The organism is Streptomyces sp. CHD11, from assembly GCF_018638295.1.
Taxonomy (GTDB): Bacteria; Actinomycetota; Actinomycetes; order Streptomycetales; family Streptomycetaceae; genus Streptomyces.
Genome location: NZ_JABTTS010000016.1, coordinates 1 through 114,090, shown reverse-complemented (window position 1 = coordinate 114,090; position 114,090 = coordinate 1). Strand labels below are relative to the sequence as shown.

Annotated in this window: 101 protein-coding genes, 2 tRNA genes and 5 pseudogenes (1 of these 108 only partly in view); 52 read left to right on the top strand and 56 right to left on the bottom strand. The window is 70.4% G+C overall.

Going from position 1 to position 114,090, the window contains the following annotated elements; translation table 11 throughout:
• Positions 1–176 carry the 5' portion of a sensor histidine kinase gene (locus HTV45_RS18440; protein WP_215206902.1) on the bottom strand. 1,144 nt of this gene lie to the left of the window's left edge, so only the first 176 of its 1,320 coding nucleotides appear in the window; it begins with the start codon at positions 174–176; its stop codon lies off the left edge, out of view.
• 509 nt (positions 177–685) lie between these two features.
• On the opposite strand from HTV45_RS18440, the gene glmU reads away from it, so the two are divergent.
• From glmU to HTV45_RS18415, 5 genes are all read left to right on the top strand, one after another.
• Positions 686–2,131 carry a bifunctional UDP-N-acetylglucosamine diphosphorylase/glucosamine-1-phosphate N-acetyltransferase GlmU gene (gene glmU / locus HTV45_RS18435; protein WP_215206901.1) on the top strand — a complete coding sequence of 482 codons (1,446 nt, stop codon included), beginning with the start codon at positions 686–688 and terminating at the stop codon, positions 2,129–2,131.
• A gap of 98 nt (positions 2,132–2,229) precedes the next feature.
• Complete coding sequence (locus HTV45_RS18430; protein WP_215206900.1) at positions 2,230–3,210, top strand: ribose-phosphate diphosphokinase; 981 nt, start codon at positions 2,230–2,232, stop codon at positions 3,208–3,210.
• 206 nt (positions 3,211–3,416) lie between these two features.
• Positions 3,417–4,004 (top strand): 50S ribosomal protein L25/general stress protein Ctc, encoded by a 588-nt coding sequence (locus HTV45_RS18425; protein WP_215206899.1) that lies wholly within the window; start codon positions 3,417–3,419, stop codon positions 4,002–4,004.
• A 107-nt stretch (positions 4,005–4,111) separates the two neighbouring features.
• Positions 4,112–4,738: an aminoacyl-tRNA hydrolase gene (gene pth, locus HTV45_RS18420; protein WP_308309704.1), complete on the top strand. Its 627-nt coding sequence runs from the start codon at positions 4,112–4,114 to the stop codon at positions 4,736–4,738.
• Between the two features lie 89 nt (positions 4,739–4,827).
• Complete coding sequence (locus tag HTV45_RS18415) at positions 4,828–5,313, top strand: hypothetical protein (RefSeq protein WP_215206897.1); 486 nt, start codon at positions 4,828–4,830, stop codon at positions 5,311–5,313.
• A 72-nt stretch (positions 5,314–5,385) separates the two neighbouring features.
• On the opposite strand, the gene ppc is transcribed toward HTV45_RS18415, so the two are convergent.
• Positions 5,386–8,118, bottom strand: coding sequence for a phosphoenolpyruvate carboxylase (gene ppc, locus HTV45_RS18410; protein WP_215206896.1), 2,733 nt, complete (start codon positions 8,116–8,118; stop codon positions 5,386–5,388).
• Positions 8,119–8,409: 291 nt separating this feature from the next.
• Here ppc and HTV45_RS18405 point away from each other — a divergent pair, with 291 nt between their 5' ends.
• The 4 genes from HTV45_RS18405 to HTV45_RS18390 are packed head-to-tail and all read left to right on the top strand — an operon-like array spanning position 8,410 to position 10,641.
• Complete coding sequence (locus tag HTV45_RS18405) at positions 8,410–9,426, top strand: fatty acid desaturase (RefSeq protein WP_215206895.1); 1,017 nt, start codon at positions 8,410–8,412, stop codon at positions 9,424–9,426.
• Complete coding sequence (locus HTV45_RS18400) at positions 9,423–10,100, top strand: TetR/AcrR family transcriptional regulator (RefSeq protein WP_215206894.1); 678 nt, start codon at positions 9,423–9,425, stop codon at positions 10,098–10,100. The genes HTV45_RS18405 and HTV45_RS18400 overlap by 4 nt, the downstream gene beginning before the upstream one ends.
• A gap of 41 nt (positions 10,101–10,141) precedes the next feature.
• Positions 10,142–10,396, top strand: coding sequence for a type II toxin-antitoxin system Phd/YefM family antitoxin (locus HTV45_RS18395; RefSeq protein WP_215206893.1), 255 nt, complete (start codon positions 10,142–10,144; stop codon positions 10,394–10,396).
• Entirely contained in the window at positions 10,393–10,641 is a 249-nt protein-coding gene (locus HTV45_RS18390) for a type II toxin-antitoxin system RelE/ParE family toxin (protein ID WP_215206892.1), read from the top strand. Before HTV45_RS18395 ends, HTV45_RS18390 begins: the two co-directional genes overlap by 4 nt.
• On the opposite strand, the gene HTV45_RS18385 is transcribed toward HTV45_RS18390, so the two are convergent.
• Positions 10,642–11,448 carry a trans-aconitate 2-methyltransferase gene (locus HTV45_RS18385; protein ID WP_215206891.1) on the bottom strand — a complete coding sequence of 269 codons (807 nt, stop codon included), beginning with the start codon at positions 11,446–11,448 and terminating at the stop codon, positions 10,642–10,644. It lies immediately after the preceding gene.
• A 113-nt stretch (positions 11,449–11,561) separates the two neighbouring features.
• On the opposite strand from HTV45_RS18385, the gene tamR reads away from it, so the two are divergent.
• Positions 11,562–12,059 carry a MarR family transcriptional regulator TamR gene (gene tamR / locus HTV45_RS18380; protein ID WP_215206890.1) on the top strand — a complete coding sequence of 166 codons (498 nt, stop codon included), beginning with the start codon at positions 11,562–11,564 and terminating at the stop codon, positions 12,057–12,059.
• On the opposite strand, the gene HTV45_RS18375 is transcribed toward tamR, so the two are convergent.
• Positions 12,018–12,785, bottom strand: a complete 768-nt coding sequence (locus HTV45_RS18375; protein ID WP_215206889.1) for a response regulator transcription factor — start codon at positions 12,783–12,785, stop codon at positions 12,018–12,020. The genes tamR and HTV45_RS18375 overlap by 42 nt on opposite strands.
• Before the next feature lie 290 nt (positions 12,786–13,075).
• Between HTV45_RS18375 and HTV45_RS18370 the strand changes: the two are divergent.
• Positions 13,076–13,522: pseudogene (locus HTV45_RS18370) on the top strand (GNAT family N-acetyltransferase); the annotation flags it as partial.
• A 28-nt stretch (positions 13,523–13,550) separates the two neighbouring features.
• On the opposite strand, the gene galK reads toward HTV45_RS18370, so the two are convergent.
• Genes galK through galT form a run of 3 tightly spaced genes read right to left on the bottom strand, consistent with a single transcriptional unit; the run spans position 13,551 to position 16,794 of the window.
• The gene (gene galK, locus HTV45_RS18365; RefSeq protein WP_215206887.1) at positions 13,551–14,744 is read right to left on the bottom strand and encodes a galactokinase; all 1,194 of its coding nucleotides are present in this window, start codon (positions 14,742–14,744) and stop codon (positions 13,551–13,553) included.
• A gap of 29 nt (positions 14,745–14,773) precedes the next feature.
• Positions 14,774–15,736 (bottom strand): UDP-glucose 4-epimerase GalE, encoded by a 963-nt coding sequence (galE, locus tag HTV45_RS18360; protein WP_215206886.1) that lies wholly within the window; start codon positions 15,734–15,736, stop codon positions 14,774–14,776.
• The gene (gene galT, locus HTV45_RS18355) at positions 15,733–16,794 is read right to left on the bottom strand and encodes a galactose-1-phosphate uridylyltransferase (RefSeq protein WP_215206885.1); all 1,062 of its coding nucleotides are present in this window, start codon (positions 16,792–16,794) and stop codon (positions 15,733–15,735) included. The genes galE and galT overlap by 4 nt, the downstream gene beginning before the upstream one ends.
• A 179-nt stretch (positions 16,795–16,973) precedes the next feature.
• Between galT and HTV45_RS18350 the strand changes: the two genes are divergently transcribed.
• Positions 16,974–18,653, top strand: coding sequence for a sodium:solute symporter family protein (locus HTV45_RS18350; RefSeq protein ID WP_215206884.1), 1,680 nt, complete (start codon positions 16,974–16,976; stop codon positions 18,651–18,653).
• A gap of 21 nt (positions 18,654–18,674) precedes the next feature.
• Positions 18,675–18,998, top strand: coding sequence for a hypothetical protein (locus HTV45_RS18345; RefSeq protein ID WP_215206883.1), 324 nt, complete (start codon positions 18,675–18,677; stop codon positions 18,996–18,998).
• Between the two features lie 48 nt (positions 18,999–19,046).
• Here the strand turns inward: HTV45_RS18345 and HTV45_RS18340 are convergent, their stop codons facing one another.
• From HTV45_RS18340 to HTV45_RS18325, 4 genes are all read right to left on the bottom strand, one after another.
• Positions 19,047–19,718, bottom strand: coding sequence for a LuxR C-terminal-related transcriptional regulator (locus HTV45_RS18340; protein WP_215206882.1), 672 nt, complete (start codon positions 19,716–19,718; stop codon positions 19,047–19,049).
• A gap of 233 nt (positions 19,719–19,951) precedes the next feature.
• Positions 19,952–21,859, bottom strand: a complete 1,908-nt coding sequence (locus HTV45_RS18335) for a PQQ-binding-like beta-propeller repeat protein (protein WP_215206881.1) — start codon at positions 21,857–21,859, stop codon at positions 19,952–19,954.
• 67 nt (positions 21,860–21,926) lie between these two features.
• Entirely contained in the window at positions 21,927–23,729 is a 1,803-nt protein-coding gene (locus HTV45_RS18330; RefSeq protein ID WP_215206880.1) for a PQQ-binding-like beta-propeller repeat protein, read from the bottom strand.
• A gap of 239 nt (positions 23,730–23,968) precedes the next feature.
• Entirely contained in the window at positions 23,969–25,792 is a 1,824-nt protein-coding gene (locus HTV45_RS18325; RefSeq protein ID WP_215206879.1) for an ABC-F family ATP-binding cassette domain-containing protein, read from the bottom strand.
• A 143-nt stretch (positions 25,793–25,935) separates the two neighbouring features.
• Between HTV45_RS18325 and HTV45_RS18320 the strand changes: the two genes are divergently transcribed.
• Positions 25,936–26,541 carry a Uma2 family endonuclease gene (locus HTV45_RS18320; protein ID WP_215206878.1) on the top strand — a complete coding sequence of 202 codons (606 nt, stop codon included), beginning with the start codon at positions 25,936–25,938 and terminating at the stop codon, positions 26,539–26,541.
• A gap of 9 nt (positions 26,542–26,550) precedes the next feature.
• On the opposite strand, the gene HTV45_RS18315 is transcribed toward HTV45_RS18320, so the two are convergent.
• From HTV45_RS18315 to rsmI, 5 genes are all read right to left on the bottom strand, one after another.
• Entirely contained in the window at positions 26,551–27,447 is an 897-nt protein-coding gene (locus tag HTV45_RS18315) for a 4-(cytidine 5'-diphospho)-2-C-methyl-D-erythritol kinase (protein WP_215206877.1), read from the bottom strand.
• Entirely contained in the window at positions 27,444–28,316 is an 873-nt protein-coding gene (gene rsmA, locus HTV45_RS18310; RefSeq protein ID WP_215206876.1) for a 16S rRNA (adenine(1518)-N(6)/adenine(1519)-N(6))-dimethyltransferase RsmA, read from the bottom strand. Before rsmA ends, HTV45_RS18315 begins: the two co-directional genes overlap by 4 nt.
• Before the next feature lie 88 nt (positions 28,317–28,404).
• Positions 28,405–29,676 carry a resuscitation-promoting factor gene (locus HTV45_RS18305; RefSeq protein WP_215206875.1) on the bottom strand — a complete coding sequence of 424 codons (1,272 nt, stop codon included), beginning with the start codon at positions 29,674–29,676 and terminating at the stop codon, positions 28,405–28,407.
• Positions 29,677–29,789: 113 nt separating this feature from the next.
• Entirely contained in the window at positions 29,790–30,671 is an 882-nt protein-coding gene (locus HTV45_RS18300) for a TatD family hydrolase (protein WP_215206874.1), read from the bottom strand.
• Between the two features lie 161 nt (positions 30,672–30,832).
• Complete coding sequence (gene rsmI / locus HTV45_RS18295; protein ID WP_215206873.1) at positions 30,833–31,729, bottom strand: 16S rRNA (cytidine(1402)-2'-O)-methyltransferase; 897 nt, start codon at positions 31,727–31,729, stop codon at positions 30,833–30,835.
• Positions 31,730–31,814: 85 nt separating this feature from the next.
• On the opposite strand from rsmI, the gene HTV45_RS18290 reads away from it, so the two are divergent.
• Positions 31,815–33,560, top strand: coding sequence for a dolichyl-phosphate-mannose--protein mannosyltransferase (locus HTV45_RS18290; RefSeq protein WP_215206872.1), 1,746 nt, complete (start codon positions 31,815–31,817; stop codon positions 33,558–33,560).
• A gap of 52 nt (positions 33,561–33,612) precedes the next feature.
• On the opposite strand, the gene HTV45_RS18285 is transcribed toward HTV45_RS18290, so the two are convergent.
• Entirely contained in the window at positions 33,613–33,975 is a 363-nt protein-coding gene (locus tag HTV45_RS18285) for a hypothetical protein (RefSeq protein ID WP_215206871.1), read from the bottom strand.
• A 328-nt stretch (positions 33,976–34,303) separates the two neighbouring features.
• Between HTV45_RS18285 and HTV45_RS18280 the strand changes: the two genes are divergently transcribed.
• Together HTV45_RS18280 and HTV45_RS18275 are read left to right on the top strand one after the other, a co-directional pair.
• On the top strand, positions 34,304–35,944 hold the full coding sequence (locus HTV45_RS18280; RefSeq protein WP_215206870.1) for a penicillin-binding transpeptidase domain-containing protein: 1,641 nt from the start codon (positions 34,304–34,306) through the stop codon (positions 35,942–35,944).
• Between the two features lie 126 nt (positions 35,945–36,070).
• On the top strand, positions 36,071–37,738 hold the full coding sequence (locus HTV45_RS18275) for a penicillin-binding transpeptidase domain-containing protein (RefSeq protein WP_215206869.1): 1,668 nt from the start codon (positions 36,071–36,073) through the stop codon (positions 37,736–37,738).
• Positions 37,739–37,789: 51 nt separating this feature from the next.
• Here the strand turns inward: HTV45_RS18275 and HTV45_RS18270 are convergent, their stop codons facing one another.
• Complete coding sequence (locus HTV45_RS18270) at positions 37,790–38,152, bottom strand: SsgA family sporulation/cell division regulator (RefSeq protein WP_215206868.1); 363 nt, start codon at positions 38,150–38,152, stop codon at positions 37,790–37,792.
• 224 nt (positions 38,153–38,376) lie between these two features.
• Between HTV45_RS18270 and HTV45_RS18265 the strand changes: the two genes are divergently transcribed.
• Entirely contained in the window at positions 38,377–39,576 is a 1,200-nt protein-coding gene (locus HTV45_RS18265) for a serine hydrolase domain-containing protein (RefSeq protein ID WP_215206867.1), read from the top strand.
• On the opposite strand, the gene HTV45_RS18260 is transcribed toward HTV45_RS18265, so the two are convergent.
• The 3 genes from HTV45_RS18260 to HTV45_RS18250 form a co-directional block, all read right to left on the bottom strand.
• Entirely contained in the window at positions 39,577–39,858 is a 282-nt protein-coding gene (locus HTV45_RS18260) for a DUF1876 domain-containing protein (RefSeq protein ID WP_251692315.1), read from the bottom strand.
• Positions 39,859–40,107: 249 nt separating this feature from the next.
• Positions 40,108–42,315 (bottom strand): MMPL family transporter, encoded by a 2,208-nt coding sequence (locus HTV45_RS18255; protein WP_215206866.1) that lies wholly within the window; start codon positions 42,313–42,315, stop codon positions 40,108–40,110.
• A gap of 112 nt (positions 42,316–42,427) precedes the next feature.
• Entirely contained in the window at positions 42,428–43,027 is a 600-nt protein-coding gene (locus HTV45_RS18250) for a TetR/AcrR family transcriptional regulator (protein WP_215206865.1), read from the bottom strand.
• A gap of 174 nt (positions 43,028–43,201) precedes the next feature.
• Here HTV45_RS18250 and HTV45_RS18245 point away from each other — a divergent pair, with 174 nt between their 5' ends.
• Positions 43,202–46,459, top strand: a complete 3,258-nt coding sequence (locus HTV45_RS18245) for a S41 family peptidase (protein WP_215206864.1) — start codon at positions 43,202–43,204, stop codon at positions 46,457–46,459.
• 177 nt (positions 46,460–46,636) lie between these two features.
• Here the strand turns inward: HTV45_RS18245 and HTV45_RS18240 are convergent, their stop codons facing one another.
• From HTV45_RS18240 to HTV45_RS18225, 4 genes are all read right to left on the bottom strand, one after another.
• Positions 46,637–46,816 carry a hypothetical protein gene (locus tag HTV45_RS18240; protein ID WP_215206863.1) on the bottom strand — a complete coding sequence of 60 codons (180 nt, stop codon included), beginning with the start codon at positions 46,814–46,816 and terminating at the stop codon, positions 46,637–46,639.
• Positions 46,817–46,892: 76 nt separating this feature from the next.
• Positions 46,893–47,777 (bottom strand): SDR family oxidoreductase, encoded by an 885-nt coding sequence (locus HTV45_RS18235; protein WP_215206862.1) that lies wholly within the window; start codon positions 47,775–47,777, stop codon positions 46,893–46,895.
• Positions 47,774–48,712: an alpha/beta fold hydrolase gene (locus tag HTV45_RS18230; protein WP_215206861.1), complete on the bottom strand. Its 939-nt coding sequence runs from the start codon at positions 48,710–48,712 to the stop codon at positions 47,774–47,776. Before HTV45_RS18230 ends, HTV45_RS18235 begins: the two co-directional genes overlap by 4 nt.
• Positions 48,709–50,232, bottom strand: a complete 1,524-nt coding sequence (locus HTV45_RS18225) for an NAD(P)/FAD-dependent oxidoreductase (RefSeq protein WP_215206860.1) — start codon at positions 50,230–50,232, stop codon at positions 48,709–48,711. Before HTV45_RS18225 ends, HTV45_RS18230 begins: the two co-directional genes overlap by 4 nt.
• Positions 50,233–50,409: 177 nt before the next feature.
• On the opposite strand from HTV45_RS18225, the gene HTV45_RS18220 reads away from it, so the two are divergent.
• On the top strand, positions 50,410–51,096 hold the full coding sequence (locus HTV45_RS18220) for a MerR family transcriptional regulator (RefSeq protein WP_215206921.1): 687 nt from the start codon (positions 50,410–50,412) through the stop codon (positions 51,094–51,096).
• A gap of 4 nt (positions 51,097–51,100) precedes the next feature.
• Here the strand turns inward: HTV45_RS18220 and HTV45_RS18215 are convergent, their stop codons facing one another.
• Together HTV45_RS18215 and HTV45_RS18210 are read right to left on the bottom strand one after the other, a co-directional pair.
• Positions 51,101–51,583 (bottom strand): GNAT family N-acetyltransferase, encoded by a 483-nt coding sequence (locus HTV45_RS18215; RefSeq protein WP_215206859.1) that lies wholly within the window; start codon positions 51,581–51,583, stop codon positions 51,101–51,103.
• Positions 51,584–51,747: 164 nt separating this feature from the next.
• On the bottom strand, positions 51,748–52,560 hold the full coding sequence (locus HTV45_RS18210; RefSeq protein ID WP_308309703.1) for an exodeoxyribonuclease III: 813 nt from the start codon (positions 52,558–52,560) through the stop codon (positions 51,748–51,750).
• A gap of 50 nt (positions 52,561–52,610) precedes the next feature.
• Here HTV45_RS18210 and HTV45_RS18205 point away from each other — a divergent pair, with 50 nt between their 5' ends.
• Positions 52,611–53,087 (top strand): GNAT family N-acetyltransferase, encoded by a 477-nt coding sequence (locus HTV45_RS18205; RefSeq protein WP_215206857.1) that lies wholly within the window; start codon positions 52,611–52,613, stop codon positions 53,085–53,087.
• A 198-nt stretch (positions 53,088–53,285) separates the two neighbouring features.
• Here the strand turns inward: HTV45_RS18205 and HTV45_RS18200 are convergent.
• The 7 genes from HTV45_RS18200 to galU all read right to left on the bottom strand — a co-directional run bounded on the left by HTV45_RS18200 (position 53,286) and on the right by galU (position 58,956).
• Positions 53,286–53,359 (bottom strand) — tRNA-Ala (locus tag HTV45_RS18200).
• Between the two features lie 60 nt (positions 53,360–53,419).
• Positions 53,420–54,649 carry a gephyrin-like molybdotransferase receptor GlpR gene (glpR, locus tag HTV45_RS18195; protein ID WP_215206856.1) on the bottom strand — a complete coding sequence of 410 codons (1,230 nt, stop codon included), beginning with the start codon at positions 54,647–54,649 and terminating at the stop codon, positions 53,420–53,422.
• A 171-nt stretch (positions 54,650–54,820) separates the two neighbouring features.
• Entirely contained in the window at positions 54,821–55,504 is a 684-nt protein-coding gene (locus HTV45_RS18190; RefSeq protein ID WP_215206920.1) for a GNAT family N-acetyltransferase, read from the bottom strand.
• Positions 55,501–56,043 carry a molybdenum cofactor biosynthesis protein B gene (locus HTV45_RS18185; protein WP_215206855.1) on the bottom strand — a complete coding sequence of 181 codons (543 nt, stop codon included), beginning with the start codon at positions 56,041–56,043 and terminating at the stop codon, positions 55,501–55,503. The genes HTV45_RS18190 and HTV45_RS18185 overlap by 4 nt, the downstream gene beginning before the upstream one ends.
• On the bottom strand, positions 56,040–56,615 hold the full coding sequence (gene moaC / locus HTV45_RS18180) for a cyclic pyranopterin monophosphate synthase MoaC (protein WP_215206854.1): 576 nt from the start codon (positions 56,613–56,615) through the stop codon (positions 56,040–56,042). The genes HTV45_RS18185 and moaC overlap by 4 nt, the downstream gene beginning before the upstream one ends.
• 86 nt (positions 56,616–56,701) lie before the next feature.
• Positions 56,702–58,024 carry a gephyrin-like molybdotransferase Glp gene (gene glp, locus HTV45_RS18175; RefSeq protein ID WP_215206853.1) on the bottom strand — a complete coding sequence of 441 codons (1,323 nt, stop codon included), beginning with the start codon at positions 58,022–58,024 and terminating at the stop codon, positions 56,702–56,704.
• Complete coding sequence (galU, locus tag HTV45_RS18170; protein ID WP_215206852.1) at positions 58,021–58,956, bottom strand: UTP--glucose-1-phosphate uridylyltransferase GalU; 936 nt, start codon at positions 58,954–58,956, stop codon at positions 58,021–58,023. Before galU ends, glp begins: the two co-directional genes overlap by 4 nt.
• 92 nt (positions 58,957–59,048) lie before the next feature.
• Here galU and HTV45_RS18165 point away from each other — a divergent pair, with 92 nt between their 5' ends.
• Positions 59,049–59,696, top strand: a complete 648-nt coding sequence (locus HTV45_RS18165) for a 5-formyltetrahydrofolate cyclo-ligase (protein WP_215206851.1) — start codon at positions 59,049–59,051, stop codon at positions 59,694–59,696.
• 59 nt (positions 59,697–59,755) lie between these two features.
• Here the strand turns inward: HTV45_RS18165 and HTV45_RS18160 are convergent, their stop codons facing one another.
• Positions 59,756–62,563 carry a penicillin acylase family protein gene (locus tag HTV45_RS18160; RefSeq protein ID WP_215206850.1) on the bottom strand — a complete coding sequence of 936 codons (2,808 nt, stop codon included), beginning with the start codon at positions 62,561–62,563 and terminating at the stop codon, positions 59,756–59,758.
• Between the two features lie 238 nt (positions 62,564–62,801).
• Here HTV45_RS18160 and HTV45_RS18155 point away from each other — a divergent pair, with 238 nt between their 5' ends.
• The 6 genes from HTV45_RS18155 to mscL all read left to right on the top strand — a co-directional run bounded on the left by HTV45_RS18155 (position 62,802) and on the right by mscL (position 68,850).
• Positions 62,802–64,337: a potassium/proton antiporter gene (locus tag HTV45_RS18155; protein ID WP_215206849.1), complete on the top strand. Its 1,536-nt coding sequence runs from the start codon at positions 62,802–62,804 to the stop codon at positions 64,335–64,337.
• 235 nt (positions 64,338–64,572) lie between these two features.
• The gene (locus tag HTV45_RS18150; protein WP_215206848.1) at positions 64,573–65,859 is read left to right on the top strand and encodes an MFS transporter; all 1,287 of its coding nucleotides are present in this window, start codon (positions 64,573–64,575) and stop codon (positions 65,857–65,859) included.
• A gap of 67 nt (positions 65,860–65,926) precedes the next feature.
• Positions 65,927–66,286, top strand: a complete 360-nt coding sequence (locus HTV45_RS18145) for an FmdB family zinc ribbon protein (RefSeq protein WP_215206847.1) — start codon at positions 65,927–65,929, stop codon at positions 66,284–66,286.
• Positions 66,287–66,363: 77 nt separating this feature from the next.
• Positions 66,364–67,206: an S-methyl-5'-thioadenosine phosphorylase gene (locus HTV45_RS18140; protein ID WP_215206846.1), complete on the top strand. Its 843-nt coding sequence runs from the start codon at positions 66,364–66,366 to the stop codon at positions 67,204–67,206.
• Positions 67,207–67,728: 522 nt separating this feature from the next.
• Positions 67,729–68,244 carry a hypothetical protein gene (locus tag HTV45_RS18135; protein WP_308309702.1) on the top strand — a complete coding sequence of 172 codons (516 nt, stop codon included), beginning with the start codon at positions 67,729–67,731 and terminating at the stop codon, positions 68,242–68,244.
• A gap of 135 nt (positions 68,245–68,379) precedes the next feature.
• Positions 68,380–68,850, top strand: a complete 471-nt coding sequence (gene mscL / locus HTV45_RS18130; RefSeq protein ID WP_215206844.1) for a large conductance mechanosensitive channel protein MscL — start codon at positions 68,380–68,382, stop codon at positions 68,848–68,850.
• A 67-nt stretch (positions 68,851–68,917) separates the two neighbouring features.
• Here mscL and HTV45_RS18125 read toward each other — a convergent pair whose 3' ends face one another.
• Entirely contained in the window at positions 68,918–69,094 is a 177-nt protein-coding gene (locus tag HTV45_RS18125) for a hypothetical protein (protein WP_215206843.1), read from the bottom strand.
• 44 nt (positions 69,095–69,138) lie between these two features.
• On the opposite strand from HTV45_RS18125, the gene HTV45_RS18120 reads away from it, so the two are divergent.
• Together HTV45_RS18120 and HTV45_RS18115 are read left to right on the top strand one after the other, a co-directional pair.
• Complete coding sequence (locus HTV45_RS18120; RefSeq protein ID WP_215206842.1) at positions 69,139–70,164, top strand: P1 family peptidase; 1,026 nt, start codon at positions 69,139–69,141, stop codon at positions 70,162–70,164.
• Between the two features lie 271 nt (positions 70,165–70,435).
• Positions 70,436–71,182, top strand: a complete 747-nt coding sequence (locus HTV45_RS18115; RefSeq protein WP_215206841.1) for a DUF6227 family protein — start codon at positions 70,436–70,438, stop codon at positions 71,180–71,182.
• A 65-nt stretch (positions 71,183–71,247) separates the two neighbouring features.
• Here HTV45_RS18115 and HTV45_RS18110 read toward each other — a convergent pair whose 3' ends face one another.
• The 5 genes from HTV45_RS18110 to HTV45_RS18090 form a co-directional block, all read right to left on the bottom strand.
• Positions 71,248–71,532 carry a hypothetical protein gene (locus tag HTV45_RS18110; protein ID WP_215206840.1) on the bottom strand — a complete coding sequence of 95 codons (285 nt, stop codon included), beginning with the start codon at positions 71,530–71,532 and terminating at the stop codon, positions 71,248–71,250.
• Positions 71,533–71,648: 116 nt separating this feature from the next.
• The gene (locus tag HTV45_RS18105) at positions 71,649–73,802 is read right to left on the bottom strand and encodes a fructose-specific PTS transporter subunit EIIC (RefSeq protein ID WP_215206839.1); all 2,154 of its coding nucleotides are present in this window, start codon (positions 73,800–73,802) and stop codon (positions 71,649–71,651) included.
• A 106-nt stretch (positions 73,803–73,908) separates the two neighbouring features.
• Positions 73,909–74,856, bottom strand: coding sequence for a 1-phosphofructokinase (gene pfkB / locus HTV45_RS18100; protein ID WP_215206838.1), 948 nt, complete (start codon positions 74,854–74,856; stop codon positions 73,909–73,911).
• Positions 74,853–75,614 (bottom strand): DeoR/GlpR family DNA-binding transcription regulator, encoded by a 762-nt coding sequence (locus tag HTV45_RS18095; protein WP_215206837.1) that lies wholly within the window; start codon positions 75,612–75,614, stop codon positions 74,853–74,855. Before HTV45_RS18095 ends, pfkB begins: the two co-directional genes overlap by 4 nt.
• A 235-nt stretch (positions 75,615–75,849) precedes the next feature.
• Positions 75,850–77,367 (bottom strand): MFS transporter, encoded by a 1,518-nt coding sequence (locus tag HTV45_RS18090; protein WP_215206836.1) that lies wholly within the window; start codon positions 77,365–77,367, stop codon positions 75,850–75,852.
• Between the two features lie 63 nt (positions 77,368–77,430).
• Here HTV45_RS18090 and HTV45_RS18085 point away from each other — a divergent pair, with 63 nt between their 5' ends.
• Positions 77,431–78,408 carry a YafY family protein gene (locus HTV45_RS18085; protein WP_215206835.1) on the top strand — a complete coding sequence of 326 codons (978 nt, stop codon included), beginning with the start codon at positions 77,431–77,433 and terminating at the stop codon, positions 78,406–78,408.
• A gap of 406 nt (positions 78,409–78,814) precedes the next feature.
• Here HTV45_RS18085 and HTV45_RS18080 read toward each other — a convergent pair whose 3' ends face one another.
• Both HTV45_RS18080 and HTV45_RS18075 read right to left on the bottom strand, forming a co-directional pair.
• Entirely contained in the window at positions 78,815–79,495 is a 681-nt protein-coding gene (locus tag HTV45_RS18080) for a TetR family transcriptional regulator (protein ID WP_308309701.1), read from the bottom strand.
• Positions 79,496–79,919: 424 nt separating this feature from the next.
• A complete protein-coding gene (locus tag HTV45_RS18075) occupies positions 79,920–80,927 on the bottom strand; it encodes an RNA polymerase sigma factor RpoD/SigA (protein ID WP_215206834.1) in 1,008 nt (335 codons plus the stop codon).
• 193 nt (positions 80,928–81,120) lie between these two features.
• Between HTV45_RS18075 and HTV45_RS18070 the strand changes: the two genes are divergently transcribed.
• Positions 81,121–81,639: a GNAT family N-acetyltransferase gene (locus HTV45_RS18070; RefSeq protein WP_215206833.1), complete on the top strand. Its 519-nt coding sequence runs from the start codon at positions 81,121–81,123 to the stop codon at positions 81,637–81,639.
• A gap of 48 nt (positions 81,640–81,687) precedes the next feature.
• Here the strand turns inward: HTV45_RS18070 and HTV45_RS18065 are convergent, their stop codons facing one another.
• Positions 81,688–82,449, bottom strand: a complete 762-nt coding sequence (locus tag HTV45_RS18065) for a dioxygenase (protein ID WP_215206918.1) — start codon at positions 82,447–82,449, stop codon at positions 81,688–81,690.
• Positions 82,450–82,606: 157 nt separating this feature from the next.
• Here HTV45_RS18065 and HTV45_RS18060 point away from each other — a divergent pair, with 157 nt between their 5' ends.
• Complete coding sequence (locus HTV45_RS18060) at positions 82,607–83,122, top strand: MarR family winged helix-turn-helix transcriptional regulator (RefSeq protein ID WP_215206832.1); 516 nt, start codon at positions 82,607–82,609, stop codon at positions 83,120–83,122.
• Between the two features lie 85 nt (positions 83,123–83,207).
• On the opposite strand, the gene HTV45_RS18055 is transcribed toward HTV45_RS18060, so the two are convergent.
• The gene (locus tag HTV45_RS18055; protein ID WP_215206831.1) at positions 83,208–84,752 is read right to left on the bottom strand and encodes an MFS transporter; all 1,545 of its coding nucleotides are present in this window, start codon (positions 84,750–84,752) and stop codon (positions 83,208–83,210) included.
• A 289-nt stretch (positions 84,753–85,041) separates the two neighbouring features.
• On the bottom strand, positions 85,042–85,683 hold the full coding sequence (locus HTV45_RS18050; protein ID WP_215206830.1) for a TetR/AcrR family transcriptional regulator: 642 nt from the start codon (positions 85,681–85,683) through the stop codon (positions 85,042–85,044).
• 261 nt (positions 85,684–85,944) lie between these two features.
• Here HTV45_RS18050 and HTV45_RS18045 point away from each other — a divergent pair, with 261 nt between their 5' ends.
• The 4 genes from HTV45_RS18045 (at position 85,945) to HTV45_RS18030 (ending at position 88,852) form a co-directional block, all read left to right on the top strand.
• Entirely contained in the window at positions 85,945–87,240 is a 1,296-nt protein-coding gene (locus tag HTV45_RS18045; protein WP_215206829.1) for a M6 family metalloprotease domain-containing protein, read from the top strand.
• A 90-nt stretch (positions 87,241–87,330) separates the two neighbouring features.
• Complete coding sequence (locus HTV45_RS18040) at positions 87,331–88,146, top strand: SAM-dependent methyltransferase (protein ID WP_308309700.1); 816 nt, start codon at positions 87,331–87,333, stop codon at positions 88,144–88,146.
• A gap of 172 nt (positions 88,147–88,318) precedes the next feature.
• Positions 88,319–88,391: transfer RNA gene (locus tag HTV45_RS18035), tRNA-Arg, on the top strand.
• A gap of 113 nt (positions 88,392–88,504) precedes the next feature.
• Complete coding sequence (locus HTV45_RS18030; RefSeq protein WP_215206827.1) at positions 88,505–88,852, top strand: hypothetical protein; 348 nt, start codon at positions 88,505–88,507, stop codon at positions 88,850–88,852.
• Positions 88,853–88,943: 91 nt separating this feature from the next.
• On the opposite strand, the gene HTV45_RS18025 is transcribed toward HTV45_RS18030, so the two are convergent.
• Positions 88,944–90,128, bottom strand: a complete 1,185-nt coding sequence (locus HTV45_RS18025) for a tyrosine-type recombinase/integrase (RefSeq protein ID WP_308309699.1) — start codon at positions 90,126–90,128, stop codon at positions 88,944–88,946.
• A gap of 54 nt (positions 90,129–90,182) precedes the next feature.
• The gene (locus HTV45_RS18020) at positions 90,183–90,464 is read right to left on the bottom strand and encodes a helix-turn-helix domain-containing protein (protein WP_215206826.1); all 282 of its coding nucleotides are present in this window, start codon (positions 90,462–90,464) and stop codon (positions 90,183–90,185) included.
• Between the two features lie 464 nt (positions 90,465–90,928).
• Between HTV45_RS18020 and HTV45_RS18015 the strand changes: the two genes are divergently transcribed.
• The 4 genes from HTV45_RS18015 to HTV45_RS18000 all read left to right on the top strand — a co-directional run bounded on the left by HTV45_RS18015 (position 90,929) and on the right by HTV45_RS18000 (position 95,496).
• Positions 90,929–91,162 carry an AlpA family transcriptional regulator gene (locus tag HTV45_RS18015; protein WP_251692312.1) on the top strand — a complete coding sequence of 78 codons (234 nt, stop codon included), beginning with the start codon at positions 90,929–90,931 and terminating at the stop codon, positions 91,160–91,162.
• Positions 91,163–91,830: 668 nt separating this feature from the next.
• Positions 91,831–92,997 carry a DUF3631 domain-containing protein gene (locus HTV45_RS18010; protein ID WP_215206825.1) on the top strand — a complete coding sequence of 389 codons (1,167 nt, stop codon included), beginning with the start codon at positions 91,831–91,833 and terminating at the stop codon, positions 92,995–92,997.
• 419 nt (positions 92,998–93,416) lie between these two features.
• On the top strand, positions 93,417–93,788 hold the full coding sequence (gene mobC / locus HTV45_RS18005; RefSeq protein ID WP_251692310.1) for a plasmid mobilization relaxosome protein MobC: 372 nt from the start codon (positions 93,417–93,419) through the stop codon (positions 93,786–93,788).
• A 4-nt stretch (positions 93,789–93,792) separates the two neighbouring features.
• Positions 93,793–95,496 (top strand): relaxase/mobilization nuclease domain-containing protein, encoded by a 1,704-nt coding sequence (locus HTV45_RS18000; RefSeq protein WP_215206824.1) that lies wholly within the window; start codon positions 93,793–93,795, stop codon positions 95,494–95,496.
• Here HTV45_RS18000 and HTV45_RS17995 read toward each other — a convergent pair whose 3' ends face one another.
• Both HTV45_RS17995 and HTV45_RS17990 read right to left on the bottom strand, forming a co-directional pair.
• A complete protein-coding gene (locus HTV45_RS17995; protein WP_215206823.1) occupies positions 95,497–96,051 on the bottom strand; it encodes a flavoprotein in 555 nt (184 codons plus the stop codon).
• Positions 96,048–97,228, bottom strand: a pseudogene (locus HTV45_RS17990) (heavy metal transporter CzcB). The gene HTV45_RS17995 and the pseudogene HTV45_RS17990 overlap by 4 nt, the downstream one beginning before the upstream one ends.
• A 175-nt stretch (positions 97,229–97,403) precedes the next feature.
• Here HTV45_RS17990 and HTV45_RS17985 point away from each other — a divergent pair.
• The 7 genes from HTV45_RS17985 (at position 97,404) to HTV45_RS17955 (ending at position 103,700) form a co-directional block, all read left to right on the top strand.
• Complete coding sequence (locus HTV45_RS17985; RefSeq protein WP_215206822.1) at positions 97,404–97,841, top strand: ATP-binding protein; 438 nt, start codon at positions 97,404–97,406, stop codon at positions 97,839–97,841.
• A 41-nt stretch (positions 97,842–97,882) separates the two neighbouring features.
• The gene (locus tag HTV45_RS17980) at positions 97,883–99,166 is read left to right on the top strand and encodes a UDP-N-acetylglucosamine 1-carboxyvinyltransferase (protein ID WP_215206914.1); all 1,284 of its coding nucleotides are present in this window, start codon (positions 97,883–97,885) and stop codon (positions 99,164–99,166) included.
• Positions 99,163–100,392, top strand: a complete 1,230-nt coding sequence (locus HTV45_RS17975) for a metallophosphoesterase (RefSeq protein ID WP_215206821.1) — start codon at positions 99,163–99,165, stop codon at positions 100,390–100,392. The genes HTV45_RS17980 and HTV45_RS17975 overlap by 4 nt, the downstream gene beginning before the upstream one ends.
• Positions 100,389–100,928, top strand: a complete 540-nt coding sequence (gene dcd, locus HTV45_RS17970; RefSeq protein WP_215206820.1) for a dCTP deaminase — start codon at positions 100,389–100,391, stop codon at positions 100,926–100,928. Before HTV45_RS17975 ends, dcd begins: the two co-directional genes overlap by 4 nt.
• Entirely contained in the window at positions 100,925–101,461 is a 537-nt protein-coding gene (locus HTV45_RS17965; RefSeq protein WP_215206819.1) for a deoxycytidine triphosphate deaminase, read from the top strand. Before dcd ends, HTV45_RS17965 begins: the two co-directional genes overlap by 4 nt.
• Positions 101,458–102,555 carry a glycosyltransferase family 4 protein gene (locus tag HTV45_RS17960; RefSeq protein WP_308309698.1) on the top strand — a complete coding sequence of 366 codons (1,098 nt, stop codon included), beginning with the start codon at positions 101,458–101,460 and terminating at the stop codon, positions 102,553–102,555. Before HTV45_RS17965 ends, HTV45_RS17960 begins: the two co-directional genes overlap by 4 nt.
• 92 nt (positions 102,556–102,647) lie before the next feature.
• The gene (locus tag HTV45_RS17955) at positions 102,648–103,700 is read left to right on the top strand and encodes a serine hydrolase (RefSeq protein WP_215206818.1); all 1,053 of its coding nucleotides are present in this window, start codon (positions 102,648–102,650) and stop codon (positions 103,698–103,700) included.
• 12 nt (positions 103,701–103,712) lie between these two features.
• Here HTV45_RS17955 and HTV45_RS17950 read toward each other — a convergent pair.
• Positions 103,713–104,260: pseudogene (locus HTV45_RS17950) on the bottom strand (YdcF family protein).
• Between the two features lie 495 nt (positions 104,261–104,755).
• Between HTV45_RS17950 and HTV45_RS17945 the strand changes: the two are divergent.
• The gene (locus HTV45_RS17945) at positions 104,756–105,841 is read left to right on the top strand and encodes an SAVED domain-containing protein (protein WP_251692309.1); all 1,086 of its coding nucleotides are present in this window, start codon (positions 104,756–104,758) and stop codon (positions 105,839–105,841) included.
• Here HTV45_RS17945 and HTV45_RS17940 read toward each other — a convergent pair.
• From HTV45_RS17940 to HTV45_RS17930, 3 genes and pseudogenes are all read right to left on the bottom strand, one after another.
• Positions 105,814–107,670, bottom strand: coding sequence for a ThiF family adenylyltransferase (locus HTV45_RS17940; protein ID WP_215206816.1), 1,857 nt, complete (start codon positions 107,668–107,670; stop codon positions 105,814–105,816). The genes HTV45_RS17945 and HTV45_RS17940 overlap by 28 nt on opposite strands.
• Positions 107,667–108,677 carry a cyclic GMP-AMP synthase DncV-like nucleotidyltransferase gene (locus HTV45_RS17935; protein WP_215206912.1) on the bottom strand — a complete coding sequence of 337 codons (1,011 nt, stop codon included), beginning with the start codon at positions 108,675–108,677 and terminating at the stop codon, positions 107,667–107,669. The genes HTV45_RS17940 and HTV45_RS17935 overlap by 4 nt, the downstream gene beginning before the upstream one ends.
• Positions 108,678–108,905: 228 nt before the next feature.
• Positions 108,906–109,169 (bottom strand): annotated as a pseudogene (locus HTV45_RS17930) (DUF3892 domain-containing protein); the annotation flags it as partial.
• A gap of 181 nt (positions 109,170–109,350) precedes the next feature.
• Here HTV45_RS17930 and HTV45_RS17925 point away from each other — a divergent pair.
• The 3 genes and pseudogenes from HTV45_RS17925 to HTV45_RS34360 all read left to right on the top strand — a co-directional run.
• Entirely contained in the window at positions 109,351–109,887 is a 537-nt protein-coding gene (locus HTV45_RS17925) for a helix-turn-helix domain-containing protein (protein WP_215206815.1), read from the top strand.
• The gene (locus tag HTV45_RS17920) at positions 109,884–110,441 is read left to right on the top strand and encodes an ImmA/IrrE family metallo-endopeptidase (RefSeq protein WP_215206814.1); all 558 of its coding nucleotides are present in this window, start codon (positions 109,884–109,886) and stop codon (positions 110,439–110,441) included. Before HTV45_RS17925 ends, HTV45_RS17920 begins: the two co-directional genes overlap by 4 nt.
• A 133-nt stretch (positions 110,442–110,574) precedes the next feature.
• A pseudogene (locus HTV45_RS34360) lies at positions 110,575–110,957 on the top strand (transposase family protein); the annotation flags it as partial.
• Between the two features lie 148 nt (positions 110,958–111,105).
• Here the strand turns inward: HTV45_RS34360 and HTV45_RS17915 are convergent.
• Positions 111,106–112,179, bottom strand: a complete 1,074-nt coding sequence (locus tag HTV45_RS17915) for an SAVED domain-containing protein (protein ID WP_308309697.1) — start codon at positions 112,177–112,179, stop codon at positions 111,106–111,108.
• A 146-nt stretch (positions 112,180–112,325) separates the two neighbouring features.
• On the bottom strand, positions 112,326–113,276 hold the full coding sequence (locus tag HTV45_RS17910; RefSeq protein WP_215206813.1) for a hypothetical protein: 951 nt from the start codon (positions 113,274–113,276) through the stop codon (positions 112,326–112,328).
• Positions 113,277–114,090 lie beyond the last annotated feature (814 nt).

Sequence of the window (114,090 nt, the reverse complement as noted above, 5' to 3'; positions counted from 1 at the left end):
AACACGACCCCCACGGCCACCGGGATCCCCGCCGCCCACGCGAACGGAACCCCCTCCACCCCGCACTCCAGCGCCGACACCAGCGCCAGGCCCACATCCAGCACGGCACCACGCCGCCGCTCCCACCACCACGGCCCGCCCCGGGCCGTCACCAGCTCTTCCCCCGTCGTGGTCATGCACCCCAGCCTACGGGCGCCCCCTGCCACGGATCCGGTGAGTATCCACGCCCGATCCACACCACACAGGGTGACCGATCGAGTGCGTTACGGACCGAAATCTTCGAACTGCTGAATCGGTCACCGTTCGACAGCGGAACACACCATTCCGCCCAGGCGGAATGAAGGTGACACCCGCACCGGCGTGCGTCGCACGGAAGTGCTTCGTGATCAACATCCTGAAGGCGCGGATCCGTACCGTCGCATCGAAGGCTCTTGGTACGGCATAGTGTTGGGTGCCGACTCGGCGACCTCACAGAATGTCCGGTTCAGTCGAGTTTCATCCCCCATGGTGTAATCAGGCAGCACTGAGGGTTTTGGTCCCTTAAGTTCAGGTTCAAATCCTGATGGGGGAGCTGTCACATCCGGGCCCTGGACCTTCACGTCGGGGCCCGCACTCATGTCCCCCCACCCCCACCCCGGTATCCTGCGGATGTCACCCCCTCCCCGAACAGCCGAAGGGCATCCCCGTGAGCGCCAACCGCCCGGCAGCCGTCGTCGTACTCGCAGCGGGTGAGGGCACCCGTATGAAGTCGGCCACTCCGAAGGTCCTGCACGACATCTGTGGCCGTTCCCTGGTGGGCCACGTCCTCACCGCCGCCGGTGAACTCGAGCCGGAGAACCTGGTCGTCGTCGTGGGCCACGCCCGCGAGAAGGTGACCGCGCACCTCGCCGAGGTCGCCCCCGCCGTGCGCACCGCGGTGCAGGAGGAGCAGAACGGCACGGGTCACGCCGTGCGGATGGGGCTGGAGGAGCTGGGCGGCTGCGTGGACGGGACCGTGGTGGTGGTGTGCGGTGACACCCCGTTGCTGACGGGTGAGACGCTGCGCCGGCTGTCGCAGGCGCACTCGGCGGACGGGAACGCGGTGACCGTGCTGACGGCCGAGGTGCCGGACGCCACCGGGTACGGGCGGATCGTCCGGGACGCCTCCGGTGCCGTGACGGCGATCGTGGAGCACAAGGACGCGTCGGCGGAGGTGCTGGCGGTCCGGGAGATCAATTCGGGTGTGTTCGCGTTCGACGGTGCGCTGCTGGCGGACGCGCTGAAGCGGGTGCGTACGGACAACAGCCAGGGTGAGGAGTATCTGACGGACGTCCTGGGGATCCTGCGTGAGGCGGGGCACCGGGTGGGTGCGTCGGTGGCGGTGGATCACCGTGAGATCGCGGGGATCAACAACCGCGTGCAGTTGTCGCAGGCGCGGCGGGTGCTGAACGACCGGTTGCTGACGGCCGCGATGCTGTCGGGTGTGACGGTGGTGGATCCGGCCTCGACGTGGGTCGACTCGACGGTGACGTTCGAGCGGGACGTGATCGTGCATCCGGGTACGCAGTTGCACGGTGCGACGCATCTCGCCGAGGGGGCCGAGGTGGGTCCGAACACGCGGCTGACGGACACCCGGGTGGGTGCGGGTGCGCGGGTGGACAACACGGTGGCGGTGGGCGCCGATGTGGGTCCGGAGGCGAGCGTGGGGCCGTTCGCGTATCTGCGTCCGGGGACGCGGCTGGCGCGCAAGGGCAAGATCGGTACGTACGTGGAGACCAAGAACGCGTCGATCGGTGAGGGGACGAAGGTTCCGCATCTGTCGTATGTGGGTGACGCGACGATCGGCGCGTTCTCGAACATCGGTGCGGCGAGTGTGTTCGTCAACTATGACGGGGAGCACAAGCACCACACGACGGTCGGGTCGCACTGCAAGACGGGTTCGGACAACATGTTTGTGGCACCTGTCACGGTCGGGGACGGCGCCTACACGGCTGCCGGCTCGGTGATCACCAAGGATGTGCCGCCCGGGTCACTGGCCGTGGCCCGTGGCCAGCAGCGCAATATCGAGGGCTGGGTGGCCCGCAAGCGTCCGGGGAGCGCCGCGGCGAAGGCCGCGGAGGAGGCTTCCCGGGGGCCGGCCGAGGACGGCTGACCGGGGCTGACCGGATTTCGCCGGTCCGGACAGGGCGTACCGTGATAAGTGCACATCTGCACCCCCACCTGCTGAGACACCTCTGAGGAGAACGTGCTGTGACCGGGATCAAGACGACCGGCGAGAAGAAGATGATGCTCTTCTCCGGCCGCGCCCACCCCGAGCTTGCCGAGGAGGTCGCCCGCCAGTTGGAGGTCGACGTCGTCCCGACGAAGGCCCTTGACTTCGCCAATGGTGAGATCTATGTGCGGTATCAGGAGTCGGCCCGTGGCGCCGACTGCTTCCTGATGCAGAGCCACACCGCTCCGATCAACAAGTGGATCATGGAGCAGCTGATCATGATCGACGCGCTGAAGCGTGCGTCGGCGCGGTCGATCACGGTGATCCTGCCGTTCTACGGTTACGCGCGGCAGGACAAGAAGCACCGGGGCCGTGAGCCGATCTCGGCGCGTCTGATCGCGGACCTGATGAAGACGGCGGGCGCGACGCGGCTGCTGGCGGTGGATCTGCACACGGACCAGATCCAGGGTTTCTTCGACGGGCCGGTGGATCATCTGTTCGCGCTGCCGCTGCTGGCGGACTACGTGGGCGCGAAGGTGGACCGTTCGAAGCTGACGGTGGTGTCTCCGGACGCGGGGCGGGTGCGGGTGGCGGACCGGTGGTGCGACCGGCTGGGCGCGCCGCTGGCGATCGTGCACAAGCGCCGGGACAAGGACGTGGCGAACCAGGTCACCGTGCATGAGGTGGTCGGTGAGGTGAAGGGCCGCGTGTGTGTCCTGGTGGACGACATGATCGACACGGGCGGCACGATCTGTGCGGCGGCGGACGCGCTGTTCGCGCATGGTGCGGAGGACGTCATCGTGACGGCGACGCACGGTGTGCTGTCGGGTCCGGCGGCGGACCGGCTGAAGAACTCGAAGGTGAGTGAGTTCGTGTTCACGGACACGCTGCCGACGCCGCTCGAGCTGAGTGAGAGCCTGGACAAGATCAAGGTGCTGTCGATCGCGCCGACGATCGCGCGCGCGGCGCGTGAGGTGTTCCAGGACGGTTCTGTGACCAGCCTGTTCGACGAGCAGTAAGGGTTCTGCAGTCGGGCACCCGTTCGGGTCCCGGTGATCGTTTTGGGTGCGGCCTCCTGGTCCGAGTAGACTGCCCGAGTTGCTCGGCGAGGGAGGCCGTACCGCTTCATCCGAAGCCTGTACGGCGGTCCGTTATCGACGCGCTCTTCGTAGCAGGCCGTTCGTGGCCGGGTGACCACGTCCGTTTCTGACTTCGAGGAGTGAGCATGTCCGAGGTAAAGATCTCCGCCGCGACGCGCACCGAGTTCGGCAAGGGTGCCGCGCGCCGTATCCGTCGTGACAACAACGTTCCCGGTGTGGTCTACGAGCACGGGCTCGAGCCGCTGCACGTGACCCTTCCGGGCCACGAGCTGCTGCTGGCGCTGCGTACGCCGAACGTGCTGATCGAGCTGGACATCGACGGCAAGGAGCGCCAGCTGGCGATCCCGAAGGCCGTCCAGCGTGACCCGCTGAAGGGTTTCCTGGAGCACGTGGACCTGCTGAAGGTGAAGCGTGGCGAGAAGGTCCAGGTCGAGATCTACGTGCAGACCGAGGGTGAGCTGGCCCCGGGCGGCAACCTGCTGGAGCACGTCCTGCCGACGCTTCCCATCGAGGCCCAGGCGACGGACATCCCCGACGGTGTGACGGTGTCCATCCAGGGTCTGTCGGCCGGTGCCACCATCCTCGCCAAGGACATCCCGCTTCCCTCCGGCGCGTCGCTGGCCGTCGACGGGGAGACGGTGGTCCTCCAGGTGCTGGCCGCGCAGGCCGAGGAGGCGTCCGAGGGCGAGGGCGACGAGGCCGCCGAGGCCTGATCGTCCGCTTGTAGTCGTTCGTCGGCCGCTGCTTTCCGTTCCGGGGCAGCGGCCGACGTGTATCGGGTCGCGCGTGTGTGGACGACGCGCGGGAAGGAGACATGGGCGTGACGGCGGGTGCGGGTGCGGCGAGTGCGGGTGCGGCGGGTGCGGCGGGGCCCTGGCTGGTGGTGGGGCTGGGCAATCCGGGGCCGGGGTATGCGATGAACCGGCACAACGTGGGGTTCATGGTGGCGGATCTGCTGGCGGAGCGGATGGGCGGCCGGTTCAAGCGGGCGGGGAAGGCGCAGGCGCAGGTGGTGGAGGGCCGGGTGGGTCCTCCGGGTGCGGGGGGCCGGCGGGTGATCCTGGCGAAGCCGATGTCGTACATGAACCTGTCGGGCGGTCCGGTGAACGCGCTGCGGGACTTCTACAAGGTGCCCGTGGAGTGCCTGGTGGCGATCCATGACGAGCTGGACATCGACTACGGGACGCTGCGGCTGAAGCTCGGTGGCGGGGACAACGGTCACAACGGTCTGAAGTCGCTGACGGGTGCGTTCGGGCGGGACTACCACCGGGTGCGGTTCGGGATCGGCAGGCCGCCGGGGCGGATGCCGGTGGCGGATTTCGTACTGAAGGACTTCTCCGCCGCGGAGCGCAAGGAGCTGGACTACTTCGTGGACCGGGCGGCGGACGCGGTGGAGTGTCTGGTGACCGAGGGGCTGGAGCGGGCGCAGGGGACGTACAACTCGTGACCTGCTGAGGGTGGCTTCGGTGGGGTTGTCCGTTCTCTGACCCTCGCCCGAGTTGACCGGCCGCGAGGTCATGGCCAAGGATCTCGGCCATGTCTTCTGCGGTCCGCTCCTCCCGTGGCCACTCCGCCCTGCGTTTCGGCCGGTTCGCGGCGATGGGTACGGTCGCGGCGCTGATCCTGATCGCGGGGGTGTGGGCGTCGTGGGGTACGGCGCAGCACGCGATGCTGACGAAGGGGCGGGAGCGGGGCACCGTCGAGGTGACCGGGTGCGGCGAGCAGACGTGCACGGGCCCGTACACGCCGTTGTCGCGGGGCTCGCAGCCGCGCGCCGAGGTCGTGCTGGAGAAGTCGGCGGCGGTGGAGAAGGGCCGGACGTACACGGTGGTGCTGAAGCCGGGCGGTGCGCAGGGGGTCCGCTCGGGTCCGGCGGGGGTTCTCTACGCGTGGGTGCCGCTGGGTGGTGCGTTGCTGCTGGCGTCGGTGGTGGTGGCGGGTGGTCTGCTGATGACGCGGGTGGGATGGGGGCTGGCGTTGTCGGGGGCGGGTCTGCTCACGGCGGCGTTCCTGGTGGTCTGACACGGGTCCGTGACGAGGGTGCCCCCGGCCGCACGTACGCGGCCGGGGGCACCCTTTCCTCGTACCGGCGGGTCAGCCGGTGTTGCGCAGGCCGGCGGCCACACCGTTGACCGTGAGCAGCAGGGCGCGGGCGAGCAGCGGGTCGGGCTGTCCGTCCGCGCCGGCGGCGTCGCGCTGGCGCTTGAGGAGGGCCACCTGGAGGTAGGAGATGGGGTCCAGGTAGGCGTCGCGGATGGCGAAGGTCTGCTTGAGGACGGGGTCGGCGTCGAGGAGTTCCCGTTCGCCGGTGATGCGCAGCACTTCGGCGACGGTGAGCTCGTGTTCGGCCTTGATGGCGTCGAAGACGTGCCTGAGCTCGTCGGGGACGAGGGTGTCGACGTAGTGCTGGGCGATGCGCAGGTCGGTCTTGGCGAGGGTCATCTCGACGTTGGAGACGAAGTTGCGGAAGAAGTGCCACCGCTGGTGCATCTCGTCCAGGACGGTGTCCAGTCCGGCCTCGCGCAGGGCCTTGAGGCCGGAGCCGACGCCGTACCAGCCGGGGACGATCTGCCGGGACTGGGTCCAGCCGAACACCCAGGGGATGGCGCGCAGTCCGTCGAGCGAGACGCCCGAGCCGGGGCGGCGGGAGGGCCGTGAGCCCAGGTGCAGGTCGGCGAGCTGGTCGACCGGCGTGGAGGCCAGGAAGTACGTCGGCAGGTCGGGGTCCTCGACCAGCTTGCGGTAGGACGTGTGGGCGGCGTCGGAGACGAGGTCCATGGCCGCGTCCCAGCGGGCCAGGGCGTCGTCGGACTGGCGCGGGGCGGTGTGCAGGGCGGACGCCTGGAGGGTGGCGGCGACGGAGAGTTCGAGGTTCTCGCGGGCGAGGGCGGGGATGAGGTACTTGTCGGAGATGACCTCGCCCTGTTCGGTGACCTTGATCTCGCCCTCGAGGGTGCCCCAGGGCTGGGCGAGGATGGCGTCGTGGGTGGGGCCGCCGCCGCGGCCGACGGTGCCGCCGCGGCCGTGGAAGAGGCGCAGGCGTACGCCGTAGCGGTGGGCGACGTCGCGCAGCCGCCGCTGGGCACGGTGGATCTCCCACTGGCTGGTGGTGATGCCGCCGAACTTGGAGGAGTCGGAGTAGCCGAGCATGACCTCCTGGACGTCGCCCCTGAGCGCGACGAGGCGCCGGTAGGAGGGGTCGGCGAGCATGTCCTCGAGGATGGTGTCGGCGGCCTTGAGCTCGTCGGTGGTCTCGAGGAGGGGGACGATGCCGATCTTGGCCCAGCCGGCGTGGAGGTCGATGAGGCCGGCTTCGCGGGCCAGGACGGTGGCGGCGAAGACGTCGTCGGCGCCCTGGCACATGGAGATGATGTAGGACTCGATGACCTCGGGTCCGAAGACGGCGAGGGCGCGCCTGATGGTGCCGAAGACGCCGAGGGTCTTCTCTCCGGCGCTGTCGACGGGCGCGGGGGTGGGCGCTAGGGGCCTTCTGCTGCGCAGTTCCCTGGCGAGGAGCTTGCCGCGGTACTCGCGGGGCATGTCGCTGTAGCGCCAGGACTCCTCACCGAGCCGGTCGAAGAGCTGGCCGAGGGCGTGGTGGTGGGCGTCGGCGTGTTCGCGTACGTCCATGGTGGCGAGCTGGAGGCCGAAGGCTGCGAGGGTGCGGATGGTGCGGGCGAGGCGGCCGTCGGCGAAGAGTCCGCCGCGGTGCTCGCGCAGGGAGGCCTGGATGATGCGCAGGTCGGTGAGGAGCTCTCCGGTACCGAGGTAGTCGCGGCCGGGTTCGTGCGCGGTGTCGCGGGCGAGGCGGAGCTTGGTGTTCTCGAGCTTCTGGCGGATGCAGGTGGCCTTGAGCCGGTAGGGCTCTTCGGCGTTGAGGCGCTTGTAGCGGGGGCTGATCTCGGGGAGGGCGTCGAGGTCGGCCTGGAGGGAGGCGAGCAGTTCCTCCGTCGCACCCGCGTAGCGGATGGAGTTGGAGAGGAAGCCGCGGAGTTCGTCGATCATCTCCAGGGCGTCGTTGATGCCGTGTTCGTGCTGGAGGATGAGGACGTCCCAGGTGACCTGGGGGGTGACGTTGGGGTTGCCGTCGCGGTCGCCGCCGATCCAGGTGCCGAAGGTGAGGGGGCGGGTGTCGTCGGGGAGGTGGACGCCGACGCGTTCGAGTTCGGCGGTGAGGTCCTCCAGGACGTCGCCGACGGCGCCGGCGTGGAGTTCGTCGAGGTAGTAGACGGCGTTGCGGGCCTCGTCGGCGGGCTCGGGGCGGACCACGCGCAGTTCGTCGGTCTGCCAGACGAGGTCGATGTTCTCGGCGAGGCGGGTGTCGAGGCGGCGCCGGTCGGTGGCGATGACCGGCGTGTCGAGGAGGGCGGCGATGCGGCGGAGCTTGTTGAGGACGGAGCGGCGGGCGGCCTCGGTGGGGTGTGCGGTGAAGACGGGGCGCACGTTGAGGTGCCGCACGGTCTCGCGCAGGTGTTCGGGGTCGGCGTCCTTGAGGCGGTCGGCGGTGCGGGAGAGCAGTCCGCCCTCCGCGGCGCGCCGGGCGCGCAGTTCGCGGCCCCGGTGTACCTGTTCGGTGACGTTGGCCAGGTGGAAGTAAGTGGAGAAGGCTCGGACCAGCTTGGCCGCGGTCTGGAGTTCGGTGCCCCGCAGCAGCTCGGATGCTGCCTCGCCGTCCTCACGGGTGAGTCGGCGTACCTTCTCGACGAGGTCGAGCAGTTCGGGGCCTTCCTGGCGGACCAGGGTCTCTCCGAGAAGATCACCCAGTCGGCGGATGTCGGCACGCAGCTCGCTGCTCGTCATGGTGGTCTGGTCGTCGGCACTGCTCACAGGTGCGGCTCCTTGCAGTGTGGAAGCTGGTCTGGAGGGAACCCGGGCGCGGACTCCGCGCGGCGTGCGCCGCTTGCGGGCCAGTCGTCCGGGAAGAATTCAGAGCGGACCGCGCTGTCCGACCGGCTTCCAGGATAGGTGTCGACCCGGACGCGCTGGCCCACGGGCTCTTGCCGCGGGGCGGCGCACTGCCATACTTACGTTGCCGTAGGTTACGGAAGGGTAAGAAAGGTCGGTCTTTCCGGTGGCCCCGGCACCACCCTCAGTCCACATACCCCACAGGGGACACGCATGACCTCAAGTTCCGACGTGCTCGACGAAGCCCCCAAGCAGTCCCGGCCGGACGACGACGCGGTGGAGTCCGCGACGCTGGGCGGGGAGCGCAAGCGTTCCATCGAGCAGATCACGCTGCTGCTCTTCATCACGGTCCCGTTCCTCGCACTGGCGGCGGCCGTACCGCTGGCGTGGGGGTGGGGGGTGAGCTGGCTGGACCTCGGGCTGCTGGTGTTCTTCTACTACCTGGGGTGCCACGGCATCACCATCGGCTTCCACCGTCACTTCACGCACGGTTCGTTCAAGGCGAAGCGGCCGCTGAAGATCGGGCTGGCGATCGCGGGGTCGATGGCGGTGGAGGGCCCCCTGGTGCGGTGGGTGGCCGACCACCGCAAGCACCACAAGTTCTCCGACGCCGAGGGTGATCCGCATTCGCCGTGGAAGTACGGGGAGACGGTTCCGGCGCTGATGAAGGGCCTGTGGTGGGCGCACATCGGCTGGATGTTCGATGAGGAGCAGACGTCGCAGGAGAAGTACGCGCCGGATCTGATCAGGGACCGGACGCTGCGGGCGATCTCCCGGCAGTTCATCCTGTGGGCGGGTCTGTCGCTGGCGCTGCCGGCGCTGATCGGCGGTCTGGTCACGATGTCCTGGTGGGGCGCGTTCACCGGCTTCTTCTGGGGGTCGCTCGTCCGGGTGGCGCTGCTGCACCATGTGACGTGGTCGATCAACTCGATCTGTCACGCGGTCGGCAGGCGTCCCTTCAAGTCGCGGGACCGCTCGGGCAACGTGTGGTGGCTGGCGGTTCTGTCGTGCGGTGAGTCCTGGCACAACCTGCATCACGCCGACCCGACGTCGGCGCGGCACGGTGTGGAGCGGGGACAGGTGGATTCCTCGGCCCGTCTGATCCGCTGGTTCGAGCAGCTGGGATGGGCTCACGACGTGCGGTGGCCGTCACGCTCGCGTATCGATTCACGCCGTAACTCCGCGGAAGGCGGCGCCCGGCGAGGGAAGGAACCCGCCGAGGCGGCATGATGGGCGGCGTGGCGACCGACTCCAGCAGCACCCCGAGCAACGACAAGCCGCGGCGCGCGCGCCGTACCCGGATGACCGGTGCGGAGCGCCGCCAGCAGTTGCTGGAGATCGGCCGCACCCTGTTCGCGGAGAAGGGGTTCGAGGGCACGTCGGTGGAGGAGATCGCGGCGAAGGCCGGGGTCTCCAAGCCGGTGGTGTACGAGCACTTCGGCGGCAAGGAGGGGCTGTACGCGGTGGTGGTGGACCGTGAGATGCGGCGCCTGCTGGACATGGTGACCGGTTCACTGACGGCCGGTCACCCGCGTGAGCTGTGCGAACAGGCGGCGTTCGCGCTGCTCGACTACATCGAGGAGTACACGGACGGTTTCCGGATCCTGGTCCGTGACTCCCCCATCCCGCAGTCGACGGGGTCGTTCGCGTCGCTGATCTCGGACATCGCCACCCAGGTGGAGGACATCCTGGGGCGCGAGTTCAAGTCCCGCGGCTTCGACCCGAAGCTGGCCCCGCTGTACGCGCAGGCCCTGGTCGGGATGGTGGCGCTGACGGGCCAGTGGTGGCTGGACGTGCGCAGGCCGAAGAAGGCGGAGGTGGCCGCGCACCTGGTCAACCTCGCGTGGCACGGGCTGGACGGCCTGGAGCCGAAGCCGCGGCTGATAGGCCACCGGAAGAGCTGAACCGATAGCACGCTAGATTAATCTTGTGCAATCATGCGGCCATGACTGAGATCACGATCAGCGCAGCCCGTGCCCACCTCGGCGACCTCGTCCGTCGCGCAGCTCACAGCCGCGAGACCATCGCGCTCACGGATCACGGGCACGTGGCGGCACTGCTGGTGTCACCGCAGGTCATAGAGGATCTCGAAGACGCGTTGGCGGTTTCCGACTACCAGCGGCGCAAGGCCGAGGGGTCTCTCGGGCCGGGCATTCCCATGGCCGAGGTGCGCAAGCAGCTGGGGCTCGAGAAGCAGTGACCTACGAGATCATCTTCGAGCCGCACGCCCTCGACGCCGCAGCCCGGTTGCTCAAGGAGGATCCCGAGGGACTTGCCATGGTCCTCGACAGCATCGACAAGCTCGCCCATGACCCTCGCCCGGCGGCAACCGTGCCCTACGGGCTGGACATCCGGCGGCTACGCGTCGGCGCCTACCGAGTCCTGTACGTCATCGACGACGACGTGATCCGCATCCTGGTCACCCACCTGGGACGGACCGCCTGATCATCTGCATCCTTGGACGGCGACCGCGAACACGCGCCGGAAGGGGAACGGGGTGCCGTGAGGGCCGGCCGGGTAGGCGGTCCGCAGGGCGGCGCGGTACTCGGCGACGAAGGAGTCCCGGGCCTCCGGGTCGTCGGCGAGAGCGGTGAGGACGGGGCGCAGGCCCGTCCCCCTGACCCAGTCCAGGACGGGATCCTCCCCCTCCAGCAGATGCACGTACGTCGTCTCCCACGCGTCGGCCGGGCAGCCGAGGGCGGTCAGGTGCTCCAGGTAGGCCCCGGGGCCGAGCACGGCGTCACCGTGGCGCAGGACGCCGGACAGGCGGCCCCTCCAGCGCACGGATTCGGCCAGTTCGCGCAGCAGCCGATGGCTGGGGGCGTCGAAGTTCCCCGGCACCTGGAAGGCGAGGGCGCCACCGGGGGCGAGCCCGTCGATCCACTCGCCGAACCGGTCCGCGTGCCCCGGGACCCATTGCAGCGTGGCGTTGCTGATGATCAGGTCGTACGGCTCCTCCGGCACCCAGGTACGGACGTCGGCGTGGACGAAGTCGAGCCCGCCCCTCGTGTGATCGGCGCGAGCCCTGCCGAGCATCTCGGGTGAGGTGTCGAAGCCGGTGACGCGGGCGGCGGGCCACCGCTGCCCGAGGAGCGCGGTGACGTTGCCGGCGCCGCAGCCGAGGTCGGCGATGCGGGGCGGGTCCCTGGGCGGTTCCGGGACGCGGGCGAGCAGGTCGGTGAAGGGGCGGGTGCGGTGACCGGCGTGAGTGAGGTACTGGGCGGGGTCCCACACCGGGGTGGTGGCGGACATACGGCCTCCTGGTGAGCGGCGGACGGGTACCCAGCCTCCCACTCCATCATCTCGGCGTCAAGATACTTGACATCAAGAGACTTCACGTCGACACAACCATTACACTGATCGTCATGGAGGACGAGGTCGATCGGCTGGTCGCAGCATGGCGCCGGGAGCGCCCTGACCTCGACGTGGAACCGCTCGAGGTACTCAGCCGGGTGAGCAGACTGGCCCGGCACCTGGACCGGGCGCGCCGGCTCGCGTTCACCGAGCACGGCCTGGAGTCCTGGGAGTTCGACGTCCTGACCGCGCTGCGCCGCGCGGGCACCCCGTACCAGCTCTCGCCGGGGCAGCTGCTGACCCAGACCCTGGTCACCTCGGGCACGATGACGAACCGCATCGACCGCCTGGCCAAGAAGGGCCTGGTGGAGCGGTTGCCCGACCCCAGTGACCGGCGCGGTGTCCTGGTCCGGCTCACGGCCGAGGGGCGGGACCGCGCCGACCAGGCGCTGGCCGGACTGCTGGCGCAGGAGCGGGCGATCCTCGGTGAGCTCACCCACGCCCAGCGCAGCGAACTGGCGGGGCTGCTACGCCAGTTGACCGCCCCGTTCGACAACATCCCCGGTTAGGTCGACGGGCCCGACGCCCGCGCGCCGGGCGAGGGCGACCGCGGCCAGGGTGGAGTGCACGCCCAGCTTCCCGAGGACGTTCTGCATATGGGTGCGCACGGTGTGCGGGGACAGGTACAGGCGCTCGGCGACGGCCTTGCGCCCCAGTCCCGCCACCATGCACCGCAGCACCTCCCGCTCGCGCGGGGTCAGCGACTCCACGAGCCGTTCGCTCTCGGTGCGGTGCCGCCGGGCGGCGGTCAGTTCCCGCAGTACGCCCGTCAGCAGGGCGGGCGGCAGATGCGTCTCGTCGCGCAGCACTCCCCGGATGACGGTGAGCAGCCGGTTCAGTGAGCAGTCCTTGGCCACCCAGCCGGAGGCGCCCGCCTGGAGGGCGAGTGCGGCGCGGACCGGGTCGTCCTTTCCGGCGAGGACGACGATCCGCACCTGCGGCTGCGCCGAGCGCACGCCGGCGACCAGCGATATCCCGTCGACGAGTCCGTCCTCGTCACCGGCCTGCACGGGGACGGCCGGCCGGCCGCCGGGCACCTTGCCGCCCAGATCGGCGTCGACGAGCAGCACGTCGTACCGCCGCCCCTCGGAGGCCGCCCGCTCGAGACAGCGCGACGCGGCCGGGCCGCTGCCGGCCGCGGAGACGTCGACGTCGGGCTCCGCGGCCAGAGCCGCGGCCAGTGACTCGGCGAAGATGCGATGGTCGTCGACGACCAGGACTCGAATGCGAACCACGAAACCCCCTACCCCACGCTCTTCCCAGAGCTGGGGACTACCCCGTCATCGGAGGACGACACCGGCGCGGGTACGACGCCGAGGCCCCGGACACCCGATCTGCTGGACGTGGGACGGGCCGCCGCGGCCGCACGACCGCCGCCTTGCGACAGCCACCACCCCACCCCGGACGCCGAACCCGACGGTCTCGCCCCCTGAACGGCGCCGGCCCCCACCGGCACTGTGCATCAGAGTACGGGCGAGGGCCGGGAGCGGAAGGTTATTTGCAGAACTGGCGGCCTTGCGCGTTTATGGTGAGCCGCATGTTTCGTCTTGAGACAGAAGTCGACAAAGCCCGACGTGATCTGCTCCACCGGCGCCTCAGAGAAACGAACACCGCCGCCTCTCCGGTCCTGCGCGCCCTGCGCGGAACCCCGGACGAACGGGAAGCCCCTTTGCACGTGTGGCTGTCGACCGCGAACGGCGAACTGGCCGGCGGCCTGGTCGGCCACACCTGGACGACGTGGCTGCACGTGACCTGCCTCTGGGTCGGCGCCCGCCACCGTGGAGCGGGCCTCGGCTCCCGGCTCCTCGCGGAGGCGGAACACCTCGCCACCACCCGCGGCTGCACCTCGTCCCGCGTGGAGACCTGGGACTTCCAGGCCCCGGACTTCTACCGCCGCCACGGCTACGAGGTCGTCTGCGCCATCCCCGACTACCCGCCGGGCGTCACGGAGTACACCCTGACCAAACGGCTGGGCCGGCCCCGGGGAGGGAGGGGCCTGTCTACCGCAGGCGGCGCGCCCCCGCCGCCGGCACCGCCCCGAACACCCGGGGGCTCTTGAGACCGGCGGCCCTGAACGCCTCCTCCACCGCCTTGGTGACGGTGGGGACGTCGGCCTCCTCCGTCAGGACGATGGCCGAGCCGCCGAAGCCGCCGCCGGTCATCCGGGCGCCGAGGGCGCCCGCGGCCACCGCGGTGTCGACCACCAGGTCGAGTTCGGGGCAGGAGACGCGGAAGTCGTCGCGCAGGGAGGTGTGGCCCTCGACCAGGACGGGGCCGATCGCCCGGGTGTCGCCGGCCTCCAGCAGGGACACCACCCGTTCGACCCGCTCGTCCTCCGTCACCACGTGGCGGACCAGCCGGCGCACCTCCGCCTCGTCGCCCAGCCGTGCCAGGGCCGCCTCCAGTCCGTCGTACGGGACGTCCCTGAGCGCGTCCACACCCAGCAGGGCCGCGCCCTTCTCGCAGCCTTCGCGGCGCCTGCCGTACTCGCCCTGGCTGTGGCTGTGCTTGACCCGGGTGTCGACGACGAGCAGGCGCATGCCCTCGGCGGCCAGGTCGAAGGGGATCTGACGCTGGGACAGGTCGCGGGTGTCGAGGAACAGGGCGTGCCCGCTCTCGCAGCAGGCCGAGGCCGTCTGGTCCATGATGCCGACCGGGGCGCCGACGTAGACGTTCTCCGCGCGCTGGCACAGCCGGGCCAGCTGCCGGCCCCGCAGGCCCAGTCCGTACAGGTCGTTCAGGGCCAGCGCGACGACGACCTCCAGGGCCGCCGAGGACGACAGGCCCGCGCCCGCCGGGACGGTCGACGCCAGGTGGATGTCGGCGCCGGTGACCGGATGGCCGGCCTCCCGCAGCGCCCACACCACGCCCGCCGGGTAGGCGGTCCACCGCCTGTCGCCGCCGGGGGTCAGGGCGTCCACCGTCAGCTCCGCGACCGCGGCGGACACATCGGCGGAGTGCAGTCGCAGGACGCCGTCGTCCCGCCGGGACACGGCCGCGACGGCGGTGTGGGGCAGGGCGAACGGCATGACGAAGCCGTCGTTGTAGTCGGTGTGCTCGCCGATGAGGTTGACCCGGCCCGGCGCCGCCCACACCCCCTGCGGTGCGGCCCCGTAGAGCTGCTCGAACCGGTCGGCGACGGAACCCGCGACCGTCGCCCCGCTCGATCCGATGGACGCGCTGGTCTCGCTCATGCCCTGGCCCCTTGACCCTTCGTTACGTTCTAGTTGGCGCGCTGCCGCGTGAACTCCCACGCGTCCGCGACGATGCCCGTGAGGTCCGCGCGCGACGGGTGCCAGCCCAGCTTCTCGCGGGCGGTGGCGGCGGACGCCACCAGGACCGCCGGGTCGCCGCCCCGGCGGGGGGCCATGACCTCGGGGACCGGGTGTCCGGTGACCCGCCGCACCGTCTCGATGACCTCGCGGACGGAGAAGCCGCTGCCGTTGCCCAGGTTGCAGATCAGGTGCTCGCCGGGCGCGGCGGACCGCAGTGCGAGCAGATGGGCCTCGGCCAGGTCGGCGACGTGGATGTAGTCGCGTACGCAGGTGCCGTCGGGCGTCGGGTAGTCGTCCCCGTAGACGGAGATCGCTTCGCGCCGGCCCTGGGCCACCTGGAGGACGAGCGGGATGAGGTGCGACTCGGGGTCGTGACGCTCGCCGTAGCGGCCGTAGGCGCCGGCCACGTTGAAGTAGCGCAGGGAGACCGCGCCCAGTCCGTGCGCCTTCGCCTCACCGGTGATCATGTGGTCGACGGCGAGCTTGGAGGCGCCGTACGGGCTGGTGGGGCTGGTGGGGGCGGACTCGGGGATCGGCACCTGCTCGGGTTCGCCGTAGGTCGCGGCCGTGGAGGAGAACACCAGCCGGCGCACGTCCGCCTCGCGCATCGCGCCGAGCAGGGCCATGGTGCCGCCGACGTTGTTGTCCCAGTACTTCTCCGGTTCGGCCACCGACTCGCCGACCTGGGAGAAGGCGGCGAAGTGCAGCACGCCGTCGAACGAGGAGTCCAGCCATTTGGCGGCATCGCGGATGTCGCCCTCGATGAACGACGCGCCCCCGGGGACGCCTTCGCGGAAGCCGGTGGTGAGGTTGTCGAGTACGACGACCTCGTGGCCGGCCTCGACCAGATGCTGGGCGACGACGCTGCCGACGTACCCCGCGCCCCCGGTGACCAGGTATTTCCCGCTCATGAACTCGCTACCTCCCGCAGTCGCTGGGCCGCGTGCTCCGGCGGCACGTCGTTGATGAACACGTTCATGCCGGACTCGGAGCCCGCGAGGAACTTCAGCTTGCCGGACGTGCGGCGGATGGTGAAAAGCTCCAGATGCAGGGCGAAGTCGTCGCGTGTGACGCCGTCGAACCCCTCCAGGGTGCCGAACGGCGCCTGGTGCCAGGCCGCGATGTACGGCGTGCGGGCTTCGCCTTCGCCGAAGATCCGGTCGAAGCGCTTCAGGAGTTCCAGGTACACCCGGGGGAACTCCCGCCGCGCCGCCTCGTCGAGGCCGAGCAGGTCGGGCACGCGGTGCCTGGGATACAGGTGGACCTCGTAGGGCCAGTGTGCCGCGTAGGGCACGAAGGCCACCCAGTGTTCACCCTCGATGACGATCCGCTCGTCCGTCCGTTCCCGCTCCAGTACGGCGTCGAAGAGGTTCCTGCCGCCCGTCGCCTCCTTGTGTGCGGCCACTTGGCGGAGCATCAGGGCAGTGCGGGGGGTGGTGAAGGGGTAGGCGTAGATCTGCCCGTGCGGGTGCTGGAGGGTGACGCCGATCTCGGCCCCCCGGTTCTCGAAACAGAACACCTGTTCAACGGAGGGCAGATGCGACAGTTCGGACGTCCGGTCGGTCCAGGCGTCGAGGACCAGGCGCGCCTGCGGCTCACTCAGCCCGGCGAAGGAGGCGTGGTGGTCGGAGGTGAAGCAGACGACCTCGCACCGGCCGGAGTCCCCGGCCAGCGAGGGGAAGCGGTTCTCGAAGACGACCACGTCGTACGACGAGTCGGGGACCTCGCTCAGCCGGCCGCCCCCGGACGGACACAGGGGGCACTCGTCGGCGGGCGGATGGTAGGTGCGCCCCTGACGGTGGGAGGCGATGGCGACACAGTCGCCCAGCAGCGGGTCGCGGCGGATCTCGGAGGTGGTGACGGTGGCGTCCAGCGGCCGGCGGTCGGCGGCGTCGCGCACGGTGTCGTCGCCGAGGTCGTAGTAGATGAGCTCACGGCCGTCGGCCAGCCGGGTCGAGGTCTTCTTCACTGCCGCACTCCTCCGCACCCGCCCACCACCACTCAACACAATCGAACATAACACATCACAACTCACCAGCACGTCGAGCTCGCCACGGTCCGACGCGGAACGCCACAGAACGTGTTCAATCACTGAACGCGGAGGCGCAGATTCCGCAGCGGATCAGTTCGCGAACGAAGCGAGTGTCTATGCAAACCCCCACATACCTGGCCGTGGAACTTCGGCTCCCCACCAACTGGCTGGACTACACGATTCTCGGGATCTACTTCGTCGTCGTGCTGGGCATCGGCCTCGCCGCCCGGCGCTCGGTGAAGACGAGCCTCGACTTCTTCCTCTCCGGCCGCTCCCTGCCCGCCTGGGTCACCGGGCTGGCGTTCATCGCGGCCAACCTGGGCGCCACCGAGATCCTCGGCATGGCGGCGAACAGCGCCCAGTACGGCGTCTACACGACCCACTGGTACTGGATCGGCGCCATCCCCGCGATGGTCTTCCTGGGCCTGGTGATGATGCCGTTCTACTACGGCAGCAAGGTCCGCTCGGTCCCCGAGTTCCTGCTGCTGCGCTTCGACAGGGCGGCCCACCTGCTCAGCGCGGTCCTCTTCGCGGCCGCCGCCATCCTGATCGCCGGCGTCAACCTCTACGCCCTCGCGATCGTCGTCGAGGCGCTCCTCGGCTGGCCGCAGTGGGTGGCGATCGTCGTCGCCGGGTTCTTCGTGCTGGCCTACATCACCCTGGGCGGTCTCTCCTCGGCGATCTACAACGAGGTGCTGCAGTTCTTCGTCATCCTGGCCGCGCTGATCCCCATCACCGTGCTCGGCCTGAAGAGCGTCGGCGGCTGGGACGGCCTGTCCGACTCCCTGACCGAGGCGCGCGGCGACAACTTCATGACCGCCTGGGGCGGCACCGGCATCGGCAGCGACAACCCGCTCGGCGCCAACTGGCTGACCATCGTCCTGGGCCTCGGTTTCGTGCTGTCCTTCGGCTACTGGACGACCAACTTCGCCGAGGTGCAGCGCGCCCTGTCCGCGAAGAACCTCTCGGCGGCCAAGCGGACCCCGCTGATCGCGGCGTTCCCGAAGATCTTCATCGTGTTCATCGTGATGATCCCGGGCCTGGTGGCCGCGGTCCTCGTCCCGCAGATCGGCACGGCGGACTCCGACCTCCAGTACAACGACGCCATCCCCTACCTGATGCAGCAACTGCTGCCCAACGGCGTCCTGGGCATCGCCGTGACCGGCCTGCTGGCCGCCTTCATGGCGGGCATGGCGGCGAACATCTCGTCCTTCAACACCGTCTTCACCGCCGACATCTGGCAGAAGTACGTGGTGAAACACCGGGAAGACGCGTACTACGTCCGCTTCGGCCGCCTGATCACCGCGATCGGCGTCCTCGCCTCCATCGGCACGGCGTTCCTGGCCTCGTCGTTCTCCAACATCATGGCCTACCTCCAGACGCTGTTCTCCTTCTTCAACGTGCCGATGTTCGTGGTCTTCATCATCGGCATGTTCTGGAAGCGCGCGTCGATGAAGTCGGGCTTCTGGGGCCTGATCGCCGGTACCACCGCCGCGATGGTCAACTACTTCGTCATCTACAAGCAGGGCGTCATCGACATCCCCACCGACCAGGGGGCCAACTTCGTCTCCGCGATCGCGGGCTTCGTCGCCGGCGCGGTGGTCATGGTGGCCGTGTCGCTGTTCACGGCGCCCAAGCCCACCGAGGACCTCCAGGGCCTGGTCTACGGCACACGCTCGCCCGGCATGGAGGAGCCGCCCGCCGAGGGCGACGACGCCTGGTACCGCAAGCCGGCGCTGCTCGGCTGGGGTGCGGTGATTCTGGCTGCCGCCTGCTACATCCCGTTCTCGTTCTGAACGCGGGAGGATTGAGGGACCATGTCCGAGCACTACTCCGAGCGTGATCTGCAGCGAGAGATCACCGAGCTGGAGACCAAGTCCACCACGGCCGCCCGGTTGTTCGACATCCGCCGGATCATCGGAGGGCTGTTCGTGGTGTACGGGGTGATCGTGACGATCGCCGGGTTCACCGCGTCCGACGCGGACATCGACAAGGCGCAGGGAGTCAACATCAACCTCTGGACGGGGTTGGGGATGCTCGCCCTCGGGCTGCTGTTCCTGCTGTGGCTGTGGCTGCGGCCGACGGCTCCGCCACCACCCCCGGTCCTGCCTGAGGAGCAGGAGGGACCCGGCGGGGAATGACCAGGGGACCGGGGGCGGCCGGACGGCCCGGCCCGCCCCCGGCCGCCGTCAGCCGAGCGGGCCGGCCCGGTCCAGGAGACCTGTCCGGGCCGCCAGCGCCGCCGCCTCCAGACGGGAGCCCACACCGAGTTTCATCAGCACCCGCTGGACATGCGTACGCGCCGTGGACGGCGCGATGCCCATCCCCGCCGCGATCAGCCGGGTGTCCTCACCGTCGGCCACCCGCACCAGCACCTCCACCTCCCGGGGCGTCAGCATCCGCAGCAGCCGCTGCCCCTCGTCGTCCGGCTGCGCCGCGGGATTCAGCAGCTCCCCGAACGCCCCCTGCAACAGCTGCGGCGCCACCGCCGCCTCCCCCGCCCGCGCCTTCATGATCGCCCGCTCGACGCCCTCGATCCGCTCGTCGTGCCGCACGTACCCCGAGGCCCCCGCCGCGAACGCCGCCGCGATCCCCCGGGGCGAGGGCACCGGGCCCAGTACGACCACCGCCACCGCCGGCCGCTCCCGCTTGATCTTCACCACCGGATCGAAGGTCCCCGGCTCCGCCGGCGCCGCCGTCCCCAGCAGGCACACCTCCGGTGCCCGGCTGATCACCAGATCCGCCGCCCCCACCGCCGGCGCCGCCGCGGCCAGCACCCGGTGCCCCCGCAGCTTCAACGCCGAGGCGAGCGCCTCGGCGAGCAGCCGGTGGTCGTCGACCACCATCAACCGCACACCCATCGATCAACCAACCCCCCACGACAAACGCACCCCCGGACCCCGGATGCCCCCGGAAGCTACACGCTTGTTCGACGTCGCGCTCCCCCTACCGGCGAGAATCGCCCCGGATCACCGAAAATCTCGTATTCGGTGGCGATGAGCCGGTGATGAGCGGTACGCGTACGGCCCCGTCCCTGAACAGGGGCGGGGCCGCAGCAGTGATCACGGTCGCTCAGGGGTCGATCAGGGGGCGATCAGCCCGTACCGAAAGCGACCACCAGATACTCCTTGTCCTGCGTGGTGAAGTCACTGGCGTACACCTTGGACATGTACAGACCACCCTGCGAGAACAAGATCTCCGCGGACGTCGGCAACATCCGCGTCTCGGCGTCGCGGACGGCCTCCGTCGCCGGGTTCTCCAGCAGCACCGTCTGCTTGAAGGTCCCGCCGTCGATGCTGACGATCTGCCCGCCCTTGTCGTAGGGCGGACGCTTGTAGGCGATCACGTTGCCGCCGTCCATCCGCAGCGGCACGAGGTCGTACCCGTCACCCGCGTCGGCCCGCTGGCCGGTCTGCTTGCCGGTCGCCAGGTCGAAGGCCACGATCTCGTTGGTCCGGACGTACGACTCCCCGTCGCCCTCGTGCTCCTCCGTGGAGATGTACAGCCGGTCGTTGCCGACCACCAGGGCGCTGCAGTCCTCCAGCTTGTAGATGGCGTCGCAGCGGGCCGCGAAGTCCTCGCCGGGCGCGGGGATGCGCGTGCGGAGCTTGCCGGTGCTGTTGTCGATGGAGAAGAAGTCCGAGATACCGCTGCCGTCTCCGGCGGAGTCGCCGACGTCCGCCGCCACGACCAGCGGCTCGGTGGAGACGACGGCGGCGTACTCGATGCCCTCGTCCATCTTGTACTCGCTGACGACGTTGCCGGTCTTCGGGTCGACGGTCTGGATGTGCAGCTGACGCTCGTCGTACGTGCCGCACTTGCGGACCGCGACCAGCTTCTCGCCGCCGCCGTACCCGGAGTCGTAGCAGGTGTCGGACGTCTTGGGCGCCCACAGCTGCTTGCCGGAGGCGATCTCCCACGCGGCGCCGCCACTGGTGCTGCCGGCGGCGACGGTGCCACCGCTGAGGGTGACGTTGTTGAAGTTGACCGGCGTGGTGCCGGACTTGGCGGTCTTGGACCACAGCTTCTTGCCGGACTCCAGGTCGATCAGCCCGACCTCGGTGCAGGACTGCGGTTTCCCCTTGGCCGGCATCGCCGGCTTGTAGACGATCGCCGTCTTGTTGTCCCCGCTGACATGGTCGGTCGCGCTGCACACCGGTCCGGGCAGGGCGAGCTTCCACTTCTCGGTGCCCTTGGCGCGGTCGTAACCGACGATCTCGGCGACGCCGCTCTTGGCGTACACCGTGTCGGTCAGCCAGGAACCGGAGGTGCTGACGGACGAGACGTCCTTGGGCACCTTGGGCGCGGGCACCTGGAACAGCAGCTTGGAGCCGGTGTCCGCGGGGGCCTTCTCCTTGCCCCCGCCGGAGGACGAGCCCTCGCCCCCGCCCTGGCCCTGGTCCCCGCCGTTGCCGTTCTCCTTGCCCTCGCCGCCCTTCGTGGCGGTGTTCTTGTCGTCGTCCGTGCCGGACGAGGACGCGTAGTAGATCCCGCCGCCGACGATCAGCGCGATGGCGGTGACCGCGGAGATGATGATGGCCATCTGGGCGTTGAACTTCCGCCCGCCACCCGGCTGCGGCTGCGGCTGCAGGGGCATGGTCGGCGGCTGCGGGAACCCGTAGCCCGGCTGCCCGTAAGGCCCGGTCGGCTGCTGGCCCGGCTGTCCGTAGCCGGGGGCCGGCGGCTGCCCCGGGTAGCCGTACCCGGCAGCCGGCGGCGGCTGCTGCGGGTAGCCGTAGCCGGGGGCCGGCGGCGGCTGCTGCGGGTAGCCGTAGCCGGGCCCCTGCGGGGCGGCCGGAGGCGCGGACGGCGGAGGGGTCTGAGGGACTTGCGGGGCCTGCGGGGCCTGCGGGGCCTGCGGGTAGCCGTAGCCGGGCTCGGGTGCCTTGTTCAGGTCGGGCCCACCCGGAGCGGCGGGCGGCTGCTGCGAGGGCTGGGCCGGCTGCTGCGGGGGCTGGTTGGGCTGCTGCGGGGGCTGGTTGGGGGGAGGCGGCTGGCTCATGACGTGAGTACCTCGGGGAAGGGGACGACGGGCGGCGGGAAAGTGACGGGAGCGGTGCTCACATGCCTCACTTGCCGTAGGCGAGCATCAACTTCTCCTTCGCATCGTCATTTCCGGTCAGCCGGGTGGTCGAGAGGTAGAAACGACCGTCGACCCAGTCGATGTCCTTGCTGAAGAAGCCGTTCTCGATGTCCGCGACACCCTGCGGGTTCTGCATCAGCCCGACCGGCTTGTGGGCGGCGCCCGTGACGGGCAGGGCGACGACCCGGCCGCCCGCGTTGTACGAGGGCTCGACGTAGGCGATGAGCTTGCCGCCCTCCACCTTCATCGGCACCATCGACTCCTCCGCCGGGGAGGACTCCCGCCACCGCTCCTTGCCGTTGGCGAGGCTGATCGCGACGATCTCGTTGGCGCCGGTGGTGGCCTGGGTGGGCAGGTAGAGGGTGTCGCCGTCGACGACGACGCCCTGGCAGCCCTGGAGGTCCCGCGCGAGGATCGCCCAGCCGCAGCCGGGGTCGAAGTCCTCGTCCACCGCGACCTGCGAGCGCAGCTTGCCGGCGGTGGTGAAGGCGGCGATGTTCCACGCCTTCTTGTCGCCGTCCTCCTCCTTGGTGGCGTAGATGACGACCGGGTCGACGGAGAACGCCCGCTCGATCCGCCAGCCCTTGTCGTAGGCGTAGGTCCACTTGACCTTGCCGGTCCTGGGGTCGAGCTCGCGGACCTCGTCGTGCGCGTTGTCGCCGCCGGCGCCGCAGGAGGCGACCTGGATCAGCCGCTCGCCGCCCGCGAAGCCCGCGGGGAAGCAGGGGGCGTCGCCGTACTTCTTGGCGTCGAACAGCTTCTTGCCGGTGCGCACGTCGTACGCCGTGCCGGACTGCGAGCGGCCCACCATCAGCGTGTTGCCGGCGAGGGACATCTCGATGGAGAGCGCGGAGTCGAACAGGGCGCCGTCGGCGACCTCCTCCTGCCAGCCCTTCTCACCGGTGTTGAGGTCGATGAGCTGGAGCTGGTTGCACTTGGCGCGGTCGCTCTTTCCGCTCTTGTAGGCGACGACCACCTTGTCGTCGGCCGTCTTCCCGGAGGTGACCGCGCAGATCTCCTGCGGGAAGGCGATGGTCTCCCAGGTGGGCTTGCCGTCACCGACGTTGTAGGCGGAGATCTCCTTGTAGGCGGCCTTCACCGCCGTTTTGTCGGTGATCCACATGCCGGGGGCGTCGGCGCCGGAGCCGGGGGCGTCGGGTGCCTCCTTGTACCAGAGCACCTGCGACTCACCGTCCTGGCGGCCCTCGTTGAGGTCCTCCGGGTCGTCGCCGCCGTCACCGCTGCCGTCGCCCGGGTTGACCGGGGCACCGCCGGAGGTCTCCGGCTTGGGGTCGTCGGTCTGCTGGGCGACGGGCTTCTTGTCCTTCTTGCCGTCGTCGCCCGAGACGGCGTACACGGTGCCGCCGATCACGAGCAGCGCGGCCACCGCGGCGCCGACGACGAGGGCGGGCTTGCCCTTGAAGGGGTTGCGGGACCCGGACCCGCCGGGCGGGGTGCCGGGGGCCCCGGGGAACTGCGGCTGCGGGTAGCCGTACCCGGGCTGCCCGTACGGGCCCGGCTGCTGGGGCTGTCCGTAGGGACCGGAGGCGTAGGGCCCCGGCTGCTGGGCGGGCTGCTGCGGGTGGCCGTACCCGGGCTGCGGGGCGCCGGCCGGGGGCCCCTGCGGAGGCTGCGGCGTCTGGGGCTGCCCCGGCGGCGGCGTCTGCGGAGCCCCGAATCCGCCACCGGGCGGCGGGTCCTGCGGCGGTCCGAAACCTCCACCGGGCGGCGGGTCCTGCGGCGGTCCGAAACCTCCGCCGGGCGGCGGCTGGTTGGGCGGCTGAGACATCAGCGCGTTCCCCCTCTACTCACTGATTTTTAGCCACGCCCGAGGTGTGCGGTGAACCGGTAGCCGGCTTCAGACGTTGCTCAGACGGCTCTTTCTATCACCCGGCACCGACACGCCACCCGGCCGCGTCCGCCCCTGTTCCCAAGGGCGAACCGGCCCGTGATGCCTCTGTTACGCGCCTTCACGCCCTCTTCACGCCACCCGCGCCCCCGGCCCGCACCCGGGCCAGGCCGTCCGGCTCAGGCGTCTTCCGCCAATTCCAGCCAGCTCAGCTCCAGTTCCTCCCGCTGACCGGTGAGCTCCCGCAGTTCGGCGTCCAGTTCCGCCACCTTCGTGAAGTCGGTGGCGTTCTGGGCGATGGCGGCGTGCAGTCCGGTCTCCTTCTCGGAGATCTTCTCCAGCCGGCGCTCGATCTTCTGCAGCTCCTTCTTGGCCGCGCGCTGGCCGGCGGCGCTCTTCTCCGGCGCGGAACCCGGTGCCGCCGGGGCCGGCACGGTGGCCGCGGCGGTGCTGGCGGCAGCCGTCTCCTGCATGCGCCTGCGCCGCTCCAGGTACTCGTCGATGCCGCGCGGGAGCATCCGCAGGGCACCGTCGCCGAGGAGGGCGAACACGCGGTCGGTGGTGCGCTCGACGAAGAACCGGTCGTGGGAGATGACGATCATGGAGCCGGGCCAGCCGTCGAGGACGTCCTCGAGCTGGGTGAGCGTCTCGATGTCGAGGTCGTTGGTGGGCTCGTCGAGGAAGAGGACGTTGGGCTCGTCCATCAGCAGCCGCAGCAGTTGCAGCCGCCGCCGCTCACCACCCGACAGGTCTCCCACCGGCGTCCACTGCTTCTCCTTGCCGAAGCCGAAGGTCTCGCACAGCTGGCCGGCGGTCATCTCGCGCCCCTTGCCGAGGTCGACGCGCTCACGGACCGCCTGCACGGCCTGGAGCACCCGCCAGGTGGGGTCGAGTTCGGCGACCTCCTGGGACAGGTAGGCGAGCTTGACGGTCTTGCCCACCCGGACGCCGCCGCCCGCGGGCTGCACCTCGCCCCCGCTCCGCGCCGCCTCGGCCATGGCCCGCAGCAGGGACGTCTTCCCCGCGCCGTTGACCCCCACCAGGCCGATGCGGTCACCCGGTCCGAGCTGCCAGGTGACGTGCTCGAGCAGCACCTTCGGTCCGGCCTGCACGGTGACGTCCTCGAGGTCGAACACCGTCCTGCCCAGCCGGGACGAGGCGAACTTCATCAGCTCGCCGCTGTCGCGCGGCGCCGGTACGTCCTTGATCAGCTCGTTGGCGGCCTCCACCCGGAAGCGCGGCTTGGACGTCCGCGCGGGAGCGCCGCGCCGCAGCCAGGCCAGCTCCTTGCGGACCAGGTTCTGCCGCTTGACCTCCTCGGTCGCCGCGATGCGCTCACGCTCCGCGCGGGCGAAGACGTAGTCGGAGTAGCCGCCCTCGTACTCGTACACGTCACCGCGCTGCACGTCCCACATGCGGGTGCAGACCTGGTCGAGGAACCACCGGTCGTGGGTGACGCAGACGAGCGCGGACCGGCGGACCCGCAGGTGCTGGGCGAGCCAGGCGATGCCCTCGACGTCGAGATGGTTCGTCGGCTCGTCGAGGACGATCAGGTCCTGCTCCTCGATGAGCAGCTTGGCGAGCGCGATCCGCCGCCGCTCGCCACCGGACAGCGGCCCGATGACGGTGTCCAGGCCCTTGGGGAACCCGGCCAGCTCCAGTCCGCCGAACAGTCCGGTCAGTACGTCCCTGACCTTGGCGTTCCCCGCCCACTCGTGGTCGGCCATGTCGCCGATGACCTCGTGCCGGACGGTCGCCGCGGGGTCGAGGGAGTCGTGCTGGGTGAGCACCCCGATCCGCAGCCCGCCGGAGTGCGTCACCCGTCCGGTGTCGGCGTCCTCCAGCTTGGCGAGCATCCGGATGAGGGTGGTCTTGCCGTCACCGTTGCGTCCGACGACCCCGATCCGGTCCCCTTCGGACACACCGAGCGAGACGCCGTCGAGGAGGGCACGGGTGCCGTACACCTTGCTGACGTTCTCGACATTGACCAGGTTGACGGCCATTTTTCTCCTGCCAGGTGGGTCGATCAGCTCTCCAGCGTAGGGCCTGGCGGGGGCGGTCGACGCGCGAGGCGACAGTCACTCTTTGTGATGACGTGATCGGGAAGGGGCGGCTACCGTAGAGGGCAGGCAGCAGGATCCCGTCCATGGGAGGAACCACGACCGCCGAGTCCGTAGAGCACCGCGTCCGGTGGCCGGTGCCGCCGCTGGACGGCTACACCGTGGATGACCTGTTCACGCTGCCTGATCTCCCGCCGCACACCGAGTTGATCGACGGGAGTCTGGTTTTCGTGAGTCCGCGGCGCCGTCTCCACGGCAACGTGATCGACTTGCTCGTCAACGGCCTGCGCGGCAGTCTGCCCGGCGAATTCAGAGTCAGCCGGGAGATGACCGTCGTCCTCGACAAGCACAACGGACCCGAGCCTGATGTGAGCGTGCTCCAAGCGGATTCGATCACCGGGCCGGGACAGACGAGCTATCAGGCCGAGGACGTCCGCCTCGCCATCGAGGTCGTCTCCTCCGACTCGGAGTCCCGCGACCGCACGACCAAGCCGCAGAAATACGCCAAGGCCGGGATTCCGAACTTCTGGCGCGTCGAGGAGAACGGATCCACCGGCAGGCCCGTCGTCCACGTCTATGAACTCGATCCCATGACCCAGTCCTATGTACACATGGGCATGCACCGTGACCGGATCGAGGTCGAAAAGCCCTACGCCATCGACATCGATCTGACGGCCGTCGACGAGCTCTGAACCAAGCCCTCACACCACCGTCGCACCCGGCACCGGGCCTGCCGCCGTACGCACCGTGCGACAGGTTCCGGAGGCCCGCAGGGCACCCGCGATCTCCCGCGCCCCCTCCGCGTCCCGCGCCAGAAACGCGGTCGTGGGACCCGACCCCGACACCAGCGCGGCCGGTGCCCCCGCCGCACGTCCCGCCGCCAGCGTGTCCGCCAGCTCCGGGAACAGGGACAGCGCCGCCGGCTGAAGGTCGTTGGAGACGGTCGCGGCGAGTGCGTCGGCGTCGCCCTTGGCGAGGGCGTCGAGCAGTGGCCGCGAGGCCACCGGCGCGGGAATCTCCCGCCCCTCCCCCAGCCGGTCGAACTCCCGGAACACCGCCGGGGTCGACAGCCCCCGCCCGGCCATCGCGAACACCCAGTGGAAGGTGCCCCCGACCTCCAGCTCCGTCAGCCTCTCTCCCCGCCCGGTACCGAGCGCCGCCCCTCCCACCAGGCTGAACGGCACATCGCTGCCCAGCTCGGCGCAGATGTCGAGGAGTTCCGCACGCGAGGCACCCGTCCCCCACAGCGCGTCGCACGCGAGCAGCGCGCCCGCGCCGTCCGCACTGCCCCCCGCCATGCCGCCGGCGACGGGGATGTCCTTGGCGATGTGGAGGTGGACGTCCGCCTCCCGGCCGTACCGCTCGGCGAGCGCCAGGGCGGCACGGGCGGCCAGGTTCGTGGCGTCCAGCGGTACCTCACCGGCGTCCGGGCCCGCGCAGGTGATCCGGAGCCCTCCCGGCGAGGGGGTGACGGTGACCTCGTCGTACAGGCCGACCGCGAGGAAGACGTTGGCGAGGTCGTGATAGCCGTCGGGGCGGGCGGCGCCGACCGCGAGCTGGACGTTGACCTTGGCGGGGACGCGGACGGTGACGCTCACTGCGGGCCCGGCTCCTTGTGCTCGGCGATGCGGGCGAACTCCTCGACGGTCAGGGACTCACCGCGGGCCTGCGGCGAGACACCCGCCGCGACCAGCGCGGCCTCCGCCGCGGCGGCCGAACCGGCCCACCCGGCGAGCGCGGCCCGCAGGGTCTTGCGGCGCTGGGCGAAGGCCGCGTCGACGACGGCGAAGACCTCGCGCCGGGAGGCACCGGTCTTCAGCGGTTCGGCCCGGCGGACCAGGGAGACCAGCCCGCTGTCGACGTTCGGCGCGGGCCAGAAGACGTTCCGGCCGATGGCGCCGGCCCGCTTGACCTCCGCGTACCAGTTGGCCTTGACCGAGGGCACGCCGTACACCTTCGAGCCGGGCGGGGCGGCGAGCCGGTCGGCGACCTCCGCCTGGACCATGACGAGGGTGCGTTCGATGCCCGGGAAGTGCTCGAGCATGTGCAGCAGCACCGGGACGGCCACGTTGTAGGGGAGGTTGGCGACCAGCGCGGTCGGGGCGGGTCCTGGCAGCTCGGTGACGTGCATCGCGTCGGAGTGGACCAGCGCGAACCGCTCGGCGCGGCCGGGCATACGGGCGGCGACGGTCGCGGGCAGCGCGGCGGCGAGGACGTCGTCGATCTCGACGGCGGTGACCCGGTCGGCGGCCTCCAGCAGCGCCAGCGTCAGCGACCCGAGCCCCGGGCCGACCTCGACGACCACATCGTCGGGGCGGACCCCGGCGGTACGGACGATACGGCGCACCGTGTTGGCGTCGATGACGAAGTTCTGGCCGCGCTGCTTGGTGGGCCGTACGCCGAGGGCGGCCGCCAGTTCACGGATGTCGGCGGGGCCCAGGAGGGCGTCAGGGGTGGGGCTGGTCACGGGACAAGGGTACGGGGCGGCCGGGCAGGCCCCGTCCACCCCGGGGCGTCCCGTACCGCCGCCCGCACCGGAACACCCCCGCTCCCGGTCATCCCCGCAGCCGCTCCCCGCAGTGCGGCCACGCGCCCGTGCCGTGCCGGATGTACAGCTTCTTCGCCCGGTACGTCTGTTCCGCCGCCGGTGCGTCCTGGGGCCGTCCGCTGCCGCCGAGGCCCTGCCAGGTCGGGGTGTCGAACTGGTACAGCCCGCCGTACGTCCCCGAGGGGTCCACCGCGTCGGGCCGTCCCCCGGACTCGCACGCGGCCAGCGCGTTCCAGTCCAGTCCGTCCGCTCCCCGTACCGACACCGGCGGTGTCCGGGTACCGACCCGCACCCGCTGCGCGGCCGGTTCACGGACCAGCTCGGAGCGGAGCAGCCTCGCTCTCTGCCGGACCCCGTTGACGGTGCGCCGCGCGTAGGTGAGGCGGCGCAGCCCCGGCCGCCCCGGCCGGTCGACGACCTCGGTGCCCCGGGCCAGCGCGGGGTCCTCGACCCGCACCTCGGAGTAGGGGATCGCCTCGTCGCGGACCTCGCGGCCGTCGGTGATCCGCAGCACCGTGACGGTCTGGCCGTCGCGCGGGAAGCTGCCGGGGGCGACGGAGGTGGTGTCGCGGCCGCGCAGGGTGACCCCGGCCTGGCGCACCGTCTCGTGGACCGTCGCGGCGTTGGTGCGGACGGTGCGCTCCCGCCCGTCCGCCATGACCGTCACGGAGCGTTCGGTACGGACGTCCAGTGCGAGACCTTCCCGCCCGACGCGCCGGTCGCGCGAGGCCGACAGATGCGCGCCCTCCAGGCGCACCCCGAGCTCTTCGAGCGCCCCCTCCACCGTGTGCGCCGTCGTCCACACCACGCTGCGCCGGCCGTCGAGAGTCAGCAGCAGGGGGCGTCCGCGGCGCACCTCGATCTCGTCGCCGTGGGCGAGCGCGGTGCCGGGGGCGGGCGTGATCACATCATGCGCCCCGGTCCGTACGCCCTCCTCGGCGAGCAGTCCGGTGACATCGTCGGCGAAGGTGTGCAGGGTGCGGGTCCGGCCGTCGACGCTCAGCTCGACCGCCTTGTCCTCGGCGACGAAGGCGCTGGTGCCACCGGCGAGGAACGCCACGACCAGCGCCCGCGGCAGCATCCTGCGTACGCCGTCCGCCCGCTCGGCGTACCGGCCGCGGCGCCGGTGCGCGGACCGCCGGGCCGGTGCGGGGCGGGGTGACTGGCGGGGGAGTCCGGGCACGGTCTCCACCTCGTGCAGATCACCGCAGACCTCATGCGTCCGGCACGTCTTCTCGTACGTCTTCTCGTACGTCTCGAACCGCAGGGTGCTGCTCACGCCGACTCGCTCCAGGCTGGCCACGGGTTCCCGATCGGGCTCCCAGAACCTAGCCGAGCGCCGGTCGCTCTCGCAGGCGACACGACTACGGAACGTGTCCGGAACCGCTTCCCTCAGTAGCCGAAGGCGCGTGCCGTGTTCGACCCGAGGGCCGTGGCCAGGGTGTCCTCGTCGACGCCCCGGACGGCCGCCATGGCACGCACCGTGACCGGCACCAGGTAGGGGGCGTTCGGCCGCCCCCGGTAGGGCGCCGGGGTGAGGAACGGAGCGTCGGTCTCCACCAGCACCAGCTCCAGCGGGGCCACCGAGAGGGCCTCCCGCAGGTTCCGCGCGTTCTTGAAGGTGACGTTGCCCGCGAACGACATGAAGTAGCCGGCGCCCGCGCAGATCTCCGCCATCTCGGCGTCCCCGGAGTAGCAGTGGAAGACGGTGCGCTCGGGGGCGCCCTCCTCCTTCAGTACGCGCAGGACGTCGGCGTGGGCGTCACGGTCGTGGATCACCAGCGTCCTGCCGTGCCGCTTGGCGATCTCTATATGGGCGCGGAAGGACCGCTCCTGCGCCTCCTTGCCCTCGGGTCCGGTGCGGAAGTAGTCAAGACCGGTCTCCCCCACGCCCCTGACCTGCGGCAGCGCGGCCAGCCGGTCGATCTCGGCGAGCGCGTCGTCCAGCGCCGCGTCACCGCCGGGCTCCCGGGCACCCTGCCGCGACCAGCCGTCGGGGTCACCGTGGACGATCCGCGGGGCCTCGTTGGGGTGCAGCGCGACCGTCGCGTGGACGCCGTCGTGGGCCGCCGCCGTCTCCGCCGCCCACCGGGACCCCGCGAGATCGCAGCCGACCTGCACCACCGTCGTGACCCCCACCGACGCCGCCTTGGCGAGGGCATCCGCGACCGTGCCGGACTGCATGTCGAGGTGGGTGTGGGAGTCCGCGACCGGTACCCGCAGGGGTTCGGGGAGCGGCGGGGCGGCGTTCTTGTCGGAGGCGTTCGCAGGCATGCCCCCGATCCTACGGAAGCCGCGCGGACCCGCCGGGCGCCGGAGACGAGCGCGGGAGGAGAAACCGGCTGGCGGCAGCAATCCGGCACACCCCCATCGGCGCGGGGAGCGCGCGACAGGCCCTCCCCTCCCAACGGGCAGCCCGCGACGCACCGCATCCCCTAACGGCGCTCCCCGGAACCGGAACCGGAACCAGAACCAGGTCCAGGTCCTCCACCGGCGTTCTTGGCCGCGACCACCGCGTCGAACACCTGCCGCTTCGGCACCCCCACCTGCACCGCCACCGCGGCGATGGCGTCCTTGCGCCGCTCCCCCGCCTCCTCGCGCACCCCCACCCTGCGCACCAGCTCGGCCGCGTCGACCTCGTCGGCACCCCTCTCCGGCGCGCCCTCGACCACCACGGTGATCTCCCCGCGCACGCCCTCGGCCGCCCACCGCGCGAGGTCCGCCAGCGGGCCGCGCCGGACCTCCTCGTACGTCTTGGTCAGCTCCCGGCAGACGGCTGCCCGGCGCCCGGCGCCGAAGACCTCGGCCATCGCGGCGAGGGTGTCGTCGAGGCGGTGCGGGGCCTCGAAGTAGACGAGGGTGCGCCGCTCGTCCGCGACCTCGCGCAGCCGCCCCAGCCTTTCCCCGGCCTTGCGGGGCAGGAAGCCCTCGAAGCAGAAGCGGTCGACGGGCAGCCCGGACAGGGCCAGCGCGGTGAGCACGGCGGACGGGCCCGGCACGGCGGTGACCTTGATGTCCCGCTCGACGGCGGCGGCGACCAGCCGGTATCCGGGGTCGGACACGGACGGCATCCCGGCGTCCGTCACGAGCAGCACGCGCGCGCCACCCGCCAGTTCCCCGACCAGTTCGGGCGTACGGGCGGACTCGTTCCCCTCGAAGTACGACACGACCCGGCCCCTGGTGGTGACACCGAGCGCCTGGGTCAGCCGGCGCAGCCGCCTGGTGTCCTCGGCGGCGATCACGTCGGCGCCGGTCAGTTCCTCGGCGAGCCGGGGCGGCGCGTCGGTGATGTCGCCGATGGGGGTGCCTGCGAGTACGAGGGTTCCGGTCACGGTCCCATCCTCCCAGTTGTGGAGGGAGGCGAGGCATACCGCCCATGCGCGGGACTCACACAGCGACGTTCCCTACGATGGCGCGGTGACCAGTACCGCGTCCTCCACGGACACCCGGCAGGAGCAGTCTCCGCTCGACGAGCGGCAGACGTGGCAGCAGCGGCTGCGCCGTTTCGGCTACCGGGCGCCCGGCCCCAGAGCCGATGTCCGCGACCGTCTGGTCCCCCCGTACACCGAGCCGTCCGGCCGGCTGTGGGCGACGCTCGGGGTGGCGCCGCCACTCGCGCGGCGCATCACGCGCTGGTCGGCGTGGGGCGGTCCGCTGCTGGTCACGCTGCTGGCGGGGGTGCTGCGGTTCTGGAACCTGGGCAGCCCGAAGGCGGTGATATTCGACGAGACGTACTACGCCAAGGACGCCTGGGCGCTGGTCCACCGCGGGTTCGAGGTCAACTGGGAGAAGAACGCCAACAGCCTGATCCTGAACTCGGGCGGGGACGTGCCGATCCCCACCGACGCGGCGTATGTGGTGCATCCACCGGTCGGTAAGTACATGATCGGTCTGGGCGAGCTGATGTTCGGCTTCGACCCGTTCGGCTGGCGCTTCATGACCGCCCTGCTGGGCACGCTGTCGGTGCTGATGCTGTGCCGGATCGGCCGCAGGCTCTTCCGTTCCACGTTCCTCGGCTGTCTCGCGGGCGCGCTGATGGCGGTGGACGGGCTGCACTTCGTGATGAGCCGGACGGCGCTGCTCGACGGTGTGCTGATGTTCTTCGTGCTGGCGGCGTTCGGCGCTCTGGTGGTCGACCGGGACCGGGCGCGGGCGAAGCTGGCCGCCGCGCTGCCGGTGGACGCCGGCGGACGGGCCCGGCCCGACGCCGAGGCCGCCGAGAAGACCCGGATCGGCTTCCGGCCCTGGCGGCTCACGGCCGGCCTGATGCTGGGCCTGGCGATCGGCACCAAGTGGAACGCCCTCTACATCATGGCGGCGTTCTGTGTATTGGCGGTGCTCTGGGACGTCGGCGCGCGCCGGGTCGCGGGCGCCCGGCGGCCCCGGACGGCGGTGCTGAAGCGCGATCTGGGCTGGGCGTTCCTGTCCACGGTGCCGGTGGCGGTGGTCACCTACTTCGCGTCCTGGACCGGCTGGATCCTCTCCCCGTCCGACGGCACCGGCGGCTACTACCGCGACTGGGCGGTGCGGGACGGCCGCGACAGCGACTGGTCCTGGCTGTTCCCCGACTGGTGGCGCAGTCTGTGGCACTACGAGACCCAGGTCTACGAGTTCCACGTCGGCCTGTCCTCACCGCACACCTACGAGTCCAACCCGTGGAGCTGGATCGTCGCCGGCCGTCCGGTGTCGTACTTCTACGAGTCCCCGGCCCCCGGCGCGGACGGCTGCCCCGTCGACGCGGGGGAGAAGTGCGCCCAGGAGGTCCTGGCGATCGGCACGCCCATGCTGTGGTGGGTGGGCTGCTTCGCCCTGCTCTACGTGCTGTGGCGCTGGTTCTTCCGCCGCGACTGGCGTGCGGGCGCCATCGCCTGCGGCATCGTGGCCGGCTACCTCCCGTGGTTCTTCTACCAGGAACGCACGATCTTCTTCTTCTACGCCATCGTCTTCGTGCCCTTCCTCTGCCTGGCCGTGGCGATGCTCCTGGGCGCACTCACCGGCCCACCCCGCTCCGGCGACACCCGCCGGGTCGCGGGCGCGACGGCGGCGGGCGTCCTCACCCTGCTGATCGCCTGGAACTTCATCTACTTCTGGCCCCTCCACACCGGCATCCCGATCCCGATCGACGACTGGCGGTCGCGGATGTGGCTGGACACGTGGGTCTAGCCGGGCGGTTACGTCTTGGGGACGGCTCCGGCTCAGCGGATGCGCGATGGGCTCAGCCGGCGGCCAGAGCGCGCCACCTGTCCACATGTCTGAAAGGTGTCACCACGACGGCCTGGAAGGGTGCCGGGGCGCGGAAGACGATCACCAGCTCGCCCGGCTCGTCACCGGCACGCACTTCGGCGATCCGGGACCGAGTGGTGTGCCGGCCGCCGTCCGCGGCCGTGATCTCCGAGTTCGCCTTGAAGTGCACGTGGTCGTCGTGGACCTCAAGCACACCCGCAACGCCCTGGCCGGCTCCGAACGCCTCGTAGGCGGTGGCATCGGCGACCAGAACCTGCCCGGAGTTCACCGCATCGACCATGCGCTCGATCCGGGCGCCCGCTCTGCGCCTGATCCACCAATCGCGAACTCCCACACGGCTCCCCGTTCTCCGCTCACTGGACTGCCTCAGCAGTGTGCATCACCAGGTCGACCGGGCAGTATGCGGGATCCATGTACTCCCGCACCCCGTCCGGTCCCTTGAGCCAGTACCCCGGTCACTGCGGTCCGGGGTTCACGCTCCGGACGTACACGTGGGCGCGGTCGCGGGCGGTCGTCCGGATCCCGTGGGGCCGGGTCTCCATTGGGACACCAATCGGAAACAGGCGTCCCGGGGGGAACGCTCACCGCATAGAGTGCTCACGCGCCGGGCTTTCTGAACACGTTCAGAAAACGTGGGGTCCGGCCGGGGAGGGGTTCGCCCGATGGGCAAGGGGGTCAAGGCCGCTGCCATAGGCGGCGTGTTCGCGGTGATGGTGGGAGGGGCCGGGTACGGGGCCTACAACATCGTGTCGGCCGTGAGCGGGGACGGGGGCGGCGGGGCCTCGGAGACCAAGAAGTCGGGGCCTCCTGACCAGGACGAGGTCACGGAGGCGAGCGAGGCGTTCTTCGGGGCCTGGGAGAAGGGGCAGGCCGCGCAGGCGGCGTCGCACACGAACAACGCGCAGGAGGCCGGAGCGCTGCTGGCGGAGTACGGCGAGGAGGCGCGGATCGGCAAGGTCGAGATCGCTCCCGGCCGGGCCACCGGCACCACCGTCCCGTTCACCGTGCGGGCCACCGTCGCCTACGACGGGAAGTCGAAGCCACTGCGCTACACGAGCAGACTCACGGTCGTCCGGGGGAAGACCACCGGGCGGGCGCTGGTCGACTGGCGGCCGTCCGTCGTGCATCCGGAGCTGCGGGAGGGCGACACCCTCGTCACCGGCGAGTCCGCGCAGCCGCCCATCGAGGCCGTGGACCGCGACGGCAAGGTGCTGACGAAGGAGAAGTACCCCTCCCTCGGCCCGATCCTGGACACTTTGCGCCAGAAGTACGGCGCGCAGGCGGGCGGCACCCCCGGTGTCGAACTGGTGGTCAGGCACGCCGCGTCCGCCTCCGGCGAGGCCGGCGCGGACACCGCGCTGCTGACCCTGGCCGAGGGGGAGGCGGGCAAGCTGCGCACCACCCTCAGCGCCGGGGCGCAGGCGGCAGCCGAGAAGGCGGTGCAGAAGTTCGCCGAGTCGTCGGTGGTGGCCGTGAAGCCGAGCACCGGTGAGGTGCTGGCGGTGGCGAACCAGCGTGCGGACGGGTTCAACGCGGCCTTCCAGGGCCAGGTCGCCCCCGGTTCCACCATGAAGATCATCACCGCGGCCATGCTCATCGACAACGGCGTGACCTCGATGAACGGTCCGGCGCCCTGCACGCCCAGCGCGGTGTGGCAGAGCCAGACCTTCAAGAACCTCACCGGCATGGAGCCGAACGAGGGCGCCACCCTCGCCAACAGCTTCCTGCGCTCCTGCAACACGGCCTTCATCAAGCTCATCGACGAGAAGCCGCTCAGCGAGGCCTCGCTCACCCAGGAGGCGCAGGAGCGGTTCGGGCTCGGCCGGGACGACTGGAAGACCGGTATCGCCTCCTTCGACGGCAGCGTGCCCGCCGTGGGCGGCCCGGACCAGGCGGCGAACGCCATCGGCCAGGGCCAGGTGCAGATGAACCCGCTGAACATGGCCTCGGTGACGGCCACCGCCATCACCGGCACCTTCCGCCAGCCGTATCTCGTCTCCCCCGACCTCGACGGCCGGAAGCTGGCGCAGGCCAAGGGCCTGCCGGCGGATACCGCCGCCCAGCTGAAGGAGATGATGCGGCTCACCGCCACGCAGGGCACGGGACAGAAGGCCATGGCCCGCCTCGACGGGGACATCGGGGCGAAGACCGGGTCGGCGGAGGTCGACGGCAACGCCACCTCGGACAGCTGGTTCACCGCCTTCCGCAATGACATCGCGGCGGCAGCCATGGTCCAGAAGGGCGGGCACGGCGGCGACTCGGCCGGCCCGATTGTCGCAGCCGTGCTACGAGCAGGCGGCTGATCGCGTCACAGAGTCGACGGGACTCTAGGGTGGTGGCCGTCGTCGGCGTAGAGGCAAGCGCCGTGAGGGCCATGAGCGCCACGCGGGTCACGGGGAGCCCAGCGGGCAGCGGAGGAACGGGAACCAGTGGGGAACAGAGTGCGCGCAGCCGGTGAGCGGCGGAGGACGAGACCCGCCGTGATCGGCGCGGTGATCGCCGTGGTCGTCGGCGGGGGTGGTGTCGGCGCCTACGCACTGATCGGGGGCGGCGACCAGGACGGTACCCGTACGACCGCGGCGCGGGAGGATGTGAAGTCCGGCCCGCTGTCCGCCGGTGAGGTGACCGCCGCGGCCGAGCGCTTCCTCACCGCCTGGGAGGCCGGCCAGGTGTCCGAGGCCGCCGCCGCCACGGACGACCCCGCGGCCGCCACCGCCCTGCTCAGCGCCTACGCCAAGGAGGCCGGGATCAGGAAGGTCGCGCTCACCCCGGGTACGGCCGCCGGCACCGACGTGCCCTTCACGGTGAAGGGGACGGTGTCCTTCGAGGACACCGCGAAGCCGCTCACGTACGACAGCGCGCTGACCGTCGTACGCCGGGCCGGGGACGGTGAGCCCCTGGTCGGCTGGCGGCCCGAGGTGGTCCATCCGGATCTGCGGGACGGCGACACGCTCGTCACCGGTGAGGCGGGCACCCCGCCGGTCAAGGCGCTGGACCGGGACGGCGGTGAGCTGACCGAGGAGAAGTACCCGTCCCTCGGATCGGTGCTGGACGGCCTGCGGGAGAAGTACGGGGACAAGGCGGGCGGCGAGGCAGGTGTAGAGCTGCGGATCGTCCGCGGCGAGGCCTCGGAGCAGGCGAAGCAGGCCGACAAGACGCTGCTGGAGCTGAGCGAGGGCACGCCGGGCACGGTGCCGACCACGCTGAACCCGTCCCTCCAGGCCGCCGCCGAGGCGGAGGTGGCGAAGAGGAAGCGGGCGTCGGTGGTGGTGCTGCGCCCGTCGACCGGCGAGATACTCGCGGTGGCGAACTCCTCGCACGGTTTCAATACCGGGTTCCTGGGATCGCTGGCCCCGGGATCCACGATGAAGGTGGTCACCGCCTCGATGCTGATCGAGAAGGGCCTCGCCTCGATGGACGAGAAGCATCCGTGCCCGAAGTACTTCAGCTACGGCGGCTGGAAGTTCCAGAATCTCGACAAGTTCCAGATCAAGGACGGCACGTTCCGGGCGAGCTTCGCCCGTTCCTGCAACACGGCCTTCATCAGTCAGGCTCCCGAGCTGAAGGACGACGACCTGACCCGGCACACCCAGCAGGTGTTCGGGCTGGGCATGAACGACTGGCAGGTCGGTGTGCCGACCTTCGACGGTTCGATACCGGTGCAGAAGGACGCTCCGATGGGTGCCTCCCTGATAGGCCAGGGCGGGGTCCGGATGAACCCGCTGAACATGGCGTCGGTGTCGGCGACGGTCAAGGCGGGCGTGTTCCACCAGCCGTACCTGGTCCCGCCGGAGGTCGACGGGCGGCAGCTGGCGACGGCCGCGCGCACCATGTCACCCGGGACCCTGGCCCAGTTGCGGGAGCTGATGACGTACACCGCCACCGCCGGCACGGCCGCCGAGGCGATGGCCCAGGTGAGCGGTGAACGGGGCGCGAAGACCGGGTCGGCCGAGGTCGACGGTCAGAAGAAGCCGAACGGCTGGTTCACGGCGTACCGCGGCGACCTGGCGGCCGCCGGTGTGGTGCAGGAAGGCGGCCACGGCGGTTCCACCGCCGGACCGATGGTGGCGGCGCTGTTGATGAAGAACGGCGGCTGAGCCGCCGACCGGCTGTCTGCCGCTCGGCAGACAGCCGGAACAGCCGGACCGTCAGTGCGGCACGGGCTGCGCGGCGGAGACGTAGGTGCGGCGCAGGAACCGGGTCAGGGCCTTGGTGTCGAACTCCACCACCGAGACCCCCTGCGGGCTGTGGAACTCCACCACGGCCTGGACCCGGCCGCACGGCCACACCCGTATCGTGTCGCCGTCCACCGGCACGCGCAGGCCCCGCTCCAGCAGGTCCCGTTCCACGGCCCACTCGCGGGGCACGGGGCCGGGCAGCCCGACCCGGACGCACCGGGGATCGTTCTCGGGGTCGTACCGCAGCACCACGGTGACGGCCCCGCTGTTCTCCAGCCGCGGATCGGCGTCCGTGACGATGTGGACTCGCGCGTACTGCTCGACTACGGACATCGGTGGGCCCCTTTACGCCGCGTGCCTCTGCATCGAGGTATGCCATCCGTGTACCCACCCCGGCTCCATCGTGCACCCATTCCGGAATCCGCGCTTCCGAGCGGCGGATATCACAGATGAGGTATGCGGGGGCCGCACGGCAGCGGCCGCACGGGGCCGTTCGTAACGATCGCGTACGGGCGGCGCAGCACAGGAATCGCAGGCGGAGGGGCGCTGTTGCACCGATGTCACAGGCGAGCGGAAGGACCGACGGAGACGTGGGCGTCGATGTGCACGGCACGGTGGCCGGGGGTTTCGAGCCGGTCCGGGAGGCGTTCGCGCGGAACTTCGACCGGCTCGGGGACCGGGGTGCGGCCGTCGCCGTGTACCGGGACGGGCGCAGGGTCGTCGATCTGTGGGCCGGGACGAAGGACGTGGACGGCGCCGAGCCGTGGCGGCGGAGCACCGCTCAGGTCGTGCGCTCGGCGACCAAGGGGGTCGCCGCCGCCGTGCCCCTGCTGCTGCACCAGCGCGGTGAACTGGACCTGGACGCGCCGGTCGCCGCGTACTGGCCGGAGTTCAAGGCGCACGGCAAGGAAGGGCTGCTGGTCCGGCACGTACTGAACCACCGGGCGGGGCTGCCCGTCCTGGACCGTCCGCTCACCCTCGCCGAGGCGGCCGACCCGCGGCGGGCCGCCGACGCGCTCGCCGCCCAGACCCCCGTGTGGGAGCCGGGCACGGACCACGGCTACCACGCGCTGACCTACGGCTGGCTGCTCGACGCCCTGGTGCGCCGTGTGACCGGCCGGGGCTCCGGTGAGTGGATCGCGTCCGGGATCGCCGGCCCACTGGGCCTGGACCTGTGGGTCGGTCTGCCGGACGCCGAGGCCCACCGCGTCGGTACGGTCGGCGGGATCGAGGGGCGCGAGCCGCCGGGGATGCCCCGCGCCCGCCCCAAGCGTTCGGTCACCGACGCCTATGCCGACCCCTCCTCCCTGACCCGCCGGGCCTTCGCCGCGATCACCCCGTTCCCGGACCAGAACGATCCGGCCTTCCGCGCGGCGGCGCTGCCCGCCGCGAACGGGATCGCCACGGCGGACGGACTGGCCCGCTTCTACGCCTCGCTCATCGGCCCGGTCGGCGGTGTCCGCCTCCTCGACGCGGCCACCGTCGAACAGGCCCGCGGGGAGGAGTCGGCGGGCCCCGACCGCGTCCTCGTCGTCGGCACCCGCTTCGGGCTCGGCTACATGCTGCACGGCAGCGCCTCCCCCTTGCTGGCCCCGGGTTCCTTCGGCCACCCCGGCCGCGGCGGCTCCCTCGGCTTCGCCGACCCGGAGTCGGGCGTCGCCTTCGGTTATGTCACCAACGGCTTCCGCGCGACGGTGACGGCGGACCCCAGGGCCCAGGCACTGATACGGGCGGTACGGCGGTCGCTGACCGCCTGATCAGACGTGGATCGGGTGCGAGGTCCGCCCCGACGCGGCGTCGATCTCGTCGTGTGCCTTGGTCAGCATCTGCATGGCGAGTTCGTTCAGCGCCCGGGCACCGGCGATCTCCTCCCCGACCCGCGGCTGATTGGCGTCGGTGTGGTGCCGGTTCGCACGCCCGTGTGCCCGTACCTCGGACCCGTCGGGCAGCCGGACCATCGCGGCCGCGCGTGTGTGCTGGTCGTCCTCCGTGAACTCCAGCTCCACATGCCATCCCACTGCGGTATGCATCTGCGTCATGACGCTCACCTCCGGAAGCTCTCATTCCAGGGTGCTCCTCGTACCGTTCCGCCGCACCCGCCTGTGCGGCCCCGGTCGTCCTGCCCGGCGCGCGGCATCAGCCCGGTGCCGCCGCCCGGCGGCCCGGCCGCGGCCATGCGCGGCGCGCCGAGACCGGGCTCGGAGTACAAGGCTCGATCGCAGGGAAGCCGGTGAGGGCGCCCCGTCCCCACGGAGCCCTCACCGGCTGGTCTGTGTCGTGCGGGGGTGTCAGGCCCGTACGAGTTCCTTGTCCTCGTTCCGCTCGGCGTCCCGGGCGCTCAGCGCCTCGCCCTCGACGTCCACGTGGGGCAGGACGCGGTCCAGCCACTTCGGGAGCCACCAGGCCTTGTCACCGAGCAGGGACAGGACGGCCGGGACGATCGCCATGCGGACGACGAACGCGTCGAAGAGGACGGCGATCGCGAGACCGAAGCCGATCATCCTGACCATCGAGTCGCTGGAGCCGATGAAGCCGGCGAACACCGCCATCATGATCACCGCGGCGGCGGTCACCACCCGGGCGCTGTACCGGAAGCCGGTCACCACGGCCTGGCGCGAGGTCTCGCCGTGGACGTAGGCCTCCCGGATCCGGGTGACGAGGAACACCTCGTAGTCCATGGCCAGTCCGAAGACCACGCCGACCATGAAGATCGGCATCATCGACATGATCGGGCCGGTCTCCTCGACACCCATCAGGCCGGCCAGCCAGCCCCACTGGTAGACCGCGACGACCGCGCCCAGGGCGGCCAGTACGGAGAGCAGGAAGCCGAGGGCCGCCTTCAGCGGGACCAGGATCGAGCGGAAGACCACGATCAGCAGCAGGAAGGCCAGGCCGACCACCAGGACCAGATACGGCACCAGCGCGTCGTTGAGCTTCTGCGAGACGTCGATGTTCATCGCCGTGGCGCCGGTGACCAGGACGTCCGCCTCGGTGTCGGCCGTGATGCCGGCACCCGTGTCACGGATGTCGTGGACCAGGTCCTCGGTGGTCACCGAGGAGGGCTTGGAGTCGGGGACCACGGTGATCGTCGCCGTGTCGCCGGCCTTGTTGGGCTGCGCGGGGGCGACGTCCACGACGTTGTCGAGGCCCTTGATGTCGTCGCCGGTCCGGTCGAAGACCGCCTGCGGGTCGCCGGCGCCCTTCGCGTCGACGACGACGACCAGCGGCCCGTTGAAGCCGGGGCCGAAGCCCTCGGAGAGCAGGTCGTAGGCCTTGCGCTGGGTGGTGGCCGTCGGCTGGGAGCCGTCGTCGGGCAGACCCAGTTCGAGAGAGGTCGCCGGGACGGCCGCGGCGCCCAGGCCGACCACGCCGAGCAGCAGGACGGCCAGCGGACGGCGCACCACGAAACTCGCCCAGCGGGTGCCCATGCCGGGGCGGTCCGCCTTCTTCGCGGCGCGGCCGCCGCCGAGCAGCTTGCTCTTCTCACCGGCGGGGCGGACCCGGCGGCCCGCGTAGCCGAGCAGGGCGGGGATCAGGGTGAGGGCGATCAGGACCGCGAGGGCGACGGTGCCGGCGGCGGCGATGCCCATCTTGGTCAGCATCGGGATGTTGACGACGGAGAGTCCGACCAGGGCGATCACGACGGTCAGTCCGGCGAAGACGACCGCGGCGCCGGCGGTGCCGACGGCCCGGCCGGCCGCCTCCTCGCGTCCGCGGCCCTCGGCCAGTTCGGCCCGGTAGCGGGAGACGACGAAGAGCGCGTAGTCGATGCCGACCGCGAGGCCGATCATCGAGGCGAGGATGGAGGTCGTGGAGCCGAGGTCGAGCGTGCTGGCCAGGGCGGTGATGCTCGCGACGCCGATGCCGACGCCGATGACCGCGGTGAGCAGCGGCAGTCCGGCGGCGAGCAGCGAGCCGAGGGTGATGACCAGGACGATCGCGGCGATGCCGATGCCGAAGATCTCGGCGGTGCCGGTCTCGGGTACGGCCTGGAGGGCGTCGCCGCCGATCTCGACGGTCAGCCCCGAGTCGCGGGCGTCCTCGGCGGCGGCCTCCAGCGCGGTGCGGGAGGTCTCCTCCAGTTCCATGCCGGAGACCTTGTAGGTCACCGAGGCGTAGGCGACGCTGCCGTTCTCACTGACGCCGCCGCCCTCGTAGGGGTCGCTGACGCCGGCGACCTCGGAACCGCCGCCGAGCGTGTCGACGGTGTCCTGCACGACCGCCTTGTGGCCGGGGTCGGTCATCTTCTCGCCGTCCGGCGCCTTGAAGACGACGCGTGCGGTCGCCCCGTCGGCGCTGGAACCGGGGAAGCGTTCCTCCAGCAGGTCGAAGGCCTTCTGGGCCTCGGTGCCGGGGATGGAGAAGGAGGAGTTGCCGGCCGCGGGGGCGCCGGCCGCGCCGGCTCCCGCGAGCGCCAGCAGCGCCACCCAGAACAGGGCTACGAAGTGCCGTCGCCTGAAGGCGAACCGGCCGAGTCGGTAGAGGAAAGTGGCCACGAGGGCGTACTCCCGGTCAGGTCGTGGTTGATTCTGGGCAGGGGTGATCAGCCCGACGACGTGAGCGGTGACGTCAGTGGTGGCTGAGGTGTGGTGTGTGACCCGGGGTCGGTCAGCGGGCGGGCACGCCGAGGGCGGGGAGGACCACGGCGTCGATGTACGAGATGAGGAATTCCTGCGTGGGCGGCAGGTCGTCGATCAGCGTCCGGGTGGCGAAGGCGCCGACGAGCATGTGCACCAGGTAATTCAGCGCCGGGTTGTCGGGGTCGACCTCGCCCCGGTCGATCGCGCGCTGGATCACCCGCCCGAACTCTTCCACCTCCGGTTCGACGAGGAGATCCTTGAACGCCTGGCGGAGATCGTCGTTGAGCTGCACGGCCATGGCGAGCGCGCGCATCAGGGCGGCGTTCTGCTCCATGGCGCAGTCGTCCTCCCGCCCGATGATGGCGTACAGGTCGCCGCGCAGGGTCCCGGTGTCGATGTCGGCGATGCCGCCGGGTTTCTGGCTGCGCATCGCTCTCACCACCAGTTCGGCCTTGCCGCCCCACTGACGGTAGAGGGTGGCCTTGCTGGACCGGGTGTGGGCGGCCACGGCGTCCATGGTGAGGGCGTCGTAGCCGACCTCCCGGAGCAGGTCGAGCACGGCCAGGTACAGCTCGGCCTCGCGCTCGGGGGTGATCCGGCTGCGACGTGCCGTCGCGACTTCACTCATGCCGTCCACCCTTCCGCTCCGTTCGACAGGTGTCAAAGAAACGACACCGTTTCGTACAGAGAGAACGTACCCCGGACCGCTAGCGAAACGAAACGGTTTCGTTCGTGTTCTGCGTCACGGTTGTCGGTTCGGCATAAGTTGCTGCGGTCCGTCCCCCGGAAAAGCATGGGGAGGGTGACCTATCTGCGTCTGCCGCACCTCACGGACGACCTGCTGTGCTTCGTGGCCGAGGACGACCTCTGGCTGGCGCCGCTCGACGCCCCCGGCCGCGCCTGGCGGCTCACCGTCGACCGCACCAGACTCGGCCACCCCCGCTTCTCCCCCGACGGCCGGCACATCGCGTACACGAGCTGGCGCAGCCTCGATCCGGAGGTGCACCTCGTCCCGGTGGACGGCGGCCCCGGCCGGCGCCTCACCTACTGGGGCAGCTCCGACACCCGGGTCTGCGGCTGGGCACCCCCCGACGACGACGGCCACGCCGAGATCCTCGCCGTCGCCTCGCACGGTGAGCCCTTCTCGTACTTCACCTGGGCCTACAAGCTCGCCTGCGACGGCAGCCCCGGCCGCAAACTGCCCTGGGGCCCGGTGGCCGACATCCAGGTCGCCGACATCGCGGGGGAGCGCAGGTCGCTGCTGCTCACCGGCACCCCGCCGCACGAACCCGCCTCCTGGAAGCGCTACCGGGGCGGCGCCACCGGCAGGCTGTGGCTGCACGGCCACCAGCTGCTCGACGGGCTGGACGGCCATCTGCACTCCCCCATGTTCACCGGCGGCCGGATCGCCTTCCTCTCCGACCACGAGGGCGTCGGCAACCTCTACTCCTGTGCGTACGACGGCTCCGACCTGCGCCGGCACACCGATCACGACGCCTTCTACGCCCGGCACGCCTCCAGTGACGGCACCCGGGTCGTCTACCAGTGCGCCGGGGACCTGTGGATCGTGGACGACCTGTCCCCCGGCGCCGTCCCGCGCCGGCTCGAGGTGACGCTCGGCGGGGCGCGGGCCGGCCGCCGCCCCTACCAGGTGGCAGCCGCCCGGCACCTGGACGGCATCTCCGTCGACGAGACCGGCCGGGCCAGCGCCGTCGTGGTGCGCGGCAGCCTGTACTGGCTCACCCACCGCGACGGCCCCGCCCGCGCCCTCAACGACACCCCGGGCGTCCGGGTCCGGCTGCCGGAGATGCTCGGCGCCGGAGACCAGGTGGCGTACGTGACGGACGCCGAGGGCGAGGACGCCCTGGAGATCGCCTCCCTGCCCCGGGCGACCGGCCAGCGCCCGCCCCGGCGGCTCGCCTCCGGAAAGCTGGGCCGGGTGCTGGAGCTGGTGGCCGACCCGGAGGGGCGGCGGCTGGCCGTCGCCGCGCACGACGGACGGCTGCTGCTGGCCGGCACCGGCGAGGACGACCCGGAGGAGGTCACCGAGCTGATCCACTCCGGCAACGGGCCGGTGCGCGACCTCGCCTTCTCCCCCGACGGGGCCTGGCTGGCCTGGTCCCACCCGGTGATCGGGCGGTCACTGCGGCAGATCAAACTCGCCCGGATCAAGGACCGGCTGGTCCTCGACGTCACCAGCGGCCGCTTCGAGGACGAGAACCCGGTCTTCACCCGGGACGGCCGCTATCTCGCCTTCCTCTCCTGGCGCGGCTTCGACCCGGTGTACGACGTGCACACCGGTGACCTGTCCTTCCCGCTGGGCTGCCGCCCCTACCTGGTGCCGCTGTCCTCGGCGACCCCCTCGCCGTTCGCCCTGAACCCCGAGGGCCGTCCGGCCGCCGGCGGCCTGGACCCGGTCGAGCGGGAGGACCCCGGCGAGGGCGGCGAGGGCGGCGGCACGGTGACCGTGGAGGCGGAGGGCCTGGAGAGCAGGGTCACCCCCTTCCCGGTGGCCGCCTCCAAGTACTCGGGGCTGTACCCGGTCGAGGGCTGCGGTCTGGTGTGGCTGCGCTGGCCGATCTCCGGCGCGCTCGGCGAGACCTTCGCCAACCCCGACGACACCAGCGGCCGTCCCGCGCTGGAACACTTCGACATCGGCAAGGCGAAGAAGTACGAACTCGTCGCGGACCTGGACTTCTACGCGGTCAGCGGTGACGGCAGCCGGCTGGTCGTGGTCGACGAGGGCGAACTGCGCGCGGTGCCCGCCACCGAGCCCGGCGACAGCGACTCCACGGTGTGGATCGACGCCCGCCGCATCCTGCACGAGGCCGACCCGGCGGCCGAGTGGCGCCAGGCGTACGCGGAGGCCGGGCGGCTGGTCCGCGCCTACTTCTGGGAACCGGGCATGTGCGGGATCGACTGGGACGCGATCCTGGAGCAGTACCGGCCACTGGTCGAACGGGTCGCCTCCCCCGACGAGTTCGCGGACCTGCTGCGCGAGGTCCTCGGCGAACTCGGCACCTCCCACGCCTATGTCACCGCCGCCCGCCGCAACGAGGGTCCTGCGCACTACCAGCGCCGCCAGGGCCTGCTCGGCGCCAACTTCGCTCCGCGCGAGGAGGGCTGGACGGTCAGGCGCATCCTGCCCGGTGACTCCTCCGACTCCCGGGCCCGTTCCCCGCTGGCCGGCACCGGCATCCGCGAGGGCGCGGTCCTCACCCATGTCGACGGCCGCCCGGTGGACCCGGTCACCGGCCCCCACCCGCTGCTCGCGGGCGCGGGCGGCACCACCGTGGAGCTGACCTTCGTGCCCGCCGGGGGCGAGGGCCCGCCCCGGCGGGTCGCCGTCGTCCCGCTGATCGACGAGACGCCGCTGCGCTACCAGGACTGGGTGGCCAAACGCCGGGCCGTGGTACGGGAGCTGAGCGGGGGACGCTGCGGCTACCTGCACATCCCCGACATGGGCGGCTCGGGCTGGGCCCAGTTCAACCGCGACGTGCGCATGGAGATGTCCCGGCCCGCGCTGATCGTGGACGTGCGCGGCAACGCGGGCGGGCACATCAGCGAACTCGTCGTGGAGAAGCTGACCCGGACCATCATCGGCTGGGACCTGACCCGCAACGCCCAGCCCGTCTCGTACGCCTCCAACGCCCCGCGCGGACCGGTGGTGGCCCTGGCCGACGAGGCGACCAGCTCCGACGGCGACATGATCACCGCCGCGTTCAAACTGCTGGACCTGGGCCCGGTGGTGGGCCAGCGCAGCTGGGGCGGCGTGGTCGGCATGACCGGCCGGCACCGGCTCGGGGACGGCACGACGATCACCGTGCCGATGAACGCGGCCTGGTTCGACGCGTACGGCTGGTCCGTGGAGAACAGGGGTGTCGAACCCGACCTGGAGGCGCTGCGCACCCCGCTGGACTGGGCCGAGGGCCGGTACGCGGTGCTCGACGACGCGGTACGGCTCGCGCTGGAGCTGCTGGAGGCCAAGCCCCCGGCAACTCCCCCCGGCTACAGCGACGTTCCCGACCGCTCACGGCCGGTGCTGCCGCCGAGGGGGTGAGGAGCCGGGAAACGGCGCGAGCGGAACGCACCGGACTCGCCGGACTCGCCGCGGTACCGCAGGCACCGCACGCGAGAAGGGGCGCCCCCTTCGCCAGGGGCGCCCCTTCCGCCTGCGCTTCCGTGCTTCCGCCCAAGGCTTCAGCGCGTCAGTGCCTCACTGCGTCGGCGCGCGACGTCAGACCTCGTAGTCCTGGTCGAAGCGCTCCTCGGACTCGCGCCGGCGACGCTGCTCGTCCATGTCCTCGTCCTGGCGGCGGCCGCGGTTCTGCAGTTGCTCCTTGCCCTGCTGGGCGCGCTGCTTGGCCTGCTGCTGGAGCTGCTCGGACTTCTCCTGGAACTGGTCCTTCATACCCATGTGGGTTCACTCCCGTTGTGGGGTGGGGGAACTTGCCCGATCAGATTCACACGGGCGGTCACCCTACGCATGTCGATCACTTACGGACCGTAGCGCGGTGCTGCTCATCGGCGTTTCCGCCCGCCCCGACCAGCCCCGTGCGGACGGTGTCGAGGCGGTCGGCGAACCGCCGCATCTCCCGCTGCCCCACGGTCCCGAGGACCGCGGGGAGGTAGCCCCGCACGCCCTGCATCCCGCGCAGCCACCGCTGCCCGTAGACATGCGCCGACCGCCGCTCTATCCCGGCCACCAGCCGGTCCACCGCGGGACCCAGCGGGTAGGTCTTGTTGGCCGGCCACGGCAGCCGCTGCCGCAACTCCCGCATCACGTCGCTCTGGTCGGCGCCGCGCACCATGTCGGTGTCGGTCCACGAGAGGTACCCGATGCCCACCTTCACGCCCCGGTGCCCGACTTCGGCGCGCAGGCTGTGCGCGTACGCCTCCACACCGGACTTGGAGGCGCAGTACGCCGTCATCATCGGCGCGGGGGTGATCGCGGCGAGCGAGGCGATCTGGAGCAGATAGCCGCGGCTCTCGGTGAGCAGCGGCAGGAACGCCCGCGCGGTGACCGCCGATCCGATCAGGTTCACCTCGATCACCCGGCGCCAGGACTCCGGATCGGAGTCGGCGAACGGACCGCCCGTCGCCACACCGGCGTTGGCGACCACGATGTCCACCCGCCCGAACCGCTCCCGGACCTCCCCGGCGACCCCGGCCATGGCCTCGTGGTCGGTGACGTCCGCGTACCAGTGGTCGCTCTCGCTGTGCAGCCGCGCGGAGACGTCCTTGAGCGCGTCCGGCTCCAGTCCGACCAGCGCCACCTTCACGCCCCGGGCGGAGAGCTTGCGGGCCAGCAACTCCCCGACGCCGCGCGCCGCTCCGGTGACGACGGCGACCCTGCCTTCGAGACTGACCCTGCTCATGCGCTCTCCTCGGCGGATATGACGTGCGGACGGTCGGTCACATGGGCGGCGACGAGTGCCCGGATCTTCCCGGTGACCAGGTCGGGCGCCTCGATGGGCGTCATATGGCCGACGCCCGGCAGTTCGGTCACGCCGAGGCACTGCGGCAGCGCGGCCGCGAGTGCCCGCGCGTGCACCGGCGGGGTGAGCCGGTCCGCGGTCCCGGCGACGACCTCGGCGGGCACGCGCACGTCCCGTACCGCGTCCTCGAGATCGAGCGAACCGAGGACGTGCGACCAGGCGTGCCGCACCGCGCGGGGGCAGGCGTGCACGATGTGGGCGCACGCCTCGACCATGTCCGGCGTTGAAGCGGGGCCCATCGTCCCGTACCTGAGGATCCGGCGGGCGAGCGGCGTGACCGGCCCGAGCGGGGCGCGGGTGCCCAGGACGCGGTGCGTCAGCCAGGTGCGCACCCGCCCCGGCCGCAGCGGCAGCACCGTCGACTCCGCGACCAGCCGTGAACTGCCGGTACTGCACAACAGTACGGCGGCGGCGTGTGCGGCGAAGGCGGGCCGGGCGGAGGCGGCCATGACGGTCATCGCGCCCATGGAGTGCCCGGCGATCACCGCCCGTTCGCCCGGTGCGAGGGTGGCGGTGAGGACGGCCTCGAGGTCGTCGGCGAGCGTGTCGGTGGTGCAGGCCGGACTCGCGGGCGACCGCCCGTGGCCGCGCTGGTCGTAGGCGATGACCCGGTGGTCTGCTGACAGCTCGCGGATCTGCGCCGCCCAGAAGGCGGTCGAGCAGGTCCAGCCGTGGGCGAGCACGACCGCGGGCGCCTGTTCGGGCCCGTGCACCTCGACGTGCAGCCGGGTGCCGTCGGCGGAGAGGACGGCCGGTTCACGGGCGGCGACGGGCGGGGCGTACGGCCCGGAGGTGACATGGGCGAGGCGGCTCACGCGGTCACCCCGGTGTTCTCCCGGGTGGTGTCCCGTTCGGCGGGGACGCTGCGTACGACGGCGTACTCGGAGAGGTCCACGCGCCGGGTCTCCCGCCGGAACTCCCCTGTGGTTCCCGGCCAGATGGTGGTGTTGCGCCCGCTCTCGTCGAGGTACCAGCTGGTGCAGCCGCCAGTGTTCCACACCGTGCGCTTCATCCGTTCCTGTACCCGGTGGTTCCAGGCGTGGACGGCGCTGGGGCGGGCGTCGAGGGCGACCCGGCCACCGAGGACGTCGAGCTGGCGCAGGTAGTCGGCCAGGTAGTTCAGCTGGGACTCGATCATCAGGATCATGGAGGAGTTCCCGAGGCCGGTGTTGGGCCCGATGACCGTCATCCAGTTGGGGAACCCGGCGGCGGCCGCGCCGCGCAGCGCCTGCATGCCGCCGGCCCAGGACTCGGCGAGGGTCTTCCCCTCCGCGCCGACGACCCGCTCGGCGATGGGCATGTCGGTGACGTGGAAGCCGGTGCCGAACACGATCGCGTCGACCTCCGCCTCGGTCCCGTCGGCGCCGACGACGGTGGAACCGCGCACCTCGCTGAGCCCGCTCGCGACGACGTCGACGTTGGGCCGCGCGAGCGCCGGATAGTAGGTGCTCGACAGCAGGATCCGCTTGCAGCCGATGCGGTAGTCCGGGGTGAGCTTGGCGCGCAGGGCCGGGTCCTTGATGGCACGGCCCATGTTCCGCTTGGCCAGCTGTTCGACGAAGCCGAGCTCGCCCGGGTGCTTGGTGAACGCCTGGACCTGCAACTCCCGTACGCCCCAGAGCAGTCCGCGACGCAGCCTGGTGGTGAAGGGGAGGGTGCGGTGCAGTGCGCGCTCGGCGCCGCTGATGGGCCGGTCCATGCGGGGCAGGACCCAGGCGGGTGTCCGCTGGAACAGGGTCAGCCGCGACACCAGCGGCTGGACGGCGGGCACGATCTGGATCGCGGACGCCCCGGTGCCGACCATGGCGACCCGCTTGCCGCGCAGGTCGTAGTCGTGGTCCCACCGGGCGGAGTGGAACACCTTGCCGGGGAAGGTGTCGAGTCCCGGGATGTCCGGCAGCCTGGGCTCGGACAGCGGCCCGGTGGCGGAGACGACCACGTCCGCGCTGAGATTCCCGCCGGCCGTCTCGATGTCCCACCGCAGCCGCTCGGTGTCCCACACCATCCGCTTCACCTCCGCGTCGAAGCGGAGGTGCGGGCGCAGGCCGAAGACGTCGGTGACGTGCTCGAGGTAGGCGCGGATGTGCTCCTGCCCGGAGAAGGAGCGGGGCCAGTCGGGGTTGGGCGCGAAGGAGAACGAGTACAGGTGCGACGGCACATCGCACGCACAGCCGGGATAGCTGTTGTCGCGCCAGGTGCCGCCGACACTGCTCGCCCGTTCCAGGACGACGAAGTCGGTGATCCCCTCGCGGCGCAGCCGCACGGCGGCCCCGAGTCCGCCGAACCCCGACCCGATCACCGCCACCCGTACGTGTTCGTGCTCGTGCTCGGCCATCGCGAAGCCTCCACGTGTCGCCCAGAACCCTGCCAGTGAACACTGGCGCAATGGGGAGAGTAGAACAGCGCCGTACTGATGGGTAGGGGGCGGGCCAGGAAACTTACCGCCGGTACGCCCTAGGCTTCACACGTGGCAGCAGACAGCGAGGGACCGGCGGAGCAGCGCGAGTACCGCATGGAGGAACTGGCCGAACTGGCCGGCATCACGGTGCGCACCCTGCGCTTCTACCGCGAACGCAAGCTGATCCCGCCGCCCCGCCGCGAGGGCCGTATCGCCTGGTACGACGACCACCACCTGGCCCGGCTGCGGACGATCACGGCGCTGCTGGAACGCGGCCACACCCTGAACGGCATAGCCGAGCTCGCCGAGGCCTTCGACCACGGCCGCGACGTCGGCGAACTCCTCGGCATGGATCCCCCCACCGAGGAGACCCCGGTCCGCCTCACCCCCGAGGAACTCGCCGACCACTTCGCCGGAGAGGTCACCCCGGAGAACCTGGCCGCCGCGCTGGACCTCGGGTACCTCGGCGTCGACGGCGAGGACATCGTCCACATCAGCCGCCGTCTGCTGGAGGTGTCCTCGGCGCTGGTCCGCGAGGGCATCCCGCTCGCGGAGGTACTCCGCACCGGCGCCGAGGTCCGCACCCACGCCGACACCCTGGCCGACCTCTTCGCCGGCCTGATCCTCCGTCATGCCCCACAGGACGCCCTGCACCGCCTGCGCCCCCTGGCCCGCAGCGTGGTCGACGCGGAACTCTCCCTGGCCCTGGACCGGCGGCTACGCAAGCGGGACCGGCCCGGGGCGGCCGGGGCCGTCCCGCCCCTCCGGGACGGTCCGCGCGGGCCCGTCCCGGAGGGTTGACGCCTCAGAGCCGGCGGTAGTAGACGGCGACCGGGAGCGGGGTGCACCCGAGCCTTTCGTACAGGGCCCTGGCGGGTGCGTGGAAGGGGTCTCCCCCGGTGCCGATCTCGACCACCTCGGCCCCGAGGGCCCGCATTCCGGCGAAGGCGTGCTCGCACAGTGCGGTGCCGACGTGGTGGCGGCGGTGTCCGGCCGCGACCGCGAGGAGCGTGACGCTGCCGTTCCTGCGGGCCGGGTCGACGCTCCACGCCACGTACCCGGCGATGTCGCCCCGGTCCTCGGCGACGGCGACGTAGGCGTGCCGGTCGGGGTCGTGGAGTCCGGCGACCTGCCGGCGGTAGTCGTCCCGCCAGTCGCCGTGCTGGTTGTGGAAGACGGTCTCGCCCACCAGGGGGCGGAAGGAGTCCTCGTAGAACGGCCGGAATGTCTCGATGGTCAGTTCGGTGAGGGGAACCTGATCATGCTGGGTGAACGCGCGAACGAGCACGGGAGTGCGCCTTTCGGGCTGAGGGCTTGATACCCGGACGGAACGGGGGCATCGGTCGGCCCGCCCTCGGCCGGGAACCGGCGGTGGGCGGGGCCCTCAGTGGCGGGTACGCCAGGCGGCAAAGCACTCCATACCCGCATCATAGCTTCCCGGCGACCGGCCGGTCAGCCGGTCACCTGCTCGTAGACGACCGTCACCGGCGCATGGTCCGACCACCGCTCGGCGTGCGTGGCGGCCCGCTCCACATACGCCTTGACCGCCCGCCCCGCTAGCCCCGCGGTCGCCAGCTGGTAGTCGATCCTCCACCCGGTGTCGTTGTCGAAGGCCCGCCCCCGGTAGGACCACCACGAGTACGGCCCCTCGACGTCCGGGTGCAGCTTCCGCACCACGTCGACGTACCCGCCGTCGCCCGCGCCGAGCACCCGCGACAGCCACTCCCGCTCCTCCGGCAGGAACCCTGAGTTTTTGGTGTTCCCCCGCCAGTTCTTCAGGTCCGCCTTCTCATGGGCGATGTTCCAGTCCCCGCAGACGACGACCTCACGCCCCTCGGCGGCGGCCCGCTCCCGCAGGCCCTTGAGATGGGCGAGGAACTCCCCCATGAACCGCACCTTCTCCTCCTGCCGCTCGGTGCCGACCTCCCCCGACGGCAGATACAGCGAGGCGACCGTCAACCCGGGCAGATCCACTTCCACGTACCGCCCGCTGCCGTCGAACTCCGCCGACCCGAAGCCCACCTGGACCCGGTCCGGCTCACGCCGGCTGTACAGGGACACCCCCGCCCGCCCCTTCGCGGCAGCGGGCGCGTGCACGACATGCCACCCCTCGGGCTCCCGCACCTGCTCCGGCAACTGCTTCGCCTCCGCCCGCACCTCCTGAAGGCACACCACATCGGCGGAGGTCCCGGCCAGCCACTCCACGAAGCCCTTCTTCGCGGCGGCCCGCAGTCCATTCACATTGACGGAGGTCACAGTAAGCACCAGGGCACGATACGACACTCCAGGTCCGGGCATGTTTTACGGTATTCGGCATGGATATCCGCCGGGTCCCCTACGACCACCCCGACGCCGCGAAGCTGGACGCCGAAGTCCAGGCCGAGTACCACGTCCGCTACGGCGACGGCGGCGACTCCACCCCGATGCACCCGGCGGACTTCGCGCCCCCGAACGGCGTCTACCTGATCGCGTACGACGAGGCCGGCGTCCCCGTGGCCTCCGGCGGCTGGCGCGTGCAGGACGCCAACGGTGAGGGCAACCGCGACGGCGACGCCGAACTGAAGCGCATGTACGTGATCGAGCAGATGCGCGGCCGCGGCCTCGCCCGCCGCCTGCTGACCGCCCTGGAGGACGACGCCCGCGCGGCCGGCCGCGTCCGCATGGTCCTGGAGACGGGCATCAGGCAGCCCGAGGCCATCGCCCTGTACACCTCGAGCGGCTACGCCCCCTGCGAGAAGTTCGGCTACTACCGCCACCACGAGGACAGCCGCTGCTACGCGAAGCCCCTCTGAGGCCGTCGGCCACGGCCACCAGGTCGTCGCCGGAAGCCCGCTGTTCCGGCCCGCGGGAGGCGAGGTGACCGGGGGCGGACCCGGTCCGGCATCCGCGAGCCGTGGACCGCCCCCGAAGGCCGGGTGACGGCCACAGCATGAACCGTGGAACGACACGAAGAAGCCCCCGCCGATTTCTCGGCGGGGGCTCAGCTGCGGTGGACCTGTGGGGATTTGAACCCCAGACCCCCTCGATGCGAACGAGGTGCGCTACCAGACTGCGCCACAGGCCCTTGCAACGAGTGAAACTTTAGCATCCCGATCGGGGTGCTCGGAAATCCGTTGGCCTGGCACTACTCGTTGGCCGCCTTCGGGCGGGCGCCGTCCTCGTACTGGTCGAAGAGGGGGGTGCGGCCGCGTTCGCGGGAGCGGCGGGCGGAGGCCGCGCGGCGGGCGTCGGTGCGCTCGTCGGCGGGGGCGGGGTCGGGGTCCGGGTCCGCTTCCTCGGCCGGGACGGCGGCCGCCTCACCGGCCGGTACCGCGCTCGAGCGGGCCGAGCTCCAGGTGTCCGGCGCGCCGAGGTCCACGTCGCTCGTGGCGCGCGGGGCCACCGGGGCCGTCACATACGTCGGGAGCGGCACCGGGACCGGGTCCCAGCTGTCGCCGCCCTGGTCGGGGCGGCGCTGCCGCTCCCGCTGCTGGTCGACCCACTCGGCGTGGTCGGTCTGCTCGACGAGCGCGCGCCGGTCCGCGGCGAGCGCGGTGAGGCCCGGGTCGACGGCGGCTCCGGCTTCCGGACCCTCCGGTTCGTCGGCGTCCGCGTGGTCGGCGGCCGGGCGGCGGCGCGGCTGGCGCTCGCGCAGCCGCTGCGCCGCGACCTCCGCCTGCCGGCGGTCCATCTGGTACGCGAATCTGCGGTGTTCCTGGGAGCGCAGGTACACGATGTAGGCGCTCAGCAGCACGGCCGGGACACCGGGCACCCAGAGGAAGGCGAGGCCGCCGACCGCCGCGACGACCGCGCCGAGTGTGAAGGCGACGAACAGCACGGTGGTGGTCCGGCGGCGGCGGGCGAGCGCCTGGGTGCGCCGGGCGCGCGCGGCGGCGGCCTGCGCCGCCCGCTCGCGTCGGATGTCCGGTGCGCGGCGGGCCGGCGGGACGGCTGCCCGCGCGGGGGCGGGTCCGGGCGCCGCTCCGCGCTGCGCCTGCCGTTCCGCGCGTTCACGCGGGGGCGGGCCGGTCCGGTCGGCCCCCGCGGGTTCCGGCCGCTCCTCGGGGCGGGACGGTACGGACGCCTGGGTCTCCGGACGGGTCCGGGACACGGCGAAGGCCCGGACGTCCACCGAGTCGGTGATCGCATCCGGGTCGTGGACGCCCTGCTCCCCCTCGTCGGCGGAGCGCGCCCGCAGGTCCTTGGCGTACCGGCGCTCCATGCCCGCCCGTCCGGACAGCAATCGGATGGCGGTGCTGAAGCGTTCCGTCGGACGGGCCTCGTTCAGCTCGTCCTGCCTACGGAGCCACATCGGCACCAAGTAGGCGGCCCAGGCCCCGACAATGACTGCGTAGATGAGGCCGCTGCTGCTCACGCCTCACACGGTAGAGGGGTTTGGAGGGGGCCATCCGCCAATTGGGCCGGTGTGTCGCACGATCTGGCTGATATTTCGAACTTTTCTTGTGACCGGCTCGATCAGAGGGCCACCCGAACCGGGAATTCCGCGCCCGACGCGGTCACCATTCGCTCAAATTCGAACGTTTATTCAATTACCTGGACCGTGCGGGATTCCACGATGCCGGCGTTCGTGTCCGGGCAGCTCGTGGCCGGACGGCTCCTGGGAGCGTGCCCGGTGCCACCGGGCGAGCAAACCGTCGGGGGCCTCCTCCGCCGTGAGCGCGAAGACAAGATGGTCCCGCCAGGCCCCGTCGATGTGGAGATAGCGCGGACGCAGCCCTTCCTCGCGGAATCCGAGTTTCTCCACGACCCTGCGGCTCGGCCCGTTCTCCGGGCGAATACAGACCTCGATGCGGTGCAGTCCGACCGAGCGGAAACAGTGGTCGACGACCATCGCCACGGCCGTCGGCACCACTCCCCGCCCGGCCACCGACTCGTCCACCCAGTAGCCGACATGGCCCGAGCACATCGACCCCCAGGTGATCCCGGCGACCGTCAACTGCCCGACGAGGCGCCCCTGGTACTCGATGACGAAAGGCAGCATCCGCCCGGCGGCCGCCTCCGAACGCAGATGGCGGACCATCTGACGGTAGGTCGGACGGTGGGTGAGGGGACCGCCGGGCGTGGGCGGCGGGACGGTCGCCTCCCAGGGCCGCAGCCAGTCCCGGTTGCGCCGGTTGACCTCGCGCCAGGCCCTCTGGTCGCGCAGCTTTATCGGCCGGAGGACGATGTCGCCGTCGACCAGCTCGACCGGCCAGTACGGGCTGTTCAGCTCGCACCCCCGTCACTGGCGCCGGGCCGGGGGTGGTCCCCGCCTCGCAACTGGTCCACGGCATGCCTCAGCAGCGGCTCCAGGACGGCCAGGCCGTCCTTCACCCCGCCGCCGGAACCGGGCAGGTTGACGATCAGCGTGCCGCCCGCGACTCCGGCCAGCCCCCGGGAGAGGGCGGCCGTGGGCACCTTGTCCCGGCCGTGCGCGCGGATGGCCTCCGCGATGCCGGGCACCTCGTGGTCGATGACCCGGCGCGTGGCCTCGGGGGTGCGGTCGGTGGGCGAGATGCCGGTTCCGCCGGTGGTGACGATGACGTCGTACCCGGCGTCGGCGCCCGCGCGGAGAGCCGCTTCCACGGGGTCGCCGTCGGGGACCACCTGCGGGCCGTCGACCGCGAAGCCGAAGCTCCGCAGCCCCTCCGCGAGCAGGGGGCCGCCCCTGTCCCGGTACACGCCGGCCGCGGCCCGGTTCGAGGCCGTGACCACCAGCGCGCTGTACGGGGCGGACAGCGCGCCGCCGGCGGTCGCGTCGAGTGTCATGCCCGGCTCCAGTCGCCCGACTTGCCGCCCGTCTTCTCCTCGACCCGCACGTCCGTGATGACCGCCTCCTTGTCGACCGCCTTGACCATGTCGATCACGGTGAGCGCGGCGACGGAGACCGCGGTGAGCGCCTCCATCTCCACGCCCGTGCGGTCCGTCGTCCTCACCGTCGCCGTGATCTCCACGGCGTCGTCCGTGACCGACAGGTCCAGTTTCACACCGGACACCGACAGCGGATGGCAGAGCGGGATCAGGTCGGGGGTCCGTTTGGCTCCCATGATGCCCGCGATGCGTGCGGTGGCCAGCGCGTCGCCCTTGGGGACGCCCTCGCCGCGCAGCAGCTCGACCACGCGCGGGGCGACCAGAACGCGGCCGGTGGCCCGCGCGGTGCGCGCGGTGACGTCCTTGGCGGACACGTCGACCATACGGGCGGCGCCCGCCGCGTCCACATGGGTCAGACGGGGCTGCTCGGAGGGTGCGGAGACTTCCGAGGGCTCGGAAGGCTCCGAGCCCTCGGAAGGCTCCGAGGGCTCGGAGGGTCCGGGGGTCGCCCCCCGGGATGGCACGGTCATGATCGTGTGACGCTCCCGGTCCGGGCCCGTCGCGGTGCGGCGCACGGGCCTGCTGTGCGCGACACGGTACCGCCAACGGGACCCGCTCAGCCGAGCAGGACCACCTGGACCTCGGTGCCGGGTGCCACGGACTCGGTGCCCTCGGGGACGACGATCAGCGCGTTCGCCTGCGCGAGGGCGGCGACGAGGTGGGATCCGGCGCCGCCCACCGGTGTCACCGCGCCGTCGGTGTACCGGCCGCGCAGGAACTGGCGGCGGCCCTTCGGCGAGGTGAGCGCCCGGTCCGCGGTGAGCTTCGCGCGCGTTCTCGGCCGGTGGACGTCGGCCAGACCCATCAGGGTGCGGATGGCGGGGCGGGCGAACAGTTCGAAGGAGACATAGGAGGAGACCGGATTGCCGGGCAGGGCGAGGAGCGGGGTGTGGTCGGGCCCGATGGAGCCGAAGCCCTGGGGCTTGCCCGGCTGCATGGCGAGCCTGCGGAAGTCGACGCCGCTGCCGGGCTCGTCCTCGTCCCCCGCGTACGACAGCGCCTCCTTGACGACGTCGTACGCCCCGACGCTCACACCGCCGGTGGTGACCACGAGGTCGGCGCGCACCAGCTGGTCCTCGATGGTGTCCCGCAGGGTGGTGGCGTCGTCGGCGACGGCCCCCACACGGTAGGCGATCGCGCCGGCGTCCCGTGCGGCGGCGGTGAGGGCGAAGCTGTTGGAGTCGTAGATCTGGCCGGCGCGCAGTTCCTCGTCGGGCTGGACGAGTTCGCTGCCGGTGGAGAGCACCACCACGCGCGGGCGCGGGCGCACCCGCACGGTGCCGCGGCCGATCGCGGCCAGCAGGGAGATCTGCGCCGGGCCGAGGACGGTGCCGGCCTCCAGGGCGCGGTCGCCGGCTTGGACGTCGCTGCCCTGGGCGCGCACATGGGCGCGGGCGCGGGCCGGGCGGTACACGTGGACCTGTCCGGCGGCGCCCTCGGGGGCGAGGCTGCGGGCGCGCATTCCGGTGGCGGGGCCCTCGCCGAGGCCTCCGTCGGTCCACTCGACGGGGACGACGGTCTCGGCGCCGGGCGGGAGCGGGGCGCCGGTCATGATGCGGGCGGCCTGGCCGGGGCCGACGTGGAGGAGGTCGGCCTGGCCTGCCGCGACGTCCCCGACGACTTCGAGGGCCGCCGGGTACTGCTCGCTCGCGCCCGCGATGTCCGCGACCCGCACCGCGTAGCCGTCCATGGAGCTGTTGTCGAACGGGGGCAGGGACACCGGCACCGTGATGTCCTCGACCAGGACGCATCCCTGGGCGTCGAGGAGCTGCAACTCGATGGGTTCGAGGGGCCGGACGGTCGCGAGGATGTCGTCCAGGTGCTCGTCCACCGACCAGAGGTGGTCCGGGCCTGCGGTGCGGGGCGCGGCGGTGCTCAATGTTGCTGCATCTCCTCGGTGACATAACGGCGGAGCCAGGTCCGGAAGTCCGGGCCCAGGTCCTCACGTTCGCACGCGAGTCGGACAATGGCACGCAGGTAGTCGCCGCGGTCGCCGGTGTCATAGCGGCGGCCCTTGAAGACGACGCCGTGCACCGGGCCGCCTGACTCCCCCGCGGCGGTATCCGCTGATGTATGTGTGTCGACGAGCTGCTGGAGGGCGTCGGTGAGCTGGATCTCGCCGCCGCGGCCGGGCTCGGTCCTGCGCAGTATGCCGAAGACGGCCGGGTCGAGGACGTAGCGGCCGATGATGGCGTAGTTGGACGGCGCGTCCTGGGCGGCGGGCTTCTCGACCAGGCCGCTGATCTGCACGACGTCGGAGTCGGCGGTGGCCTCGACGGCGGCGGCTCCGTAGAGGTGGATCTGCTCGGGGGCCACCTCCATCAGGGCGATGACACTGCCGCCGAACTGCTGCTGGACGTCGATCATGCGCTGGAGCAGGAGGTCGCGCGGGTCGATCAGGTCGTCGCCGAGGAGGACGGCGAAGGGCTCGTCGCCGACGTGCGGGGCGGCGCACAGCACGGCGTGGCCGAGTCCCCTGGGGTCGCCCTGGCGGACGTAGTGCATGGTGGCCAGGTCACTGGACTGCTGGACCTTGGCGAGGCGGTCGGCGTCGCCCTTCTTCTGGAGCGCGGACTCCAGTTCGTAATTGCGGTCGAAGTGGTCCTCCAGGGGGCGCTTGTTGCGGCCCGTGACCATGAGGACGTCGTCGAGACCGGCGGAGACGGCCTCTTCGACCACGTACTGGATCGCCGGCTTGTCGACGACCGGCAGCATCTCCTTGGGAGTGGCCTTGGTGGCCGGCAGGAACCGGGTGCCGAGACCGGCCGCGGGGATGACAGCCTTGGTGATCCGAGGGTGTGACTGTGACATGCCGGACACCTTATCCGGTGTCTTCGCAGGGAATCTGTGACTCCGCTTCATTACTACTCATATGAACACATTGGGACGGTACGGGAACAGAGTTGGAACACAATGATCGCGCGGACGATCCTGACAAGCGCACACTGCGCCGCGAAGTACTGCACGTGAGGAGCGGGTTGACGGCGGATGACGTGCGGGAGTCCGGGGCCGCTCTGGCCCGCCGGGCCCTCGCGCTGCCCGAACTGGCGCAGGCGCGCACCGTGGCGGCGTACGTCTCCGTGGGGAGCGAGCCCAGCACCCTCGCGCTGCTGGACGCGCTGCGCGCGCGGGGCGTGCGCGTCCTGCTGCCCGCGCTGCTGCCGGACAACGACCTCGACTGGGGCGCGTACACCGGCGAGGGCTCCCTCGCGCCGGTGCGGCACGGCGGCCGCATGGCCCTGCTCGAGCCGGCCGGGGAACGCCTCGGACCCGACGCCGTGACGGAGGCGGACACCGTCCTGCTGCCCGGACTGGCCGTCGACCCGCGGGGAATGCGGCTGGGGCGCGGCGGAGGCTCGTACGACCGTGTCCTCGCCCGGCTGGAGCGCGCGGGCGCGCGTCCGGCGCTGGTGGTGCTGCTGTACGGCTCCGAGGTCGTCGGCCGTGTTCCCGGGGAGCCGCACGACCGGCCGGTGCACGCGGTGGTGACACCGTCCGGCGTACGGCGGTTCGGCCGCCGCGGCGACGGGGCCGCCGGCGAGACCCCCTGACACGCGCTTCGGCCCCCACGCGCGAGGCGTGGGGGCCGAAGCGGCGGCCGCGGCCGGGGTCAGGGCTTGAGCAGCAGCGTGTCGCTCGTGTTCTCCTCGACCGCCTTCTCGGAGAACGGCCACTCCAGCAGCTCACCCTTGGCCCACTTGTCCGTCTGGTCGACGTAGTGCGAGCTGTAGGCGTGTCCGGAGGCGCCGGTGAGGTTGATGTACCGCGACTTGTCCAGGTCGCCGAGGTTGACCACCATGCGCATGGACGGCACCCACACGACTCCGTAGCCGCCCGCGGCGTTCCAGCCGGTCGCGTTGACCGTGGCCTCGCCGCCGCCGAGCTTCCACGGGCCGCGGTTGAGGACGTACCTGAGGAGAGCGGGACCCTCGGTGCCGAGTGTCTGGTTCTTCAGGAACAGGCGGTGCAGCCGGCCCCAGCTCCAGCTGTCGAGGTCCTTGCCGAGCTTGGCGGTCAGCTCCCAGCGGGCGTCGATCATGGCCCGCTTGAACAGGTCGTCACGGTTGTCGGCGCCCGGGCGGGTGCCCCGCTGGGACGTCGTCCACCACTCGCTGTCCTCGTCCTCCTTCAGCGTGCGGACCACCTCGAACCAGCGGTCGCCGCCGTCCGGCTGCGCCTGGTCGGCGGCGCGCTGACCGCACTCGCGGACCTTGCCCGCCTCGTCGGCGGGCCCGGTGGTGTTGACCGGGTCGACCCACAGGCACTGGCCCTCGACCCGCATCTCCTTGGGCAGCTTGTGGCCGAAGGCCAGCTTGAGGATGTTGCGCCACACCGCGTTGAAGTACGCGGCGGCGGCCGACTCGGCGTCCTGGGTGTAGTCCCAGCCCTCCAGCAGCTTCTGCGCCTCGCGCACGTCCTCGTCACCGGTGTCGATCTTCAACAGGTCGGGCACCAGCAGCTTGGCGATGGAGCTGGAGTTGTCGAGCTGCATCTGCCGCATGTCGTCGGTGGAGACCTTGCCGCCGTCCTTGATCTTGGACTGGATCAGGTCGGTGATGCGCCGGCTGCGGGCGCCGTATCCCCAGTCCGTGGTCAGCGTGTACGGGTAGTCCTTGCCGACCACGGCCTGGTTGGCGGTGACGATGTAGCCGCGCTCGGGGTCGAACTCGTAGGGCAGCTCGTCCTGGTCGATCCAGCCGGTCCACCTGTAGTCGGCGTCCCAGCCGGGGGCGGGGAGGGACCCGTCGTGGTCCTCCGCGCGGGTGGGGATCCTCCCGGGCAGCGTGTACCCGATGTGGCCCTCGGTGTCCGCGTAGACGAGGTTCTGCGACGGCACCTCGAAGAGCGTGGCGGCCTCGCGGAAGTCGTCCCAGTCCTTCGCGCGGTTGATGGCGAAGACGGAGTCCATGGTGCGGCCCGGGTCCAGGGCGGTCCAGCGCAGCGCGACGCCGTAGCCGTCGCCCCGGTCGGGGGCCGCGCTGTCGACGGTGGCCTTCTTGCCCGTCCTCACCAGCTCGTCGGAACGGTCGGAGAGCAGCGGGCCGTTCTTGGTCTCGCGGACCACGATCCTGCGCGCCGGGCCGCCGGCGACCTCGATGGTCTCCTCCCGGGTCTCGAACGGCACCACCTTGCCGTCGTACTGGTAGCCGTCTCCGGTGATCTTCTCCAGGTACAGGTCGGTGACGTCGACGCCGGAGTTGGTCAGGCCCCAGGCGATGTCCTGGTTGTGGCCGATTATCACCCCGGGCATGCCGGCGAAGGTGTAGCCCGTGACGTCGTACCGGCACTCCTCGGAGACGCTGCGGCAGTGCAGGCCCATCTGGTACCAGACGGAGGGCAGCGAGGCCGACAGGTGCGGGTCGTTGGCGAGCAGCGGCTGACCGGTGATGGTGTGCTCACCGGAGACGACCCAGGAGTTGGAGCCGATGCCGTCGCCGTTGACGCCGACGGCGGTCGGGAGGTCCTGGAGGATCTGCTGGAGGCCCGTCAGCTGGCCCTCCAGGGAGGAACCCTCGGCGCCGAAGCCGGTGCCGGTGCCGGTTTCCGTACCGGACTCCAAGCCCGTCCCGGTACCCGAACCGTCGCTCTCTCCGTCGCCGTCGGTGTCGCCTTCGCCGGACCCCGGGCCGCCCTGCTCGTAGGCCTCGGTGAGCTCGTCGTACTGGCCCTCCTGGACCACCGGCTTGTTCCGGCCGTACGGGTACGGCGGGTACAGGTCGGCGATCTGCTTCGGGCCGAGGCGGCTGGTCATCAGCGCGCGGTCGATCTCGTCCTGCATGTTGCCGCGCAGGTCCCAGGCCATCGCCTTAAGCCAGGCCACGGAGTCGACCGGGGTCCACTCCCCCGGCGTGTAGTCGTTCTCGAAACCCAGTGCCGCGTATTCGAGGGAGATCTCCTCGCCGCTCCTGCCCTCGAGGTAGGCGTTGACCCCCTTGGCATACGCCTGGAGGTACTTCTTGGTCGCGGGGGAGAGCTTCTTGTCGTACTCCTCCTGGGCGACCCGCTCCCAGCCCAGGGTGCGCAGGAACGCGTCGTTGTCGACCTGGCCCGCGCCGAACATCTCCGAGAGGCGCCCGGCGGTCAGGTGCCGGCGCACGTCCATCTCGTAGAACCGGTCCTGCGCCTGGACATAGCCCTGCGCCATGAACAGGTCCTCGTCGGAGGAGGCGTAGATCTGCGGGATGCCGTGACCGTCGCGTCTGACGTCGACGGTCCCGGACAGGCCCTGGAGGGTGATCGAGCCCTTGGTCTGCGGGAAGGAGGCACGCACGGTGCTGACCGACCAGTACCCCCCGTAGGCGACACCGCCGATCAGCGCCAGCACCAGGACGAGCACGATCAGACGGGCTTTGCGCCCTTTTCTCCTGCCGGACGTGCCGGGTTGCTGACCCGTGGAGGCGGTGGTGTCGGTGGGCATCGCTGTCCTTGCTGTCCTTACGCGAGCGGCAGGTCGGGCTGTGCTTTTAACTGAGCGCTGGAGCAACGATAGGCGCAGGGCCCCTCGCCACTTGACGCGGAGTCGGGAACCAGCCCGGACGGACGTTCGATCATGCCGTGCTCCGCGTCAAGAAAGCGTCAAGAGTTAGGTAAGGTAACGAAGTAGTTTGCCGCGGAAGCGGTGGACCGCGAAGCGATGTACGTGAGCTCACGCGCGGATGCGTCTGGGCGAGGGAAGGAAACGGCCGCTGACTGTCCACCACCTCAACCAGCTCCTGCTCATCTGCTCGGTCGTGCTGCTCGTGGCCGTCGTCGCGGTCCGCATCTCCTCGCGCAGCGGACTCCCCAGCCTGCTCGTCTACCTCGGCATCGGCGTCGCCATCGGCCAGGACGGCATCGGCCACATCTCGTACGACAACGCCGCGCTGACACAGGTCATCGGGTACGCGGCGCTGGTCGTGATCCTGGCCGAGGGCGGACTGGGCACCAAGTGGGGCGAGGCGAGACCGGCCCTGCCCGCCGCCACCGCGCTCGCCCTGGCCGGCGTCGCGGTGAGCGTCGGCGTCACGGCGTCCGCGGCGCACTACCTGGTCGGGCTGGAATGGCGGCAGGCGCTGATCATCGGCGCGGTGGTCTCCTCGACCGACGCGGCGGCCGTCTTCTCGGTGCTGCGGAGAATCCCCCTGCCCGCGCGGGTGACCGGCATCCTGGAGGCGGAGTCCGGATTCAACGACGCGCCCGTCGTCATCCTGGTCGTCGCCCTCTCCGTCTCCGGACCGGTCGAGCACTGGTACGTGCTGCTCGGCGAGGTCCTGCTGGAGCTGGCCATCGGCGCCGCCATCGGACTCGCGGCGGGCTGGCTCGGCGCCTGGGCGCTGCGGCACGTGGCGCTGCCCGCCTCCGGTCTCTATCCGATCGCCGTGATGGCCATCGCCGTCGCCGCCTACGCGGTGGGCGCCACCGCCCACGGCAGCGGCTTCCTCGCCGTCTATCTCGCCTCCATGGTGCTCGGCAACGCCGGACTGCCGCACTGGCCGGCCACCCGCGGATTCGCCGAAGGGCTCGGCTGGATCGCCCAGATCGGCATGTTCGTCCTGCTCGGCCTGCTGGTCACCCCGCACGAGCTCGGCGACGACATCGTGCCCGCGCTGCTCATCGGGCTGGCGCTGACCCTGGTGGCCCGCCCGCTCAGCGTCGTGGCGTGCCTGACCCCGCTGCGGGTGCGCTGGCAGGAACAGGCGCTGATGTCGTGGGCGGGGCTGCGCGGCGCCGTGCCCATCATCCTGGCGACCATCCCGATGGTGAAGGGCGTCCCCGGCAGCGAGCGGATCTTCAACATCGTCTTCGTCCTGGTCGTCGTCTACACCCTCGTCCAGGGCCCGACGCTGCCCTGGCTGGCCCGCCGCCTGCGGCTCAGCGGGGACGCCGGCGCCGCCGACCTCGGCATCGAGTCGGCACCCCTGGAACGGCTGCGCGGGCACCTGCTGTCGGTCGACATCCCGAAGGGGTCCAGGATGCACGGCGTGGAGGTCGGCGAGCTGCGGCTGCCGGCCGGGGCCGCCGTCACCCTCGTCGTACGCGGCAAGGAGTCCTTCGTCCCGCTCCCGACCACGATCCTGCAACACGACGACGAACTCCTCGTCGTCGCCACCGACCCGGTACGCGACGCCGCCGAACGGCGCCTGCGCGCGGTCGGCCGGGGCGGCAAGCTGGCTGATTGGCTCGGCACCGACGGATCACAGGCGGAACGCTGACAGCGTGCCCCTTTTCACAGGCGCACAAGCCCGTTGATCCCCGTGATCACGGTAGGATGCAAGCGACCCAGATCGAACCAACTCTGCCTGACGCAGAGCTGGCGCGACCGTATGGCGGCCGGAACGCCCTGAGCTGTGGCGTCGGTATCTACCGCAGTCAGCGCAAGAGGACAGCTCTCGGCGCCCCCGCACGAATCCGCGCGGTGCGCTACCAGGTGGCAGAAAGGCACGGGCCGTGGCATCCACGGTCACCACGTCGAAGGACTCGGCCACCTCCCGCCCGGGATACGGCCGGCTGCTGCGCACACGCGGCGCGTGGACGTTCCTCCTCCCCGGCTTCGCGGCACGCCAGCCGTTCGCGATGCTCACCCTCTCCATCGTGCTGCTGGTGCAGCACACCACCGGCTCGTACGGGGCGGCCGGCGCCGTCGCCGCCGCCACCGGTGTCTCCATGGCGCTCTTCGCGCCCTACAGCGGCCGCCTCGCCGACCGCCACGGCCAGCGCGCCGTCCTGGTGCCCGGTGTCCTGCTGCACACCCTGTCCGGCCTCACCCTCACCACGCTCGCGCTGACCGGCGCTCCGCTGTGGGCCCTGTTCGCCGCCGCCGTGCCCACGGGCGCCTCGGTGCCGCAGGTCGGGCCCATGGTGCGGGCCCGCTGGGGCGTCAGGCTCAAGGGCTCCCCGCTGCTGACCACCGCCACCGCGTTCGAGTCCGTCACCGACGAGTTCACCTTCGTCGTCGGACCCCTGCTGGCCACCGCCCTGTGCACGACCGTCGACCCGGCCGCCGGCCTGGTCACCGAGGCCGCCCTCACCCTGGTCGGCGGCCTGCTGTTCGCCGCGCAGAAGGGCACACAGCCCGCGGTCGCCACCCGCACGGGCCACGCGCCCGTCCGGCGCGCCTCCGCGCTGCGCGCTCCCGGTGTGCGGGTGCTGATCGTGACCTTCCTCGGCATCGGCTCCGTCTTCGGCGGCATGCAGGTGTCACTGGCCGCGTTCAGCGAGTCGATCGGCAACCCCGGGATGAACGGCGTCCTCTACGGCGTCTTCGCCGCGGGGAACATGCTCGCCGGCATCGCCTGCGGCGCCATCGCCTGGAAGACCGGCCCGCAGCGTCGCCTGGTCCTCGCCTACGCGGGCCTCGCGCTGACCGCCTCCGCCCTGTGGACCGCTCATTCGGCGCTGCTGCTGGGCGGGCTCGGCCTCCTGGTCGGCATGTGCATCGCTCCCGCCCTGATCAGCGGCTACACGCTGGTGGAGGACCTGGTCCCGGCCGGGGCCCGCACCGAGGCCTTCACCTGGCTGACCGGTGCCGTCGCGCTCGGCCAGGCCGCGGCCGTCACGGCCGCCGGCCAGCTGGAGGACAACCTGTGGGACGGCGCCGGGTTCCTGGTGCCGATGGCCGGTACGGTGCTCGCCCTGGCGACGCTGCTGGCGCTGCGGTCGCGGCTGGCCACACCCCCGCGCGGGCGCACCGTCGCACGTGGCGTGAGTCACCGCGAGCCCGTCGCAGTGGACTGAGACCGCGGAATACGTCACTATGGACCGTCGTTAGCACTCATCGAGTGAGAGTGCCAGGAGGAAGACAGTGCCGACCTACCAGTACCAGTGCACCAAGTGCGGCGAAGGCCTCGAGGCGGTGCAGAAGTTCACCGACGACGCGCTGACCGAGTGCCCCGACTGCCAGGGCCGCCTCAAGAAGGTGTTCTCGGCCGTCGGCATCGTCTTCAAGGGCTCCGGCTTCTACCGGAACGACAGCCGAGGCTCCTCGTCGAGCAGCTCCCCGGCGTCGAAGACCTCCGAATCCTCGTCGACGAGCGCCTCGTCGTCGTCCTCGGATTCGGGCTCGTCCTCGTCCTCATCCTCATCCTCGGGTTCGAGCTCGGGCTCGGGCTCGTCGTCCGGTTCGTCCGGGTCCGGCAGCTCGACCAGCACCACCGCCGCGTAGGACCGCTTTCTTACGGGACCCTGTCGTCGACCGACGACGGGGTCTTCGGCGTTTCCGGGTCCGGCTAGGGTGCGGACATGGCGAACATGGCGAACGCCGAGATCGGCGTGATCGGCGGCTCCGGCTTCTACTCCTTCCTCGACGATGTGACCGAGGTCCAGGTGGACACCCCGTACGGGGCGCCCAGCGACTCACTGTTCCTCGGCGAGGTGGCCGGCCGGCGGGTCGCCTTCCTGCCGCGGCACGGGCGCGGCCACCACCTGCCGCCGCATCGCATCAACTACCGCGCCAATCTGTGGGCGCTGAGGTCGGTCGGCGCGCGACAGGTCCTGGGACCGTGCGCGGTGGGCGGTCTGCGGCCCGAGTACGGGCCGGGCACGCTGCTGGTGCCGGACCAGCTCGTGGACCGTACGAAGTCCCGGGAGAACACGTACTTCGACGGGCTGCCGCTGCCCGACGGCACCGTGCCGAACGTGGTCCATGTGTCCCTGGCCGACCCCTACTGCCCCACCGGACGGGCCACCGTGCTGAAGGCGGCGCGGGGCCGCGACTGGGAGCCGGTGGACGGCGGCACGCTGGTCGTGGTGGAGGGTCCGCGCTTCTCCACCCGGGCCGAGTCGCTGTGGCACCGGGCCCAGGGCTGGTCGGTGGTGGGCATGACCGGTCATCCCGAGGCGGCGCTCGCCCGTGAGCTGGAGCTCTGCTACACCTCCCTCACGCTCGTCACCGACCTGGACGCCGGCGCCGAGACCGGTGAGGGCGTCTCCCACGACGAGGTGCTGCGCGTGTTCGCCGCCAACGTGGACCGGCTGCGGGACGTGCTCTTCGGCGCGGTGGCCGCGCTGCCGGTGACCGGTGAACGGGACTGTCTGTGCACGTCGGCACTGGGCGGATGGGACCCGGGGTTCGCGCTGCCGTAGGGCTCCGGCGGGCGGGACGCCTCTCGCGGGCCGGCGGGTGGCGGGCGTGCGCTCGGCGCCCAGGGCCGGGCGTCCGGCGGGCCCTCGACAGGGCGCGTGTGGCGGGCGTGGGCGGCCTGCGTGGGCGGGCGGGCGTGCGCGGCGGGCGTGCGCTGCTTGCGTGGGCGTCGACGGCGGCGGCTCCGGGGCGCCTCCGGGAGGCGCAGGCCCGGTGAGCGGGCGGCTGACGGTCGCGTAGCGGGCGGCTCACTCCCCGGCGGCGGACGGTCCGCCGGGCGCGGACGGCGGAGAGTCCCGTTCGGGTGGCGAGGATTTCCACAGGGCCACGCAGCGTCCACAGGGTCCGGCAGGTCCGGGCCGGAGGACTCATCGTGGGAGCCGCAAGCAGGTCCCTCGTCACAGGTGGTGGTCCCCGTGTCCGTGCCCCGTCGTCCCTCCCCTCTCCGCTCCCCCTCTCCTCTCCGCTCCCCCTCCTCCGGAGTTCCTCGGCCGCCCGGCGCCGATGTGCCTCCCCCGTGCGAGGTGCCGCACTTCGCCCCGGTGCGGGTGCGCGGCGGCCTGCCGCTCGCGGGCCGGCTGGTCCGGCACCGGAGGCGGGCCGTGGCGGCCGGCCTCGCGGTCACGGCGGCGGCGCTCGTCGCGGCGGGCCCCCCGGACGCGGACCGGTCGCGCGGGCACCCCGAGGGGAGCGGCCCTTCCGTCCGAGCCGCCTCGGCGGCCCCGAAGGACCCTTCCGTGCGCCCGCGGGAGGCGGGAAGGACCGTGGACGCACCGGTGCGGATCGCCGACGCGGCCACGGTGCGGCTGCTGCGGCCGGGCGATCTGGTGGACGTGATCGCCGCCGGGGAGACGCTGTCCGGCGGCGAGGCCCGTGTGGTGGCCCGCGGGGCTCGCGTCACCGGGGTGCCGGAAGCGGCGGACGGAGCGGACGGAGCGGACGACGGCGGTGCGCTGGTCGTGCTGTCGGTGCCGCGTTCCACGGCGGCCGGGCTGGCGGGCGCGAGCACCACGGCACGGCTGGCGGTGACCGTGTGGTGAACCGTGCCGTCCCGAGCCCGACGCCCCCGCCGGCCACCTCGTTCGAACGCCGCGACTGGACAGCCCGGCAAGGGTGTGGCGTAGGTTGCGGAGCGCTTTCCGCCGCACGTCACGCACGAGAAATGGGGTCCCGAAGTGAGCGACCGGGAGAAGACAAGTGTCCTGCAGGGCTTCAAAGCCTTCCTGATGCGGGGCAATGTCGTCGATCTGGCCGTGGCCGTGGTCATCGGTGCCGCCTTCACCAGCGTCGTCAACTCGGTCGTGAAGGGCATCATCAACCCGCTGGTGGGCGCCTTCGGCACCAAGAACCTGGACAGTTACAGCTCGTGCCTGAAGGGCCCCTGCGAAGGCGCCGGGGACACCGCGACCGGCGTCAGGATCCTGTGGGGCTCGGTCCTCGGCTCGACACTGCAGTTCGTGATCACCGCCGGGGTCGTCTACTTCCTGATGGTGCTGCCCATGGCGAAGTACCTGGCCCGGGTGGAGGCGCGCAGGAAGGCGAAGGAGGGGGCCCGGGAGGTCGTCGAGATCACCGAGCTGGAAGTGCTCAAGGAGATCCGCGACACCCTCGTCGCACAGCGCGGCTCGGGGCAGGGCGAGCGATAGGGCGGGCGACAGGACGCTCCGCCGGCGGACGGGCCCGGCGAGCGGGGGCGCCGCGCCGGCCGGCGGGTCAGAGGTGGTGGGGCGGCTTCTCGTCGAGGAAGCGCTTGAGATCGGCGGTACTGTCGCCGGACGGGCGCTCGCCCCACCCGCGGTCCGTGTCGTCCGCGGACTGCTGGTCCATCGGGTCGTCGAAGACCAGCGCGGGCCTGGGCTCGTGCGGCCGGGGGTCGGGGGCGGTGTCCATGGGATCCAGGGTACGACCGCGCCCGACCGGGCAGGACTGAGCCCATGACAGCTGACGCTCTGACGGATGTGGCCGGTGTGCGCGTGGGGCATGCCACGTGTGCCGGTGACGGGTGGCTCACCGGTACCACGGTGGTGCTCGCGCCCGAGGGCGGGGCGGTGGCCGCGGTGGATGTGCGCGGCGGCGGACCCGGCACGAAGGAGACCGACGCGCTCGACCCGCGCAACCTGGTGCAGAAGGCCGAGGCGGTCGTGCTGACCGGGGGCAGCGCGTACGGGCTGGACGCGGCGTCCGGGGTGATGGCCTGGCTGGAGGAGCGGGGACGCGGGGTGCGCGTCGGACCGGAGCCCACGCATGTGGTGCCGGTGGTGCCGGCCGCCTGCGTCTTCGACCTGGGCCGGGGCGGTGACTTCCGGGCCCGCCCGGACGCGGGCACCGGTCGGGCCGCGGTCGAGGCCGCGGCGGCGTCCGGGCCGGGCGCGCCGGTCCCCCAGGGCTCCGTGGGCGCCGGCACGGGAGCCGTGGTCGGGCAGCTGAAGGGCGGGGTCGGCACGGCGAGCACGGTGCTGGACTCGGGAATCACGGTGGCCGCGCTCGTGGTGGCGAACGCGGCGGGATCGGTGGTGGATCCCGGAACGGGGGTGCTGTACGGGGAGTTGTTCCAGGGGCGGGTGCGTCACCCGTCGGCGGAGGTGCACGGGGCCGCGCTGCGGCGGCTGGCGGAGGCGTCCGCGCGCAACGCCCCTCCCCCGCTGAACACCACACTGGCGGTGGTCGCCACGGACGCCGGGCTGTCCAAGGCACAGGCGCAGAAGGTGGCCGGCACCGCGCACGACGGCATCGCGCGGGCCGTCCGGCCGGTGCATCTGCTGAGCGACGGGGACACCGTCTTCACCCTGGCCACGGGCGCGCGTCCGCTCGACGCGGCGGACCCGCTCGCCCTGAACGAGGTGCTGGCGGCGGGCGCGGACATGGTGACCCGGGCGATCGTCCGTGCGGTGCGTGCCGCCGGGCCGGTGGACTGCCCGGGCGGCGCGTGGCCGTCGTACGAGGAGCTGTACGGGAGTTGACCGGACAGGCGTGCGACGTGAGGCGTCCCGCGGCAGGTGTACCGGCGTCGGTGAGCGGTCTACCGGGCCGGTGCGGGCGGTGTGAGCCGGGGCGGCGGCGGAAGTGCCGTCCGGACCGGAAGAGTTGCCGTTCCGCGGGAGCGGGTGGGAATTCCTCGCGCGGTCCGGCCGTTTTCCCGTCAGACGTTTTCTCGGTTCCCGGACACGACGTCCGGCCGAGGGGCTACGGTATGCACCCACAAGGTGACATGCAGCAACGCCGGGAGAAACCTTGAGCGTTCCGTACGAGACGGCAGCGTACGAACCACCCGACTCGCCCGAGTCGCCGGAGGAGCAGCTCGCGCGGCTCCTCGGCCGTGCCCTGAACTCGTTCGAGTTGCCGGACGAGACGATCCGCCGGCTGGACTGCGCGCTGGCGCACGACGGTTCGCTGCACTCCGCGCACCACAGCGCTGGACTGCACCGGGAGACGTACCGGCACACCTGGCTGCTCGCCGACGCCTCGGCGGTCACGCTCTGGGAGCTGGTCCACAACACCGCGCCGGGCAGCGAACCGCAGCACGAGATCTACGTGGACGAGGAGGAGTTGCGCACGGCCACGGCCCGGCTGCCGCTTCCGCCGGACACCCCGGACTTCGAACTGCCGGTGACGGTGCAGGTGTCGCCGACTCCGGCGCTGCGGCAGTTGTACGTCCGGGAGGGGTCGGCGGACCACGCGCGCCGCTTACTGCGCCGGGCGGAGAACCCGGACCGGCCGGGCCCGGAGACGACCGCCCTGCTGACCACGGCCTGCGCGCACCGCATCACCCAGGCCTTCGGCCGTCCGGCCCGGGCGGGGCGGCAGGCGCTGTGCTTCTCGCTCTACGAGCACGCGTTCCTGCTGGATGACGGCGTGGAGCTGTCCCTGTGGGAGGTCGAGCACACCCTCACGCCGGACGGCCGGCACATGTGTGAGGTGTACACCAGCGAGGACGCGGCGCGCGACGCGATGGAGCGCCGGGCCGCACAGGTCTCCTGACGCGCTGACGCCCTGACGCCCTGACGCCCTGACGCGCGCCGGGATACCCGGGGGCGGGGTGCGGCTCAGTCGTCCTCGCCGAAACGCCGTACCAGCCCGGCGAAGGCGTCGCGTTCCGCGTCGGTGAGGCGTACCGCCTCCGTCCGCGACCCGGTCCGCCGCTGGCGCGGGATCGTCGGGGTGCCGTGAGGCGTGTGTGCCTCGGCGGCCTCCACGTGCCGCTGTGTGCGCCTGCGCGCCCGCTCCCGCCGTCGCCGCAGGGCGTCGGCCAGACCCGCCGCGCAGGCCACGGCCATCAGGGTGAGGACGGTGGCACCCGTCGTTCGCGGACTCGTCTCGTGCTCAGACATGCGGCCCAGTACACACCACGGTCCGGGACTTGAGACCCGGACCGTGAGAATCGTGATCTATATCGCAGTAGGCATGAACCGCCCACACCTACCCAAACGGACGCACCGTCGCCGCCCTACGCGGTGACCGTCTGCCTGCCCTCCGACACCGGCACCGAGGCTCCCCCGGCCGCCCCCGCGCCCGCCGGAGCCGTCTTGCGCAGCCCCTTGAGGACGATCACCAGGGCCGCCGTGACGCCGACGCCCGCGGCGATCGCGACCAGGTAGAGGAACGGGTTGCCGATCAGCGGGACCACGAAGATCCCGCCGTGCGGGGCGCGCAGGGTGGCGCCGAAGGCCATCGACAGGGAACCGGTGACCGCGCCGCCCACCATCGAGGCGGGGATCACGCGCAACGGGTCGGCGGCGGCGAACGGGATCGCGCCCTCGGAGATGAAGGAAGCTCCCAGAACCCAGGCCGCCTTGCCGTTCTCCCGCTCCGTGCGGTTGAAGAGCTTGCCGCGCACCGTGGTGGCCAGGGCCATCGCCAGCGGCGGCACCATGCCGGCGGCCATCACCGCCGCCATGATCTTCATCGCGGAGTCGCTGGGACTCGCGACGGCGATCCCGGCGGTGGCGAAGGTGTAGGCGACCTTGTTGACGGGACCGCCGAGGTCGAAGCACATCATCAGGCCGAGCAGCGCGCCCAGCAGGACGGCGTTGGCGCCGGAGAGGCCGTTCAGCCAGTCCGTCATCCCCTTCTGCGCCTCGGCGATGGGCTTGCCGATGACGACGAACATCAGGAAGCCGACGACCGCCGCGGAGATCAGCGGGATCACCACCACCGGCATGATGCCGCGCAGCGCGGCCGGGATGCGCACCTTCTGGATCGCGATCACCACGCCACCGGCGATCAGACCGGCCGCCAGACCGCCGAGGAATCCGGCGTTGATGGTGAGCGAGATCGCGCCGCCGACGAAGCCGGGCACCAGGCCGGGCCGGTCGGCCATGCCGTAGGCGATGTAGCCGGCCAGGACCGGGACGAGGAAGCCGAAGGCGACGCCGCCGATCTGGAAGAGCAGGGCGCCCCAGCTGTCGGCCTGGGTCCACACGAAGTGGTCCATCACCGAGGGCGCCTCGTTGATCTCGTAGCCGCCGATCGCGAAGCCGAGGGCGATGAGCAGACCGCCGGCCGCGACGAACGGCACCATGTAACTGACGCCGGACATCAGCCACTTGCGCAGCTTGGTGCCGTAGCCCTCACCGGACTCGCCGCCGCGCTCGACGGGTGTGCCGCCGGAGGCGGCGGCCGTGACCTCGCCGCGCTCCGCCTTGCCTCTCACCTCGGTGATGAGGTCGGTGGGGCGGTTGATGGCCGCCTTGACCCCGGTGTCGACGGTGGGTTTGCCGGCGAAGCGGTCCTTCTCCCGTACGGGCACGTCGTGGGCGAAGATCACACCGTCCGCCGCCGCGATCACGGCCGGGTCGAGCCGGGTGAAGCCCGCCGAGCCCTGGGTCTCGACGACGATCTCGACGCCCGCATCCCGGCCCGCGTTCTCCAGCGACTCGGCCGCCATGTAGGTGTGGGCGATACCGGTGGGGCAGGAGGTGACGGCGACCACCCGGAACGGGCGGTCCGCGCCGGGCGTGCGCCGGTCCTGGTCAGGCGCCGCCCTGTCCGGATCGGGCGCCGCCCTGTCCGGGTCAGGCGCCGCCCTGTCCGGGTCGGGCGTGCGCCGGCCCTGGTCAGGGACGGTGGTGGTGTCCGTGGCGGTGCCGGCGGAGGCCGCCGCCGGCACCGCCACGGAGTCGGCGGGCCGCGCGGACGGCTCAGCGTCCGCGGAGCCGGGTTCCTCGCCCCTGATCAGCGCCGCCGCGGCCGCCGCCGCGTCCACCGACCGCAGGGCCTCGGTGAACCGCGGGTTCGTCAGCTGCCGGGCCAGCGACGACAGGATCGTGAGGTGGGCGTCGTCCGCGCCGGCCGGGGCGGCGATCAGAAAGATCAGGTCGGCGGGCCCGTCCGCCGCGCCGAAGTCGATTCCGGCCGCGCTCCGCCCGAAGGCGAGGGTCGGCTCGGTGACATGCTCGCTGCGGCAGTGCGGGATGCCGATGCCGCCGTCGAGACCGGTCGGCATCTGGGCCTCGCGGGCGGCGACGTCGGCGAGGAAGCCCTCCAGGTCGGTCACCCGGCCCCGGGCCACCATGCGCTCCGCGAGGGCACGGGCCGCCGCTTCCTTGGTGTCGGCGGACAGGTCGAGATCGACCAGGTCCGCGGTGATCATCTCGCTCATCGCGGGCTCCTTCGCACGCATATCGCCCGTACAGCGGGGTGGGCGGGGGAGGGGACGGGGGTGAGACAGAAGGGAACGGGGAGGGGACCGGCCGCTGCGGGGACGTTCATGACACCGGCTCCCTCAGCACCCGGTCCACGGGAACCTCGGCCGTGACGGTCACCGCGGCCGGGTCCAGGTCGCCCGGTGTCGGCATCACGCTGCCGGGCAGCTGGACGGCGGCGGCTCCGTGGGCGACGGCGGAGGCGAGCGCCGAGGGCCCGCGCCCGCCGGCGACGAGGAACCCGGCGAGCGAGGAGTCGCCCGCGCCCACGTTGCTTCGGACGGTGCCCACGGGGGCGGCGCCGAACCAGGCGCCGTCGGCGTCCACGAGCAGCTGCCCGTCGGCGCCGAGGCTGGCGAGTACGGCCCGGGCGCCCGCCTCGCGCAGCTCCCCGGCCGCCTTCATCGCGTCGCCCACCGTGGTCAGCGGACGCCCCACGGCCTCGGCGAGTTCCGCGGCGTTGGGCTTCACCACGTCCGGGCGCTCGCGCAGGGCGGCGAGCAGCGCCGGCCCCGAGGTGTCCAGGGCGATCCGTACACCGGCGGCGTGCACCCGGGCGACCAGTTCGGCGTACCAGGAGGGCTCGAGTCCACGCGGCAGACTGCCGCAGCAGGCGATCCAGTCGGCGCCCGGTGCCTGCCGGCGCACGGTGTCCAGGAGCAGTTCCCGCTCGGCCGGCGTCAGCCGCGGGCCGGGCGCGTTGATCTTCGTCAGTACGCCGTCGGCTTCGGCGAGCGCGATGTTGGACCGGGTGGCTCCGGCGACCGGGACCGGGGCGACCTCGATGCCCTGCGCGTCGAGCAGGTCGGCGACCAGGGCTCCGGGTGCGCCGCCCAGGGGGAGCACGGCGACGGTGCGCCGGCCGGCCGCGGTGACGGCCCGCGAGACGTTGACCCCCTTGCCGCCGGGGTCGACGCGTTCGCCGGTGGCCCGGACGACCTCGCCCCGGTCCAGCGAGGGAACCTCGTAGGTGCGGTCCAGGGACGGATTGGGGGTGACGGTGAGGATCATGCGCGTACTACTTCCGTGCCGCCGCGTTCGATGTCGGCGGCGTCCTGCGGGCTCAGCCCGGTGTCGGTGATCAGCAGATCGACGTCGCCCAGATCGCCGAAGCGGGCGAAGTGCTCCTGGCCGTGCTTGGAGGAGTCGGCGAGCAGCACCACGCGGCGGGCGGCTGCCACGGCCGCCCGTTTCACGGCGGCCTCGGCGAGGTCGGGGGTGGTCAGCCCGTACTGGGTGGAGAACCCGTTGGCGGCGACGAACAGGACATCCGCGCGGATCTCGCCGTACGCCCGCAGCGCCCAGGCGTCCACGGCGGCGCGCGTACGGTGCCGGACGCGCCCGCCGACCAGGTGGAGCTGGATGCCGGGATGGTCGGCGAGGCGGGCCGCGATGGGCAGGCTGTGGGTGACGACGGTGAGGGCGGCGTCCACCGGCAGGGAGCCGGCCAGCCGGGCGGACGTCGAACCGGCGTCGACGATCACGGTGCCGTCGGCAGGAAGTTCCGCGAGGGCGGCGCGGGCGATGCGGTCCTTCTCGTCGGCGGCGGTGGTCTCCCGCTCGGCGAGGTCCGGTTCGAGGTCGAGGCGTCCGGAGGGGATGGCCCCGCCGTGCACCCTGCGGACCAGTCCGGCGCGGTCGAGTGCTTTCAGGTCCCGGCGGATGGTCTCGGCGGTCACCTGGAAGGTCTCGGCCAGCGAGATCACGTCCACCCGGCCGCTGTCGCGGGCGAGCCGGAGGATCTCCTGCTGGCGTTCCGGTGCGTACATGTCCGGCTACCTCTCGGTCCATTCATGCCCGAACGTGTGGTTCAGCTCGGAGAGTACGTCGAGATGTCCGGAAAGTAAACAGGAACAGGCATGAGCAGGCACGAACGGACTTCCGTTTGTGTCTGTTCTTCCCGTTCGCGGGACACGGGCGAGACCCGGCCCCGGGGGTCCGCTGCCGCTGGATCCACCGGATGCCGGGCCCCGCCCGTGCGTTCGCCGTCCGCTCAGGACGTGCTCAGGACACCAGCTCCCGCTCCTTCTCCACCGCCGCCGAGGACTCTTCCGCGGCCCCCTCCACATGCTGGGCCGGGCGTTTCGGCAGGGCGAACATCAGCAGGAAGATCACGACCAGCACCGCGGCCACCCAGCCCAGCGCGTGCTGGAACCCGTTCACGAAGGCCGGGCCCACCTCGGCCGGGGCGAGCCGCTCGCCGATCACTCCGAAGAACACCACCGACACCAGGCCCAGACCCAGCGCGTTGCCCATCTGCATCACGGTGTTGATCAGCCCGGAGGCCGACCCGGCGTGCTCACGCGGCACCTCGGAGAGCACCGCGTCGGTCAGCGGAGCCACGATCAGGCCCATCCCCACGCCCATGACCACCAGCGGCAGCGCCATCTGCCAGGAGTCGATGGACTGGCCGTACCGCTCCGCCTCCCACAGGTAGATCAGCACACCGGCCGCCATCACCAGCGCCCCGGCCTGGAGCACCTTGCGCCCGTAGCGCGGGACGAGCAGCTGCACCGACATCCCGGCCGCCGCGGACACCGCGAGGGAGAACGGCACCCCGGTCAGCCCGGCCCGCAGCACACTCCACCCCAGGCCGATCTGCAGGTACAGCGTCCACACCAGGAAGAAGATGCCGAGGCCGACGCCGAACACCGTCTGCACCGCGATGCCCGCCGCGAAGCTCTTCACCCGGAACAGCGACAGCTCGATCAGCGGGGAGCCGTCCCGCGCGCTCTTGCGCCGCTCGTGGACCACCAGCGCCCCGAAGACCACCAGCGAGCCCGCCATCGACACGTACCCCCACACCGGCCAGCCCAGCTCGCGGCCGCGGGTGAGCGGGTAGAGCAGCATCAGCAGTGCCAGTGTCACCAGCGCAACGCCCACCAGGTCCAGCTTCAGGGCGCGCGGCGCCTTCGACTCGGTGATGAAGCGGCTGCCGAGGAGCAGGCCCGCGACGCCGACCGGCAGGTTGATCAGGAAGATCGGCCGCCATTCGAGGCCGAAGAGGTTCCACTCGGTCAGCAGCGCGCCGAGCAGCGGGCCGGACACCGCGCCCAGACCGACGATCGCGCCGAACAGTCCGAACACCTTGCCGCGTTCGTGCGCCGGGAAGGTCGCGTGCACGATCGACAGCACCTGCGGCACCATCAGCGCCGCCGTGGCGCCCTGGAGGATGCGGGAGGCGACCAGCATCTCGGGGTTCACCGCGAACCCGCACAGCGCGGAGGCGAGGGTGAAGCCGCCGATGCCGATGAGGAAGATCCGCTTGCGGCCGTGGATGTCGCCGAGCCGGCCGCCGGTGACGAGTCCGGCGGCGAAGGCCAGCGCGTAACCGGCGGTGATCCACTGGATCTGGCTGAAGGTGGCGCCCTCGTCGCGCTGGATGGACGGGATCGCGATGTTGACGATCGTGACGTCGACGAGGTCCATGAAGGCCGCGGTCATCACGATCGCCAGCGCGAACCAGCGACGGCGGTCGCCCGCGTCGGGCCGCGGTGCGTGCGGGGTGTCGGTGTAGGTCATGTCCCGGAACCTAGAACCCCAATAGGCCAGACCGTGTCCTCATTCCGAGGCATCCTCGGTTCCATGACGACGGACACACCGGCCAGGCTCCTGACCCTCCTCTCCCTCCTCCAGACGCCCCGTGAATGGTCCGGCGGCGAACTGGCCGGCCGGCTCGGGGTCTCCCGGCGCACCATCCGGCGGGACATCGACCGGCTGCGCGGCCTCGGCTATCCCGTACAGGCGTCCCTGGGCGCGGAGGGCGGCTACCGGCTCGTCGCCGGCAAGGCGATGCCGCCCCTGGTGCTCGACGACGAGGAGGCGGTGGCCATCGCGGTCGGGCTGCGGGCCGGTGCCGGGCACGCGCTGGAGGGCGTCGACGAGGCGTCCGTGCGGGCACTGGCGAAGCTGGAACAGGTGCTGCCCGGCAGACTGCGCCACCGGGTCAGTACGCTCCAGGCCGCGACCACCCCGCTGACCAGCGGCGACGGCGCGAACATCGCCCCGGAGACACTGATCGTCATGGCCTCCACGGTGGCCGGGCGCGAACGTCTGCGGTTCGCCTACCGGGCGGCCGACGGCACGGAGTCCCGGCGGGTGACGGAACCGTACCGGCTGGTGTCGACCGGGCGGCGCTGGTATCTCGTGGCGTACGACCTCGACCGCGCGGACTGGCGGACGTTCCGCGTCGACCGGGTCAGCGACCCCTTCGCGACCGGAGCACGCTTCACCCCCAGGGAACTGCCGACGGGCAGCGCGGCGGAGTATCTGCGCCGGTCCATGCAGCGGGCGCAGGAGTCCTACGAGATGGTCGTCACCTTCGCCGCACCGGCGGCGGCGGTCGCGGCCCGCCTCCCGGGCTGGCTGGGCACACCCGAGCCGCTGGACGGGGACAGCTGCCGCCTTCGGGCGACGGTGGGCGACGCCAAGGAATGGATGGCGGTACGGCTGGCCATGCTGGGCCACGACTTCACCGTGCACGAACCCGCGGAACTCGTCGCGGCGGTGAGCGAGCTGGGCGCCAGGATGACCCGGGCGGCGACAGTCACCGGCGAACCGTGACCGACAGCCGCCGACTCCCCCGTCGGGCGTACGGCATGACAGTCGCCCGTGACCCGGCACCGGGCGGCGAAGATCCGTGCCACAGCGGCCGGCACCGACGCCCCCGAGCCGACAGCGGCAGCGACAGCCGCAGCGGCTCCCGATCCAGCGGCGGCCCGGGTCCGCCGGCACGGGTGACCGAGGGCCGCCGGCACGGGTGACGGTGTGCCCCGGCACCCCGGCCCGCTCGTGGTCCTGGTGGGCCGAGCGGCGTCAGCCCTTCCGCGAACCGGTGTCAGGTGCCTGGCGGGGCGTCGCCCCTCAGGAACTCTGTGTCACGCTCCCGGGGCTCAGGAACTCTGTGTCACGTCCCCGGGCGCGCCCCTCGGGACATCAAAAGCGGTGTTCACGGCGACCCCGGCGGCCATCAGGTCCCCCACGGGAAGTCCCGCAGCGTCTGCAGGTTGGCCACCGCCAGTTCGGCGGGCCCCCGCGGCCCCTCCGCGGGTCCGTCGCCCGCCGCCCAGTTCTCCACGGCCGTACGCACGGCCGCACTGGCGATGGCCGCCGCGAAACCCAGCCGGCTGCGGTCGGCGACGTCGCCCGCGTCGTACGGGAAGCGGCCGGCCGTCAGCCGTTCCGTCAGCGCCTCGGCCAGGTTCCTCTCGGACGCCTGGCACGCCTCCGCCCACACCCTGCCCAGGGCCGGGTTCGCCTGCGCCAGCCGGATCAGGGTGCGGACCCAGTCCCAGGAGGCCACCGAGACTCCAAGACCGGGCGTCAGCGTATGGCGCACGGCGTCCTGAAGAACCTGTGGCAGCGGCACCTCGGCCGGGGCGGCACGGACCGCCTCGACCCAGCGCTCGGCGCCGGCCGTGTAGAGCGGGCCGATGGCCTCTTCCTTGCTGGCGAAATACCGGTAGAAGGTGCGCGGGGCGACGCCGGCCGCGTGGGCGATGTCCTCGGCTCGGGTGGCCCGCAACCCCTGCCGGACGAAGAGGCCCGCCGCCGTGCGGGCGATCCCCATACGGGTCTCGGCCTTGCGCCGTTCGGTCAGCGACGGCGTGGGGGGCGGGAGATGGGGCGGGGTCGGGATGGTGCTGCTCACCTACGGCAGGCTATGCCCCTGTGGCACAATCTGCCATCTGGCGGGCCACCCCGGGGTTCAGGTTCGGGGTGACCCGCTGTCAGCCCACGGGCGGCAGAGAGCCGGGCCCGGCACCCGGGGGGAGGGGTGCCGAGCCCGGCCTTGGGAAGTCCCGGCGCCGGGGGGGTGTGCGTCGGGACGTGGCTCATGTGGAACGGATCGGTTCGCGTCGGTCCGGTCCGGATCCGGCATTCGGACCCGGAGGCCGGCGTCCCCGAGGCCCGAACTCCTGGGCTCTGGATTCTTGTTCCCTGGGCCCAGTGGGTTGAAGCGGCGGGGAACGGCCATGTTTTGCGCGGTCTTTCGCCACCCGGCGTACGCGGCCGGGGTGCCCACGCTACCGCGAAGGACGGCGGCAGCCACCCCGGCGCGGCGAAGCCGGAGGTCACGCGGCCGCGTCGAAGCCGGTGTCGCGGGCCAGCTTCTTCAGCTCCATCAGTGCGTGCTTCTCGATCTGGCGGATGCGCTCGCGGGTCAGGCCGTGCTCCTTGCCGACCTCGGTCAGTGTGCGCTCGCGGCCGTCCTCGATGCCGTAGCGCATCTTGATGATGGAGGCCGTGCGCTGGTCGAGACGGCCGATCAGGTCGTCGAGCTCCTCGCTGCGCAGCAGCGTCATCACCGACTGCTCCGGCGACACCGCCGAGGTGTCCTCCAGGAGGTCACCGAACTGGGTCTCGCCCTCGTCGTCCACCGACATGTTCAGCGAGACCGGGTCACGGGCCCAGTCGAGCACGTCGACGACACGCTCCGGTGTGGAGCCGAGCTCCGCGGCGATCTCCGAGGGCTCGGGGTCGCGGCCGTGCTCGCGGTTGAACTCGCGCTGCACACGCCGTATCCGGCCCAGCTCCTCCACCAGGTGGACGGGCAGCCGGATGGTGCGCGACTGGTCGGCTATGGACCGCGTGATGGCCTGACGGATCCACCAGGTGGCGTACGTCGAGAACTTGAAGCCCTTGCGGTAGTCGAACTTCTCGACCGCGCGCACCAGGCCGGCGTTGCCCTCCTGGATCAGGTCGAGGAGGGGAAGGCCGCTGCGCGGGTACCGGCGGGCCACGGCGACGACCAGACGCAGGTTGGACCGGATGAAGACGTCCTTCGCCCGCTCGCTCGCGTCGTACAGCGCCTCGAGTTCCTCGACGGTGGCTCCGGTCTTGTTCTCCTCGGCACCGTCCAGGATCTGCTTCGCGAACACACCCGCTTCGATGATCTGGGACAGCTCGACCTCCTTGGCGGCGTCGAGCAACGGCGTGCGCGCGATCTCGTCGAGGTACATGCCGACCAGGTCGCGATCGGCGATCTCGCCGCTGTGGGCGCGAACAGCGCGAACACTGCTTGCCGCGTCGGCCGTCTCGCCGGAGGCGGACTTACGACGGGCGACGGCACGGGTTGCCATGCGTGCTCCCTTGCGATGATGTGGTCAGCGGGTGGTCCTGCGGACGCTCGGCACGATCTGCAGGTGTCTTCCGGACTCTGCTCGGGTGCCCGCATCCGTAGGAAACAACGACTGGAATCCGGACAGAATTCCCAACCCGACCCCCGATTTTTCTGATCATGCAGTACCCTGTCGGGCCACGCGGGGAGGTGCGATGCCGTCGGAGCACACGGAGATCCAGGTCAGGCCGGGCGGAGAGGGTGACCTGGCGGCCCTCACCGACCTGTACAACCACTATGTGCGTGAGACGGCGATCACGTTCGACACCTCGGCGTTCACCCCGGAGGAGCGCCGCCCTTGGCTGCTCTCCCACCCTGTAGACGGCCCGTACCGCCTGATGGTTGCCACGGACACCGGTTCGGGGCGCATTCTGGGGTACGCCACGTCGAGCCCCTTCCGTCCCAAGCCCGCGTACGCGACCTCCGTGGAGACCACGGTCTACGTCGCCCCCGGTGCCGGGCGGCGCGGCATCGGCACCCTGCTCTACAAGGCCCTGTTCGAGGCCCTGGACAGCGAGGCCGTGCACCGCGCCTACGCCGGCATCGCCCATCCGAACGACGCCTCGACGCGGCTGCACGAACGCTTCGGCTTCCGGCATGTCGGCACCTACCGCGAGGTGGGCCGCAAGTTCGGCCGCTGGTGGGACGTGGCCTGGTACGAGAAGGAGCTGTAGCCCGCCGAAGGGCCGCGGCCCCGCGGCGGGCCCCGCACCGGCGGCGGCTCAGCCGAACTGCACCGAACGCTTCGCCAGTCCCATCCAGAACCCGTCGATCACGGACTTCTGTTCCCCGAGTTCACCGGCCGCGTCCGCGGCCCCCATGGTCACGAAGAGGGGGGCGAAGTGCTCGGTACGAGGGTGGGCGAGCCGGCCCGCCGGGGACTTGCGGGTGAAGTCGAGCAGCGCGTCCACGTCCTTCCCCGCCAGCGCCTCCCTGCCCCAGGCGTCGAACTCCGTGGACCAGGCGGGGATGCCGCCCTGTCGCAGCGCGGCCAGGTTGTGGGTGAAGAACCCGGAGCCGATGATCAGGACGCCCTCGTCGCGCAGCGGCGCGAGCCGGCGCCCGATCTCCATCAGCCTCACGGGGTCCAGTGTCGGCATGGAGACCTGGAGCACCGGGATGTCGGCGCCGGGATACATCTCGACCAGCGGCACGTACGCACCGTGGTCCAGGCCCCGGTCGGGGACGTCCTGAACGGGCATGCCCGGTGCGCGCAGCAGCTTGCGCACGGAGTCGGCGAGGGCAGGGGCACCGGGGGCGCCGTAGGTGACCTGGTAGTAGTGCTCGGGGAAGCCCCAGAAGTCGTAGACGAGGGGGACCTGCTCGGTGGCGCCGAGGGCGAGCGGGGCCTCCTCCCAGTGGGCGGAGACGACGAGGATCGCCTTCGGCCGCGGCAGGCCCGCGGACCAGGCGGCGAGCTCACCGGGCCAGACGGGGTCGTCGGCCAGCGGCGGGGCGCCGTGGCTGAGGTAGAGCGCGGGCATGCGCTCCTGAGTGGCGGCGGTCATGACGGCGACTCCCTTCGGCGGGCTTCCCTGAGATCGGTGGAAGCGGACGAGTTATTTGAACTCTCAACTTCCACCACTCACCGTACGCGATTTTTGTTTAACATTCAAGGAGGTTCGTCGTACAGTGGAATACATGACGACGGCACCCACATCCCCCGGCGCCGGGAAACCGCGCTGGCTCACCGACGAGGAACAGCGCGTCTGGCGCGCGTACATCGACGCCACCACCCTCCTGGAAGACCACCTCGACCGTCAGCTCCAGCGTGACGCGGGAATGCCGCACGTGTACTACGGGCTGCTGGTCAAGCTCGCCGAGGCCCCGCAGCGCCGCCTGCGGATGACCGAACTCGCGATGTCCGCGAAGATCACCCGCTCCCGTCTCTCGCACGCCGTCGCCCGGCTGGAGAAGAGCGGCTGGGTACGCCGTGAGGACTGCCCCTCCGACAAGCGGGGCCAGTTCGCCGTACTGACCGACGAGGGCCTCGAGGTGCTCGGCCGGCACGCGCCCGGTCATGTGGAGGCCGTACGCCAGGCCGTGTTCGACCGGCTCACCCCGGAACAGCAGAAGTCCCTCGGCGAGATCATGCGGATCGTCGCCGAGGGACTTCAGCCGAGCGAAGCGGGTGCGGACCTGCCCTGGCTCCGCTGACGAGCGGAGCCGGGGCAGGTCCCGGGAGCCGTACGGAGGAGGCGTCCCCTCCTCCTCCGCACGGTGGTTCGGGTGGGACAGGCCGTCAGTGCATGGCCACCGGCACGGGCATCTCGTCCCGGTCGGCCTCGCCGGCGGATCCGGCGACCGCCGTACCGCCCGGCCGGCCCGCGTTGATCAGGGTCAGGGCGATGGCCGCGGCCAGCACCAGGATCCCGACCGCGACCCAGATCGCGCTGGTGTAGCCCTCCACCTGCCCCTGGAGCTGGATCAGCTGCTGCTCGGACCGGCTCGTGGCATCACCGATGCGGTCGGCGACGTAGGACGTGGTGGCCGAGGCGGCGATCGTGTTCAGCAGGGCCGTACCGATCGCGCCGCCCACCTGCTGCGAGGTGTTGACCATCGCGGAGGCGACACCCGAGTCACGCGGCTCCACGCCCAGGGTGGCCAGCGACATGGCCGGCATGAACGCCGTACCCATACCGAGGCCGAGCAGCAGCATGCCCGGCAGCAGCACGGCCGCGTACGAGGTCTCGATCTCCAGCTGGGTCAGGAAGAGCATGCCGAGCGCGGCGACCAGGAAACCGGGGCCCATCAGCAGCCGGGGCGCGACCCGGGTCATCAGCCGGGTGCCGATCTGCGTCGACCCCACGATCATGCCCGCGATCATCGGCAGGAAGGCGAACCCGGTCTTGACCGGCGAGTACCCCTGCACGACCTGGAGGTAGTAGGTGAGGAAGAGGAACAGGCCGAACATCGAGATGATCGCCAGGCCCAGCGAGAGGTAGACCCCGCCCCGGTTGCGCTCGGTGATCACGCGCAGCGGCAGCAGCGGCGCCTTGACCCGGGCCTCGACGATCACGAAGGCGGCCAGCAGCACGGCGGACGCGACGAACATGCCGACCGTCACCGAGTCGCTCCAGCCCTCGGACTCCGCGCGGGTGAAGCCGTAGACCAGCGCGACCAGGCCCAGGGTGGACAGCACCACACCGGGGATGTCGAGCGGCGAACGGTTGCGGCCGCCCGCGGGCTCACGGATGACGAAGTACGCGCCGGCCGCGGCGACGAGGGCGAACGGGATGTTCACGAAGAACGTCCAGCGCCAGTCCATGTACTCCGTGAGGAAACCACCGAGGATCAGACCCACGGCACCACCACCGCCGGCGATCGCGCCGTAGATGCCGAACGCCTTGGCCCGCTCCTTGCCGTCGGTGAACATCACCGCGAGCAGGGACAGCGCGGCGGGCGCGAGCAGCGCGCCGAACGCGCCCTGCAGCGCACGGGCGCCGAACATCATGGCCTCGTTGGTGGCCGCGCCGCCGAGCGCCGAGGCCAGCGCGAAACCGCCCAGCCCGAGCACGAAGGCACGTTTGCGCCCCCACAGGTCGGCTATCCGGCCGCCGAACAGCAGCAGACCGCCGAAGGCGAGGGCGTAGGCGGTGACCACCCACTGGCGGTTGCCGTCCGAGATGCCCAGGTCCTGCTGGGCGGAGGGCAGGGCGATGTTCACGATGGTCGCGTCCAGGACGACCATCAGCTGGGCGAGCGCGATGAAGACGAGCGCTTTCCAGCGGTTGGCGTCCGGGGCGCCGCTCAGGGCCTTCCCGGCCGTCGGGACTGTTTCGGACATGGGGTTACCCACTTCGGTACTTGTGACGGAAATCGAGACTGTGTAAGGAAAAATCGGGTGTCTTCGGAGACACGACTCACCCCTGGGACGACCGTTCGGGACGGAGCCCGCCCGCGATCAGGACGGGCGGCTCGTGTGTGACGTCGGTGGCCTGCGCAGTCGGCGACGCTTGTGGCGTCGGTGCGCATACGCCGCCAGTGACATGTGTGGCGTCAGCGGCGACAGTGAGGCATGCGGCGTCTGTGATGTCTGGATGAGTCCGTGGCGTGTCTGTGGTGTCAGGGCTCGCTCAGCAGCGCAGATCCTCCACGGTCACCGCCGCACCCGGCAGGACACTCGGCGCGGGCGCCCGCATCCCGTCCAGGAACAGCTGCAGATGGCGGTGGACGAAGCGGTCGGCGCTCCCGCAGCCGGTACCGGCCGGGGGCCGGCTCAGCTGGGCGACGCCCACCATCAGATCGCCGTACTCCACGTCGGCTCGGAGCTGACCGGCCGCCTTGGCACGGTCCATCAGCTGTGCGACGAGGCTCTCGGCTCGCCGGCGTGCGTCCTCCAGGTCGGAGTGGTGTTGGTCGAAGGTGCTGGAGATCATCGGGCAGAGCGCGCCGATCCGCTCGTCTGCGGCCGTGTGCGCGAAGCGCTCCAGCGCCTCGAAGGCGTCCCCGCTCTCACTGAGCGCCTGCTCGGCCGCCCGCACCGTACGGTCCATCACGGAACAGACGACCTCGCGCACCAGCGCGTCGCGGTCGGGGAAGTTGCGGTACACCGTGGCATTGCCGACGCCGGCCCGGCGGGCGACCTCGTCGAGCGGCACGTCCGGCCCGAACTCGACGAACATCTCCCGGGCGGCGGCGACGATCCGCTCCCGGTTGCGCAGGGCGTCGGCGCGAGGCCGGGACGCCTTGCGCGTAAGGGGGGTCGCGGTCTGCACGGTGCACTCCTCGGTGTGGCTGCGTATCGGCGAATCCGGGGAGTGGATCCCCGTTTCGCGCGGACACAGGTCTAAACGGGGAAGGGATCCCCGCTTATTTCCCCCGGGCGGAACCAATTCCTGTGACGCACACCACATCTTCTGGCGCGGAGCGCCGCACGATCGGCCCTCCCAGCGGGCGCCCCACCACCCGGCGACGCAGGGTGATCAAGAGGGTGCAGTCGGAGACGGGCGGCTGCCGTGTGGAGCGGAGGTCCCCGCATGCAGCCGCAGCCGAGCCGACGCCGGATATCCCCGCGCCGCCTGGCCGCCCTGGCGTCCGTGTCCGCCCTGACCCTCGCCCTGTGCACCTCGGCCGGCAGCGGCCACCTCTCCCCCGGCCCCTCCGTCCCCGGCGCCGGCCCGAGCGCCCTCTCCCGCACCTCCGCACACGGCCCCTGCCTGATCGGCAGCGCCCGGGAGGTCCAGATGTCCGAGGGCATCCCCACCGACCCCGGCTACGCCCGCTCCACGGGCACCGTCCGCGCCCTCACCCTGATGATCGACTTCTCCGACGCGCCCGGCGAGGGGGACGCCCTCGACCGCTACCGGGAGTTCTTCCCCCAGACCCGGGAATGGTTCGCCACCAGCTCCTACGGCCGCCTCGACTACCGCCCCGAGCTCCCCGTCCCCGACTGGCTGCGGATGCCCAAGTCGTTCCGCGCGTACGGCATAGAGCGCGGCGCCCCCTTCGACCCCGGCTACCGCGAACTGGTCCGCGACATCGTGGCGGAGGCCGATCCCGAGGTGGACTTCCAGGCGTACGACCTGCTCAACGTGCTGGTGACCCCCAACGCGGGCCCGGCCGCCCTCGACACGGTCCTGTCCGTCACCTTCGCCGGCAACGGCGAGGCCCCGAAGGCGGACGGCGGCCCCGTCTCCAACGCGTCCTTCGTCTACTCCCGCCAGGACGACGGCTCCGGCTCCTACGCCCGCACCGGCTACCGCGTCCTGCCGCACGAGAACGGCCACGTCTTCGGCCTGCCCGACCTCTACACCGCCGAGGGCGGCGGCGCGGTGGGCCACTGGGACATCATGAGCGAGGACTGGGGCGCCAACAACGACTTCCTCGCCTGGCACAAGTGGAAACTGGGCTGGCTGGACGCCTCCCAGGTCGGCTGCGCGGCGAGCCGGGGCACACGGGAGTACCGGCTCACCCCCCTGGCCCGCACGGGCGGCCCGAAACTCGTCTTCATCCCCCTCGGCCCCCACTCCGGCTACGCCGTCGAACTGCGCACCCGCGCCGGCAACGACGAGGCGGTCTGCCGCCCCGGCATCCTCGTCTACCGCGTCGACGCGGACGTGGACACCGGCATGGGCCCGATCACCGTCCACGACTCCACCCGGGACAGCGGCGGGTGCACCCGCGCCCCGAACGTCCACGCGGAGCTGTCGGACGCCACCTTTACGCCCGGCCAGACCTTCGCCGACCGCGCCGAAGGCATCCGTGTGGCGGTGGTGGAGGCGGAGAACGACACCTACCGGGTACGGGTGACACGCACCGCGGCCGCCCCCTGAACCCGACCTCCCCGAAACGACATGACTGCCGACGACTCCCGGCGTAGGTTGCTGCGTGACCCCCAGCCCGCCCAGCTCCGGAGGACGTCCGTGACGGAGATTTCCGCGGCATCGATCGAGGCACGAGGACGCATCAGGACCGATCAGCCGCACACGGCCCGCATCTGGAACCACTGGCTGGGCGGCCGGGACAACTACGAGGTCGACCGGGCAACCGGCGACCGGATCCGCGAGCTCCACCCCGGCATCGGCGACTACGCCCTCGCGGACCGCCGGTTCCTCGGACGCGCCGTGCGCCACCTCGCCGGCGAGTGCGGGACACGGCAGTTCCTCGACATCGGCACCGGCCTGCCCACCGCCGACAACACCCACGAGGTCGCCCAGCGCGTCGCCCCCGAATCCGCCATCGTCTACGTCGACAACGACCCCATCGTGCTGGCCCACGCCGGGGCCCTGCTCACCAGCACACCGGAAGGCCGCACGACCTACCTCGACGAGGACCTGCGCGACGTCGACACCATCCTGGAACAGGCCTCCGCGACCCTCGACTTCACCCGGCCCGTGGCACTCATGCTGCTCGGCGTCGTCATCTTCGTCGAGGACGACGAGGAGGCGCACGGCCTCGTGCGGCGCCTGATGGACGCCCTGCCCTCCGGCAGCCACCTGGTCCTCTCCCACACCATCACCCGCCCCGACATGCCGGACGTGGACGCGGCGGTGGCCTTCTGGAACGAGAACGGCACGCCGAGACTGACCCAGCGCACCCCGGAGGCCGTCACCCGCTTCTTCGACGGCCTGGAGCTCCTCGAGCCCGGCGTCGTCTCCTGCAACCGCTGGCGCCCGGACGACGGCACCGGCCTGCCGGCCGAGGTGGCCATGTTCGGCGGCGTCGCCCGCAAGCCCTGACCACCCGGCCCACCGGGACGCCGATCCGGTACCCTGTGGATCGAGCGCCCCGGCGGGCGCTGCGGCACACGTCCCGGGTTCCACCCGGCCCACACCGCAGCCGTCAGCCAGGACACTCAGGACTTGACACCGGACCCGGCACCCACCACGGTCCCGATCAAGCTCCACCTACGCCTTCGTAGCTCAGGGGATAGAGCACCGCTCTCCTAAAGCGGGTGTCGCAGGTTCGAATCCTGCCGGGGGCACAGAGAAACACCTGGTCAGAGGCCCTTCCGTCCGTCGGGCGGGAGGGCCTTCGTACTCGCAGCACACATATGGCACACATGCCGCTGCGAGCAGCGGTGGGGAGCTGTGCGAAATGCCCGCGAAGGACGAGCTGGCTCGTCGCCGGTACGAGAAGCTGGTTGAGCGGCTTGAGTCGCTGATGCGGGGCGCTCTGAAGCCCGAGTACGAGGGCTACTACGGACAGCTGATCCTCGGCGCGGACGATCTTGCAGAGATGGGCGAACTCAAGGACGTCCGGCGTGCCGCCAGGGAGGCGGGACGGCGTCTCGACTGGAAGACGACCACGCACCTCGTCGGCGGCAGGCTCTTCGTGCTCGACGAGCGTGAGGTGCCCGAGAGGATCGAGCGGTTGGCTGGGGATGCTGCCGCTGCTGCGATGGACCGGTTCTGGGAGGAAAGCCGTCGGCCGCGACTGACCTGATACAAGGCAGAGACGCAAGGGGCCACCCCACCGCTCAGCGCGGCGGGGTGGCCCTTTCTGCTACGGCTCCCCGGCACGGATCAGGCACACATCACGCGGAATCTTCCTCCAGGGCCGCCACCATTTCGGCGGCCTCGCGAGCCTTCCTCGCCGCCTTCTCCAGCCTGGCCTTCGCCTTGGCCAACTGCTTGGCGCGGCGCTTGTGCATCTTCTTCGAGACCTCGTCCAGGCGGTCCGGGAAGAGGTGCCCGTACGTATCCAAAGTCAGCGTCGCGGACTTGTGGCCCAGCATCGTCTGTACGACGTTGACGTCCGCGCCGCTGGCGATGGCAAGCGAGGCTGCCGTGTGCCTCAGCTTGTGCGGGGTGACCTTGAGCTGCCCCAGCCCGGCCTTCGTGACCGCCGGCGCGAAGAATCGCTGGCGGAAGTTGCGGGCTCGCAGCGGCCCACCCTGCGGGGCGGTGAAGAGCAAGTCGTCATCCCTCCGCCCCTGGACGTGGGGCTTCAGCTCGTCGGCAAGGAACCGCGGGATCGGTACGGACCGGCGCTCGTGGTTCTTAGGGGTGTCGAGGTAGAGCTTGCCGTTGTCCTCGGCGTACGCCTCCACGATGTGAGCCCGGCAGGCGTCCAGGTCGACCCGACCCACCCTCAGCGCGGACGCCTCGCCCCAGCGCAGGCCGGTGTAGGCCAGCAGCAAGATGAACACCCGGTAGGCGCCTGACGCGTTGGCCAGGGCGTCGACCTGCATGTCGTCGAGGTACACGTGGTCCGCCGGCATCGCCTTGGGCAGGGGCACGCCGACAGCCGGGTTGACCGCCAGACGACGAGCCTTGACCGCGTAGCCCAGAACGCGACTGAGGACAACGTACGCCTTGCGGACCGACAGGGGACTGAGCTGCCTACTGCCGGTCGCCTCGCCGGACAGCAGATCCGCGAGCCACTCCGCGATGTCCTCGAAGTGGATGCGGTCCAGCGGGGTGGTGCCCCACTTGGGGATCACGTGGACGTCGAGAACACCGCGGTAGCGAGCCCTGGTTGAGCGCTTGAGATGAAGCTGCGCTGCCAGCCAGGACTCCGCCACCTCTGCGAACTTCACGCGGGCGGCGGCCGGATCACGGTAGGAGCCGTCGTTGAGACGGGACTCCATCCTCGTCCGCTCGGCCTCGGCGTCGACCTTGCGGGTGAAGGTCTTCATCTTCGGCTTGCCGTCGGGGTCGTACCAGCGCACGCGGTAGCGCCCCGGCGGCGTACGCCCCGCCCTCTTGGCATCCGCCACGGCCCGTACGTACGCCGCGTGGCCTATGCGGTCCTCAATCCAGACCCGCGCCAACTAGCACCCCCTCCGGTCATCACCAGACGCCGACGGGAGCGGCAGGAGCAGGGCCGCGGGTGAAACGCCGAGCGCTGTGGCGAGGGCAACGAGGTCGTCTACGTCGCAGCGGCGACGGGCGCGCTCGGTACGGCTGAGGGCGGTGTTGGCCATCGGGCGGCCCAGTGCGGTGCAGCGGGCGGCGAGTTGGTGCTGGGTCAGTTCGCGCACGAGGCGTAGGTGCTCGATGGCGCGGGCGGTATGGAGGCCGGCGGGGCCTATTTCGACAGGTCGGTTGGGCATGACAGATAGCTTTAACTTGCAGCCGGCCGTCATGGCAAGAGTTAGTTCTTAAACTCTCCAAAAGGCGTCCGTGGGCGAAGTGGTGTTCGTCTCGTCGAATTCCGGCACATCACGAGCCGTTTCAGCGGGGAGGTTGTGCTACCTTCCCTCCGCGTCAAAAATGTGGGCGATTTGAGCGGCTATCAGCTGCGGTGTCCGGAAGGCTGACCGTGTCGCTGCTGACTGCTAGACGCTGCCTCTGAGCTGCTGATGTATCGGATTCCGACACCTCAGCCGGTCGCTTCTCCACAGAAAATTCCTGCTTCCGCGAGAGCGATTTCGGCAACCGGGGATCCGCCCTTACTGTTTTGGTCTTCCCGGCCACGCCGAGAGAAGTAGCCGGGGGTTCAGAATCCACTCTGGACGCTTCCGCTGGTGGTGTGGCTGTGTTGCCCACGCCTGCCATCCAAAACCTTGATTCCGATATGGAGACCTCATTGCCGAACCACTCCCCGCGCCTTGTCGGCGCCGCGCGTGACCAGCTCGCCACTCCCACCGACGTGGCCGCCTACCTCGGGGTGCCGGTGAAGACGCTCTACCAGTGGAAGTACCGGGGCATCGGCCCCGGCGTCCACAAGGTCGGCCGTCACCTGCGCTACCGCTGGCGGGAGGTGGACGCGTGGCTGGACGCCCAGACGTCGTACGACCTCACGGCCTGACCCAGCGCCCGGCGCGGACAACGGAACGGCCCCCGGCGCGCCAACGCCGAGGGCCGCAGACTCCCCAACTGATCGCCCATCACTGAACGAACGAACTGGTGAGGGGCGGGACCTAAGCCCGTCCTGCCCCTCACCGGAGAGGAACGCCTATGGAGGACCCTACGTCCCCCAGCACCACGAACACCTCCCCCACCGACTGGCCCACTCCCGCCGTCCCCGGCAAAGGCATCCCCTGGCACCGCCGGGACCAGACGCACACACCGTCCCCCGCGTCGGGGACCGCCGAACACTCGGCGGATGCGCAAGCACACGGGGACCGTCCCCGGCCGTCTGCCGATGCCGCTGTTGGGGACCGTCCCCGCGACGTACCCGGTGCCCGGTCCCCGCACGTCCCGGTCCCCGTATCAACATCCGACGCAAACCCGCAGGCCAGCGGCGTGAGATCGGGGATCGGTCCCCAGGAGGCTGCAGTTGCGCCAGGGGACCGTACGCACGGTCCCCGCAAGTCGCCGGGGACCGACAGCCCCGTGGCGGACATCGCCCAGCAGGAGGGGACCGGTCCCGTCGACACACGGGGACCGCATCAGGAGGTCGGTCCCCGGGCTCCTCGGGGACCGGCAGACCCGGGGGAACGGGGTTCCGGTGAGGGTGCGGAACTGCTGGATGAGTTGCGGGCAGCGATCGGCAAATACGTCGTGCTGCCCAGTGACGAGGCGCTGACCGCGGTCACCCTGTGGGTGGCGGCCACGCACATCCAGACCGTTCTGCAGCACGCGCCGCGTCTGGCGGTCGTCGGCCCGACAAAGGGCTGCGGCAAGTCCCGGGTGCTGGACGTGCTCCACGAGACCGTGCACCAGCCGATCATGACGGTGAACATGTCCACAGCCGTGCTCTTCCGCGTCATCGGCAAGGTCCCGCGCACGATCCTGGTGGACGAAGCCGACACCATCTTCAGCAAGACCGGCGAGAACGAGGAACTGCGCGGCCTGCTGAACGCCGGACACCAGCGCAACCGGCCGGCCTGGCGCATCTCCGGTCCGGAGCACAAGCCGACCCCGTATCCGACCTTCGCCATGGCCGCACTGGCCTCGATCGGCGACCTGCCCGACACGATCACGGACCGGGCAGTCGTGCTCCGCATGCAAAAGCGCAGGCCGAGCGAGAAAGTGACCCCGTTCCGCTCGCGCTACGCCACACCGGAACTGAACGCGCTGCGGGACAAGCTGGCCGCCTGGCTAGGACCGCTACGCGGCACGGCCGGCCGGATGGCGCCGGCCATGCCGGTGGAAGACCGGGCGGCGGACACCTGGGAACCGCTGGTCATCATCGCCGACTTGGCCGGCGGCCACTGGCCTGCCAGCGCCCGTGCGGCCTGCGTGGCGATGACCCGGTTCGAGGCCGTCCAGGACGAGCAGACCAACCTGAAGACGCGGCTGCTGCGCGACATCCACCGTGTCTTCGAGGCACACGGCAACCCCGAGGCCCTGTCCTCCCTGGATCTGGTCACCGCCCTGCTCCAGGATCCCGACGCCCCCTGGGCGGAGCACGGCACCAAGGGGCTCAACGTCTACCACCTGGGCAGAATGCTGCGGGACTTCGACATCCGCCCGGCCAACTACCGGTTCGACAAGGCCAGGCAGGCCAAGGGGTACGCCCGTAACCGGTTCCTGGACAGCTGGGCCCGGCACTGCCCCGATCTCACCGAGACGGCGCCCGCCCCCGCGCACGACGCCACGCCCGCGCCCCGGGCCCAGGGCAAGCCGCCTGCCGCCCCGACGGGCTCGGTGCCCGTCGGGCCGCCCGGCGGCTCCGCCGGCCCCAAGCGCACCCGCTGACCCGCCTCCCAGGTCGGTATCACTGCGTCGCATCCGTCCCCGCGCAGGTCAGCGCGGGGACGGATGTCCTCATCGGGACGGACTTCTCCGTACCTGCCCGAGTGTCCGTACCTGTCCTGACCAGGCATGGGACGCATGCGACGCACGTGACACACCTCCCGCCCCCTCAGCACCGGAGCACCACCATGCACGAGCAGCACCACGAACTGCCCATACCTCAGGAGCAGATGCACACCACCTCAGCCCCAGACAGCGCAGCAAGTTGTCGGGTAAGGAGTCCTTACCCGGCCTCCGCCCCGAGGGGGACGGCGGCGTCCGGCGCAGCGCCGGAGTCGGCCGGCCCGGGGGGACCGACCGGGGAAGGAGACGAGACCAAGTCGTCGTCGCGCACTGTGCAGCCGTACGCGCCGCGTCGCCGATTGCGTCAGTCGCGTCTGCGTGAGCGCCGAGTCCATCCCCGTTACAGCGACAGCGAGTTCGCCGAACTCGCACGCGCCGCCGACATCAGCATGATGCCGGTCGGCGGTTACGTCGCCGAGGCGTCCCTGGCCGCCGCCCGCGCCGAGGACCCCACCGCAGCCGTCGCCGACTACCGCGCCACGGTCAAGGCGCTGATGGCCGCCAACAGACAGCTCGGCGGCGTCGGCAACAACCTCAACCAGCTCACCTGGCACCTCCACAAGGACGGCGCCTGGCCCCAGCTCGACACGGTCCACCGCCTCCTGGAACGCATCGAAGCGACCATCGCCACCGTCGACACCGCAGTCGCCAACGTCGTAGAAGGGCGGTGAGCCAGTGATACCGAAGATCATCCTCGGCCAGGGCGACACCCGTCGCCTGATCGCCTACCTCTCCGGCAAGGGCACCGCCAACGAACACGTCGACCCGCACCTGGTGGCGTCCTGGAACGACTTCGCCCCCGACCCCGGCCGCAGCCCCCACCGCGACCCCAAGGAAGTGGAGAAGCAGCTCCACACGCAGCTCGACCAGCCGGTGGCCATGCTCGGCCGTCGGGCACCCAAGACGACCGTCTGGCACTGTCCGGTCCGCGCCGCCCCCGAGGACCCGATCCTGACCGACGCCCAGTGGGCGGAGATCGCCCGGCGGATCGTGGCCGCTGCTGGCATCGCCCCCGCCGGGGACACGGAAGCATGCCGCTGGGTAGCCGTACGGCACGCCGACGACCACATCCACATCGCAGCCACCCTCGTCCGCCAGGACGGCCGACGCCCCAAACGCGACCACGACATCCGTGCCATTCAGAAGGAAGCCCGCCAGATCGAAATCGACTACGGGCTCCGCCGGTTGAAACCTGGCGACGGCACCGCTGCCAAACGCCCCACCAGCAAGGAAGTCTTCAAGGCCAGGCGCCTTGGCCAGGACGCCACGTCCCGCGAGATCCTGCGCTTGCGTGTCCGCCGCGCGATGGCCGCCGCCTCCACCGAGGCCGAGTTCTTCGCCCTGCTGGAGGCGACGGGTGTGACCGTGCGCCTCAAGCTAGGCCCTTCCGGCGACGCGCTCGGCTGCAACTTCGCCCTGCCCGGTGACACCAACGACAAGGGCGAGCCCGTGTTCTACGCGGGTTCCACCCTCGCCGGCGACCTCTCCCTGCCCAAGATCCGCCAACGCCTGGCCACCACCAGCCCCGAACCGGTGGCTGTCCGGCCGGGCAACCCCTGGCACCAGGTCACCGCCGCCATCGAACGCATCCCCCACCACCTGGCCCACAGCGACGACGAAGCGGCCCAGGGCCAGTTGGCCGCGCTCGGCGGAGCACTCGATCTGCTCCCGCTCACGGCCCCGGCCGCAGCGCGGGCCGAACTCGAACGAGCCGCCGTCACCTTCGAGCGCGCCACCCGGTCCCGCATCGCCGCCGACCATGCCAGCGCCCGCGTCCTGCGTCGCAGTGTCCAGGCGATCTGGAAGGACCCAGCGCGGCGTGAGGACCGCGCCGGGCTGGCGATGCTGCTGGACGTCGCTCTGACTGCGGTCGCCTACGCGATGCACTGGCACCGCGCCCGCCAGCACGCCCAACAACAGGCAGCGGCCGAACAGACCCTCATCCACCTGCAGACCGCGTACGCCCAGATCGCCGGCCCCGTCCTCACCGGCCTCGCCAGCCGGGCGCCCACCCCGCAGACCCAGCACCGCTACGCCTACCACCTGCAACAGGCGGTCCCCGAGCATGCCGAGCATATTCTCGACGACCCCGCCTGGAACGCCCTCGCCTCCGTGCTCGCCGAGGCAGAGGCCGCAGGCCACAACGCGGCCACCCTCCTGGATCAGGCCCTCGACCAACGAACCCTGGACGACGCACGCAGTCCGGCTCGCGCCCTGACCTGGCGAGTCCGCCGTCTGGGCCAACGCCACGCACCCAGCCCACGAGCCCAGGCAGCCAACGCAGCCGACGCCCGGCGTACCGTGCAACGCCCCACTGCTCCGCCCAACATGACCCCATCGGCTTCGTCTCCGGAGTCCTCGAAGGGACAGCGGCGCTGATTACGCCCGCGCGGACAGCCGGGGAGCGAGAAGTTCCAGCGCCTCCTCCCAGCGGAAGCGGTCGGCCCCGCCGCCGGCTTTCGGCTTGTGTGGCTCGTACGAGCCGATCAGAACGCCCATCCCGCGTAGCCGTTCCAGGCTCTGCTGGTACGCGGGGTGGGCAGCCTGAGCCGCGTTGAGGTACGGCACGACGGCCGTGGGGATTTTCATGTCGTACGCCTCGCACAGGATGCCCAGGGCGAGGGTGTCGGAGATACCTGCGGCCCACTTGTTGACCGTGTTGAAGCTGGCCGGCGCGACTGCGATCGCGTCCGCGGGCGGGAGCGGCCGGAGCTCACCGGGTGTGCGCCAGGCGAAGCGGATCGGATAGCCGGTCTGCGTCTCGATCGCCTCGGTGTCGAGGAAGCCCAGGCCCTGCGGGGTGGCGACAACCCCGACGTCCCAGTGGCGCTCCTGGGCTGCGGTGATCAGCTTGCCGACGTCGCCGGCGATACCGCAGGCGCAGACGACGACGTACAGGAAGGGCTTCTTCTCTGGGGCGTTCGGCTCGGTCACGCGGGGGCTCCCAGTTGGCGACTGAAGTGGTGCAGTTCCGGAAGGGTACGGCGCCGGTCGCGGGCAGCCATGTCGGCGACCAGGTCGCGCACGGCGGGGCGACGGACGTCCTGAGCAGCGCAGGTCTCGGCGATGCGCAGGGCCTGGTAGCCATCGGAGAGACGGCCCTGCTGGCTGTAGGCACGGGCGGCCTCCACCCACAGAGCGGCACGACGCTCGGGGACAGGGATGTGCCGGCGCATGAGCGGGCGGGCTGCTTGGAGAGCAAGCCCGGAGTCGCCGAAGGCCACCAGAGCGCTCAGCTCGTGGAGAGCGACGTTGGTGGGGCTGAAGTTGGCCCAGGCATCGGCCCTGTCGAGGGACACGTACCGTGCCACCTCTTTGGCCTCGGCGAGGAACTCCTCGGTGGCCGTGCGGTCGCCACCGCCGCTGGCCGCGGTCACCCCACGCAGCAGCAACAGCCCTACGGCCGCCAGGTACTTCGGGGAACGGCGATCGTAGGAGCCGGTGAGCTGGTCGGCCGTGTGCCGGACGAGGGTGACGGCCTGGGTGGTGTGCTTCTCGCGGGCCAGGACATGGGCCTGCACCCGGACACTGGAGGCGAGGACCACCGGATCACCGGAGCGTTCGGCCTCGGCCATCGCTCGGCCGACCGCGAGCCAGGCGTTGCCCTGGTCGTGCTGTTTCAGCAGGAGGCTGGTCGAGGTCTGGTAGGTAGTGGCCAGCAGTGCGGACAGTACGTCGCTGTCCACCACACCGCTGGAGGCCAGCCTGAGGTCGGCGATCAGGCCCGGCAGAGCGCGTTCCAGTTTCACGTAGTCGCACGTGTAGAAGAGCCTGCGGGCCGCGCCGACACGCTCACGCAGAACCGCTGTATCCACGGGGGCACCGGTATTCGCCAGGCCGAGGCCAGGCAGAAGGGCCTGGACCAGGTCGTCGTGGGCGGCGGTTGCTGTGGCGGGGGTCGCGAGCGCTGCGATGCTCGCGGCGAGGAAGGTACGGCGGTGCATCTCTTCAGCTTCGGGATCGGTGGTAACGGCATCGTGAACGACGGCGAGGCCCAACTGCTCGGGTGGAATCCTGAGTTGGCGACGTCCTTCTGCGAGCGTCGGTGTAACACCCGCGCCTGACGGATCGCTTCGCCGATCCGTCTCGCTTCGCTGTGTGCCTCGGCCATCTGCCACGGCCCCTTCCGCCGTCGCCGATCCTGCCTGCTCAACCGAGCGTAGATCAGCCGCACTTCTCCGTGATGCAGCTCCTGCATAACCGATGCAGCGCCAGCACCGGAGCTAACGACCCACCACGACGAACTGATTGCGTGAAGTGGCCGCACCAACCTCGGGAGGCCGCTCATGGCAGCGCACCAGCTCGCTCTGTCCGTACCCACCACACCCGCCGCGGTCACCGCCGTCCGGCACCAGGCGATGAACGCCATAACGGGCTGGGAGACGGAGCTGGACGACGCGCTGATGCACACCGCCGAACTGGTGATCAGCGAACTGGTCACCAACGCAGTCCGGCACGCGGGCACCGGGCAGGTCTCCCTGTCGGTTCAGCTCGTCCAAGCCGGCCTGCGCATCGAGGTCGACGACTCGAACCCTGCGCTCCCCCAGCTCTGTCTCCCGGACCAACACGCCGAGAACGGCCGCGGGCTGTTCCTCGTCGCCGTTCTGGCCGACCGGTACGGCGCCGATCCGACACCCACCGGCAAACGGTGCTGGGCCGAGATCGGCCTGCCCACCTGCCCGGGCCGGGAGATCGCCGTCTCCCTTCCTCTGCAAAGGAATTGACTGTGACGACCACCACCTCCACCCCGGCACGGGCCGCCGAGGTGATCGCCGTACGCCCCGGCCCTCCGCTCGCCGGAACCGTCACCGTGGACGGCTCGAAGAACGCCGCCCTGCCGCTGCTGGCCGCCGCGGCAACCCTGGGTCGCCCAGTCCGGCTGAGCAACATCCCTGCGAACACGGACGTCCAGATCATGCTGACGCTGTTGCAGCAAGCGGGCTGGCATGTCGCGCAGCCCGTCGGGGAGCCGACTACGGCGGTGATCCTGCCGACCGAGAGCCGGTGCGTATCTCCCGTACTCGCGCAAGCCGCCCACATCCGTGCCTCGTACTACCTGATGCCCGCTCTGCTCGCCCGGCACGGCGAGGCACGGCTGCCGTGGCCCGGCGGCTGCCGGATCGGTGCACGTGGGATGGAGTTGCACTTCAAGGTGTACGAGGTGTTCGGCGACCGGAGCGCAGTGGACGACTCCGGCTACCGCGTCGAGAGCGTCTCGCCGCGCACCGGCACCGTCTCCCTGGTGCTGCCGTTCCGCTCCCGCGGGGCAACCGTGGCCGCCGTACTGCGCGCCGTCACCACCGGTCGACCGTTACGGCTGGGAGAGCCCAACCTCTCCCCAGAGATCCTCTGGGTGCTCGACGCCCTGAGGACTGTGGGCTGGGAGACCCGGGCGAGTGAGCACCTCCTCAGCCTCGTACCGCCGTCTCCGGGTCACGACGAAGCTGTCGTCTGGGAAGTGCCCGGCGACAAGATCGAGGCAGGCACGCTGGCGTGTGCCGTCGCGGCCACCGGGGGTACCGCACGCATCGAGGGCGTCCATGGCAGGGATGTAGGCCCGCTCGTCGCTGCGCTCCGGCGACTGGGCATCCCTGCCGACGCCGATTCCGGTGTCCTCTCTGTCCGTTCCCAGGACGCGCGACCGACGGGTCGCGCGCTGCGGGCCATCGCGTCCCTCAGCCCCGGTGGCCTGGACGCCGACTTCGAACCACCTCTGATGGCCCTCGCCCTTAACCTGCCGGGCACCCACCTGTTCGCCGACGCGATCAACCCCGGTCGCCACGGCAATCTGCTTCCCCAACTGACCCGCCTCGGCGCCGAGATCGAGGAGACCTCCCCCACCGAGTGCCGCCTGACCGGACCCCAACGGCTGACCGGAGCGGGCGTGGAGGCCACCGACATCCGCACCGGCTCCGCCCTCATGGTCGCGGGCCTCACCGCCAGCGGTGTCACCACGCTCGGTGGCCTCGATCAGCTCCGGCGCGGCCACGCCGACCTGCCCGGCAAGCTGCGCGCCCTCGGCGCCGACATCTGCGAGGTCACCCCATGACCACCCAGCGCACCCTGCGCCAGATCGTGGCCACCACCGACGTCCACTCCGCCCTCGAGAACGCCGTGCCCTTCCTGAGCCGTCTCCATGCCCTCCGCCCGACCTCGCTCATCGTCGACTGCGGCGACTTCTTCGAAGGTTCCGGCTACTACCGCCTCGCCCAAGGGGCCATCGAGCGCGAGATCCTGCTCCAGCTCTACGACGTCCTGGCTCCCGGCAACCACGGCTGGCCCCACCACTTCGAACCCGAGCTCCACCGGCTCACGGTCTGCGCCAACGCTGTCCAGGTCGATACAGGCGACGCGCTCTTCCGCCGCCTGTACACCACCCGCATCTCGGGGCGACGAGTCGGAATCACCGCGGTGATCGGGCAGCAGGCGTTCGACGCCATCCCTGCCAAGCATCGGGCCGATCACCGCGTGACCGACCCCGTCCAAGCCCTGCGCGAGGTGATGCTCGCCCACCACCACGAGGTCGACGACTGGATCCTGCTCAGCCACTCCGGCTTCGACGAGGACCACAAGCTGGCGGCCGTCTGCCCCTTCCTCGACGTGGTCTTCGCCGGGCACTGCCACAGCGCCCGGTACGGCCCGGTCCGGGTCGGCGACGCTCTCATCGTCAAGGGGCGCGAACTCGCCGACGGGTATGCGATCGCCACTCCCGTCGGACCAGGCTGGGGTGCCGGCACCACTCGCTTCCCGGACCGGGCTCCGCCCCTTGTCCCTGCCGAACTGGAGCCGTTGGAATCGAAGATCGGCGAACTCAGACAGCAGCTGACCGCCGTCCTCGGCCCCGTGACCAAGGCGTATCAGCACCGGACTCCCGATCGCCGCGACCTGCTTGTAGACCTCGCCGCGCGCCTGCGCACAGGACTCGGCGTCGGCGCGGTCATCCTCAACGAGACCGTGCTCCGTCCCGTCCCACTGGGCGACATCCTCACCCTGGGCGATCTGCTCGCCATCGAGCCCTTCGACAACCAGCTCGTCCACGCCCATGTCCCAGAAGACTTCCGTCAGGACCTTCATGGTCTGCTGGCCCATCTCGCCGAACAGGCCGGCCCGCTCGTCACCTCGCCAGATCCCCTGCCGGACGGCATCACCACTGTGCTGACCACCGACTACCTCGCCGACACCTGCCTCGCAGGCCGGACCCACGCCGCGGGGCTGCTCCTCGGCCAGGCCGTCAAGCACGTCCTCACAACGCCCGCCCAAGGAGGCACGCGATGATCCTCACCGGTCCCGAGATCACCGCAGCCGCCCAGGACGGCCGCCTGCGGATCACACCCTTCGCCCCCGACCAGGTCAACCCCAACAGCTACAACGTCCGCCTCGGCCCGACCTTGGTCACCTATACCGCCGACGTCCTGGACACCCACCAGCCGAACCCCACCACCGAGTTCACCATCGGCCCGGACGGATACGTGCTCCAACCCGGCGAGCTCTACCTCGGCCACACCGTCGAACAGGTCGGCTCCGACTCCTTCGTACCACTGCTGTTCGGTCGCTCGTCCGTCGGACGGCTCGGTCTGTTCGTCGAGATCACCGCCCCTATCGGAGACATCGGCTTCCACGGCCAGTGGACCTTGATGCTCACGCCAATCCGCCCTCTGCGCGTCTACGCGGGCATGTTGATCGGGCAGATCATGTTCTTCGCCTCCGTCGGCCCCGTCGCCCTGTACCGCGGCAAGTACCAGGCCGCAGCCGGCCCACAGCCCTCCGGCTACTGGCGAGACGTCACAAAACTTCGGGCGGTGGCCTCGTGATCCTCACCGGCCCCGCCATCGCCGCGGCCCGAGCCGCAGGAGAGATCACCATCGAGCCGTACGATCCGGACTGCCTCTCCCCCAACGCCTACGACTGGCGGCTCGGAGACACCCTGCGCGTCTGCGACACCGACCTGGACGCCGCCGCCCCCACCCCGTACACCGAGACCGCCGTCCCCGGTTCCGGGCTCGTCTCGCGTCCCGGCGTGCTCTACCTCGGCCACACCCACGAGAGGACCGGCTCGGAGACGTACGCCCAATTCCTCAACGGCAACCGCACCATGGGCGCGCTCGGCATCTGGGTCCACGTCTCCGCCCCACTCGGCCACCAAGGCCACGCGATCCACTGGACCCTGGAGATCCGCGCCGCCAGACCCGTCCGTGTCTATCCCCGGATGACGTTCGGCAAGCTCGTCTTCCTCCGGTGCCTCGGCGCCCCGGCCAGCTACCAACTGCACGGCCTCAAATACACCGCGACCGCGGGCATCGACATCTCGCGCCTCTACGAAGAACTCGCCGGAGGTACCACGTGAGCCCTCTGGTCGCGACCGCCCTCGACATGCCGTTCGGCAGCGCGGGCGGAAGTGTCGAGCTCTTACTCGACCTCTACACCGGCGAGAACCCGCTGATCCCAGCTCGTGCCTTCATGCTCGCCTCACAGACTCCTCCGCCTCGACTGCCTGCGGGGCTGGAGCTGATGACTGTGGCCGGCAAATGCCTCTCCGGACCGCCCTTCACGACGTACGTCAACGCGTTGCGCCGGGCCCTGGCGCAACGCATCGACCCGTCCAGCGTCGATGTCCTCCACCTGCAGCACCTCGTCTTCGGCGGAACCCCGGCCCTGATCCGCGCACTGCCCGCCCACCCCCGCATCGCGCTCGTCCACGGCACCGACCTGCTGTTCGCCGAAGCCCACCGCGACCAACTCCGAGTCCTGCAGGAAACCGCACGCCTCGCCGACGCCATCGTCGTCCCGACCGGCGCCATGGCCGACCGGCTGCTCCAGCTCGCCCCCACCACCGACCGCCGGAAGATCACGAAGATCCCCTGGGGCATCCCCGACCACCTGCTCACCACCCCGCCACGGCGCCCCGCCCGCCGATCAACCGGACACCTCCGGCTGCTTTACGCAGGACGCCTCACCTCCGAGAAGGGCATTGAGACACTCCTGCGCGCCATGCCCGTAGCCCAGGCCGTCGAACTGAGCATCGCGGCACCTCGCCACCAGTTCCACGGACTGACCCCGCTCCTCCGTCTCCTTAAGGTCCACGTCCACTACCTCGGCTGGCTCAGCCGTCCACAACTGTGGAGAACCTTCGCCGATCACGACGCCCTCCTCATGCCCTCGACCACCCTCGAAGCCATGGGCCTAGTCGCCCTCGAAGCCCAAGCGTGCGGACTGCCGGTCCTCTACCAGCCCGTCCCGGGCCTGAGCGACACCCTCGCCACAACCGGCCTGGCCACCGACTTCACCAACCCGGCCGCACTCGCCCAGGACCTCAGCCGGCTCCACAGCACCCCCGGCCTGCTGCCCGCCCTCCAGGCCGCAGGCCACACCAACGCCGCCCGCTACCCCCTCACCACCACGGCAGCTGCCCTGAACGACCTCGGCAAACAGCTCGCCTGACGACCCACGCCGCCACGGGAACTGCGCCCGGCTCATCACTACGCTGAGCACCGGGACACACCACGGCACGGCCCACGATCGATCGGGAGACCATGGCGCTCGACCTCGACACCGACCCCATCCAGCAACTCCTCCACGACGGCGTCCGCGACAAGGTCTACCCCGGCGCCGTCTGGGCCATCGGCGACAGCCTCGGAATCACGGCCAGCGGCACCGTGGGCGTTCTGGATCCCGAGCGGCTCAGTGAGCCGATGCGGCGCGACACCGTCTTCGACGTCGCCAGCCTGACCAAGATCCTCGCCGTATGGTCGACCATCGGTTGTCTCGTCGAGGACGGCAAGCTCCAACTCGACGTGCCGCTGGGCGAGTTCTGGTCCGAGGTGAACGGTCACCCCCTGGCCCAGGCAACCGCACGTCACTTGCTCACGCACACCGCCGGCGTCCCGCTCCGAGCCAACCTCCGGAACCTCTACGGCACCGATCCCCAGGACATCCGCGACGGCGTCCTCCGCGAAGCCCTGCACCGGCCGCCCGGCGAGGCCGTGGAGTACACCGACCGCCCCGCGCTCATCCTCGGCTACCTCGCCGAATACCTCTCCGGCCAGAACCTCGACGTGCTCGCGGCCAACCGCGTGTGGCAGCCCCTCGGCATGACCCAAACCCGCTTCGGCCCGCTGCCTGCCGACGCAGCCGCCCGCTGCGCACCAACGGAGCTCGACGACAGCACGCGAATCCATCTCAGGGGATCCGCACACGACTTCTCCGCCCGCCTGCTCGGCGGGGTCTGCGGCATCGCGGGCGCTTTCTCCGTCCTCGACGACCTCGCCACGTTCCTGCGCTATCTGATCGCCCCGGCCCGGGTGAACGAGGCGCCTGGATTCAGCGCGGATTGGATCAAGGAATCCCTACAGATTCATACGAACGGATTGGTTCCACCTCGTGGGCTTTTCTGGCACTCGGCTCCGGGCACCACACCCGAACCCGACGACATCTGGGTGCACTACGGGTTCACAGGCACGGGCATGTGGGTCTCCCCACAAAAGGACCGTTGGGCGGCTCTGCTGACCAACAAGCTCTACTTCACCCGTGACCGCGAGCCACTCACCCAGGTCCGCAACACGTTCCGCTCACTCGTCTTCGCCTAGGCCGAGCCGGTTTCAGACTTCGACCAGGCGGCTGTCGAAGCCGGCGCGTACGAGGCGCTCGTAAGCACCATGGACATCGCTCGGCACGTCCTGCTCGACGGCGAAACCCAGCTTCGGATACTCGATCACCCGTTGCAGGTCACCAACGAGCATGTCGACGACGAGCTTCTCGTCACCAATGGCCTTGACGTAGTCGCCCAACTCCAGCGGCTCGGAGGCGCACACAACCTCGGCTTCGGGCCGCAGCTTGCGGCAGGTCGCGTACGAGCGGCGCTCCATGTACGGCTTGGAGATCAGCAGCAGCGAGTCCACCTCCACGCCGGCCGTGGCCAGCAGCTCGAGGGACAAGGCGATGTTCTGGCTGGTGTTGGCCGCCTTCGGCTCCACCAGGATCGCCTTGTCCGGGACGCCCAGGCTCAGGGGCGTGCTCCCGGTAGTGGACGGCCTCGCCGCGCGGGAAGCGGGCGCGGGTCGTGAGACTGTTACCGCCGTCGAGGCTTGTGGCCCATCTGGTGATAGGCCCAGATCAGTTGGGCGTCACGCAACTGCTCCTCGGACATCTGACGCTGCTGGCGCTCCGGCACCGGCACCCCCTGGTCGCTCCCACTCGCAACGTTCGATCACAGCTTGGCAGAAGCCGCAGCCAGGATGCTCGCGCCGATCGAGACTTCGACCAGCACCACGGAGAGGGCCGGATACCCCCCAAGTTCTCCCGCGAGGGCTGCCCCGTCCCGCAGAGACCATCCCGATCTCGTCCCCGCAGTTCGCGCCCTGGCTACAGAGCTGGCTTAACCGGTTCATCGGCGGCCAATAGCAAGCTAGCCCATACAGCACCCGGCACCGGGGCATCCGAGTTGTTCAGAGTTCCCGTTGTAAAGGTGGTTGCGGCATAGCGTCGAGCTGGCGGGGCGAAGATGGTTGCGGAGGGTGGCGGAGTGGACAGGCACGGAGCGGCGCGCAGGCCGCGCAAACCATCCGCAAAGGTGCGTCTTGAGGTCTGGGTCCGCAGTGGAGGCAGGTGCGTTCTGTGCAACGAGTACCTGCTAGAAGGCGCCATGTCAGCGCGCACCCTGAACTTGGGCGAGTTGGCTCATATTGTCGGCCAGGGCACGGGTGTCCTGTCTCCGCGTGGACAGCACCCCCTGGAAACCGACCTGCGGGAGGATGCCGACAACCTGATGCTCGTCTGTGCCAACCAGCACGGTGAGATCGATGCCACTGGCGCGCTGGACATGTTCACGGTAGAGATGCTCCGCAGGTTGAAACAGGAGCACGAGGACAGAATCCGGCACGTGACGGGCCTGGGGGCAGACCGTGCCACCACGGTGGTGCGGATGGTGGGTCAGGTCCACGGGCAAGAGGTGGAACTGTCTCGGCAGACGGCCTCCGCCGCTGTGGTGGCCGCGCACCGTTTTCCGCTCTTCCTGGAGTCCTACGCACGGCATGGCATTGAGATCGATCTGAGGGGTGTGCCCAAGGAATCGTCCCTCGTCCCACATGGGGCACTGGAGGCCGCGGTTTCAAGCCGTGCCTACTACCGCTTGGCGGCGGAGATCATTGACGACGTGATCGAGCGACAGTTGCAGCGAGGGATCGTGCGCGACTCCGTACGGCACGTCAGCGTGTTCGGCTTCGCGCGTCTGCCGCTCCTAGTGCACCTGGGATCCCGTTTGGATGACACTGTGCCCACCGATATCTACCAGCGGCAGCGGCGGGATGAATCGTGGGTGTGGCACGACGACGGTCCGGCTGTGGACTTCACCGCTCGCGTTGATCATGATGCGCTGGCCGGCAGCGATGCAGTGATGCTCATGAATGTGTCCGGGTCCATCAAGCGGCAGGAGGTGCCGGCGGAGCTAGTGGCTCTGCGCCGCTACGAGATCCGGCCGGTGCAGGCTCCTACGTGTCCGGATATCTTGCGGGACCGCGAATCCTTGCGTCGGTTCGCAGCCACGCTTCGGGACTTCTTCGCCCTGCTGGAGCTGGAGGCGAAGACGGTGCGGCGCTTGCATATTCTCCCGGCGGTGCCAATGTCCGCGGCGGTTGCGCTGGGCCGTGCCCATCACCCTCAGGTCCATCCGCAACTGGTGATCTACGAGCGGCTGGAGGGGGATTACGTGCCGACGCTCAAGGTCGGCTGATCCAGCCGACCGCCGCGGCCCGGGCTAGGGAGCGTGGGCGAGGACTGGCCAAACGGAGTTGCTTGTTGGGGTGTGTACGACACGAAACGGTGTGCCGGGTGGGTGCCTGTGTGGGGCTGGGCGCACAGATGGGTTCCGGAGAGGGGATGGTGCAGTTGCATGCCCAGGAGTGTGATGAGGGTGGCGGTGATTCCAGCGAGGTCGGCTGCGGATCCGTGGAAGGTGGGGATGGAGCATCCGCGGGTGGGCCGAATCTCGTCGCCGGGTTCGGGCTCGATCCACAGCGCGCGGTAAGGCTCCAGGTCTGGGGCAGCCAGGACGTGTTGGCCGGTGGCGTGGTCGATGGCCGACGGGCCCTGGCCGGTGTCCGGTGCCGAGATGGTGAGAACGCCGTGGCTGGCGCTTGCCGTGTCGGTGGCCATTTGGGCCAGCACAGCCTTGCGGCCGGGGAAGCGTGCCAGGAGGTCGAGGAAGCGTCCTGCGGTGACGCTCACCGTGGCATCGATGATGACATCGGCCTGCTCTGCGGCGTCCAGCAGTGCGGGCGAGGGAGGCGGGTCGGAGATCTCGACGGTGAGGTCGTCACGGATGCTCCTGAGGCGTTCTGCCAGGGCGATGGCCTTGGCAGAGCCGATGTCGTTTTCGGTGTAGTTCTGCCGGACGAGCAGTCCTCCGGTTACGGTGCCGGGGTCACTCAGTGCGATGTGGGTGGCTCCTGCACGGGCCACCAGTTCGGCGGCCCACGCACCGATGCCGCCACATCCCCAGACATGGACGCGGGTGCCGTAGAAGGCGCTGGCCGGCCGTTGTGCGTCGCGGCGTGTGGTAACGGCCGGCCGCTCGTCGGAGAGGTAGCACCACTCGAGTGCGGCCTCACGGACGTCGGCGGGCAGCGAGGAAAGTTGCCGTGGTGCCGTTGTCCGGGATGCATGGCGCAAGGCGTCGCTGGCCTGGGCGGGCAGGCGTCCGGCCAGGAGGAAGTACGGAATTGCCGAGAGGTTGGGGTGCGGGACGGCGAGGACAAAGTACTGGCATGTTCCGTGGGGGTTCCTGAGCGCGCTGTTGGCCAGTGCGGTCAGGAAAGCGGGCGAGCGTAGCCCCAGCTGTGGGCTAGTTGGCGGTGTTCCGGTGTGCGGTGTGGCGTTGGCGTCGATGCGGAGTAGGAGATCGGCGAGTATGCCGCCGGCTCCGAGAGGCAGGGAATGGCCAAGGGCCAGTACCGGAAGGCGGAGGCTGTGATCGCCTGCCGACCGGTCGGACAGGTCGAGCCGATGGGTGGAGCGTGGGGTGAGCCAGCCGACGCCCGCGGGGCGGCACGGGTCAGGTTCTCGCACCACGATCGTGGGAGTGCCGGGTGTGCGGTGCAGGACTCCTCCCACGGCGTGGAACAAGGCGGTGGTGGCGTCGAACCGGTTGGCTGCTGCATCGGTAAGCCACTGCCATAGCCGGTTCAGGACGGGCGACATCCCTCCTTCAGGGTCCCATTCGCGGGCGGCGTCGAGGTAAATGCACAGCCGGTAACCCTCCAGAACGTGCGGAGCGCCAGCGAACCGGGTGTGCGGGGTCTGCACCCAGGGAGGCATCAGGGTGGTGGGCGGGAGGACGAAGAGGAATTCCTCGTCCTCCCGCAGGGCCAGGCCACCCTTGGTATGGGGGATGTCCGCGGTGTGGAGGCTGATCCGCGCGGCTGCCTGTCCGCTTGCAGCGACCGCCGGGCGACCTATGAGGCGGATGTCACGGGGGTGTTGAGCAGCGAGCCTCTTGAGGTCGGCCAGCAGGTGCTGCTGCCAATGATTCAGCGTGGGCGATGGGGGCTTTCGCTTGGTCATCCTGCACGTCCTGTACGGGAGGTGGTGGTGATGAGGGACGGCAGCGGGAACTTGGGACCAGCCGCGGGCGGGGTGGATGACGAGGACGGGCTGGGCGGTTCGGGGAAGCGGCTGCCGAATACCTCGCGCCACAAGCGCACGCTGGTGTCCTGGTCCGGTTCGTCGTAGGCCGCTCGGATCTGGGCGGCGTGGGTGTGGATGCGGTCGCGGAAGTAGGCGTAGGTGGACTGGTCCCAGCGCTGGTCGAAGGTGAGGCCCGATCCGGAGGGGTCGGGAATGGAGGGCTTGAGCGGCCGGGCCTGCAGCCACGTATCGAGGTCTTCGACAATGGTGAGGAGCGCGGTGGGCACGTTGCTGTAACAGCCGGGGCGGATCAGAGTGTTGGTCCTCAGGACCCGTTCGCCGAGCAGTGTCGTGAGGATGATGGAGCGCGTTCCGGTGAAGGAATTCTTGTGGTCACGCAGGTACTTCATCAGCCGGATGACCTTGCGGAGGTTGCCGTTTGCGATGGCGTCCTTGTCCTTCATCCAGGTCGTGAAGCCAGCCGGGTTGGTCACCTCCCACTCGTTCTTGTCGCGATTGACGATGACTTCGCGACCGTCTGCGAAACGAAGGTAGGGGACAATGTCGACGTGCATGGAGTTGGCGTAGCTCAGCTGCACACAGCGGCACTTGCGGGTGTGGGGCATGTCCTTGTAGATGCTGTGCCGGTGAAGTACGGCGTAGATCTTGTCGATGTAGGTCTTCGGATTCTCCGCCCACTCCAGCACCTCCTCTAGGTGGAGCATGAAGTCGGCATCGAACTCCTTGTCGCCAACCGGGTTGATGATGGTGCGCTGCGCCCACGACCCTTGGGGCTTCTTGCCGAGGATCAAGGGGCCGAGTTCAGGGTCGCTTTTGAGGGCCTGGTAGATGGCTTCCACGCGGGCGTCGAGGAGGTCGAGTTTGGCCTGGCTGAGGTTGACGGTGTCCCGCAGAAACGTGATGAAGCCATTGACGTGCTGCATGGAATCTCCTTTGTGAGAGACGTGGCGCGAGTTCTGCTTTCCTGGACGCTGGAGCGGCTGGCGCAGAGGAAGAAGCTCAAGACATCCGCGTCCGTCGGGGCTAGAGCATGTCGGTTGGCGCGCAACGTGCAGGGGAGCTCTGGTCGCACCCCATGGGCGCCTTCCCAACCAATGGCCCAAGTGGCGGACCGATCTGGTTGGTTGGCCTCCGTACCGAGGGAGCACCAGCAAGTTGTCCGTCCCGACACCGTCCGCGTAGGACCGCAGGCACTTGTCGCCGTAGACGGGAGTGACGACGAGTACGTCCGCCCGGTGCCCTCTGCCGTCGTCGGTGTAAGCCTCGCCGTCCTCGTCCGCGATCCACTTGACAATCTCGGCACGGGCACAGTCGCCGCTGCTGCCGGTAGCAGGGCTCTTCCGCCGGAGACGAACGATGTGCTGATGCGTGGTGCCGCCTGGAGACAGCTGTACGGCCGTGATTTGGATCGCCATGGTGCGCGCTCCTTCCTGACACTGCGATGGAACTGTGCCTGCAGGTGATCCCGGAGGCAGGCCCGCGGGCACGGCACACATTGCGACGCTTGTTGCAGCAGAGCGTCACTGAAACAAGATTGAGCGCACGAGGCTGTTGCAGTCAAGTGGCACTGGCGTTCGAGAGATATGCTCGGCTGGTATGAGGCAGGACGAAGGCCAGGAAGAGCTCCCGATCGAAGATGAGCCGGGCACACCCACAGAGGTCGAGCGACTCGACATCAACGAACTCGGCCGCCTGCTGCGAGAACGCCGAGGTAGCCTGTCGCTTCGGCAAGCCGCTGCAGAAGCCTGCGTCAGCTTCAGCACACTCTCTCGCGTCGAGGCTGGCGCACAGCCTGACCTCGCGTCGTTCACCGCTCTATGTGCATGGCTCAGGCTGCCGCCGAGCCGCTTCTTCACCCCCGTCGCGGCCCGCGAGGTCTCTCCCCTTGACCAGGCCATCACCCACCTGCGCGCCGACCCACGACTGTCCGACGAGGCTGCCGAAAGAATCAGCGCTGTCCTGCGGGACCTCTACGCCGCCCTGGCAAAAGACAGCGCGCCGGCAAAGCCTGCCGTGGCATGCCACCTACGCGCCTCGCCATTCCTGCGCCCCGGCGTTCCGGCAAGGCTCGCCTCGCTGCTCAGCGACATGAACGACGAACTGCACCGCCTAGTGGAAGCCGGTGAGCTGTGACCCTGCCGCGAGGCTTCAAAGCCAACGCCGAGCGCCAAGCCCTCCACCTGCGCAGCGAACTCGGCATCCCGCAGAACGGACGGCTTGACGTGTACGTACTCGCCAAGCACCTCGGCGTGAAGATTGTCAGCGCCGACCGCCTCGTTGAGCGTCAGCGCATCGAGGAACTCGAGCGCATGCAAGCCTTCGCCTTCTCAGCCGCGACCTTTAACGTCAGCGGAGCGTCGTACATCGTCACCAACCCCCTGCGCGTCAAAGGCAGGGAAGCAAGCGACATCGCCCACGAGCTCTCTCACCTGATCCTCGAACATGACCTGGCCGAGGTACATGAGATCAACGGCATTCCCTTCCGGACCTGCCGCCCGGAGGAAGAGGAACAGGCGACGGCTCTCGGCGGCACCCTCATGCTGCCGCGACCTCTCCTCCTCAATGCCGTACGGCAAGGCCATGGACCAGGGGAAATCGCCGAAGCCTACGGCGTCACTGAAGAAATGGCGCGATTCCGCGTCAACACCACAGGTGTCACCAAGCAAGCCCGCCGACGCACTGCCTGAGACCTTGTGGACGAGACCTACTTGGTTCAGGCCCAATTCGTCTGCGCGGAGCGGCCAGCGCTCGCACTAACCGAGGAAGTGGAGCTTCCTTAAAGCGTGTTACAGAAGGCCGCGATCAGAAAATTTCATGTGTATGAGTGGGGTGTTGCGGGCTGAGCCGTCGTGGGTGGAGACGTTCACCGGGCTGCGGATGAAGTAGTTCGAGCGGTTGCTGATGGTGGTGCGGGAGCGGGGTGGTGACGGGCCGCGAATCGGGCGACCGTGGTGTCTGCCGCTTCAGGACTGAGTGCTGATGGCGGCTGTCTACCACCGGACGTACCTCACCATGCGGCAGCTCGCGCCACTGTCCGAGGTTTCGCCGACCACGGTGTGCAGGGTCATCAGCGGCTACGGCCCCTCCTCGCGCTTGAGCCGGCCCCCCGTCCCGCTGTCTATGCCGCGGACCTGCTGTGGATCGTGGACGGCAGAGCTCGAAATCTAACCACCGTAACCCAGTCATTTAAGATCTCTAGAAATCGTCCGGCAACTCATCCGGCATCTTGATGTCGCCACACATTCGCACGGAACGCCACACCACGACGTGAGGAAGAATGCCATCCTGCGGAGGCAAGCGGAAGCAGGAGCGTGGATAGGACGACCGTTCTGGTGATCCCGACGGGTGAGCTTACCGAATTTCCAGGGCCCGCCGGTAGGAGCCGTAGTCTACTCGGTCGTACGTGACGATCGAGGGTTGAATTACTGGATCGCGAACGCGCCCCAATGCGATGGCGGCCGAGATCGGTAAGGCACCAAAGAGATGAAGGCGAACTATATTCTTGTGGCGCTTCTCAAGCTCGCCAAAAAATTTGCGGAACGTTACTCGAAGATTTTCGAGTGTAGCCCTAGAGTCAATGATCCCTCCGGAAGGGGTTCGATCGATGGGCTGGATTCGGAATACCGGATAGCGTTTCAGGGGATCAGGGATCTCATTTTCATGGACAGTACCGGAAATACTTGCCAGTAGAACGGCTTCGACGCCGGCAGCAACATCTGGCATATCAACGGTGAAGTCCACGGGAGACTCCACGTTGGGCCAAACCCACGAGTCGGTAGTCTGATGGCGCTGATAGAAATCCACACCATATCCGTCCCCCAGCTTTCGCCCCAAGTAGACAAGGAGCGGAAGTCGGGCGAACGCAAAGACACTAACGTGCTCTACATGACCTTTCTTTAGCCCATCATTGAGAAGATTGTCGACGACTTGATCGATCACATATTTGGCAGCACTGTAATACTCGGCAGTTGGCGCCGACTGTCCGCCAAACTCGTCTTCAACAATGGAGGATTCACCTGGTAGTTGCCTGAGATCGATTTCAATCCCGTATCGATCATAGGATAGCTTGAAGTACGGAAAACGGTCACTCGAGGCAAGAACGGCTTCGACTGCGGTTCTCTGCGCAAGTTCCAAGGGGCGCCCGCGAAGTTGTCCAATCATGCGTAGAACCACTGTTCGCCGATCACCTCCAAGACCCGTAACGTGCTTGATCCGTTCCTCGTGACTGCGTTTAGCTTCGCGAAGCTTTTGTACGGTGAACATATCCAAAGTCACCGGATCGTCAATCTCTGCATGGCACTCGCCGCACGCAAGAGCAATATTGTCGGCCAGGTCTCGTTTTGATGTTGGATAATCAGTCAGCCCACGTGGAGAGGCCGTAGACTGCTGTTGTCCTACAATATGTGCCAGTTCGCCAAGTGACACCGCTTCACACGTCAAATTTCCATCGAGTAGATCTCTATTGCAAATCGCGCATCGGCCACCGGATCGAACCCACACCCGTCTTTTTTCAATCTCCTTTAGGTTTGGGCGCGTACCAACCTTGCGCTGTCGAGGCGCCGACTTCGGATTCAATTTCCAGAGCCTCGCTGACAATCCGAGAAAACGTGCACTGCTGGAAATATCTCACGCAGCGATTCACAAGTTTCGAGCAGACGTCCGGATGCGGCGTTTTCAATGACCCTGTCGAAGGCGTCGCACGCGTTATTCAAGTACGCAAGGACCTTGCTTCGCCGCATCTCCAGCCCGATAGGTGGACCAATACCGGCAGGATCCGGAGTGAGACCCGAACTCAGAGCCTGTTTCGCGTAATGGAAGAAGGTGTACAAACCTTCGGTTAGCGTCGTAGGGCGCGTTATGCACGACAGCGCCAACGCCTTGATATTCCAAGATGACAGCGGTTGGCCAGTCGCGCGATTCCATTGCTTCACGATCCGCACTACGGCATTAAAGGATAGGTCGCTTGATGCATTCGCGAGACGTATCAGTTCGCTATGCCTGATAGGATCCGACCTATCCCACCCCTGCCGTTGGAGGTTAGGGATTAGGACACCCCGACCTTCTCGATAGTCAAGGGCCACGATCACGTCTGCCGTGAAGTCGTAATAGGATTTCTTTGCATCTCCGAATTGAACTACAACCGCCCTCTTTTGTTCAGCGAAGTCGGCCGATATTCCAGGATATCGCTTGCCCGCTAGGGTTTCGATGACTTCGCACGCGCGCTTCATGATTACCCCAGGACTATGTCGTCGTTCACGAGCAGCCCAAGGCTCACCAAGAACAACACCCAGGTCTATATCGCTTAGCGGGCTTAGGGCGTCGCCGTGCGCAATACTGCCATTAACATAAACCTCTTGCCCAAAACCTTCAGCTAGTGCTGAGCTAAGCATATTCAGGCGCTCTTTAGCCTCGGCGTACTCGTTGTCGGTAATTGCTATACGACGATCAATCGTAAGCAGGAGAGGTTCCAGTTGTCGCTCGGCTGCGCCGGGCTGGAACTTAGCACCGCGACCATGAAGCACTTGAACCTCCTTCCGTTCCAACCTCCAAGATTGAACCTCAGGTTACCCGAATGCTCGAGGCCGTCGATACGTAAACAAATAGTGACCACCGGTTGCGTCCAGAGAAGTGGTATGCGGGTTCGACCTGATCCGGGGGTTTGTTGCGCCGTCGGGGTGAGGCCCACATAGACGAGGCCACATGCCGATCTTCGAGGTGTCGAAGATCGTTCGAGATCAGCACGATGGCCGCACCAGACAGTGCGCCCCTGCACGCCCTCGCGGAAGGCAACCTCGCTGCGGTAAGTTCCGATCTGCTGCGCGCGATGGTCAAGACGTTCGCCGACGCACTCATGTCCGCAGATGCTGGCACCCTCTGCGGTGCCGAGTACGGGCAGGTCAGCGATGAATGTCAACCGCCGGAAGGGCTACCGCACCTACGAATGGGGCACCCGGGCTGACACCATCGAACTGGCCATCCCCAAGATCAGGTCCGGAATTTCTCCCCGTACTGGCCGCTGGAGCGCCGCCGACTCCGCAGCCCTGGTGGCACCGCAGGTCGGTGATCTGGACCGCCATCGGAGCGACACCGGCGATCACCGGCGTCGTCTTGACGAAATGAGACTCAGCCGAAGCCGCCCTGATCCTGCGGCAAGTGATTGCCCTAGGTGTTCTGTCCCGGGAGGTTGTGGACGGGTGAGCCAGGTCTCGGCTGAGGGATCTTGAAGAGGTGAGGGCCTTCCGGTTCGGTGTGGATTGCGACGTCTACACCTGACCGAAAGGCCCTCGTGCCCCACCGTAATGCACCCCTGACCGAGACCGGACGGCTGCGCCTGGC

Bases quoted from the DNA above. Each gene is read 5' to 3' on its own strand.
- HTV45_RS18425 (WP_215206899.1), top strand. From the start codon at position 3,417: ATGTCCGAGGTAAAGATCTCCGCCGCGACGCGCACCGAGTTCGGCAAG.
- HTV45_RS18415 (WP_215206897.1), top strand. From the start codon at position 4,828: ATGTCTTCTGCGGTCCGCTCCTCCCGTGGCCACTCCGCCCTGCGTTTC.
- HTV45_RS18405 (WP_215206895.1), top strand. From the start codon at position 8,410: ATGACCTCAAGTTCCGACGTGCTCGACGAAGCCCCCAAGCAGTCCCGG.
- HTV45_RS18400 (WP_215206894.1), top strand. From the start codon at position 9,423: ATGATGGGCGGCGTGGCGACCGACTCCAGCAGCACCCCGAGCAACGAC.
- HTV45_RS18395 (WP_215206893.1), top strand. From the start codon at position 10,142: ATGACTGAGATCACGATCAGCGCAGCCCGTGCCCACCTCGGCGACCTC.
- HTV45_RS18385 (WP_215206891.1), bottom strand. From the start codon at position 11,448: ATGTCCGCCACCACCCCGGTGTGGGACCCCGCCCAGTACCTCACTCAC.
- tamR (WP_215206890.1), top strand. From the start codon at position 11,562: ATGGAGGACGAGGTCGATCGGCTGGTCGCAGCATGGCGCCGGGAGCGC.
- galK (WP_215206887.1), bottom strand. From the start codon at position 14,744: ATGAGCGAGACCAGCGCGTCCATCGGATCGAGCGGGGCGACGGTCGCG.
- galE (WP_215206886.1), bottom strand. From the start codon at position 15,736: ATGAGCGGGAAATACCTGGTCACCGGGGGCGCGGGGTACGTCGGCAGC.
- HTV45_RS18350 (WP_215206884.1), top strand. From the start codon at position 16,974: ATGCAAACCCCCACATACCTGGCCGTGGAACTTCGGCTCCCCACCAAC.
- HTV45_RS18345 (WP_215206883.1), top strand. From the start codon at position 18,675: ATGTCCGAGCACTACTCCGAGCGTGATCTGCAGCGAGAGATCACCGAG.
- HTV45_RS18340 (WP_215206882.1), bottom strand. From the start codon at position 19,718: ATGGGTGTGCGGTTGATGGTGGTCGACGACCACCGGCTGCTCGCCGAG.
- HTV45_RS18335 (WP_215206881.1), bottom strand. From the start codon at position 21,859: ATGAGCCAGCCGCCTCCCCCCAACCAGCCCCCGCAGCAGCCCAACCAG.
- HTV45_RS18330 (WP_215206880.1), bottom strand. From the start codon at position 23,729: ATGTCTCAGCCGCCCAACCAGCCGCCGCCCGGCGGAGGTTTCGGACCG.
- HTV45_RS18325 (WP_215206879.1), bottom strand. From the start codon at position 25,792: ATGGCCGTCAACCTGGTCAATGTCGAGAACGTCAGCAAGGTGTACGGC.
- HTV45_RS18320 (WP_215206878.1), top strand. From the start codon at position 25,936: ATGGGAGGAACCACGACCGCCGAGTCCGTAGAGCACCGCGTCCGGTGG.
- HTV45_RS18300 (WP_215206874.1), bottom strand. From the start codon at position 30,671: ATGCCTGCGAACGCCTCCGACAAGAACGCCGCCCCGCCGCTCCCCGAA.
- HTV45_RS18280 (WP_215206870.1), top strand. From the start codon at position 34,304: ATGGGCAAGGGGGTCAAGGCCGCTGCCATAGGCGGCGTGTTCGCGGTG.
- HTV45_RS18270 (WP_215206868.1), bottom strand. From the start codon at position 38,152: ATGTCCGTAGTCGAGCAGTACGCGCGAGTCCACATCGTCACGGACGCC.
- HTV45_RS18265 (WP_215206867.1), top strand. From the start codon at position 38,377: ATGTCACAGGCGAGCGGAAGGACCGACGGAGACGTGGGCGTCGATGTG.
- HTV45_RS18260 (WP_251692315.1), bottom strand. From the start codon at position 39,858: ATGACGCAGATGCATACCGCAGTGGGATGGCATGTGGAGCTGGAGTTC.
- HTV45_RS18250 (WP_215206865.1), bottom strand. From the start codon at position 43,027: ATGAGTGAAGTCGCGACGGCACGTCGCAGCCGGATCACCCCCGAGCGC.
- HTV45_RS18240 (WP_215206863.1), bottom strand. From the start codon at position 46,816: ATGGGTATGAAGGACCAGTTCCAGGAGAAGTCCGAGCAGCTCCAGCAG.
- HTV45_RS18235 (WP_215206862.1), bottom strand. From the start codon at position 47,777: ATGAGCAGGGTCAGTCTCGAAGGCAGGGTCGCCGTCGTCACCGGAGCG.
- HTV45_RS18225 (WP_215206860.1), bottom strand. From the start codon at position 50,232: ATGGCCGAGCACGAGCACGAACACGTACGGGTGGCGGTGATCGGGTCG.
- HTV45_RS18220 (WP_215206921.1), top strand. From the start codon at position 50,410: ATGGAGGAACTGGCCGAACTGGCCGGCATCACGGTGCGCACCCTGCGC.
- HTV45_RS18205 (WP_215206857.1), top strand. From the start codon at position 52,611: ATGGATATCCGCCGGGTCCCCTACGACCACCCCGACGCCGCGAAGCTG.
- HTV45_RS18185 (WP_215206855.1), bottom strand. From the start codon at position 56,043: ATGACACTCGACGCGACCGCCGGCGGCGCGCTGTCCGCCCCGTACAGC.
- moaC (WP_215206854.1), bottom strand. From the start codon at position 56,615: ATGACCGTGCCATCCCGGGGGGCGACCCCCGGACCCTCCGAGCCCTCG.
- galU (WP_215206852.1), bottom strand. From the start codon at position 58,956: ATGTCACAGTCACACCCTCGGATCACCAAGGCTGTCATCCCCGCGGCC.
- HTV45_RS18160 (WP_215206850.1), bottom strand. From the start codon at position 62,563: ATGCCCACCGACACCACCGCCTCCACGGGTCAGCAACCCGGCACGTCC.
- HTV45_RS18155 (WP_215206849.1), top strand. From the start codon at position 62,802: ATGCGTCTGGGCGAGGGAAGGAAACGGCCGCTGACTGTCCACCACCTC.
- HTV45_RS18140 (WP_215206846.1), top strand. From the start codon at position 66,364: ATGGCGAACATGGCGAACGCCGAGATCGGCGTGATCGGCGGCTCCGGC.
- HTV45_RS18125 (WP_215206843.1), bottom strand. From the start codon at position 69,094: ATGGACACCGCCCCCGACCCCCGGCCGCACGAGCCCAGGCCCGCGCTG.
- HTV45_RS18120 (WP_215206842.1), top strand. From the start codon at position 69,139: ATGACAGCTGACGCTCTGACGGATGTGGCCGGTGTGCGCGTGGGGCAT.
- HTV45_RS18110 (WP_215206840.1), bottom strand. From the start codon at position 71,532: ATGTCTGAGCACGAGACGAGTCCGCGAACGACGGGTGCCACCGTCCTC.
- HTV45_RS18105 (WP_215206839.1), bottom strand. From the start codon at position 73,802: ATGAGCGAGATGATCACCGCGGACCTGGTCGATCTCGACCTGTCCGCC.
- pfkB (WP_215206838.1), bottom strand. From the start codon at position 74,856: ATGATCCTCACCGTCACCCCCAATCCGTCCCTGGACCGCACCTACGAG.
- HTV45_RS18095 (WP_215206837.1), bottom strand. From the start codon at position 75,614: ATGTACGCACCGGAACGCCAGCAGGAGATCCTCCGGCTCGCCCGCGAC.
- HTV45_RS18090 (WP_215206836.1), bottom strand. From the start codon at position 77,367: ATGACCTACACCGACACCCCGCACGCACCGCGGCCCGACGCGGGCGAC.
- HTV45_RS18085 (WP_215206835.1), top strand. From the start codon at position 77,431: ATGACGACGGACACACCGGCCAGGCTCCTGACCCTCCTCTCCCTCCTC.
- HTV45_RS18075 (WP_215206834.1), bottom strand. From the start codon at position 80,927: ATGGCAACCCGTGCCGTCGCCCGTCGTAAGTCCGCCTCCGGCGAGACG.
- HTV45_RS18070 (WP_215206833.1), top strand. From the start codon at position 81,121: ATGCCGTCGGAGCACACGGAGATCCAGGTCAGGCCGGGCGGAGAGGGT.
- HTV45_RS18065 (WP_215206918.1), bottom strand. From the start codon at position 82,449: ATGCCCGCGCTCTACCTCAGCCACGGCGCCCCGCCGCTGGCCGACGAC.
- HTV45_RS18060 (WP_215206832.1), top strand. From the start codon at position 82,607: ATGACGACGGCACCCACATCCCCCGGCGCCGGGAAACCGCGCTGGCTC.
- HTV45_RS18055 (WP_215206831.1), bottom strand. From the start codon at position 84,752: ATGTCCGAAACAGTCCCGACGGCCGGGAAGGCCCTGAGCGGCGCCCCG.
- HTV45_RS18045 (WP_215206829.1), top strand. From the start codon at position 85,945: ATGCAGCCGCAGCCGAGCCGACGCCGGATATCCCCGCGCCGCCTGGCC.
- HTV45_RS18030 (WP_215206827.1), top strand. From the start codon at position 88,505: ATGCCCGCGAAGGACGAGCTGGCTCGTCGCCGGTACGAGAAGCTGGTT.
- HTV45_RS18020 (WP_215206826.1), bottom strand. From the start codon at position 90,464: ATGCCCAACCGACCTGTCGAAATAGGCCCCGCCGGCCTCCATACCGCC.
- HTV45_RS18015 (WP_251692312.1), top strand. From the start codon at position 90,929: ATGGAGACCTCATTGCCGAACCACTCCCCGCGCCTTGTCGGCGCCGCG.
- HTV45_RS17985 (WP_215206822.1), top strand. From the start codon at position 97,404: ATGGCAGCGCACCAGCTCGCTCTGTCCGTACCCACCACACCCGCCGCG.
- HTV45_RS17975 (WP_215206821.1), top strand. From the start codon at position 99,163: ATGACCACCCAGCGCACCCTGCGCCAGATCGTGGCCACCACCGACGTC.
- dcd (WP_215206820.1), top strand. From the start codon at position 100,389: ATGATCCTCACCGGTCCCGAGATCACCGCAGCCGCCCAGGACGGCCGC.
- HTV45_RS17955 (WP_215206818.1), top strand. From the start codon at position 102,648: ATGGCGCTCGACCTCGACACCGACCCCATCCAGCAACTCCTCCACGAC.
- HTV45_RS17945 (WP_251692309.1), top strand. From the start codon at position 104,756: ATGTCAGCGCGCACCCTGAACTTGGGCGAGTTGGCTCATATTGTCGGC.
- HTV45_RS17940 (WP_215206816.1), bottom strand. From the start codon at position 107,670: ATGACCAAGCGAAAGCCCCCATCGCCCACGCTGAATCATTGGCAGCAG.
- HTV45_RS17935 (WP_215206912.1), bottom strand. From the start codon at position 108,677: ATGCAGCACGTCAATGGCTTCATCACGTTTCTGCGGGACACCGTCAAC.
- HTV45_RS17925 (WP_215206815.1), top strand. From the start codon at position 109,351: ATGAGGCAGGACGAAGGCCAGGAAGAGCTCCCGATCGAAGATGAGCCG.